Consider the following 113,155-nt stretch of genomic DNA (forward strand, 5'->3'; position numbering starts at 1 on the left):
CGCTGATCGCCTCGTCCGGGCCGGCGACCCGGGAGGGCCGGCTCACGTCGTCGACGGTGGTCATCTCGCTGCTCCTCGGCGGTTCAGGGGTGGGTGAGACGGTCGTAGCCGATGAACTCGAACATCGCCGCGCCCCGCTCCAGCGGGCGGGGCCGGCCGCCGAAGCGGTGCACGCCGACGCCGACCCGGTCGGCCGGGCTGGTCACCGCGACCGGCGTGAAGCCCTCCTCGGCGAACCAGTCGCAGATGGCGGGCACCAGGTCCGGTTCGCCGCGGTGCCGGGTCCAGAAGACCGTGCCGCCGGTGGCGCAGAGCGAGGCGCAGTGCCGCACGGTGGCCCGGATGTCGGCGTCGGTGATGTTCCCGAAGATGCCGCAGACCAGGACGAGGTCCGCCGGCACGAGGTCGGCGTACCGGTCGGTCGACGCGGCGTCCCCGACGACCACCTCCACGCCGGTCAGCCCCGCCTCGGCGGCCGCCCGCCGGGCCACCTCGGCGTTGCGGGGGTCCAGCTCCACGAGGCGGGCCGTCACGTCCCGGCCGCGCGGATGGTCGGCGAGCACCGGGATCAGGTCCCGCCCCTGCCCGGCGCAGAGGCTGATCGCGCGCAGCGGTCCGGGCGGCGCGGCGTCCAGCGCCTCGGCGATGCGGTCCCGCACCTCGGCGAGCCGCCGGGACAGCGAGGAGTCGGGCTGGTCGTAGTCGGTGTGCCAGGCGTACCAGTCCTTCGTCACGCGGCCAGCATAGGCGGCGCGCCCGTAGCAGATCCGTCCCCACCGTGGGGGGATGTCCACAGGTGGGGTGCCGTCCACAGTGGGGGTTGCCGTGTGGTCGCGGCGGCGGCGCGGCGCCGGCAGAGTGCCGTGCTGTGTCGAACCTGTCGAACCGGGGCCGCGTGGCCGTCGTGATCGTGCTGCTCGTGGCCTCGACCCTGCCGGCCTCCCGCCCGACGCCGTCCGGCGCCGCTGTGGCAACGGCCGGGCCGCCTGCCGTGTCACCGCCCGGTGCCGGTGCCGGTGCCGCTGTGGTGGCGGTGGCCCGGCCGCCTGTGGTGTCGCCGGCCTCCGGCCCCGGGGTGGGTGCCGTGGCGCGGCCTGCCGCGGTGCCGTCGCCGGCCCGGTCCGGGGCGCCCGCGGCCGGGATGCCCGCGGGGCGCTTCCGCTGGCCGCTGGCCGGCACGCCGCGTGTCGCGCGCCGGTTCGACCCACCGCCGGAGCCCTGGCTGCCCGGGCACCGGGGCGTGGACCTGGCTGCCACCCCGGGCGCCGAGGTCCGCTCGGCGGGCGCCGGGGTGGTCCTCTTCGCCGGCATGGTGGCCGGGCGGCCGGTGGTCACCGTCGGGCACGCCGACGGGCTGCGCACCACCTACGAGCCGGTCCTCCCCGGCCCGGCGGCCGGCGCCCGCGTCGCCGCCGGCACCCCGGTCGGCCTGCTGACCGCGGGGCACCCCGGCTGCGCGGCGGCGGCGTGCCTGCACTGGGGGCTGCGTCGCGGCGAGGAGTACCTGGATCCGCTCGCCCTGCTCGGGCTCGGCCCGGTCCGGCTGCTCCCGCTCGATCCGCCGCCCTCCGGGCCCGCCGCTCAGCCCTGGGCGAGCAGTGTGGGCAGCCGGACGGCCAGCCGGTCGTACTCGTCCGGCGTGTTGTAGACCTGGCCGCACAGGCGCAGGTAGCCGCGACCGTTCCAGGCGGCCGTCGACACCTCGACCGAGAGCCGGTCGGCGATCCGGGCCCGCAGGTCCCGCGCCGCGTCCATCGTCGTGGCGAGGCCGGGCGGCAGCGGGATCAGCCGCATGGCGACCGTCGGTCCGCCGGGCTCCGGCAGGTCGGCCGGCGGCACCCCGAGCGCGTCCCCGACCACCCGTTGCCCGTACGCGGCCAGCGCCGCGTTGTGCGCCCGCACCCGGTCCAGGCCGAGGCTGCGCAGCGTGAACAGGCCGACGGGGGCGGCCAGCCAACCGGTGTAGTCGAGGGTCGCCTGCCACTCCACCCGGGTGGGGAACCCGCTGCCCTGCTCCCAGGAGACGACCAGCGGTTGGATCCGTTCCCGCCACCGCTCGGCCACCACCAGCGCGGCCGTGCCGCGCGGCGCGTACGCCCACTTGTGCAGGTTGCCGACCCAGAAGTCGGCGCCCACGGAGGCCACCGTGGTCGGCAGCATGCCCGGGGCGTGCGCGGCGTCGACCAGCACCGGCACCCCGTGCTCCCGGGCCACCCCGACGATCGCCGCGGTCGGGAAGAGCCGGGCCGTCGGCGAGGTGATCTGGTCGACGATCAGCAGCTTGGTCCGCCCCGGACGCAGCCCGGCCCGGACGATCTCCACCACCTCCTCGTCGGTGGCGGTCAGCGGCACGGGCAGCGCCCGCGACACCGCCCCGGTGCGGGCGCACTCCCGGTCCACCGAGAAACCGACCGCCCCGTACCCGTGGTCGGTGGTCACCACCTCGTCGCCAGGGCCCAGCCCGAGCGACTGCAGCACGATGGCGGCGCCCGTGGTGGCGTTGCCGACCAGAGCCGTGCCCTCCGGATCCGCGCCGAGAAAGGTGGCCAGGTGCCGCCGGGTGTGGGCGATCCGGTCCACCAGGCCCTGGGTGAAGAAGCGGAGCGGGTTGGCCTCCATCTCGTCGCGCAGGCGCTGCTGGGCGCGCTGCACGGCGATCGGGACGGCGCCGAACGATCCGTGATTGAGGTGGCTGACCGACGGGTCGAGGGAGAAGAGCAGCCGAGCCCCGGGGATCGGCTCGGGCGGCTGCGGAACCGTCATCGGGCGATCGTAGCCCGCCGTGGATCATCAGCCCGCCGCTTCCGTCCAGGCGCGGGCCCACGCCGTCCGTCGGCCGGCCCGTGTCGCCGCCGAGGAGGTCAGGCGCGCGGGTGTGCCTGCCGGTACGCCGCCCGCAGCCGCTCCACCGACACGTGGGTGTAGATCTGGGTGCTGGCCAGCGAGGAATGCCCCAGCAGCTCCTGCACGGCGCGCAGGTCCGCGCCGCCCTCCAGCAGGTGGGTGGCGGCCGAGTGCCGCAGCCCGTGCGGGGTCACCCGCGGCAGACCGGCGGCCTCGGCGTACCCGGCGACGATCCGGCGCGCGGTGGTGGGGTTGAGCCGGCCGCCCCGGGCCCCGAGCAGCAGCGCGCGGTCCGAGCGGGGCGCCGCCAGGGCCGGCCGGCCCTGGGCGAGCCAGGCGTCCAGGGCCCGCTGCGCGGGCACCCCGTAGGGCACGGCCCGTTCGCGCCCGCCCTTGCCGAGCACGCGTACCACCCGGCGGCCCTGGTCGACGTCGGTGACGTCCAGGCCGCAGGCCTCGCTGATCCGCACCCCGGTGCCGTAGAGCAGTTCGAGCAGCAGCCGGTCCCGCAGCAGTACCGGATCGGGCTCGCCGGCACCGGCCGGCGCGGCGGCACGGCCCGCCGTCGCGACGGCCCGGCCGCCGACCGCTCCGGCGTCGTCTTCCCGTGGCGGCGCGTCGCGCTCGCCCCGGGCCGCCCCGCCGCGTCCGGTGCCGGGCGGCGCGTCGGCCCGGTCCCCGGTCGCTCTTCCGCGTTCCCCGCCGGGCGGTGCGCCGACCGGCTCCCGGGTCGGGCTGGCGGTGCCGCTTTCGGGCCGGCCGTCGTTGCCCTCCCGGGGCTGCGCGGCGTCGGTGGGCGCCGGGGTCCGGCTCCGGTCCGGGGCGTCCATGAGCGCGGCGGCCTGGTCGGCCCGCAGGACGGTGGGCAGCTCGCGGTGCGCCCGGGGACTGGCCAGCGGCGCGGCCACGTCGCCGGTCAGCAGGCCGGCCCGGTGCGCCCAGGCGCTGAACGTGCGGGCGGCGGCGGCCCGCCGGGCGAGCGACGTCCGGGCCGCGCCCACCGTCCGCTGCTTCGCCAGCCAGCTCCGCAGCACGGTCAGGTCCAGCTCCGACAGGTCGGTGCAACCCATCCGCACCGCGTGGTCGAGCAGCGAGACGAGGTCCGTCACGTACGCCCGCACGGTGTGCGCGGACCGGTTGCGCACCCGGGCCAGGTGGTCGGCGAAATCGTCCACCGCCTCCCGCATGGGTGCCGGGAGTGTCTCGTGGACCGCCCGCGTGCCCCGCCGCCGGTCCGTCATCGGGGATTCCGGCGGACTGGCCCGCGCCGGGGGCACCCGGGGCGCTCCGGCGCGGTGGACGGGCGGTCGGACGGCACCGGTCCAGCGTACGGGCGCGGGCCGGTGTCGGCCGACCGCCGCCCCGCCCGGCGGAGCGGCGGGTCGGTGGTGGCCGACCGTCGTTCCGGTGGCAGGGCGGCGGGTCGGTGGTGGCCGACCGTCGCCTCGTGGTGGAGCGCGTCGACGGCCGGCGGGTCCGACGGGTGGATCGGCACCGCGCCGGAAACCGGAGCGGATGCGGCGCGGCGCGCCGTTCGGGGTGGCTGACCTGGGCCTGGACAGGGGAAACTGTTCCTACGAACAGGACAGTGGCAACGTTCCCGGGTCGCGACGGGCGGACGGCGGCGTTGCCCACGGGTGCCGACACCCCGTCACGGCGGGCGGCCGGGCGCTGGGGGCGTCCGGCGTGGTGGCGGCGCGGAAGGGTGATTCGCGAGACCGATCGGAACGGGCGTCCCCGGGGTGGCGACGCCGGTGGGAGGAGGGACCGAGCGTGGGGGTGGATGCCGTCCTCTACCGGCAGGTGCGGGCCGGGCCCGTTCGCCGCCAGCCGTCGTACGTCTCGACCGAGGTGGTGGCGGACCCGCAGGATGTCCTGCTGGACCTGCTCAAGCGGGTGCGGGGCGGCGGTCGTACGCCGCTGCTGGACCGGGTCGACCCGCTCGGTGAGCTGGTGGTGGACGTCGAGGGGGTGCCGCAACTGCTGGCCGAGCTGCGCTGCCTGGCCGAGGTGGCCCGGGCGCCTGCGGAGGTCGACCAGGTCCGCCGGCTGGTCCTTCTGGCCCGGCGCTGCCTGACCAGCCGCGACGCCGAGATCCGGTTCGAGGGCGACTGAGCGCACGGCCCGGCTCGGCCGGGGCAGCTCCGCAAAGCGGCGGACGGACCCCGCGAGCCAGGCTCGGGCCCGGTCAACTCCCCGCAGCGGCGGACGGACCCCGCGGGCCAGGCTCGGGCCCGGTCAGCTCCCCGCAGTGGCGGACGGACCCGGGCCGACGCCCGTCGGCGCCCGGCCACCCCCGGTCGCACGCTCCGGCGGCGGCGCGAGGGCGTAGCCGCCGTCGCGGCGCACCACCATGGCTAGTTCCTCCAACATGGAGAGCTTGCGCATGGCGGTGCGCAGGTCCACCCCGGCACGCGCCGCGACGCGCTCGAGGCCGATCGCCTTCCGCCGGGGCAGCGCCTCCAGCACCTGGGCCGCCTCGTCGTCGAGCCGGTCCCGGGGGCGCTCCGGAGCGCGGACGGGCGACGCCAGGTCGTACCCGATCCGACCCACCTCCTCCAGCACGTGGGCGGCGCCGGTCACGAGGCGGGAGCTGGGCTGCTCGCGGAGCACCTCGTGCGCGCCCACGGACATGGCCGAGGTGACCGGCCCGGGCACCACCATCGCCGGCCGCCCGACGCCGATCGCGCGGTTGAGGGTCTGGGTGGCGCCGCTGCGGGCCGACGCCTCGACGAGCACCGTGCCCACGGTCGCCGCCGCGATCACCCGGTTGCGGATGAGGAACCGGGGTCGCAGCGGTTCCGCCCCGGGCATCCACTCGCTCAGGAGCAGGCCACTCTCGGCGATCCGGTCGAACAGCGCGGCGTTGCCCATCGGGTACGGGCGGTCCAGCCCGCAGGCCAGCACGGCGACCGTGAGCCCGCCGGCGGTCAGCGCGCCGCGGTGCGCGGCGGAGTCGATGCCGAACGCCCCTCCGGAAACGACCGTCCAGTCCCGGTCGGCCAGCCCGTAGCCCAGCTCGGTGGCGACGTGCGTGCCGTACGGGGTGGCCGCCCGGGCGCCGACCACGGCGACCGATCGCGCCAACGCCTCGCCCAGCGGCCACGCCCCGCGTACCCAGAAGCAGAGCGGTGGGGCGGTCTCCAGGTCGACCCGGCGGCCGGTCCCGGACAGCTGGAGCGCCCGCAGGTCCGCCACCTGGGCCGGCCACTCCCCGTCCTCGGGGGTCACCAGCCGCGCGCCGAGCCGCTCGGTGCGGCGCAGCGCCTGTTCGGCCACGGCTCGCGCGTCACCGGCGGCGGAGCGGGCCGCCACGGCGGACCGGAGCGCCGAGTCCGGCGCGCCGCCGTCCAGGAGCAGGTCGAGTGCCGCGACCGGGCCGAGCTGGTCGACCAGCCGGTGCACCGACCAGGTGCCCGGCTCGGTGAGCCAGGTCAACGCCACCCGCGCCAGCAGGCGCTCCTCGGTGCCGCTCATGCGCCCTCTCCCGTCCTCAGTTGGATGGCCTCGGCGATGTCCCCGCCGTCGGGGCGGTCCCGCCCGTCCAGGTCGGCGATGGTCCAGGCGAGCCGGATGACCCGGTCGAAGCCGCGCGCCGACAGCGAACCGGTGTCGAGCCGCTTCCGCAGCTCCCCGGTGTCCCGCCCGGGCAGGCGCCACGGTGGCCGGCGCAGGTAGGGGCCCGGGATCTCGGCGTTGAGCCGCCGGCCGGTCGAGGCCCAGCGGTCGGCGGCGGCCCGTCGCGCCTCGGCGACCCGGGCCGCGACCGTCGCGGACGACTCGTTGGGGGTGCCGGTCTGCATCAGCTCCGCCGCGCGGACCGGGGGCAGCCGCACCTGCACGTCGACCCGGTCGAGCAGCGGGCCGGAGAGCCGGCCCAGATAACGCCGCCGGGCCAGCGGGGTGCACTCGCAGTCGGCGTCGCCCGACGGCTTCGCGCAGGGACACGGGTTCGCGGCCAGCACCAGCTGCGTGCGGGCCGGGTATTCGGTGGAGCCCTGGGACCGGGCGACCTGGACCCGGCCGTTCTCCAGCGGCTGGCGCAACGCCTCCAGCGCTCCCTTGCTGAACTCGGCGGCCTCGTCGAGAAAGAGGACGCCCCGGTGGGCCAGCGACACCGCCCCGGGCCGGGCCAGCCCGGACCCGCCGCCCACCAGCGCCGGCACCGTGGCGGTGTGGTGTGGGGCCTGGAACGGGGGCCGGCGGAGCAGCCGGCCGCCGGGCGGCAGGAGGCCGGCGATCGAGTGCAGGGCGGTGACCTCCAGGGCGGCGTCGTCGTCGAGCTCCGGCAGGACCGACGGCAGCCGCTCGGCCAGCATGGTCTTGCCGGCGCCCGGCGGGCCGAGCAGCGCGAGGTGGTGCCCGCCGGCCGCCGCCACCTCCAGCGCCCGGCGGCCGAGCCGCTGCCCCGCCACGTCGGCGAGATCCGGCCCGCCGGTCACCGGAGTGGGCGTGTCGGCCGGCGGGGTGAGCAGCGGCGTGCCGTCCCGGACGAAGGCGACCAGCCGGTGCAGGGTGTCGACGGCGCGGACGTGGACGCCGGGGATCACCGCCGCCTCGCCGGCGTTGCCGGCCGGCACCACGACCCGGGTGAACCCGGCCCGTGCCGCGGCGGCCACCATCGGCAGCACGCCGCGTACCGGGCGGACCGTGCCGTCGAGGCCCAGCTCGCCGAGGACCACCGTGGCGTCCAGCGGCACCAGCGGCAGCTCGCCCGAGCCGCCGAGCACCGCCACGGCGATGGCCAGGTCGAAGGCGGAGCCGTACTTCGGCAGGGTGGCCGGCAGCAGGTTGAGGGTGATCCGGCGGTTCGGCCACTTCTGGCCCGAGTTGACGATGGCCGCCCGGACCCGGTCCCGGGCCTCGTGCAGCGCGGTGTCGGGCAGGCCGGAGATCACCACGCCGGGCAGGCCGGGGGCCAGGTCGGCCTCCACCTCGACCACGTGCCCGGCCATCCCGACCAGGCCGACGCAGAGCACCTTCGCGTAGCTCATGGTCAGAACGCGCCCCTCAGGTGCTCGACCCGGGCCGGCCCGGCGACCGGGAGCCGGACCGCAAGGACGTCGAAGCGGACCTCCTCGGCCGTGGTGCCGGTCGCCGCGAGCCAGCGCGCCGCCAGCCCGCGCAGCAGGCGCGCCTTGGCCCGCACCACCGCCTCGGCCGGACTGCCGAAGTCCTCCGTGCGCCGGGTCTTCACCTCGCAGAAGGCGAGCACCGGCCCCTCCCAGGCGATGATGTCGATCTCCCCCTCGGGGCACCGCCAGTTCCGGGCGACCGGGCGCAGCCCCGCCTCGATCAGGTGCCGGACCGCGCACCGTTCGCCGTACGCCCCGACGGCCTGGTTCCGCTTCGTCATGCCGGCCAGCGTGCGGCGGGCGGGCCGGCGCCGGGTCCCGGGCGGGACGGCCTGTGGACGGCGGGGGCCCCTGTGGACGGACGCACGATCATGCTGCCGCTGTGCTAGGCCGCGCGGGGCCGACGCTGTGCGGAGTGCCCGTGATGACCGGCTATGTCGTCCGTGACCAGCGGCGATGCGCCGGACGACCGGAATGGCGCGCGTGGTGCCGGTCGCATACCGTGCCGGTCGTGGACGGACGACGGAGCTTTCCCGACGATCAGCAGGGGTCGCACTGGAGCGACCGCGGGTACGAGCCGGACTGGCGCGCCGCCGGCGAACCGCGCTACCGCGACGACGACTTCCCGGCGCCGGAGCAGCGCACGGGCGAGAACCGGTACGGCGACCCGGCCCGGTTCGGGTCCGCCGACCCGCTGGGCGACGACACGGGCGGCTGGCGGCCGCACCGGCTGGACGATCCGGTGGAGACCTCCGGCGAGCTACCGGGGGAGCGCGGCGGCCGGCGGGCGGCCCGCGAGTCCGTCGACCCGCTCGGCGCTGACCGCGCCGCCGACCCGCTGCGTTCCGACCCGGTGGCCGGCTACCCGGCCCGCGAGGCCGCCGGAACGCTCGCCGCCGACCGCGCCGCCGACCCGCTGCGTCCCGACCCGGTGGGCGGCTACCCGGCCCGCGACTCCGCCGACCCGCTGCGTTCCGGCCCGGTGGGTGGCTACCCGGTCGTCGAGTCGGCCCGCCCGGCCGGGCCGGTCCCGGCCGGCCCGGCGCCGATCACGGTGGGGGACCGGCCCAGCCCCGGCGGGGCGACCCCGCTGACCGTCGGGGAGCGCCCGGGTGGCCCCGCGCCGGAGGCGCCGGCCGCGTCGACGCCGCACCCGCTGGAGATGCCGACCGGCCCCATGCCGTCGCTCGCGCCCCGGCCCGACGGCCCGCCGCCCGGTGACGGCGTCTACCGGACCCGCCGCCCGGCCCTCGCGGTGCTGCTCGCGGTGATGGTGCTGGCCCTGGAGGTCCCCGCGCTGCGGGTGCTGCTGCGCGGCCTGGTCGGTGACCCGGTCTCCACCTCGCACGTCGTGGTGGGCACGTTCCTGGTGGTCGGGTTGCCGATCTTCGGCACCGGCCTGTACGGGCTGCGCACCGGAGGGCTGGCGCTCGCCGACGGCAGCCGCGGCTGGCTCCGCCCGCCGACCGCCTACCTGACCGTCGGCCTGGTGCTCTTCCTCGCCGCCGCCCTCGCCGCCCGCTGAGCGACCGTGCCGGCCGGACGGCCCGCCCCGCGGACGGCCTGCCCCGCGGACGGCCTGCCCCGCGGACGGCCCGCCCCGCGGATGGGACGGCCCGCCCCGCGGATGGGACGGCCCGCCCCGCGGATGGGACGGCCCGCCCCGCGGACGGCCCGGTCTGCCGGCCCGGGCCCGGCCCCTCGGCGGCAGGACTGGGCGCCGTGCGGTGGTGCCGAAAGGGACCGGATGGGCGTTCCCGAACCCCGGGACCGGGGGGGGGCGGGGAAGGGGCGTACACTGGTCGACTGGCGACCGCCTTGCGCGGTCGACCTCGCGCGCCCTCTCCACGGATCTCGTGGGGCGGCGGCCTCCCTGGTCCCGATTCTGGTCGGGCCCACCATGGCCGGCGACCGGGCGCCAGGCGTCCGGCCGCCGGCCGGACGGGACAACCAGGGACAAACAGGGAGTACCCACCATGGCCGTCGTGACCATGCGTCAGCTGCTGGAGAGCGGTGTCCACTTCGGGCACCAGACCCGGCGCTGGAACCCGAAGATGAAGCGCTTCATCTTCACCGAGCGCAACGGTATCTACATCATCGACCTGCGCCAGACCCTCGACTACATCGAGAAGGCGTACGAGTTCGTGCGCACCACGGTGGCCGGGGGCGGCAGCATCCTCTTCGTCGGCACCAAGAAGCAGGCCCAGGAGGCCATCGCCGAGCAGGCGACCCGGGTCGGCCAGCCGTACGTGAACCACCGCTGGCTCGGCGGCATGCTGACCAACTTCCAGACGGTGTACAAGCGGCTGCAGCGCATGAAGGAGCTGGAGGCCCTGGGTGACCTGAGCGGCACCGCCGCCGGTTACACCAAGAAGGAGACGCTCCAGCTCTCCCGCGAGAAGATCAAGCTGACCAAGACCCTCGGTGGTCTGCGGGACATGCAGAAGCTTCCGGCCGCGGTCTGGATCGTCGACACCAAGAAGGAGCACATCGCCGTCGACGAGGCCCGCAAGCTGGGCATCCCGGTGATCGCCGTGCTCGACACCAACTGCGACCCGGACGAGGTCGACTTCCCGATCCCGGGCAACGACGACGCGATCCGCTCAGCCGAGCTGCTGACCAAGGTCGTCGCCGCCGCCGTGGCCGACGGTCTGATCGCCCGCTCCGGCCGTGGCCGTGGCGGCGACGAGAAGCCGGAGCCGGGCCAGGTCGGCGCCGACGAGCCGCTGGCCGAGTGGGAGCGCGAGCTGCTCGAGGAGCCGAAGAAGGCCGACGAGCAGCCGGCGGCCGCCGCCGAGCAGCCCGCGACCGCCGAGCAGCCGGCGACCGCCGCCGCGGAGTGATCTCGCCGTCGCGTCCCCACCGTCCGTTTTCGCGGTCGGTGGGGCGCGACGGGTACGCCGGGCAGAACCGGCCCGGAGCCGGGCAGACCGGCGGCCGAAAATCCGGGTAACCGGCAGCCAGACATTCGAACGCAGTCTCAAACACCGAAGAGAGAGTCATGTCCAACTTCACCGCCGCGGACGTCAAGAAGCTCCGCGACCTCACCGGCGCCGGCATGATGGACTCCAAGAAGGCGCTGACCGAGGCCGAGGGCGACTTCGACAAGGCCATCGAGATCCTGCGCGTCAAGGGCGCCAAGGACGTCGGCAAGCGGGCCGGTCGCACGGCCGCCAACGGCCTCATCGCCCACGCCGGCCAGGCGCTGCTCGAGCTCAACTGCGAGACCGACTTCGTCGCCAAGAACGACGCCTTCATCGCGCTGGCCCAGCAGCTGGTCGAGCACGGTGTGGCCAGCGGCGCGACCAACGCCGAGGAGCTGCTCGCCAGCACCATCGACGGCAAGAGCGTGGCCGACCTGATCCAGGAGCAGTCCGCCAAGATCGGCGAGAAGCTGGTGCTCAACCGGTTCGCCAAGCTCGACGGCACCACCGCGGTCTACCTGCACCGCAAGAGCCAGGACCTGCCCCCGGCGGTCGGCGTGCTGGTGCAGTACTCGGGCAAGGCTGACGAGGCCGGCGACGCGGACGCCCGCGGCGTGGCCATGCAGATCGCCGCCATGCGGCCGAAGTACCTGACCCGCGACGAGGTCCCGGCCGAGACCGTCGAGTCGGAGCGGCGCATCGCCGAGCAGACCGCCCGCGAGGAGAACAAGCCCGAGGCGGCGCTGCCGAAGATCGTCGAGGGCCGGGTCAACGCCTTCTTCAAGGACTTCGTCCTGCTGGAGCAGGCGTCGGTCGCCGACAACAAGAAGACGGTGAAGCAGCTGCTGGCCGACGCCGGCATCGAGGTGACCCGCTTCGTGCGGTTCGAGGTCGGCCAGGCCTGAGCCGCCGCGCGGGCGCGGGACGCGCCCGGGCGCAGGGAGAACGTCGACGAGGAGGCCGCCGGTGTACGTGACAGGCACCGCGGCCTCCTCGTCACATAGGGTCGGCAGCGGCAGGTACGCGGTACGCGGCGCCCACGAGGTGCGCGACGGAAGGGGCGGGTCGGATGACGCAGGTTGTGAGTGACCGGAGCCTGGCGGCGGATGACCCGACCGCCCCGCCGCCCGGTCGGGCCCGCCGGGTGGTGCTGAAGCTCTCCGGCGAGGTCTTCGGCGGCGGCGCGATCGGCGTCGACCCCGACGTCGTGCAGGCCATTGCCCGGCAGATCGCCACCGTGGTGCGCCGTGGCGTGCAGGTCTCGGTGGTGGTCGGCGGCGGCAACTTCTTCCGGGGCGCCGAGCTGCAGAAGCGGGGCATGGACCGGGCCCGCGCCGACTACATGGGCATGCTGGGCACGGTGATGAACTGCCTCGCCCTCCAGGACTTCCTGGAGAAGGAGGGCATCGAGACCCGGGTGCAGAGCGCCATCACCATGGCCCAGGTCGCGGAGCCGTACATCCCGCTGCGGGCGATCCGGCACCTGGAGAAGGGCCGCGTGGTCATCTTCGGCGCGGGCGCCGGGATGCCCTACTTCTCCACCGACACGGTGGCCGCCCAGCGGGCGCTGGAGATCCGCGCCGACGTGGTGCTGATGAGCAAGAACGGTGTGGACGCCGTCTACACCGCGGACCCCCGGATCGACCCGACGGCGAGCAAGCTCGACTCGATCACCTTCTCCGAGGTGCTGCGCCGCAACCTGCGGGTGGCCGACGCCGCGGCGTTCAGCCTCTGCATGGAGAACGGCCTGCCGATGCTGGTCTTCGGCGCCCAGGGCGACGACACGATCGTCCGTGCCGTCGGCGGTGAGAAGATCGGCACGCTGATCACCGCCTGACCGGCGCCGCCGGTCCGGCAGCGGTCCTCCGACAACAGCAGCACCAGCACAGCCCACGACGAGCGACAGAAGGAGGCGAGGAGACCGGTGATCGACGACACCCTCCTCGAGGCAGAGGAGAAGATGGAGCGGGCCATCGAGCACGCCAAGGAGGAGTTCGGCGGGATCCGCACCGGTCGCGCCAACGCCGCCATGTTCTCCCGGATCGTCATCGACTACTACGGCAGCCCGACCCCGCTGCCGCAGATGGCGTCCATCGCCGTGCCGGAGCCGCGCATGGTGATCATCAAGCCGTACGACAACTCGCAGATCAACGCCATGGAAAAGGCGATCCGCGATTCGGATCTCGGGGTGAACCCGAACAACGAGGGCAACCAGCTGCGCATCGTGCTCCCGCAGATGACCGAGGAGCGGCGCCGCGAGATGATCAAGGTCGCCCGGCACAAGGGCGAGGAGGCCAAGGTGGCCGTCCGCAACATCCGCCGCAAGGGCAAGGAAGAGCTGGACCGCCTCGTCAAGGACGGCGAGGTCGGCGAGGACGAGGGCCGGCGCGCGGAGAAGGAGCTGGACGACCTGACTCAGCGTTTCGTCGCCACCGTCGACGAGCTGGTCAAGCACAAGGAGAACGAGCTGCTCGAGGTCTGAGCGCCCGCGTACCGCCACGGCACCGGTGTGCCGCCGCCCTGCCACGGGTGGCGGCCCGGTGCCGTCGTCGTGCCGGCCCACGTCCGCCGTACGGGCTTCCCGGGTGCAGTAGGCTCGGCACGATTCCCACCCGCCCCCGGGTGAACGGCGGGAGTCGGCCGGCCGTCGGGCCGGTCAACCGGAACTGCTCGCGGCTGTAGGGGATGGTCTTGGTCTTGCGTCATGTGGTGGCTCCCGTACCGCCTGCCGGTGCGTGATGTCCCACCCCGACCCCTACGGCAACGCCGAGCCCCGCGGCTGGGACCGCCCGGCCCCCTCGCTGCCCTGGCCGGAGACCGACCTGGAGCCCGGGCCCTGGCGCCGGCCGGGTGCCGGCCCCGAGGCGTACGCGCGTCCGCCCGGCCGTCCCGCCGCCGACCCGTACGCCCGTCCCGGTGACGGCCACGACGGCCGGCCGTACGACGGATTCCCGCCTCCGGACCGGGGCTGGCACGACGAGCCGGCACCCCGCGGCCCGGGCCGCCTGGACGCCGGTCCCGGCGGTCGCCGACCGGCCCGGGGCGCGGAGCGCGACCCGTGGGAGCGTGACCCGCGCCAGCCGGACTATGGCGCCGACCCGGGCTACCGTCCCGACCCGCGCGACGCGGGCTACGGCCCGGACCCCCGGGAGCGCGGGTTCGGCCGGCCCGACGACGAGTACCCGACCGCCCAGATCGCTCCGGTGCGGGAGGAACCCACCAGCCACCTGCCGGTCGTTCGGGACGAGCCGGCCGTGGACCCCGAGCCGCCGGGCGGCCGCCGGTCGAAGGGCCGGCGCCGGGCGGGCGCGGACCGCCCGCCGACCGTCCAGCCGACGGCGTCCCGGGCGGGCCGCAACCTGCCGGCCGCGATCGGCGTCGGGCTGGCCCTCGGCGCGGCCATCGTGGTGCCGCTCTTCTTCTACCTGCCCGCGTTCCTCGCCGTGATCGCCGCCGCGATGGCGATCGGCTCCTGGGAGATGGCCCGCGCGGTCCGCCGCAGCGGCGCCCACCCGCCGCTGGTGCCGCTGGTCGCCGGTGGCGTGATCACCGTGGGGCTGGCCTGGTTCGCCGGTCCGGACGCGCTCTGCCTCGGCCTGCTGGTCACCGTGCTGGGCACGATGATCTGGCGGCTGGGCGACGGCCCGGGCAACTACCAGCGGGATCTCACCGCGGCCACCCTGATCGCGGTCTACGTGCCCTTCCTCGGCGGTTTCGCGGCGATGCTGGCGGCCGCCCCCGACGACGGTCACCTGCGGGTGCTGGTCACCCTGGTGGCCGTGGTGCTCTCCGACACCGGCGGCTACGCGGCCGGTGTCGCCTTCGGCAAGCACCCGATGGCCCCCACGATCAGCCCGAAGAAGTCCTGGGAGGGCTTCGCCGGCTCGGTGACCGCGGCGGCCGCGGGCAGTGCCCTGTTGCTCTGGCTGCTGCTCGACGTGGCCCCCTGGTGGGGCGCGCTCTTCGGGATGGCGATCTCCGGCGCGGCGGTGCTCGGCGACCTCGCCGAGTCCATGATCAAGCGCGACCTCGGGGTCAAGGACATGAGCAACCTGCTCCCCGGGCACGGCGGCCTGATGGACCGCCTCGACTCGATCCTGTTCGCCGTGCCGACCGCCTACCTGCTGCTGGCGATCTTCGTGCCGATGGCGGGCTGAGGCGTGAATCACGCGGGTGGCGTCGTCCCGGCCGGCCGGCCGGGGCCGATTCGGCACCCACGGACAGGTGCGTCCCCCGTTCGGCGTGTCAGACTGGACCCGCCATGACGAGCCTCCCGCTGATCTCCGTAGACCCCGACGCCCGCGGCCGCCGGCCCGCGATGCCACCCCGTCACCTCGCCGACCTGGACCTGCCGGGCCGGCAGGCGCTCGTCACTGAGCTGGGGGAGCCCGCGTTCCGCGCCAAGCAGGTCTCGAACCACTACTTCGGCCGTCTGGTCCGCGACCCGGCACAGATGACCGACCTGCCGGCGGCGACCCGGGAGCGGTTGGCGGGCACGCTGCTGCCGACCCTGCTCAACCCGGTGCGCGAGATGGCCTGCGACGACGGCGCCACGCGCAAGGCGCTCTGGCGGCTGCACGACGGCTCGCTGGTGGAGAGCGTGCTGATGGGCTACCCGGACCGGGTCACCGTCTGCATCTCCAGCCAGGCGGGCTGCGGCATGGCCTGCCCGTTCTGCGCCACCGGCCAGGCCGGGCTGACCCGCAACCTCTCCACCGCCGAGATCGTCGACCAGGCCGTCTACCTGGCCGGCGTGGCCGCCTCGGGCGCGGTGGCCGGCTCCCCGCCGCGCCTGTCGCACGTGGTGTTCATGGGCATGGGCGAGCCGCTGGCCAACTACGCGCGGGTCGTTGCGGCGATCCGCCGGCTGGTCGCCCCGGCCCCGGAAGGGCTCGGCCTGTCCCAGCGGCACATCACCGTTTCCACGGTCGGCCTGGTTCCGGCCATCCGCCGACTGGCCAGCGAAGACCTCTCAGTGACCCTTGCGTTGTCGCTGCACGCCCCCGATGATGAGCTGCGCGACGAACTCGTGCCGGTCAACCAGCGCTGGAAGGTGTCCGAGGTGCTGGACGCGGCGTGGGACTACGCGGACACGACGGGGCGTCGCGTGTCCATCGAATACGCGATGATCAAGGACGTGAACGACCAGCCGTGGAGAGCCGATCTGCTCGGGCGGCTGCTGGCCGGCAAGCTGGCCCACGTGAACCTGATCCCGCTCAACCCGACTCCGGGCAGCCGCTGGGACGCCAGCCCGAAGCCGGTCGAGCGGGAGTTCGTCCGGCGGTTGCGCGACGCCGGGGTGTCCACCACGGTGCGGGACACCCGGGGTCGCGAGATCGACGGGGCGTGTGGGCAGCTCGCCGCCGCCGAGGACAGGGACAGCGACCCACGCGCCGCAACGGCGTGACGGCGTAGCGGTAGAGACCAGGAGACATAGTGGCGAGTCAGGGTCAGCGTTTCCGGCGTAAGGCGCTCCGCCGGGGATACAAGGTCGACGAGGTGGACGCCTTCCTGGACCGGGTGGAGGCGACACTCGCCGGCCAGCCGGTCGGCGCGCCCGTGGCCTCCCAGGAGGTCCACGACGTCGTCTTCCGGGTCCGGTTCAACGGCTACGACGAGTGGCAGGTCGACCTGCACCTGGACCGGGTCGAGCGGCAGCTCGCCGAGCTGGAGGAGCGCGGTGGCGCCCCCGGCGGGCGCGGTGGCGATCCCCGGATGGCCGACCGCCTCGGCCCGCCGATGCGCGACGACCGTGGCCTCTCTCCGGTGCCGCAGCCCCCGATGCCACCCCGGCCGATGCCCGCGCAGGCCGGCCCGCCCGCCGACCGCTACGGCAACCGCTACGACGAGCCGACCGGCGCCTTCGCCGGCGGGTACGACGGCCCGCGCGGCGGCTACGACGCACCCCGAGGCCCGGGCGGTCCCGGTCCGATGGGTCCGGGCGCCCCGATGGGGCACGGCGGCCCGCCCTCCCGCGGTCTGCCCCCGGGCCCGGGCGGCTACGGCCAGGAGGAGCGCTTCGACGGCTTCGAGGCCGGCCGGCACGGCCACGCCGACATGACCGCCGAGTTCCGGATGCCCGAGCGGGACCTGCGCGACCCGCGCGGCCGTGGCCCGGCCGGCCCGCCGCCGCTGCCGCAGCAGGGCTACGGCCCGGACCAGGGCTACGGCCCGGACCCGGGTTACGGCGGCCCGGACCAGGGCTACGGTGGTGGCCCCGGCATGCCCGGCCCGCCGATGGCCGGTCCGCCGGTCGGTGGCCCGCCGATGGTGGGCCCGCCGATGGCCGGTCCGCCCGGCAGCGACCTCTACCGGGTGGACCAGATCCGCCGCAGCTTCCAGGTGCGCCGGTTCGGCAGCGGGTACGACCCGGACCAGGTCGACCGGTTCTTCGAGACGCTGCTCGGTGGCATGCAGGGCCGCAACCCGATGCCGGTGAACCCGAAGGACCTGGACACCCTGCGCTTCGGGCTGGTGCCCGGCGGCTACTTCGAGGCCGAGGTCGACGCCGCCCTCAAGGACGTGCAGGACATCCTGCTCGGCCGCTGAGCCCGTCGACGACGACGAAGGGCCCGTCCCCGATCGGGGGCGGGCCCTCGTGCGTACCGGCCGAGTGCGGGCCGGTCAGGACCGGAGGCCGTTGCGGCGCAGCACGGCGTCGCCGATGACGATGGCCAGCAGCAGCGCCGCGAGGCCGAACAGCCAGATGTTCTCGACGTTGCCCTCGTGGTTGCCGCAGAGCGCCATGAGCACCAACACCACCGCCGACAGCACCGCGCCGATCCGTCCGGACTTGCGGTGCCCCGGCCGGTGCTGGTCGGGCGCGGTTACCGGCTCGCTTCCTGCCACTGTCGGTCCTTCCCTCGCGATCGGATCTCCGGTTAGTCTGGCACGCCCCGTGGCGGCCCCGGTGCGGGGTCCGACCGGATGGGGGACACGTGACCCGCGAGGACGACCGCGAGCTGTACAAGCGGGCCCAGCAGGCGTGGGAGGCCAAGGACTGGCCGGTCGCCGGGGAGCTGTGGGAGCGCCTGGCGCGACGGTATCCGGACATCCCCGCGGCCGAGTCGTGGTGGTACAACGCCGCGCTGGCGCACAAGTTCCTGCGGAACTGGGCGAAGGCGTACGACCTGGGGCGGGAGGCGGCCGCCCGGTCGACGCCCGGCAGCGAGGACCCGGCGTTCTGGAACCTGGGCATCGCCGCGACGATCGTGGAGGACTGGGCGACGGCGCGGCATGCCTGGTCGGGGTACGGGCTGAACATCCCGGACGGCGAGGGTGAGATCGAGGCGGACTTCGGCACCACGCCGATCCGCCTGAGCGGTGGCGAGGTGGTCTGGGCCCGGCGGCTCTGTCCCACCCGCGCCCGCGTTCTGAACGTGCCGACACCGGGTTCCGGCCGGCGGTTCGGCGAGGTCGTGGTGCACGACGGCGCGCCCAACGGCGAGCGGACGGTGGACGGCCAGACCTATCCGGTCTTCGACGAGCTGCTGCTGTTCCGGGCCTCGGAGCTGCCGACCACCACCGTCGAGGTCGTCGCCGGCACGCCGGAGGACGTGCGCGCGTTGGCCGAGCTCTTCGACGCGCACGGGTACGCGGCGGAGCCGGCCAGCGGTGTCCGGGCCCTGTGCGCCTGCTGCAGCGGGGGGACCCTGCACCAGGACCGCGACCACCACGTCGCCGGCGGGCAGCGGGTGCACCTCGCGGCGCCCGCGGACCGCGTCGCCGGGCTGATGGATGCCTGGTCCGCATCGGCCCCGCAGCGGCGGAGCTGGACCGGAGCTGTCGAGAGCTGACACCCGCCCGGGCCGTTGGTCCCACGCCGCCGGGGCGGAAGGCCACTACCGGCGTCGCGGAACGGGGACCACACTGCCTCCGGTAGCGTCGTGACGTACGCCTGATGTCTTTTCGAGGGGGATTGCGGTGCGAGTGACCGGTACGGGCCATGCCAGCATGCGGATCGACACGGCCGCGGGCAGCATCCTGTGCGACCCGTGGGTCAATCCCGCCTACTTCGCCTCCTGGTTCCCCTTCCCGGACAACTCCCAGCTTGACTGGGCCACCCTCGGCCAGTGCGACTACCTGTACGTGTCGCACCTGCACCGGGACCACTTCGACGCCAGGCACCTGCGGGACCACATCTCCAAGGACGCCACCGTCCTGCTCCCCGAGTTCCCCACCTCGGAGATGGAGGACGAGCTGCGGGAGCTGGGCTTCACCAAGTTCCTCAAGGCCCCGAACGAGCAGGTCGTGGAGCTGCCCGGCGGCTTGAAGATCATGATTCAGGCGTTGACCAGCCCGACCGACGGACCGATCGGCGACTCCTCGCTCTGGGTGGAGTACGACGGGGTCCGGCTGCTCAACCAGAACGACGCCCGCCCCACCGACCTGACCGTCTTCGCCGAGCTGGGTCACGTGCACGCGCACCTGCTCCAGTTCTCCGGCGCGATCTGGTACCCGATGGTCTACGAGCTGCCCCAGGCGGCGAAGACCGCGTTCGGCAAGCAGAAGCGGGAGCGGCAGTTCGACCGCACCTGGCGCTACATCGACGACCTGAAGGCCGACCACGTCTTCCCGATCGCCGGCCCGCCCTGCTTCCTCGACGACGAGCTGTTCCAGTTCAACGACATCTTCGGCGACGAGGGGAACATCTTCCCCGACCAGTCGGTGTTCCTGTCCGAGTACGCCAAGGTCGGCGGGACCAACGGCATCGTCCTGCTGCCGGGCAGCGTCGCGGAGGTCACCACCGAGGGCGCGACCACCACCCACCCGGTGCCCGTCGAGGAGTTCTTCGCGAACAAGCGCGCCCACCTGGAGGAGATGCGGGAGCGCAAGCGCCCGATCATCGAGGCCGAGAAGGCGTCCTGGCGGCACCCCGAGGTGGACGTGCTCGGCGAGATGAAGCGCCGGATCGAGCCGCTGCTGGACGAGTCGATCTACCTGGCCAAGGGTGTCGGCGGCCCGGTCCGCTTCGACCTCGTCGGCTACGACAGCGAATCGGTCGAGTCGATCGTGGTGGACTTCCCGGGCAAGGAGGTCCGGCCGTACGCGGACGAGAAGGTCCGCTACCGGTTCCGCACCGAGCGGGCCCTGGTCGAGCACCTGCTGCACATCGGCGAGGTCGACTGGGTCAACTCGCTCTTTCTCTCCTGCCGGTTCTCGGCGGCCCGGATCGGCCAGTACAACGAGTTCGTCTACGCGTTCTTCAAGTGCCTCTCAGAGGAGCGCCTCCAGTACGCCGAGGGCTGGTACGACGAGCACGAGCGGGCCGTCGACGCCGAGGACATCACCCTCGACGGCTGGGTGGTGCAGCGCCGCTGCCCGCACCTGAAGGCGGACCTGAGCCGGTTCGGCATCGTGGAGGGCGACCAGCTCACCTGCCAGCTGCACGGGTGGAAGTTCGACATGGCGAGCGGCCGCTGCCTCACCAGCGTCGGCCACAAGATCCGCGCCCACCGGGCGGACGCCGACACCCCGGCCCCCGCGGGCGAGGCCGTCAGCTGAGTTTTCCCCCGCACGCCGCCCCCGCCGGGTGACCATCAGGTCGGGAAGGGGGCGGCGTGACGGACGCGGACGCGAGGGAGAGGGACTACCGCTACCGGCGTGACCGGGAGATGGCCCGGGACGCCTCCCGGGTGGAGACGTTCAGCGACGGCGTCTTCGCGGTCGTGCTGACGGTGATGGCCGTCGAACTGCTCCAGAACGGCCCGGCCCGGGCCGCCGGGCGGGAACTGCCGGACGCCCTCGCCCACGCCTGGCCGTCCTACCTGGCCTACGTGATCACCTTCGGGATCGCCGGCCAGATCTGGCTCGGCCACCACAACATGTGGCGGTACGTGGTCCGGGTCGACCAGGTGCTCGTCGTGTTCAACCTGCTCGTGCTGCTCTTCGTGGCCGCGATCCCGTTCACCGCCGACCTGCTGTCGGACAACCTGCGCGGAAGCGTGACCGAGCAGCGGCTGACCGCCGCCCTCTACCTCGGGACCGTGCTCGGCGAGTCGTGTTTCTTCAACCTGAGCTGGTGGTGGGCCCGCCGGCGCGGACTGCTGCACCCCGACCTGGACCCCGACCTGGCCCGGGCGGTGTCCCGGCGACTGCTGGTGCGCCCGCTGCTCTACCTGACCGCCTTCGCGTTCGTCTTCGTCGACCCGATCCTCAGCCTGGTCCTCTACCTGCTGCTCGTCGGCCTCTCCCTCATCCGCCGCCCCGGCGACCTGCCCCGCTTCGCCGCCGCCGACGGTGCCGGCGAGGTCAGCGGCCGAGGTCGCTGAGGATCCGCTGGGCGGCGTTGTGCCCGGCCGCGCCGATCACGCTGCCGGCCGGGTGGCAGCCGGCGCTGCCCGCGTAGACGCCGTCAATCCCGGTGGCGTAGGGCATCCGGTCGGTGAACGAGACGGTGTTGTCCACGTGGTGGATGTGCCCGCCGGTGATGCCGAAGTGCGCCTCGATGCCCGGCGGGGGCAGCGGCACGGCGTCGGCGATCAGGTCGCGGGTGCCCGGCGCGTACCGCTCGCAGATGTCGATCAGCCGGTCGACGTAGCCGGGCAGCGCCGCGTCCCAGGTGGTGCCGGCCAGCTCGTAGGGGACCGACTGGACGAACAGCGCCGACGAGTGGTGCCCGGCGCCGTCGGAGAGCGACGGGTCGACGGTGGTGTGCAGGTACCACTCGATTGTCGGTTCCTCGGGCAGCCGCCCGGCCTGCACGTCCGCCCACATGCCGCGCAGCGCGGCCATCGGCGCCTCCCCGCCGGCGCCGACCAGCGAGGCCGAGCCGGGGAGCAGGTGGATGGTGGACCCGAACGGGCTCGGCGCGTCCGGCGGCAGGCAGGAGAAGCGGGGCAGGCCGGTGAGCGCCAGGTTGAGCTTGAGCGTGGTGCCGGGCCGGCGGACCGCCGCCATCCGCGCGCCCAGCTCCGCCGGGAGCGCGCCGTCGGGCAGCAGCTCCATCAGCCGGTACGGGTCGCAGGCGCCGAGCACCACGGAGGCGGCCACCTCCCGCCCGTCGGCCAGCACCACCCCGGCGGCCGCGCCGCCGTCGAGGGTGACACCGGTGACCGGCGCGCCGGTGACGATGCGGGCGCCGGCCGCGCGGGCCGCGTCGGCGAAGGTCCGGGAGACGGTGCCCATCCCGCCCCGGGCGATCATCCAGGTGCCGTCGGAGCCGGGCAGCCGGCACATGTTGTGCACCAGGAAGTTGTGCCCGGTGCCCGGGTCGTCCGGGCCGGCGTTGAGCCCGGAGAGGCCGTCGGTGACCGCGTACATGCTGACCAGCAGCTCGGAGCGGAAGTCGAAGCGCGCCAGGTAGTCGGCGACCGAGCCGCGGACCAGGTCGACGAAGACCTGCCGGAGGGCGGGCCGGACGTACCGTTCGGCGGTGGCCTCCACCGGCAGCGGCTCGGCCAGCCAGGCCGGCGCCAGGTCCTCCCGGAGCTGGGCCAGCTCGGCCTGGAGCGCGTCGTCGGCGGCCACGTCCTCGGGCGAGAAGAACTCGGCGAGCTGCCGCCGGGTGCTCGCCGTGTCGCTGCCGAAGAGCAGGTACGGCGAGCCGAGCCCGCCCGGGGTGGGCAGGAAGTAGTGCGGGTCGCGGCGCAGCACCGGGATCGTCACGTCGAGGGTGGCGAGGAGTTCCGGCGGCATCAACCCGAGCAGGTACGACCCGGTGGAGTGCCGCAGCCCGGGCACCCTGGGGAACGGGTTCTCGGTGCGGGTGGCCCCGCCGATCACCTCGGCCGCCTCCAGCACCAGCACGTCGAGGCCGGCGCGGGCCAGCAGGATCGCCGAGACCAGCCCGTTGTGCCCGGAGCCGACCACGACGACGTCGGCGCGGGACGGCAGCTCACTCGCATCGCTCATGCCCGGGCAGCCTAGTGGCGCGGAGCCCCGCCCGGGGAGGGGTCGGCGGAGCGTACGCGGAACCGGGGCCGGCGGTCAGGCGCGGGCGGCCGCCCGGGCGGCCCGCCAGCGGGAGAGCGCCAGGGTGGCGGAGTAGCCGGCCAGCACGATCACGTGGAACAGGTAGAGCCAGAGCAGCACGGCGACCCCGCCGCCGATCTCGTCGAACCCGCCGAACGGCGCTCCCAGGTCCAGCGGCAGCGAGCAGAACAGCACGAAGCCGTGCAGGAACCCGGACAGGTTCGCCGCGGTGAACGAGCCCAGGCCCAGCGTGGCGAGCCAGTCCGGGGCGGCCGGCCCGACCACGCGGAACACCCAGACCAGCACCGGCGTGAGCACCAGCCACGTGGCCAGGAAGGAGAGCACCACGCCCAGCGCCCCCAGCCAGCCGCCCTGCCGGACCAGGTGGGTGGTGAGCGGGAGCGCCAGCAGCACCGCCAGCAGCAGCGCCGGGGCGGGGGCCAGCAGCGGAAGCAGCAGCAGCCGGCCCCGCCAGCCGACGAGGGTCCCGGCCTGCCCGCGGGGGATGGCGACGGAGACGAACGCGCGGCGCAGCCCCTCGCCGTAGAGCGACGCCGGCAGCAGCGCGGCCAGCGCCAGCAGCGGCGTCAACCCCAACCCGGCCTCCACCAGCGCGGCCACCGCCCGGTCGGCGCCGATGTCGGTGGGCAGCGTGTTGATCGCGTACGAGGTGAGCCGGCGCACCCGGTCGTCCCCGGCCACCAGCCCGGTCAGCCAGATCGCCAGCAGCGCCACCGGCACCACGGCGATGGCCCCGTAGAACGTGATCGCGGCGGCGTGCAGCGAGAGGTCCCGGCCGCGTACCGGCCCGAACGCCACGCCGGTGATCCGCTTCGCCCACTGCCATCCCGCACCCACCGCCACCGCCACCTCGTTCCCCGTGGGACGCCCCGGCACGCATTACGATCCGGCGTGTGATCACCTCGACCGAACGGCTGGTGGTCCGGGACTGGACGGATTCCCCGGACGACCTGGCCCGGATCTATGACATCTACTCGCGCGACGAGGTGATGCGCTGGCTCGGCGGCGGCGCGGGGCGGATGACCGACCCGGCCGAGGCCCGCGAGCGCCTGCACTCCTGGCGTGAGCGCTACGCGCCGTACGCCGGGCGTTGGGGCATCTGGGCGATCGAGCCGCGCGGGACCGGTCGGGCGGTCGGCAGCGTCCTGCTCAAGCCGCTGCCCGGGCGGGACGGGGTCACGCCCACCGACGACATCGAGGTCGGCTGGCACCTGCATCCCGACGCGCAGGGGCACGGCTACGCCACCGAGGCGGCCCGGGCCGTGCTGGAGCGCGAGTTCGCCGCCGGCACCCGACAGGTCCACGCGGTGGTGATGGCCGGCAACGAGCCGTCGATGGCGGTCGCCCGGCGCCTCGGCATGACCCACGTCGGCACCCGCACCGACTGGTACGGCGGCGCCGAACTGGAAACCTTCGTCCTGGCCCGCCCGGCGTAGCCGTTCGGCGGACATCGCCGGGTGGTGGCAGGCCGTAACGTCCGCTGCCGTGATGATCGAGTTCGAGGCGGCACCGGACCGGGTCAGGTTCACGGCTGCCTACCGCCGGCACCTGCGCCGCGTTTTCATGCCGTACCGCGGCACGGGACTCTCCCTGGGTGGACTGGCGATCGTCGCCCTGCTCCCGGCGCCCCGGATGGTCGCGACGCTCCTCGCCGCCAGCGCCGTGCTCTTCTTTTTCTTCTCCCCGGCTCTGATGCTGCACCGGGCGGTGGAGGCGGCATGGCGCGGAAACCGCGCGCCGACGCGCTGGGCTCTTTCGGAGGAGGGCCTGAAGTACGTGAGTGAGGAGGGATACGGCCTGTTGCGCTGGTCGACGGTGACCCGGGTCGAGCAGCTCGGGGACCAGCTCTACGTGAAGCTCGTCGGGGGCGCGGCGATCTTCCTTCCGACTTTCGCCCTCCCGGCCGAGAAGCAGCAGGAGCTGTTCGCCTTCCTCCGAGCCCGCGACCTGCTCGCGTGACGGTCGCCGCCCCCGCTCTCTGAATCTTGGAAACTTGCCGTTCGCAGCGAACGGCAAGTTTCCAAGATCCGCTGTCTCGATCCCGCCCGAGGAGGAGGCCGGCGCGGGGGAGTGAGGCTCCCAGCGGGCACTCAGGAGGGCTGGGGAAGAATGGGCGCGTGACGTCTCCCCGCGCCCTCGTCCTGCTCGGCTCCACCGGTTCGGTCGGCACCCAGGCCATCGACATCGTCCGGCGCAACCCGGAGCGGTTCCGGGTGGTGGCTCTCGGCGCCGGCGGCGGCAACGTCGAACTGCTCGCCGCGCAGGCCCTGGAGCTGGGTGTGGAGGCGGTCGGGGTGGCCCGGGCGTCCGCCGCCCAGGATCTCCAGCTCGCGTTCTACGCCGAGGCGAGCCGGCGCGGCTGGGCCACCGGCGACTTCAAGCTGCCCAAGATCGTGGCCGGGCCGGACGCGATGACCGAGCTGGCCGGGTGGCCCTGCGACGTGGTGCTCAACGCGGTGGTGGGCTCGCTCGGGCTCGCGCCGACCCTGGCCGCGCTGCGCGCCGGGCGTACCCTCGCGCTGGCCAACAAGGAGTCCCTCGTCGCCGGCGGCCCGCTGGTCAGGGCGGCGGTGACGCGGCCGGGGCAGATCGTCCCGGTGGACTCCGAGCACTCGGCGCTGGCCCAGTGCCTGCGCGGCGGCACCCGCGGCGAGGTGTGCCGGCTCGTGGTGACCGCCAGCGGCGGGCCGTTCCGGGGCCGCCGGCGCGACGAGTTGACCGAGGTCACACCGGAGCAGGCGCTGGCGCACCCCACCTGGAACATGGGTCCGGTGGTGACGATCAACTCCGCCACCATGGTCAACAAGGCGCTGGAGGTGATCGAGGCGCACGAGCTGTTCGACGTGCCCTACGCCGACATCGAGGTGATGGTCCACCCGCAGTCGGTGATCCACTCGATGGTCGAGTTCACCGACGGCTCGACGCTCGCCCAGGCCAGCCCGCCGGACATGCGGCTGCCCATCGCGCTCGGCCTCGGCTGGCCGGACCGGGTGCCCGGTGCCGCCGCCGCGGTCGACTGGACCCGGGCGCACAGCTGGGAGTTCTTCCCGCTCGACGACGCCGCGTTCCCGGCGGTCGCGCTGGCCAAGGCGGCCGGCGCGGCCGGGCGCTGCCGGCCGGCGATCTACAACGCGGCGAACGAGGAGTGCGTGGCGGCCTTCGTGGCGGGCCGGCTGCCCTTCCTCGGCATCGTCGACACCCTGGAACGGGTGTTGGAGGACGCTCCGGACTTCGACGAACCAGGTACCGTCGAGGACGTGCTCGCCGCCGAGTCGTGGGCACGGGGGCACGCCCAGGCGATCATCGCCGGGTCGCTGGAAGGAGCTTGATGAGTTACCTGCTCGGGGTGGCGCTGTTCGCCCTGGCGATCCTCATCTCGGTGAGCCTGCACGAGGCGGGGCACATGCTCACCGCCAAGGCGTTCGGGATGAAGGTCACCCGCTACTTCGTCGGTTTCGGGCCGACGCTCTGGTCGTTTCGGCGCGGCGAGACCGAGTACGGCGTCAAGGGCGTCCCGCTCGGCGGCTTCTGCAAGATCGTCGGGATGACCCCGCAGGACGACGACGTGGAACCGGGGGACGAGAAGCGCGCCATGTGGCGCTACCCGGTGTGGAAGCGGACGATCGTGATGTCCGCGGGCTCCATCACCCACTTCGCCCTGGCCCTCGTGACCCTCTGGATCCTCGCGGTCTCCGCCGGCCTGCCCAACCCGGAGTTCCCGAGCACGGAGGAGGGCTTCAAGGCCGAGCCGGCCGTGATCGCCCTGGCCCCGTGCGTGGTGGTGGAGAACGCCGGCCGCGCCTGCCAGGCCGGCGACCCGGCCAGCCCGGCCGCGAAGGCCCAGCTGCGGGACGGCGACCGGATCACCGCGGTGAACGGCCGGCCGGTCTCCACCTGGGGCGACATGCTGGACGTGGTCCGGGCCACCCCACCCGGCGCGGCCACCGTCGAGTACGTCCGCGACGGCAAGCCCGCCACCGCCACCGTCGACCTGGCCGCCGTGCAGCGCCCGCCGCTGGGCGACCCGAAGGGTGCCACCTCGGCGGTGTCCGCCCTCGGCGTCGCGCTCCAGCCGACCACCCCGACCCGGGTCCAGTACGGTCCGGCCGGCGCGTTCGGCGCGACCGCCGACTTCACCGGCAACATGGCGGTGCAGACCCTGCACGCCATGCAGCGGATCCCGCAGAAGGTCCCCGCCCTCTGGACCGCGGTCACCGGCGGCGAGCGGGACGTGGACACCCCGATCAGCGTGGTCGGCGCCAGCCGGCTCGGCGGCGAGGCCGTGGAGAACAACGCCTGGCTGGTGTTCTTCATGCTCTTCGTCTCGCTGAACTTCTTCATCGGCGTGTTCAACCTGCTGCCGCTGCTCCCGCTGGACGGCGGTCACATCGCCATCGCCTGGTTCGAGCGGGCCCGCTCCTGGCTCTACGCCCGGATCGGCCGGGCCGACCCGGGCCGCGTCGACTACCTGAAGCTCATGCCCCTCACGTACGCGGTGATCCTCGTCGGTGGCGCGTTCACGCTCCTGACCGTCACCGCGGACGTCGTCAACCCGATCACGCTCTTCTCAAGGTGAGTGCCTGAAGTGACCGCTGTCAGTCTCGGTATGCCCCCCGTACCGCCGCCGCCGCTCGCCCCGCGCCGGGCCAGCCGCCAGATCATGGTCGGTTCGGTGCCGGTCGGTGGGGGCGCGCCGGTCTCGGTGCAGTCCATGACCACCACCCTGACCGCCGACGTGAACGCCACCCTCCAGCAGATCGCCGAGCTGACCGCGTCCGGCTGCCAGATCGTCCGGGTGGCCGTGCCGTCCCAGGACGACGTCGAGGCGCTGCCCGCGATCGCCAGGAAGTCGCAGATCCCGGTGATCGCCGACATCCACTTCCAGCCGAAGTACGTCTTCGCGGCGATCGACGCCGGCTGCGCCGCGGTCCGGGTGAACCCGGGCAACATCCGGCAGTTCGACGACAAGGTCAAGGAGATCGCCCGGGCGGCCGGCGACGCGGGCGTGCCGATCCGGATCGGCGTGAACGCCGGCTCACTGGACAAGCGTCTCCTGGCCAAGTACGGCAAGGCCACCGCCGAGGCGCTCGTCGAGTCGGCACTCTGGGAGTGCTCGCTGTTCGAGGAGCACGGCTTCCGGGACATCAAGATCTCGGTGAAGCACAACGACCCGGTGGTGATGATCCGGGCGTACCGGCAGCTCGCCGAGAAGTGCGACTACCCGCTGCACCTGGGCGTGACCGAGGCGGGCCCGGCGTTCCAGGGCACCATCAAGTCCGCGGTGGCGTTCGGCGCGCTGCTCGCCGAGGGGATCGGCGACACCATCCGGGTCTCGCTGTCCGCCCCGCCGGTCGAGGAGATCAAGGTCGGCACCGCGATCCTGGAGTCGCTGGGCCTGCGCGAGCGGGGTCTGGAGATCGTCTCCTGCCCGTCCTGCGGCCGTGCCCAGGTCGACGTCTACAAGCTGGCCGAGGAGGTCACCGCAGGCCTGGAGGGGCTGCCGGTGCCGCTGCGCGTGGCCGTCATGGGCTGCGTGGTGAACGGCCCGGGTGAGGCCCGCGAGGCCGACCTCGGTGTCGCCTCCGGCAACGGCAAGGGCCAGATCTTCGTCAAGGGCCAGGTGGTCAAGACCGTGCCCGAGGGCCAGATCGTGGAGACGCTCATCGAGGAGGCGCTGCGGATCGCCGACGAGATGGGCGCCGAGATCCCCGAGGAGCTGCGCGGCCTGGTGCCGGGCGGCGCCACGGTCACCGTGCACTGACCGCCGCGCCACCGACGACGTGCGGCCGTCCCCACCGGGGGGCGGCCGCACGCGCCGTCTCAGGCCCGCGCCACCGGCCGGGGCACGGCGGCGAACTCGGAGAGGGTGAACCACCGGGGCAGGGCCCGGCGCAGCGCCTCCGGCCCGGCCACCTCGACGGCGCCGCCGCGCAGCGCCGCCGGCCAGTCCAGGTCGCCCAGCCACACCTGGACGAGGGCGCGCAGGCTCGCGGTCACCGTCACGGTCACGTCGTGCCCGGGGTCCACGTCGCAGACGTCGGCCTCCCCGGTGGCGATGACCAGCCACCAGTCGCGCAGTGCCGCGGGCACGTCCCGGAAGCGGAAGTGCACGACGGTACGTCCGGGCGGCACCGCCTCGTGGTCGACGTGCCGGTGCATGTCCCACAGCAGGAGCTTCGGGTCCAGGTCGGGATCGCCCAGCTCGCCGATCCAGCGCACCCCCCAGGCGCCGAGCGCCTCGAGCACCGGCCGCAGCTCGCGGCCGGCCTGGGTGGGGACGTACCGCACGTCGGCGCCGTCGACGTGCCGCTCGACCACACCGGCGCGGACGAGCTGGTGCAGCCGCCGGGACAGCAGGGTGGGCGACATCCGGGGCAGGCCGCGGCGCAGCTCGTTGAAGCGCTCGGATCCGCTCACCAGTTCCCGGACGACGAGCAGCGTCCAGCGCTCGTCGAGCAGCTCCATGGCCTTCGCCACGGGGCAGAACTGGTGGTAGGAGGCCCCCATGGGCGGCACGCTACGCCGCCGGGACGGGCCGGGCCAGGAACCTGTCGGGAGCGGTACACATCTCGTACTGGGTGGCCGCTCCTCCGCTGCCTAGCGTCCCTGCCAGGACGAGACGGAGGAGCAGAGAATGATCGACGAGATGGAGCGGGACCGGGCCGTGAAGGCCGGGCACCGGCGGATGTGGGCTCTCGGCAGCTACGCCACGGTCGCCGAGGAGGTCATCCCCGAGCTGGGGGCGGTCCTGGTGAGGGCGGCGGGGGTGGGGCCCGGTGACCGGGTGCTGGACGTGGCCGCCGGCACCGGCAACGCGGCCGTCCCGGCGGCCCTGGCCGGGGCCCAGGTGGTGGCCAGCGACCTGACCCCGGAGCTGCTGGACATCGGGCGGGCGCTGGCCGCGAAGCGTGGCGCGGAGCTGGACTGGCAGGAGGCCGACGCCGAGGCGCTCCCGTACGCGGACGGGGAGTTCGACCGGGTGCTGTCCTGTGTGGGGGTGATGTTCGCACCCCGGCACCGGGCCGCCGCCGACGAACTGGTCCGGGTCTGCCGGCCGGGCGGCACGATCGGCCTGGTCAACTGGACTCCCGAGGGTTTCATCGGGCAGTTGTTCGCCACCATGAGGCCGTACGCGCCCCCGCCGCCGCCCGGGGCGCAGCCGCCGCCGCTGTGGGGCGACGAGGAGCACGTCCGGGCCCTGCTCGGCGACCGGGTCACCGATCTCGTGCTGCGCCGCGAGACGGTCACCGTGGACCGGTTCGCCGCTCCCGAGGACTTTCGCGACTACTTCAAGGCCCACTACGGGCCGACGATCGCGGTGTACCGGGCCAACGCCGAGGACCCCGAGCGGGTCGCCGCGCTCGACGGCGATCTCGCGGACCTGGCCCGGCGGCACACCGAGGCCGGGGTGATGCGCTGGGAGTACCTGCTGGTCACGGCCCGGCGGCGCGGCTGACGGCGGCGCCGGCCGGGGTGGCGGTCCCGTGACCACCCCGGCCGGCGAACCGTCTGCGGCGACTCACTCGGATTCGGCGAGGATCGCGTACAGCTTGCGCCGGGTCTCGTCGAGCACCTGGGCGGCGCGGGCCCGCTGGTCGTCGGTGCCGGTCATCATGACCTGCCGCAGGGCGTGCATGGCCTGCGCCCCGGCGTCGCGGATGTCGTGCCAGCTGTTCACGGTCTGCTCGGCGAACTCACCCCAGGGCGGGGTCTGCGCCGCCTCGGCGGCCTCGGCCTGGCCCTGCTCGGTGAGGGCGAACCGCTTCCGCCCGCCGTCGGAGTCGGCGGCGGCCGCGACGACGCCCTCGTCCTCCAGCAGCTGGAGGGTCGGGTAGATCGAGCCGGGGCTGGGGCGCCAGGCCCCGCCGGTCCGGGAGTCGATCTCCTGGATCATCTCGTAGCCGTGCATCGGCCGCTCGGTGAGCAGCGCCAGCACGGCGCCGCGCACGTTGGGCCGGCGGCCGCGTCCCCGGCCGCGCCCACGGCCGTGACCGTGACCGTGCGGTCCGGGCGGGAACGGCGGCGGTCCCGGGGGCACGGGCGGGAAGCCGAAGCCCCGCATCCGCATCTCGTCGTGCACGGCGTGCATCCGTCGGTGGAAACCCATCGGGCTCTCCTTCTGTCGTCCTATACCTGATGCATCAACGATATATCGGCAATGCATCGCCGACAAGAGGATCCCGAGACGGGGCTCCAAACCGTACGTACGTTTTGCTAGGGTCTCGGTGTGCGCCTGCTTCCCGAACCGGGCCCGTCCCGGACCCTCGCCCTGTCCACCCTGATCAACACCGTGGGCCGGGGCACGTGGCTCACCGCCAGCGCGCTCTTCCTCACCCGCTCGGTCGGGCTCACCGTGGCCCAGGTCGGCGTCGCCCTCACCCTCACCGCGCTGGTGAGCCTCGTGACCAGCACGCCGATGGGCTACCTGGCCGACCGGCTCGGCCCCCGCGGGCTCCAGATCACCGCGCTGCTCGCCTCCGCCGGGTTCACCGCCGCCCTGGTGGCCGTCCGCTCCTTCGCCGGCTTCCTGGTGGTCGGGGTGCTGATGGCGGTCGCCGACTCCGCGACCCGGGGCGCCCGGGGCGCGCTGATCGCCGGCGCGGTACCGCCGGACCAGCGGGTGCACACCCGGGCCTACCTGCGCGCGGTCACCAACGTCGGGATCTCGGTGGGCACCGTGCTGGCCGGCTTCGGCCTGGCCGCCGACACCCGGACCGCGTACGTGTCGCTGATCCTGCTCGACTGCGCGACCTACCTGGTGGCCGCGGCCGTGCTGCTCCGGCTGCCCGCCGTGCCGCCGGTGCCGGCGCCGACCCACGGGCCGCGGCTCATCGCCCTGCGGGACCGGCCGTTCCTCGCCTTCACGGTGCTCGACGGGCTCATGTCGATGCACTTCAGCCTGATCAACATCGCCCTGCCGCTCTGGATCGCCGGACACACCACCGCGCCGCGCTGGCTGATCTCCGCCTGCCTGCTGGTCAACACCGTGGTGGTGGTGCTCTTCCAGGTCCGCGCCTCGCGGGGCACCGAGGACCTCGCCGGGGCCGGCCGGGCAGCCCGCCGGGCCGGCGCGGTGATCGCGGTCGCCTGCGCCCTCTTCGCGGCCGGCGGCGGCGTGCCGGTCGCGGTGGCGGTGCCCCTGCTGCTCGGCGGCGCGCTGGTGCACGTGGTGGGGGAGTTGTGGCATGCGGCGGCCGGCTGGGGCATCTCCTTCGGGCTCGCCCCCGCCCACGCGCAGGGCCAGTACCAGGGCGCGTACGGGATGGGCATGCAGCTCGGCTCGATGGTCGCCCCGGTGGTGGTGACCACCCTGGCGATCGGCTGGGGCGTGCCGGGGTGGCTGCTGCTCGGTGGGCTGTTCCTGGTGCTCGGGGTGCTGGTGCCGCCGGTGGTGCGCTGGGCGGCCCGGACCCGGCCCGCCGTGCCGGACGCGGAACCGGTTCCGGTCGGCTGAGCCGCCGCTCACCACCGATCGTCCGGCGTCTTCAGGTCGGCCCGCGCGGGGCCGGGTGCATCTGGCAGGCTGGTATCCGTGCTCACGCTTCCGGTACGCCAGCTCGGGGAGTCGGAGCGCCGTGCTGTCGAACGGCTGCTCGACCTCGACCCGTACGCGGGCGCGCAGGTCGCCGAGCGGGTGGCGGCGCGGGGGCTGGCCTGGTGGCGCGCCGAGGGGCGGATCCTGGGCTACGGCTCGCGCCGCAACCTGGAGTCCATCTGCTGGCTGGGCGGCAACCTGACCCCGGTGCTCGCCTCGGAGTCGGCGGTGGCCGCCTTCGCCGAGCAGTTGAGCACCGAGGAGCGGCTCTGCTCGTCGATCGTGGGCCGGGCCGACGCCGTGCTCGGGCTGTGGGACCGCCTCTCCGCCCACTGGGGTCCGGCCCGGGACGTACGCCCCAACCAGCCCCTGCTGGCCACGGAGGCGCTGCCCGCCGTGGCGCCCGACCCGGAGGTGCGCCGGGTCCGCGGCAGTGAGGTCGACCGGCTCTTCCCGGCGGCGGTGGCCATGTACACCGAGGAGGTCGGGGTGTCGCCGCTGGCCGAGGACGGCGGGCGCGGCTACCGGCGGCGGGTGACCGACCTGGTCCGTGCGGGCCGGGCCTACGCCCGGTTCGTGGACGGCAGGGTGGTCTTCAAGGCCGAGCTGGCCGTGGTCACCCGGCGGACCGCGCAGGTGCAGGGGGTCTGGGTCGCGCCGGAGTGGCGGGGCCGGGGCATCGCGACCGCGGCCATGGCGGCCGTGATGCGCGACGCGCTGGAGCGGGTCGCCCCCTCGGTGAGCCTCTACGTGAACGACTTCAACCTGCCCGCCCGCCGGGTCTACCAGCGCTGCGGCTTCCGCCCGGTCGGCACGCTCGCCACCGTGCTGTTCTGAGGACGACCCGGGCCGCATGGCCGGGATCACGTCGCTCCACCTTGCGCCGAACCGGACAGTCGACGCTATGCTGACCTTGTTTTTGTACTGACCGGTCAGTTTAGAAGTCGGGAACGGTGCGATGAAGATCGTCGAAGCCAGCGGGCTGGGGCTGCGCACCCGCCGCGGCTGGGTCTACCGCGAGGTCGACCTCACGGCCGAGGCCGGGGAGCTGCACGCCGTCACCGGTCCGCCGGGCAGCGGGCGTACCTCGCTGCTGCTCGCCCTGGCCGGGCGCTTCCCGCACACCCACGGCGAGCTGCGCCGGCGGGGTCCGGCCGCGCTCGGGCAGGTCGCCGGGGTGCACGAGCCCGACCCCACGCTGACCGTCGCCGAGCACATCCAGGAACGGCTGCTGCTGCTCGGGCCGGTGCCGCGCCGCCGCCGGCAGCTCGTCCCGGTCGCCGCCGTGCGGGCCCGGCGGGCCTACCGGCGCGACGCCCTCGCCGCCGCCCTCGCCGGCGCCGGCTTCACCGACGACCCACTCGACCCCGACCGGTACGGCCGCGACCTCACCCCCGTGGAGCGGCAGGTGCTCGGGCTGGTGCTGGCCAGCCTCAGCGGCCCGAGCCTGATCGTCGCCGACGACGTGGACGCCGGCGCCGACGCGCCCGAGCGGGCGTGGATCTGGGCCGCACTGGCCCGCCTCGCCGACCAGGGGTACGCCGTGGTCGCCAGCGCCCGCGCCGTCGAACCGGGCGCGACCGCGATCACCCACCGGATCGGCGACCCGACCCTGCCCACCCCCGCCCTGGCTTCCGAGGTGACCGCATGAGTGTCGTACGACTCGCGCTGTTCGAGCTGCGCCGGATGACCCGGGGCCGGCTGCCGCGCGCCGCGCTCGCCGTCCTCACCGTCATCCCGCTGCTCTACGGCGCCCTCTACCTCTACGCCTTCTGGGACCCGTACGGGAACCTCGACCGGATCCCGGTGGCCCTGGTCAACGCCGACCGGCCCGCCAAGGCGAGCGACGGCAGCGAGGTGCACGCCGGCCGCGACCTCACCGACGAACTGCTCGACCGTAAGGTCTTCGGCTGGACGGTGACCGACCCGGCCGACGCCACCGACGGGCTCCGCGACGGCCGCTACCACCTGGTCTTCTCCATCCCGGCCGACTTCTCGGCCACCCTGGCCGCCAGCCCCGAGCCGGACCGGCCGGCGCGCCGGGGCGAACTGAAGGTGGTCAACGACGACGCCACCAACTACCTCTCCGGGCTGCTCGCCCGCTCCGCGTTCAGCGAGATCCGGGCCGCCGCCGCCGAGAGCACCGCCGCGTCGTACTTCGACAAGATGCTCATCGGCTTCACCGACGCCAAGGCCGAGACCGGCCGGGCCGCCGACGGCGCCGACCAGATCCACGACGGCCTCGGCACCTCGCAGGACGGCGCCGGGCAGCTCGCCGACGGGCTGGGCACGGCCGAGGACGGCGCCGGGCAGCTCGCCGGCGGGCTGAACACCTCCGTGCAGGGGGCGACCAGGCTGGCCACCGGCCTGGACCAGCTCTACACCGGGGCGGCGCAGATCGCCGACGGCGCCAACCGGGCGGCCACCGAGACCCGCGCCGCCGCCCAGCAGGTCGACGCCGCGGCGGACAGGTACGAGCCGCTGCTCCGGCGCAACGCCACCGACATCCAGCGGGCCGCCACGCTGGTCGCCGAGGGCGCGCAGGCGCTCGCCGACGGCCTCGACGCGCTGCCGGCCCGGGCCGACGAGGTGGTCGGCCAGGCGGAGAAGGTGCGCGACCGGCTCGACGCGCTGGTCGAGGAGCACCCCGAACTGGCCGACGACCCGAACCTGGTGGCCGCCCGCAAGGCCGCCGACCAGGCGGTCACCGCCTCCCGGGCCATGGTCGCCGCGCTGGACAGGACCGACCTCGCCGCGCTGAAGAAGCAGATGACCGAGGTGGCGCAGACCGCCCGCGAGGTGGCCGCCGCCGCGCCGCACCTGGCCGACGACGTCGCCACGGCCCGCGCAAAGGTCGACCAGCTCGCCACCGGGCTCACCACCCTGGCCCAGGGCAGCGCGAAGCTCCGCGACGGGCTCGGCGACGCCGCGGACGGCGCCGACCAGCTCCGGGGCGGCCTCTACCGGCTGGCCACCGGGGCTCGCCAACTCGACGGCGGCCTGGCCCAGCTCAGCACCGGCAGCAACCGCCTCGCCGACGGGCTGACCAAACTGGAGGGCGGTGCCGGCGACCTCGCCGACGGGCTTGCCGCCGGGGAGAGGAAGCTGCCCGGGTACGACGACGCGGGCAGCCGCGCCGACGTCCTCGGCGACCCGGTCGGGCTGATCCGCCACTCCGACCACCCGGCCGGCTCGTACGGGGTGGGCTTCGCCCCGTACTTCCTGGCCCTGGCGCTCTGGGTCGGCGCGATGATCACGTACATGCTGCTGCGGCCGGTGAACCGGCGGCACGTGATGTCCGGCGCCCCCGGCTGGCGGGTCGTACTCGCCGGCTGGCTGCCCGCCGCGGCGATCGGGCTGGCCCAGGTCGCGGTGCTCTACACGGTGGTCACCCTGGCGCTGGGCCTCGACCCGCGGCACGGGCCGGCGACCGTCGGGCTGCTCGCGCTCACCTCGCTGGCGTTCACCGCGATCATGCAGCTCCTCGGCGTCGCGCTCGGCCCGGCCGGCCGGCTCGCCGCGCTGGCCCTGCTCATGCTCCAGCTCACCTCCTCCGGCGGCACCTACCCGGTGCAGACCTCGCCCGGCTTCTTCCAGGCCATCCACCCGTGGCTGCCCATGACGTACGTGGTGGGCGGCCTGCGGCACACGATCAACGGCGGGCCGGCCGGGCCGGTGGTCACCGGGGCGCTGGTGCTGCTCGCGTTCGGCGCGGGCGGCCTGGCGCTCACCGTCGGCGCGGCCCGCCGCTCCCGCCGGCTCACCCCGGCCAGACTGCACCCCGAACTGACCATGTGAGGATGGGCGGGTGACGGACGGACGGACCCGCCGACGGGAGGACACCCGCCAGCGCCTCTTCGTGGCGGCGGTCGAGCTCATCGCCGAACAGGGCTTCTCGGCCACCACGGTCGACGACATCGCGACCCGGGCCGGCGTGGCGAAGGGGACCGTCTACTACAACTTCGAGTCCAAGACGGTCCTGTTCGAGGAGCTGCTGCGGCACGGCATCGGCCTGCTCACCGCCGAGTTTCGGGCCGCCGTCGCCGGGCTGCCGCCCCGCGAGGCGCTGGCCGCCCTGGTCCGCGCCGAGCTGGACTACATCCGCCGCTACCGGGCCTTCGCCCAGCTCCTGCTGTCGGAGATGTGGCGCACGAACCGGGAGTGGCAGCAGACCCTGCGGCTGCTGCGCGGCGAGGCCATCGAGGTGATCGCGGAGACCGTACGCGCCGGGGTGGCCAGCGGCGACCTCCCCGCCGACCTGGACGTGCGCACGGCCAGCTCGGCGCTGTTCGGCGTCGGGCTGGTGGTGGCCGTGGACTGGCTGGTCTTCCAGCCCGACCGGCCCATCGAGGACGTGCAGGAGGCGCTGCTCGGCATCGTCCGCCGGGTCGCCCAGACGTGACACCGCGGCGGTAAATCGTTTGAACGGCGTGGCCGGCCGGGTGAGGCTGGGGGTACCGCCCCCACCGACCCGAGTCCGGAGGACTTTTCATGCGCCTGCTCCGCGACCTCTGGGCCACCGCACCGCGTCGGATGGCGGTCGTCCTGCTGTTGATCCTGCTCGGCGCCGGCGGCCAGGCCGCCGCCTCGGCGCTGGCCGGGCCGGTGCTGGTGCACCGCTCGTCCGGCTGGTTCACGGCGCTGGCCGTGGCGCTGGTCGCCGCCGTGGTCACCGACCTGCTCATCGGGCTGCTGATGGCCGGCCTCACCGCCGACTGGTCCGCCGACGTCCGGCGCCGGCTCTGCCGGGTCGCGCTCGGGCAGGACCTGCCCACCCTGGAGACCACCCCGGTCGGCGAGCTGCTCGACCGGATCGACAACGACGTCTACCAGGTCGCCGCCGAGATGCGGAACACCGGCGTGCGGCTCGTGCAGGGCGTCGCCGTCTGCCTGCTCGCCACGGTCAGCGCGCTTGTCGTCTGGTGGCCCGCCGGTGTCGGGATGATCCTGCTCACCGCGCTGCTCGGCGTGGCGCTGCGCGGTCCCACCGCCCGGATCGCCCCGGCCCGGATGGTCGAGGAGGAGGCCTGGTCCGACCTGGCCGCCGTCATGGAGGAGGCGGTGCACGGCCAGGACGACGTGCGCACCAGCCTGGCCCGCCCGTACGTGCTGCGCCTCTACGCGCGGCGCGCCGCCGAGGTGATCTCCCGGGGCGGCCGGGTCTTCCGGCTGTCCGCCCGGGTCACTGCGCTGGCCGCCGGCGGCGTCCGGGTCGGCATCGCCGCCGTGGTCCTGGCCGGTGCGTGGGCGCTGGCCACCGGCCGGGTGGACGCCGCCCGGCTCACCGCGATCTGGCTGCTCGCCCTGGCCTTCGGCGCGACCGTCGAGCACATCGCCCGCTGGGTGCCGCATCTGCAACAGGCGCTCGGTGCCTGGGCGCGGGTGCAACTGCTCGCCGACTCCCGGCAGGAGCCGACCGGCGGCGCGGCCCCGGTCGACGGTGACCTGACCGTCCGCGGGCTCACCTTCCGCTACCCCGCCACCGGCGAGGACCGCGGCCCGGCGCTGCGCGACGTCAACCTCACCTTCGCCCGCGGCCGGTCCTACGCCCTGGTCGGCCGCACCGGATCCGGCAAGTCGACGCTTGCCAAGGTGCTCACCCGGGCCGTGGACGTGCCCCGCGGCACCGTCCTCCTCGGCGACACCGACCTGGTCGACCTGGACGTCGAGGCCCTGCGCCGGTGGATCGCCGTGGTGCCGCAGCGCACCGAGATCCTGGCCGGCACGCTCGCCGAGAACGTCGCGCTCTTCGACCCGGACCTGCTCGACGACGCCACCCGGGCGCTTGCGGAACTCGGGCTGGCCGGCTGGATCGCCGAACTCCCCGACGGCGTGCACACCCGGCTCGGCGAGGGCGGGCACGTGCTCTCCGCCGGGCAGGAACAGCTCGTCGCGTTCGCCCGCATCCTGGTCCGCGACCCGCACGTGGTCATCCTCGACGAGGCCACCGCACGGCTCGACCCGGTCACCGAGAACCGGGTACGCCAGGCCACCGAACGGCTGCTCACCGACCGGATCGGCATCGTCATCGCGCACCGGCTCTCCTCGGTGCGCCGCTGCGACGAGGTCGTGGTGATGGCCGACGGGGCGGTGCTGGAGGCCGGCCCGCTGCGCGAGTCGGCCCGCTTCGCCGAGCTGCTGGCCACCAGCCACGCCAGCGCGTACGCGGGCGCCGGCGCCCGCCGTGGCGGGGTGGAGCTGCTGGACGGCCCCGACGGGTGGCCCGACGAGCCGGCCGAGACGACGGTCCCGGCCACCGCGCCCCGCCGGGTCGCCGTGCCGCGCACCGACCCGCCGCCGCTGCCCGCGCCACCGCCCGCGCGGACCCTGCGGGAGATCCTGCGGCTCGGCACCAACGACCCGCGGTACGGGCTGGTCTCCGTCTGCCTGTTCATCGTGATGACCCTGCTCGGGCTGGACGGCTCGGTGCTGCCCTGGCTCTGGGCCGAGGTGGTCGGCGGGGGAGACCCGTGGCTGCCGGCGCTCGGCATCGTCGCCGCGCTGCTCGTGGTGCTGCCGCTGCCGTACCTGACCAACCTGTGGTTCCCGCAGTGGTGGATCCGGCAGATGCTGCGCATCAGCGCGCGGCTGGTGCACGGGCAGACCGGGGCCCGCCGGGTCAGCGGGCACACCCCGGCCGAGGTGGTGGCCCAGGGCGGCGACACCGACCGGGTGGTGCAGCTCGCCGACAACCTCATGGACCAGTTCATCTCGCTGGCCATCGTGATCACCATGACCCTGGTGACCGGCAGCGTCGTACCCGCGCTGTTCTTCGTCGGGACCATGGTGGTCTCCGGGCTGGCGGCGACCCTGTTCGGGCCGCGGCTGGAACGCACGGCCGGCGGCACCGTCAAGGCCCGCGCCGCCTTCGCCACCGCCCTGGTCTCCTCGCTGTCCGCCGCCCGCACGGTGAAGCTCGCCGGCGCCACCCGCCCGGTGCTGCACCACCTCGCGAAGCTGGACACCGTGCGCAGCGACCGGCAGCGGCGGGAGATCGCCATGCAGGTGTGGGCCCGTTCCACCCCGTCGATCGCCAGCGGCCTGCTGCCGATCGGGGCGTGGGCGCTCTACCTGACCGGCGGGCTCTCCGCCGGTGCGACCCTGGTCGCCGTCTCCACCCTCGGCGCGGCCCGCTGGTTCGCCTGGACCACCGCGTCCCTGGTGTCGCACTACCCGTCGGCCCGGGTGTGGACCAGGCGGACCGTCGCGATGACCGGGGTGGCCACCTACTCGGCGTCCGTACCCGGGCTGGACCTGGCCGCCGGCACCGCCCCGGCGCCGGAACCGCCGCGGCGGCACCCGCTGCGCCGGCTGGAGCTGACCGGCTTCGGGGCGCTGCACTCCGACGGCACCCTCGCCGTCCGCGACGTCGACCTGACCGTCGAGCGCGGGCAGCTGGTGCTGGTGGTCGGGCCGGTCGGCGCGGGCAAGTCGTCGCTGCTGCGGGCCCTCGCCGGGATCGTGCACCACACCGGCACGCTGCGCTGGAACGGCGAACCGGTCACCGAGCCGGAGCTGTTCCTCCGCCCCAGCCAGGTCGGCTACGTGGGGCAGCTGCCCCGGGTGCTCTCCGGCACGGTGGCCGACAACATCGCGCTCGGGCACCAGGTGGACGCCGCCGGCGCGGTGTCGACCGCCCAGCTCGACCACGACCTGGCGGCCGCCGGGGGCGGGCTCGGGCTGCTCATCGGGCACAAGGGCACCCGGCTCTCCGGCGGGCAGCTCCAGCGGCTGGCGCTGGCCCGGGCGCTCGCGCCGCGGACCGAACTGCTGGTCGCCGATGACGTCTCGTCCGCGCTGGACGTGACGACGGAGCTGGCGCTCTGGGCGGCGTTGCGCGAGCACGGGGTGACGGTGGTCGGCTCGACCGCGAAGCGGGCGGCACTGGTACGCGCGGACCACGTGGTGGTGCTGGTCGACGGCACCGTGGCGGCCCAGGGACCGTGGCCGGACCTGGAGTCCCGCTGGGGCCACCTGGCCGGCTGATCCCCGGTGGGGTCAGCCGGCCGGGCCACCTGGCCGGCTGATCCCGGGTGGGTCAGAAGGCGCGGGTGTACTGGTGGGGCCAGGTGGGGGCCTGGGTCAGTTTCGCGGCGGCGCGGTGGGGCCAGTACGGGTCGCGGAGGAGTTCGCGGCCGAGGAGGACCAGATCGGCCTCGCCGGTCGCGACGATCTGCTCGGCCTGCTCGGGCTCGACGATCAGGCCGACGGCGCCGGTCGGCACGCCGGCCTCGCGGCGGATCCGGGCCGCGAGGGGCACCTGGTAGCCGGGGCCGACCGGGATGCTCGCCCGGGTGGCGGCGCCGCCGGAGGAGGTGTCCACGAGGTCGACGCCGGCGGCGGCCAGCTCGCCGGCGAGCGCCACGCTGTCCTCGACGGTCCAGCCGCCGTCCGCCCAGTCGGTGGCGGAGATCCGGGTGAGCACCGGCACGACCTCGCCGACCGCGGCGCGGACCGCCCGGGCCACCTCCAGGGTCAGGCGCATCCGGCCGGCGCGGTCGCCGCCGTAGCCGTCGGTGCGGTGGTTGGTGAGCGGCGACAGGAACTCGTGCAGCAGGTAGCCGTGCGCGGCGTGGATCTCCACGGCGGCGAAGCCGGCGTCGAGGGCCCGGCGGGCGGCGGTGGCGAACGCCCCGACCACCCCGGCGATGCCGGCCTCGTCGAGCGCGGTGGGGGTGCGGTAGTCGGGCAGGAACGGCTCGACGCCGGGGCCGACCGGGGTCCAGCCGCCCTCGGCGTCCGGGACGCCGCCCTTGCGCTCGGCCCACGGCCGGTACGTCGACGCCTTGAACCCGGCGTGCGCGAGCTGCACGGCCGGCACCGACCCCTGGGCCGTGATGAAGGCGGTGATCGGCCGCCACGCGTCGGCGTGCGCGGCGGACCAGAGCCCGGTGTCCTGGGGGCTGATCCGCCCCTCGGGGACCACGGCGGTCGCCTCGGTGATGATCAGTCCGGCGCCGCCGACCGCGCGGGAGCCGAGGTGGACGCGGTGCCAGTCGGTGGGCAGGCCGTCCGGCCCGGCGCTGTACTGGCACATGGGGGCGAGCGCCACCCGGTTGGGCAGGGTGACGCCGCGCAGGGTGAGCGGGGTGAACAGGGCACTCATACGGTCATCCTTCAACAGGCGTCGGGGGAGGGCCGAAGCCCTCCCCCCGAGATCGGATGCTCAGGCGGCCACGGGGGTGAGCTGCTCACTCTCCGGGGCGTCGATGAGGTCGCGCTTGCCGGCCGACTCGTACGCGGCCCGGTCCAGGGTGCCCTCGCGGGCGGCCACGACGGTCGGCACCAGGGCCTGGCCGGCCACGTTGGTGGCGGTGCGGATCATGTCCAGGATCGGGTCGATGGCCAGCAGCAGGCCGGCGCCGGCCAGCGGCAGGCCCAGCGTGCTGAGGGTCAGGGTGAGCATGACGATCGCGCCGGTCAGGCCCGCCGTGGCGGCGGAGCCGACCACCGAGACGAAGGCGATCAGCAGGTAGTCGGTGACGCCCAGGTGCACCCCGAAGACCTGCGCCACGAAGATCGCGGCGAGGGCCGGGTAGATGGCGGCGCAGCCGTCCATCTTCGTGGTGGCGCCGAACGGCACGGCGAAGGAGGCGTACTCGCGGGGGACGCCGAGGCGCTCGACCGAGCGCTGGGTCACCGGCATGGTGCCCACCGAGGAGCGGGACACGAAGGCCAGCTCGATGGCGGGCCAGGCGCCGGCGAAGAAGCGCAGCGGGTTGAGCCGGCCGGCGGCGATGAGCACCACCGGGTAGACCACGAACAGCACGATGGCGCAGCCGACGTAGACGGCGGTGGTGAACTTGGCGAGCGGGGCCAGCAGGTCCCAGCCGTACGAGGCGACGGCGTTGCCGATGAGGCCGAGGGTGCCGATCGGGGCGAGCCGGATGACCCACCAGAGCGCCTTCTGCACGATGGCCAGCACCGAGCGGTTGAGGCTGACGAACGGTTCGGCCGCCTCACCGATGAGCAGCGCGGCGGCGCCGATCACCAGGGCGAGGAAGACGATCTGGAGCACGTTGCCCTCGACGAACGCGCCGACCGGGTTGGTGGGCACGATGCCGGTGAGGAAGTCGGTCCAGGAGCCGGTCTTCTTCGGCGCGGTGGCGCCGGACAGGTCGAGGGTGACGCCCTTGCCCGGGTTGGTCAGCAGGCCGAGGCCGAGGCCGATGCCGACCGAGATCAGCGCGGTGATGCCGAACCAGAGCAGCGTCTTGAGCGCCAGCCGGGCGGCGTTGGCCACGCCGCGCAGGCTGACCACGCTGACCACGATGGCGGTGAAGACGAGCGGCGGCACGGCCAGCTTGAGCAGCTGGACGAAGAGGCCGCCGACGGTGTCGAGGGTGCTCGTCAGCCAGGCGAGGTCGTTGGCGCGGGCGAGGAAGCCGAGCGCCACGCCGAGGACGAGGCCGAGCAGGATCTGCACGGAAAAGGGAATCTTGCGCAGGGCGGAAGCCATGGGGATCTGTCCAAGGTCTGGTGGCGGGTGAACGGGGCAGCGTCAGGAGAGCGGCTGCGCCGGACAGATGCCGCTGGCCTGCCGTCGGAGGTCGACGTACAGGCGCACGGTGAGGTGCCAGACGTTGGTCATCGCCTGCCGAGGCTACTCCCGGTCGGCTCCCAGCCGGAAGGATCGATCGGGGTGACGCTCCTTACATCATGATCGGCGGTGCGCCAGGCCCAGCACGGCGGCGGTGGCCAGACCCCACCCGACGGCCACGGCGAGCAGCAGCCGCTCCAGCACCCCGACCAGGCCGCCGCGCCCGACCAGCAGCATGGCCAGCCCGACCGCCCCGGACAGCGGCAGCGCCAGGGCCGCACCCACCCCGGCGACCCGGCGCAGCGCCCGCCCCGCCGCCGGCCGCCGGACCACCGCCAGCATGGCGAAGACCACGGCGGCCGTGGCCCCGATGCTCGCGCCGCCGTGCACCAGGTCGGCCACCGTGGCGGCCTCGAACGGCGGCAGCGGGCAGCCGGTGGAGCAGGTCACCGCCCCGGACAGGGCCGTGCCGGCCGCGCCGGCCACGAGCAGCGCGGCCGCGGCCCGCAGCGCCGGGGGCAGCGCCGCGGCGAGCAGCAGCAGCGCCGCCGCCAGGGCGAACACCCCGATCCGGTACGCCCCGGCGTACGCGCTGTCGGTGACGCCGGCCTCGCTGACGTACCCGGTCAGGCCCGGGCCGGGACCGGCGGCCACGGCGACCGTCACGGCGACCGCCCCGGCCACGACGCAGCCGGCGGCGGCGGACGCGGCGGCGGCCCGGAGGACGCCGGGGTCAGCCACGCCCGTGCGGCGTGGTCCAGCCGGACAGGTCAGGACCGAGCGGCACGATCCGGGTCGGGTTGATCATCTCGTGGGTGGCGTAGTAGTGCCGCTTGATGTGGTCGAAGTCGACGGTCTCGCCGAACCCCGGGGTCTGGAACAGGTCCCGGGCGTACGCCCAGAGGACCGGCATCTCGGTCAGCTTCTGCCGGTTGCACTTGAAGTGCCCGTGGTACGCCACGTCGAAGCGGACCAGCGTGGTGAACAGCCGCACGTCGGCCTCGGTGAGCTGCCCGCCCATGAGGTAGCGCTGCCCGGACAGCCGCTCCGACAGCGCGTCCAGCCGGGCGAACAGCGCCGTGTACGCCTCGTCGTAGGCCTCCTGCGAGGTGGCGAAGCCGCACCGGTAGACGCCGTTGTTGACGTCCCGGTGGATCTCCGCCATCAGCGCGTCCATCTCGGGGCGCAGCTCGACCGGGTAGAGATCCGGCGCGCCCGGCTTGTGGAACCGCCGCCACTCGGTGGAGAAGTCGAGGGTCAGCTGCGGGTAGTCGTTGGTGACCACCCGGCCGGTCAGCGTGTCGACAAGCGCCGGCACGGTCACCCGGCCGGTGTAGTCGGGGTCGGTGGCCAGGTACGCGTCGCTGAGGAACCCGATGCCGAGCACCGGGTCGAAGCCATCCTGGTCGAGGCTGAACCGCCAGCCCCGCTCGTCCCGGATCGGGTCGACCGTGCCCAGCGAGATCACCTCGTCGAGCCCGAGCAGGCCGCGCACGATCCGGGCCCGGTGCGCCCACGGGCACGCCCGGCACCAGACCAGCCGGTAGCGGCCCGCCTCCAGCGGCCAGCGGCCCTGGTCGTCGGGGCCGCCGCCCTCGGGTGAGGTGGAGTGCGGGGTGACCCGACCGGTGAACCGGTTGGGCTGGCGGACGAACGCGCCGCCGCCGGCGGTCTCTGCGCTGAACTGGGCCTGGGCCATGCGGCCAACCTATCCGTTCCGGGCGCGGATATCCTGGCGCCGGGTGTCCCCGCGACCCGGCGGGCGACCCCTCACCACCCCCGTCCACCCCCCGAAGGACTGAGCGCCGATGACCGTCGCATACCTCGTGGCCGGTGTCCGCACCCCGATCGGCCGGTACGCCGGCGCCCTCGCCGGGGTCCGCCCCGACGACCTGGCCGCGCACGTGATCCGCGAGCTGGTCGCCCGCCACCCCTCGGTGGACTGGGCCCGCACCGACGACGTGATCCTGGGCTGCGCCAACCAGGCCGGCGAGGACAACCGCAACGTGGCCCGGATGGCGGCGCTGCTCGGCGGGCTGCCCGAGGAGGTGCCGGGCAGCACCGTCAACCGGCTCTGCGGCTCCGGCCTGGACGCCCTCGCCACCGCCGCCCGCGCCGTCGTGGCCGGTGAGGCCGACCTGCTGGTGGCCGGCGGGGTGGAGAGCATGAGCCGGGCGCCGTTCGTGATGCCGAAGGCGACCACCCCGTACGCCCGCACCGCCGAGGTCTACGACACCACCATCGGCTGGCGGCTGGTGAACCCGCTCATGAAGAAGGGCTGGGGCGTCGACTCGATGCCGGAGACGGCCGAGAACGTCGCCGCGGACTTCGGCGTCGACCGGGCCGCGCAGGACGAGTTCGCGTTCCGCTCCCAGCAGCGGGCCGCCAAGGCGCAGGCCGACGGCCGGCTGGCCGAGGAGATCGTGCCGGTGACCGTGCCGGCCGGCAAGCGGGAGACGAAGCTGGTCGAGGCCGACGAGCACCCCCGGGAGACCTCGCTGGAGAAGCTCGCCGCGCTGCCCACCCCGTTCCGCGAGGGCGGCACGGTGACGGCCGGCAACTCCTCCGGCGTCAACGACGGCGCGGTGGCCCTGCTGGTCGCCTCCGCGGCGGCCGTCGAGCGCTACGGCCTCACCCCGCTGGCCCGGGTACGCGGGGCGGCGGCCGCCGGCGTACCGCCGCGGATCATGGGCATCGGGCCGGTCCCGGCCACCCGCAAGCTGCTCGACCGGCAGGGCCTCGGCCTGGCCGACCTCGACGTGATCGAGCTGAACGAGGCGTTCGCCGCCCAGTCGGTGGCGGTGCTGCGCGAGCTGGGGCTGCCGGAGGACGCCGAGCACGTCAACCCGAACGGCGGGGCCATCGCGCTGGGCCACCCGCTCGGCGCCAGCGGCGCCCGGCTGGCCCTCACCGCCGCGCTGGAGCTGCGCCGCCGGGGTGGCCGGCGGGCCCTGGCGACCATGTGCATCGGCGTCGGGCAGGGCATCTCGCTGCTGCTGGAGTCGGCGGGCTGACGGCGGGCGGGCCCACGGTCGAAAGTGGATCTCCCGTTCCCGGGTGTGCCCGCCTAGAGTGGTGTGGACCACACCATGCCGCGGGTCGGCCCGGTCGCCGGGCTGCCCGCGCGGCGACGACCTGGGGGACCGAGCGATGCAGACGCCGGACGGACTTCCCGCCGAGATCGACCTGAGCCGGCCCAGCGCCGCCCGGGTCTACGACTACTTCCTCGGCGGCGCGCACAACTTCGAGATCGACCGGCAGCTCGCCGAGCAGATCGCCGCCATGACGCCGAACCTGGCGGCCACCATGCGGTCCGGGCGGGAGTTCCTGCGCCGGGCCGTCCGGGTGCTGCTCGACGCCGGCATCGACCAGTTCCTCGACATCGGCTCGGGGATCCCCACCGTCGGCAACGTGCACGAGGTGGCCCAGGCGGCCAACCCGGAGGCCCGGATCGTCTACGTCGACATCGACCCGGTCGCCGTGGCGCACAGCCGGGAGCTTCTCTCCGGCAACGAGCGGGCCACCGCGCTCCTGGCCGACCTGCGGGAGCCGAAGCTGATCCTCGACCAGGCCCGGGCCAGCGGCCTGATCGACTTCGACCGCCCGGTCGGCATCCTGCTCGCCGGGGTGGTGCACTTCATCCCCGACGAGGACCGGCCGGGCGACATCCTGGCCACCCTGCGGGCCGCCGCGGCGCCCGGCAGCTTCCTGGTCATCTCGCACTCGACGTTCGAGGACCAGCCGCAGGAGATGCTCGACGCGCAGCGGTTGTCGGCGCGTACCGCCACCGAGATCACCCTGCGTTCGCGCGCCGAGATCACCGGTTTCTTCGGCGACTGGACGGTGCTCGAACCGGGTGTCGTGCACATGCCGCTCTGGCGGCCCGATTCGCCGTCCGACGTGGACGAGCACCCCGAGCGGTTCGGGGCGTTCGGCGGCGTCGCCCGGCACGACCGGACGGCCGGCTGACCTGACATGCCCGCCCCGGACCCCGACGGGGGCGACCTCAGCCGGCCGGGCGCCGCGGCGTACGCCGCCGAGTGGGCCCGGTCGGTGCGGCGCATCGGGTTCGTCCCGCTGAGCGCCGCCGAGACCGAGCGGCTGCTGCTCGCGCACACCGTCCGCCTCGGCCGGGCGCTGCTCGCCCCGACGTTCTCCGCCCAGCCGGCGGAGGACGTCGGGCGGGCCCTGGTCGAGGCGCACCTCACCGAGCCCGGGGTGCTCGACTGGTCGGTGCGGGCGCTCGGCGACCGCTTCCTGTCCTGGGTGCTGCCCGCCCAGGTGGAGTTGCCGGAGGTGCGGGAGCGGATCGCGGCCATGCAGGGCGCGTTCGCCGCCGGCTTCGGCCGGGCGCTGCGCGACCGGGTGTTCAGCCAGCAGGAGCGGATCGCCCGCTCGGCCTGGCAGGCCCGGGACGCGGTGGAGCAGGCGCTGCGGGACAGCGAGGCGCGGTTCCGGGCGGTCTTCACCGGCGCGGCGATCGGCATCGGCATCGCCGGTGTGGACGGCCGGATCATCGAGGTCAACCAGTCCTTCGCGGACATGCTCGGCTACACCGCCGCCGAGCTGCGGGAGCTGACCGTCGACGGGCTGTTCCACCCGGACGACGCCGCCGGCATGTGGGAGCTCTACCAGGAGCTGGTCGAGGGCAAGCGGGACAGCGTCCGGGTGGAGAAGCGCTACTACCGCAAGGACGGCAGCGTGGTCTGGACCGACCTGGCCGTTTCCCTGATCCGCCACGACGACGGCCGCCCGCGGTTCACCGTGGCGATGATCGAGGACATCACCGAGCGCTACCAGCTCCAGCAGCGGCTGCGCTTCCAGGCGCTGCACGACCCGCTCACCGGCCTGCCCAACCGGACGCTCTTCTTCGAGACGCTCGGGCAGGTGTTCGACACCGCCGGGGCGGAGCAGCGGGTCGGGCTCTGTTTCATCGACCTGGACGGCTTCAAGGCGATCAACGACAGCCTCGGCCACGACCTGGGCGACCGGCTGCTCAAGGTGATCGGCCGCCGGCTGGCCGAATGCGTGTCGGGCCGCGGCCACCTGGTCGCCCGGATGGGCGGCGACGAGTTCGTCATCCTGGTCGACTCCGACGGCGGCCTCGACGACGCGGTGGAGGTCGCCGAGCTGGCCCTGGCCGCCGTCTCCGCCCCGGTGCACGTCGGCGACCAGCAGCTCGCCGTGTCGGCCAGCATCGGCATCGTCGAGTGCCCGGCCGCCGAGACCAGCGTCTCCGAGCTGATGAAGGCCGCCGACACCACGCTCTACTGGGCCAAGGCGGAGGGACGGGGCCGCTGGGCGGTGTACGACCCGGAGCGCAGCGCCGCCGACATCGCCCGGTCGGCGCTGGCCTCCAACCTGCCGGCCGCGCTGGACCGGGGCGAGTTCGTGCTGCACTACCAGCCGATCGTCTCGCTTGTCGACGGCGCCATGGTGGCGGTGGAGGCGCTGGTCCGCTGGCAGCACCCGGAGCTGGGGCTGCTCGGGCCGGACCGGTTCATCGGGCTCGCCGAGGAGACCGGCCTGATCGTCCGGCTCGGCGCCTGGGTGCTCCGCCAGGCGTGCCGCGACGCGGAGAGCTGGCGGCGGGCGTACCCGGAGGCGCGGCTCATGGTCAACGTCAACCTGGCCGCCCGGCAGGCCGACGACCCGGCCATCGTGGAGACCGTCGCCGAGGCGTTGCAGCACACCGGGCTTCCCGCCGAGCTGCTGCAGCTGGAGCTGACCGAGAGCGCTGTGATGGGCACCGCCGGGGAGCCGCTGCGCGCCCTGCACCAGCTCGCCGACCTCGGGATCCGGCTGGCCATCGACGACTTCGGCACCGGCTACTCGAACCTGGCGTACCTGCGGCGGCTGCCGATCCACTGCCTGAAGCTGGCCGGCCCGTTCGTGGAGGGGATCCGGGGCGACGGGGCGGACGTGGTCGCCGACCACCGCGACGAGCGGATCGTGGACGCGCTGGTCCGGCTGGCCCACGCGTTGGAGCTGTGGGTGACCGCCGAGGCGGTGGAGACCGAGGAGCAGGCCGAGCGGCTGCGGTCGCTGCGCTGCGACACCGGGCAGGGCCGCTGGTTCGGCCCGCCGGTGCCCGCGGCCGACATCCGCGGGCGGCTCGAGGGTACGCAAGGGGCCCAGGGGAGCCCTTCGCGCCTCCCGGAGCAGCGCGCGGGGCGTGCGCAGGCCAGGGAGGAGACGCGGTGAGCCTGGGCGATTCGCAGGCGGTGGTGTCGGTGGTGGCCGCGCTGGCGATCCTGGCCGGGCTGGCCGGGGTGCTGGTGCCCGGGCTGCCGGCGCTGCCGCTCTGCTGGGGCGGCGTGCTGGTGTGGGCGATCTTCGGCGACGCCGGGCCGGGCCGGTGGGCGGTGCTGGCCGCCGCCACCGTGGTCGCCGTGGGCGGCGGCGTGGTCAAGTACCTCTGGCCGGGGCGGAACCTGAAGCGGACCGGGGTGCCCACCTCGTCGCTGCTGGCCGGCGGCCTGCTCGGCCTGGTCGGCTTCTTCGTCATCCCGGTGGTCGGCCTGCCGATCGGCTTCGTCGGCGGGATCTGGGGCGCGGAACGGCTGCGGCTGGGCAGCAACCAGCTCGCCTGGCCGGCCACCGTGCAGGCGCTGAAGGCGGCCGGTCTGTCGATGCTCGTCGAGTTCCTGGCCGGGCTCGTCATCGCCGTGCTCTGGGTGGCCGGGCTGCTGTTCGCCTGACCGGCTCGGGACAGCGGTCCGCCGCTTCCGGCGGTTAGGGTCGCAACGTGCGGATCACCGTCCTCGGTGGGCTCGGCGCCTGGCCCACCGCCGAGCAGTCGTGCTCCGGCTTCCTGGTCGAACACGCGGGCTTCCGGCTGCTGATCGACCCGGGGTACGCGACCCTGCAACCGCTGCTGGCGCGGGTCCCCGCGGCGCACGTCGACGCGGTGTACGTCAGCCACGGCCACCCGGACCACTGCGCGGACCTGCAACCGTTGCTGCGGGCCAGGGTGCTCGCCGACCGGGACTGCCCGCCGCTGCCCGTGTACGCGCCCGCCGGAGGTCTGGACCGCCTGCTCGCGATCGACGAGCCGGGCCTGGTCGACGGGGCATACCGGTTGTCCGCCCTCGTCCCGGGGGAGGTGTTCGATCTGGGGCCGTTCCGCGTGGACACCTGGTCGCTGCCGCACTGGGTGCCCAACGTCGGCGCCCGGTTCACCGGCCCGGACGCCGTACTGGCCTACACCGGGGACACCGGGCCCAGCCCGCACCTCATCGAGTTGGCCCGGGACGCCGACCTGCTCATCGCCGAGGCGACGTATCCGGTGGAGATCCCGGAACGGCATGCCGGCAACCTGTCCAGCGCCGCCGAGGTGGGCCGGTACGCCGATGCCGCCGGTGCGCGCCGGGTGCTGCTCACCCACCTGTGGCCGGGGACCGACCCGGCGGAGGCGGTCGCGGCGGCGCGGCGCGGGTACGCCGGCCCGGTCGACGTCGCCAGGCCGGGCCTGGTGCGCACTGTCGGAAGGTGATGGAGCGACGGCGCGGGCGTCCGGGGGTACAGCGAACCGCCGTACTTCAGTGAGAGAGAGGTGGACGCCGCGCGCCGCCGCGGGCCGGGCGGTGCCGAGCGCCCGGCGGTCGGCCCGTCGCGATCGGGCCTGGTCACGGGCTCAAGGATGCCCCGGAACGGACCGGCGCGGCAACGCAATTAGCCGTGCCGGCCGTGAGATTCCCACGGCTGCCGTATTGACCGCCTTGATCGGCGGGATCACACTTTGCCCACTCGCACCGGGGAACCCACCTCGAGGAGGTGTGCAGTGGCCACGACGCCCGCGCCGACCGCCGAGCAACCGATGGACGACGACGCCCGACGGCTCGCCGAACTCGGCTACAAACAGGAGCTGCACCGCAAGTGGAGCGGCTTCTCCAACTTCGCCATCTCGTTCTCGATCATCTCGATCCTGGCCGGCTGTTTCACCACCTTCGGCCAGGCGTGGAACAACGGCGGTCCGGTGGCCATCTCCTGGGGCTGGCCGCTGATCTCACTGTTCATCCTGATCATCGGCTTCTGCATGGCCGAGCTGGTGTCCGCCTACCCGACCGCCGGCGGCATCTACTGGTGGGCCGCCACCATGGGCCGGCCGGTGCACGGCTGGTTCACCGGCTGGCTCAACCTGATCGGCCTGGTGGCCGTGACCGCCTCGGTCGACTACGGCTGCGCCACCTTCCTCAACCTGACCCTCTCGGCGCTCTTCGACGGCTGGGCCGGCACGGCACACCAGACCTTCGGCCTGTTCGTGGTGATCCTCGCCCTCCACGGGCTGATCAACATCTACGGGCACCACATCATCGACGTACTCCAGAACGTCTCGGTCTGGTGGCACGTGGCCGGCGCGGCCGCGGTGGTGCTCATCCTGCTGCTGGTCCCCGACGACCACCAGAGTTTCAAGTTCGTCTTCACCGAGCGGTTCAACAACTCCGGCTTCGGCGACGGCGACACCGGCGGGCTCACCTTCTGGTTCTACGTGCTGCCGCTCGGTTTCCTGCTCACCCAGTACACGATCACCGGCTTCGACGCCTGCGCGCACGTCTCCGAGGAGACCCGCGGCGCCTCGAAGGCCGCCGCGCAGGGCCTCTGGCGGTCGATCTTCTACTCGGCGGTCGGCGGCTGGATCCTGCTGCTCGCCTTCCTCTTCGCGGCCACCGACGTGGACGCGATCAACTCCGCGGGCGGCTTCTCCGGGGCCATCTTCGAGTCCGCGCTGACCCCGTTCTTCTTCAAGGCCGTCATCATCATCTCCACCATCGGCCAGTTCTTCTGCGGGATGAGCTGCGTGACCTCGATGTCCCGGATGGCGTACGCGTTCAGCCGGGACCGCGCGGTGCCGGGCTGGCGGCTCTGGTCGCGGGTGAACCGCAACGGCACCCCGGTCAACGCGATCATCGCGGCCACCCTGGCCGGCCTGGTGCTCACCCTGCCCGCGCTCTACCAGAAGGCCGGCGTGCCGGTCGCCTTCTACGCGGTGGTCTCGGTCGCGGTGATCGGCCTGTACCTGTCGTTCCTCATCCCGATCTTCCTGCGGCTGCGGATGGGGGACCGCTTCGTCCCCGGCCCGTGGACGCTGGGCCGGCGGTACCGGCTGCTCGGCTGGATCGCGGTGATCGAGATCGCGATCATCAGCGTCTACTTCGTCCTGCCGATCGTGCCGGCCGGCGTGCCCGGCAACGCGGACTTCACCTGGACGGCCGTGAACTACGCCCCGCTCGCCATCGGCGGGGTGCTGCTCGGTGTGGCCGTCTGGTGGTACGCCTCGGCCCGGAAGTGGTTCACCGGCCCCCGCCGCACCGTCGACGTGCCGGAACAGCGACCCGCGCCGGCCGACGAACCGGCCTGATCCCTCCCCGCCGGCGCCGGCTCACCCGGCGCCGGCGAGGAGCGCGGGCGGCCGGGGCTGCCGCGGCCCGGCCGGGAAGCGGAGGATCCGGTCGTCGTCCGCCGCCGGGCTGCCCCGCCCGTCGCGGTTGCTGGTGGCCACCCAGAGCGCGCCGTCCGGCGCCACCTCGACGGTACGCAGGCGCCCGTACGTCCCCGGCAACACGGCGGTCGGGGTGCCGACCCGACCGGCGGCGTCGACGGGTACGGTCCAGAGCCGCGCTCCGCGCAGCGCCGCGACGAACAGCGTGCCGGCGGTGAAGGCGGCCCCGCTCGGTGACGCCTCCGCGGGGGACCAGACGACGACCGGGTCGCGGAACCGGGGGTCGCCGGCGCGGCCCTCGACGACCGGCCAGCCGTAGTTGCCGCCCGGCACGATCCGGTTCACCTCGTCCCAGGTGTTCTGGCCGAACTCGGTGGCGAACAGCCGCCCGCGCCGGTCCCAGGCGAGACCCTGCACGTTGCGGTGACCGTAGCTCCAGACCAGCGAGCCGGGGAACGGGTTGCCCGCCGGCACCCGGCCGTCCGGCCGCATCCGCAGGATCTTGCCGTTGCGGCTGGCCAGGTTCTGCGCGTTGGCGGGCACGACGGCGTCGCCGATGCCGGCGTAGAGCATGCCGTCCGGGCCGAACGCGATCCGGCCGCCGTCGTGGGCGGCGGCCCGGGTGACGCCGCTGAGGATCACCTGGAGCGACCGGGGCGCGTCGAGCCGGAACCGCGCGATCCGAATGTCCGAGGCGGTCGTGAAGCAGACGTAGACGAGCCGGTCCCGGCGGAACGTGGGGGAGACGGCCAGCCCGAGCAGGCCCGCCTCGCCACCGGCGATCACCCCGGGGATCCGGGCGACCTCACGGGGCGCGGCGCCGGGCCGGACGCGTACGACGGTGCCCCGGTTGCGCTGGGCCACCAGCGCGCTGCCGTCGGGCAGGAAGTCGAGCCCCCAGGGCGCCTCCAGGCCGGTGGCGACCACCTGCGGGTTCGTGAAGTCGAAGCGGGCTGTGGCGGGCGGGTGTCCCCGCCCGGCCGGCGGCTGCCGGTCCGCCCGGGCGTCGGTGACGCCCGTCCCGACGGCGAGCACGGCGGCGACCGCGGCGACGATCCGGCGCATCTGGACTCCTCGGGGCTCGTTCCGGACCGCGCCCGGGACGTTGACGGTGATCCGGTTTCCGGTCGGCCCTCGGGTGCGGCCTCCTGCTCGGAAAAACGCCTCTGACCTGGGAAGAGTTGCGGGTCACCCGGGCCGGCCGCTGCACCCGGTCGCCCGTGCGGGGCGGCGACCCACAGTGTCGTAGGGGTCGGGTACAACCAAGCTCCCCTCCCGCGGACGGCGCGTGAGGTTCCCGTGCTCCCTCAGCCCTCCGGGCGGGAAGGCAGTGGCTCGCCGCCCCGAGCCCAGGTGCCCGATGACGGACAAGATCGACTTCAAGAGGACCCTCGACGCCTACCAGGCCCGAGCGGGCCGGTTCCGGGTGGTGGACGTGCCCGACCTGAGCTATCTCATGATCGACGGCCACGGCGACCCCAACACCTCGCCCGCCTTCGCCGCGGCGGTCGAGGCGCTCTACCCCGTTGCGTACAAGCTGAAGTTCGCCAGCAAGCGGGACCTCGGGCGGGACTACGTCGTCCCGCCCCTGGAAGGCCTGTGGTGGGCCGAGGACATGGCCTCCTTCACCGCGGCCCGGGACAAGTCGCAGTGGGACTGGACGTTGATGCTCATGGTCCCGGACTGGCTCGACCGGGCCATGGTCGGCGCCGCCGTCGAGCAGGCCGGGGCGAAGAACCGGCCGGCGCGGCTGGACGACGTGCGGCTGGCGACGCTGTCCGAGGGGCGGTGCGTGCAGATCCTGCACGTCGGCTCCTTCGACGACGAGGCGGACGTGCTCGCCCAGTTGCACGACGAGGTCATCCCCGGGCAGGGGTTCCGCATGGCCGGCACGCACCACGAGATCTATCTCAGCGACTTCCGGAGGGTCGCACCGGAGAAGCAGCGCACGATCCTCCGGCAGCCGGTCGCCACCGCGGCCGCGCCCGGTGAGCGCGGCTGACCGGCTGCCGTGCCCGGCCGATCGCGTTTGCGACGGTGGCCGCAGGGGGCATTGACGGTGATCCGGTTCTGCCAGTAGACCTTGGTGATGGAGGCGCGCCGATGAGGAAAGCTCCGCTCACGCTGGAACAGCTGCGCGTCGCGGTCACCGAGGGCGAGATCGACACGGTGGTGCTCGCGCTGACCGACATGCAGGGCCGCCTCCAGGGCAAGCGCTTCCACGCCCCCTACTTCCTGGACCAGGTGGTCGCGCACGGCAGCGAGGGCTGCAACTACCTGCTCGCCGTGGACGTCGACATGAACACCGTCGACGGCTACGCCATGTCGAGCTGGGAACGCGGCTACGGCGACTTCGCCATGCGACCCGACCTGACCACGCTGCGCCGGGTGCCCTGGCAGCCCGGCACCGTCATGCTGCTGGCCGACCTGGAGTGGCTGGACGGCTCTGGCCCGGTGGTCGCCTCGCCCCGGCAGATCCTGCGCCGGCAGCTCGACCGGCTGGCCGCACACGGGCTGACCGCGTACGCGGGCACCGAGCTGGAGTTCGTGCTGTTCCGCGACTCGTACGAGGAGGCGTGGCGGCGCGGCTACCGCGAGCTGACCCCGGCCAACCAGTACAACGTGGACTACTCCCTGCTCGGCACCGCCCGGGTGGAGCCGCTGCTGCGCCGGATCCGCACCGAGATGGCCGGCGCCGGGCTGACCCCGGAGAGCGCCAAGGGGGAGTGCAACCTCGGCCAGCACGAGATCGCGTTCCGCTACGACGAGGCGGTGGCCTGCGCGGACCACCACGTCATCTACAAGAACGGGGCGAAGGAGATCGCCGCCCAGGAGGGCATGTCGATCACCTTCATGGCCAAGCCGAACGCGCGGGAGGGCAACTCCTGCCACATCCACTTCTCGCTGCGCGACGGCGACGGTCGCTCGGCCATGCTCGGCGACGGGCCGGCGCACCTGTCGGTCACCGGGCAGCGGGTGCTGGCCGGACTGCTCGCCACCATGCGGGAGTTCAGCCTGCTGTTCGCGCCCAACATCAACTCCTACAAGCGGTACCAGCCCGGCTCGTTCGCCCCGACCGCCCTGCGCTGGGGCACCGACAACCGCACCTGCGCGCTGCGGCTGGTCGGGCACGGCCAGGGGATGCGGGTGGAGAACCGGGTGCCCGGCGCCGACGTCAACCCGTACCTGGCGATCGCCGCGCTGGTCGCCGGGGCGGTGCACGGCATCGAGCGGGAGCTGGAGCTGGGTGAGGAGTGCCGCGGCAACGCGTACGACGACGCCGGTGCCGAGCGGGTGCCCGGCACGCTGCGCGACGCCCTCGGGCTGTGGGAGTCCTCGGAGACGGCCCGGGAGGCGTTCGGCGCCGAGGTGGTCGACCACTACGCCAACAACGCGCGGGTGGAGCTGGCCGCCTTCGACGCCGCCGTCACCGACTGGGAGCTGGTGCGTGGCTTCGAACGCCTCTGACCTTGCGCTCGGGGCGCCGCCAGGAGAAGGGTGGGGCGCGTGACCCAGGTGATCAATCCGGCGACCGGTGAGCCGCTGCGCGAGGTGCCGGCCACCTCGCTCGCGGAGACGGACGCGGCCGTCGAGCGGGCGGCGGCGGCCTTCGAGACGTGGCGGGCGGTGGCGCCGGGGGACCGGGCGCGGCTGCTGCGGCGGTTCGCGGCCGTGGTCGACGCGCACCGGGAGGAGCTGGCGCTGCTGGAGGTGCGCAACGCCGGCCACACGATCGGCAACGCGCGCTGGGAGGCCGGCAACGTCCGGGACGTGCTCGACTACTACGCGGGCGCTCCGGAACGGCTGACCGGGCACCAGATCCCGGTGCCCGGCGGGCTCGACGTCACGTTCCACGAGCCGCTCGGCGTGGTCGGCGTGATCGTGCCGTGGAACTTCCCCATGCCCATCGCCGGCTGGGGATTCGCCCCCGCGCTCGCCGCCGGCAACACCGTGGTGCTCAAACCGGCCGAGCTGACCCCGTTGACCGCCCTCCGCCTGGCCGAGCTGGCCCTCGACGCCGGCCTGCCCGAGGGCGTGTTCACGGTGCTGCCCGGCCAGGGCGGCGTGGTGGGCGAGCGGTTCGTCACCCACCCGGCGGTCCGCAAGGTCTGCTTCACCGGCTCCACCGAGGTCGGCACCCGGATCATGGCGGGCTGCGCCGCCCAGGTGAAGCGGGTGACGCTGGAGCTGGGCGGGAAGTCCGCCAACCTCGTCTTCGCCGACGCCGACCTGGCGAGGGCCGCGGCCACCGCGCCCGCCGCCGTCTTCGACAACGCCGGCCAGGACTGCTGCGCCCGCTCCCGCATCCTGGTCCAGCGCCCGGTGTACGACCGCTTCCTGGAACTGCTCGAACCGGCCGTGCGCGGGTTCCGGGTCGGGGACCCGGCCGCCGAGAGCGCCGAGATGGGCCCGCTGATCTCCGCCGGGCACCGGGACCGGGTCGCCGGGTACGTCGACGGAGCGAAGGTGGCCTTCACCGGCGAGCGGCCCGACGGCGCCGGTTTCTGGTACGCCCCGACCGTGCTGCTCGCCGACTCCCCGGCCGACCGGCACTGGCGGGAGGAGATCTTCGGCCCGGTGGTCTCGGTGCTCCCGTTCGACGACGAGGCGGACGCGATCCGCCTGGCCAACGACACCGAGTACGGCCTCTCCGGCTCGATCTGGACCCGGGACGTGGGCCGCGCGGTCCGGGTGGCCCGGGCGGTCGAGTCCGGCAACCTCAGCGTCAACTCGCACTCCTCGGTGCGCTACTGGACGCCGTTCGGCGGGATGAAGCGCTCCGGCCTGGGCCGGGAGCTGGGTCCCGACGCGCTGCACGCCTTCACCGACGTCAAGAACGTGTTCATCAGCACGGAGGAGTGAGATGCAGGGACGGCTTCAGGACCGGGTCGCCGTGGTGACCGGGGCGGGCAGCGGGATCGGCCTGGCCACCGTGCGGCGGTTCGCCGCCGAGGGGGCCCGCGTGGTCTGCGTGGACATCGACGCGGAGGCGGGCAAGCGGGCTGCCGACGAGGTGGCCGGCGAGTTCGTCGCCGCCGACGTGGCCGACGAGGCGGCCGTCCGGGACCTCTTCGACGGGGTGGCCGAGCGGCACGGCCGGGTGGACGTGGCGTTCAACAACGCCGGCATCTCGCCGCCGGACGACGACTCGATCCTGGAGACCGGGCTGGACGCCTGGGAGCGGGTGCTGCGGGTCAACACCACAAGCGTCTACCTCTGCTGCAAGTACGCCATCCCGCACATGCGCCGGCAGGGCAAGGGCTCGATCATCAACACCGCCTCGTTCGTGGCGCTGATGGGGGCCGCGACGTCGCAGATCGCGTACACGGCGAGCAAGGGCGGGGTGCTGGCGATGACCCGGGAGCTGGGGGTGCAGTTCGCCCGGGAGGGCATCCGGGTCAACGCGCTCTGCCCCGGCCCGGTGGCCACCCCGCTGCTGCTGGAGCTGTTCGCCAAGGACCCGGAGCGGGCCGCCCGCCGCCTGGTCCACGTGCCGATGGGCCGGTTCGGCAACCCCGAGGAGATCGCCGCCGCGGTGGCGTTCCTGGCCAGCGACGACGCCTCGTTCATGACCGCCGCGCAGTTCGTGGTGGACGGCGGGATCACCGGGGCCTACGTGACACCGCTATGAGTCGGCCGCTGATCGGCGTCACCGCATACGTCGAGCCGGCCGGCTGGGCGGTGTGGCGGGACGTGCCGGCGGCGCTGCTGCCGCAGGCGTACGTCCGGGCGGTGACCGCGGCCGGCGGCCGGGCCGTGGTGCTGCCGCCGGACGACGTCGACGCCGACGTGCTGCGGGTGCTGGACGGGCTCCTGCTGGCCGGCGGCGCCGACGTCGGCCCGGAGCGGTACGCCGCCACGCCCGACCCGCGCACCGAGAGCCGGCCGGACCGGGACGCCGGCGAGCTGGCGCTGCTGACCGCCGCGCTCGCCGCCGACCTGCCGGTGCTCGGCGTCTGCCGGGGCATGCAGCTGCTCGCGGTGGCCCACGGCGGCACGCTGCACCAGCACCTCCCGGACGTGGTGGGGCACGACGGCCACCGCCCCGCCCCCGGCGTGTACGGGTCGCATCCGGTCCGGTTCGCCCCCGGCAGCCTGGCCGGGGCCGTGATGGCCGGGGTGGACCGGGTCAACTCGTACCACCATCAGGGGGTGGCCGACCCGGGCGGCCTGGCCGTGACCGGCTGGGCCGACGACGGGGTGGTGGAGGCCGTGGAGGATCCGGCGCGGCGCTTCCTGCTCGGTGTGCAGTGGCACCCGGAGAACGACGCCGATCCCCGACCCGTGACCGCCCTGGTCGACGCGGCGGCCGGCACCGCCCCGGCCGACCCCGCGCCCGCTCGACTCGCCGCCGGCCACCGGTTGCGTCAGGATGAGGCCTAGGTAACCAGCGTCCAACCGGCGGCATGCGTTACGTTGCTCGTCCGTCGGGGTAGTAGGCGGGGACGACCGGCGTGATCGCGCCGGTCGTCGTGGACATGGCCGGCGCGGGAGGCTGCATGGGCTCGGCCCAGGGGGGCGGGGACGTTGATCGTTCGTCCTCGGGGACCGGGGAGGCGCAACTCTCTCCACTGCTGACCGCGGCGTTCGCCGCCGGCGGCGAGATGGGTGAGCGGCTACGCGGCTTCGACTGGTCCAGCTCCCCGCTCGGTGCCCCGCACGGCTGGCCGCCCGCACTCACCCACGCGGTCAGCACCATGCTCTCCTCGCGGGCCCAGATCGTGCTGTTCTGGGGCCCGGACCACCTGGCCTTCTACAACGACGCCTACCGGCCCACCATCGGCGACAAGCACCCGGCGGTCCTCGGCCAGTCCGCGCGCCAGCACTGGGCGGAGACCTGGGACGTGCTCGGGCCGCTGCTCGACGGCGTGCACGGCACCGGGACGCCCTACCGTGGCGAGAATCACCCTTTCGTGCTCAACCGGCACGGCTTCCTGGAGGACGTCTACTTCGACATCTCGTACGACCCGATCCGGGACGCCGACGGCAGCGTCAGCGGGGTGTTCTGCTTCGTCAACGAGACCACCGGGCGGGTGGTCGGCGAGCGGCGGCTACGGGCCCTGGCCGAGCTGGGCACCGAGCTGGCCGACGTGCGCAGCACCGTGGAGCTGGGCCGGGCGGCCGCCCGGGTGCTCGACGCGCACCGGGCCGACGTGCCGTTCAGCGCCGTCTGGCTGCACGACGAGGCCGGCACGCCGGTGCTGGCCGGCTGCGGGGGGCTGGACCCGGGCCGGGTCACCGGCGGGCCGCCGGCGCTCCGCTCCGGCGAGACCCCGGACCAGGCCCGCTGGGTCTCCACCGCGGAGCTCCTCGGCGCGGTGCCGCCGGACGCGGCCGACCGGGCGCTGCTGCTGCCGCTCACCGCCGTCAACGAGCCGGCCGGTGTGCTGCTGCTCGGGGTGGCCCGCCGGCTGCCCCTCACCGACGACTACCGCCACTTCACCGACCTGGTCGCCGCCCAGATCTCCCGGGCCGTCGGCAAGCAGCGGGCGTACGAGCAGGAGCGGGCCCGGGCCGCCGCGCTGGCCGCCCTCGACCGCGCCAAGACCAACTTCTTCGCCAACGTCAGCCACGAGTTCCGCACCCCGCTCACCCTGGTGCTCGGGCCCCTGGAGGACCTGCTCGCCGACCGCGCCCTGCCCGACGCGTACCTCGACCGGCTGGCCATGATGCACCGCAACGCGCTGCGGCTGCTCAAGCTGGTCAACACCGTGCTCGACTTCTCCCGGCTGGAGTCCGGCCGGCTGGCCGCCCGCTACCAGCCCACCGATCTGGCCGACTACACCGCCCGGCTGGCCAGCACCTTCCGCTCGGTCACCGAGCGGGCCGGGCTGCGCCTGGTGGTGGACTGCCCGCCGCTGCCCGCGCCGGTCTACGTCGACCGGGACATGTGGGAGAAGATCGTTCTCAACCTGGTGTCCAACGCGGTCAAGTTCACCTTCGACGGCGAGATCCGGGTCCGGGTCGACGCCCGCGACGGCGCCGCCGTGCTGGAGGTCACCGACACCGGGGTGGGCATCGCGCCGGAGGAGCTGCCCCAGGTGTTCGAGCGGTTCCACCGGGTGCCCGGGGCCCGCTCCCGCACCCACGAGGGCACCGGCATCGGCCTCGCCCTGGTCCGCGAGCTGGTCGAGATGCACGGCGGCACGGCCGAGGCGCACAGCGTCGTCGACCGGGGGAGCACCTTCACGGTGCGGGTGCCGTTCGGGTACGCGCACCTGCCCGCCGACCGGGTGGCCGCCCTCGCCCCGGTGCCGCTGACCGAGCCCGAGCAGGCCCGGCTCTACGTCGAAGAGACCGCCCTCTGGACCGACGAGGTGGCGCGGCCGGGCGGCCTGCCGGAGCCGGTGGAGACGCCGGGCGGCGCGGGCCGGATCCTGGTCGCCGACGACAACGCCGACCTGCGGGAGCACGTGAGCCGGCTGCTGTCCCCGGCGTACGAGGTGGTCACCGCGCCGGACGGCGTGGAGGCGCTGCGGCTGGCCCTCGACGCCCCGTTCGACCTGGTGCTGACCGACGTGATGATGCCCCGGCTGGACGGCTTCGGGCTGGTCACCGCGCTGCGCGCCAACCCGGCCACCCGGGGAGTGCCGATCGTGCTGCTCTCCGCCCGGGCCGGCGCGGCCGAGGAGGTCGCCGGGCTCTCGGTCGGCGCGGACGACTACCTCACCAAGCCCTTCTCCAGCCAGGAGTTGATCGCCCGGGTCCGGGCCAACGTGGAGCTGGGTCAGCTCCGCGGCCAGATCATCCGCCGGCTGCGGGCGCTCGCCGACGCCGCCGTGGCGATCAACACCGCCCGGTCCACCGCCGAGGTGGTGCGGGTCGCCGCGCGGCACGCGCTCGGCCTGGCCGAGGCCGCCCGGGTGGTGGTCACGGCCACCGGCGCCCGCTACGAGGCGGACGGCGGCGGGGACGCCTCCGCGGAGCCCTCGGTGGTCCTGCCGCTGACCGGCACCACCGACGAGCAGCTCGGCGAGCTGCGGGTCTGGCGTCGGGAGGGCGGCAGCACCGAGCAGGCGGCACTCACCGAGCTGGCCCGGCTGGTCGGCGTGCGGCTGGAGAACGCCCGGCTCTACGAGGCCGAGCACCGGATCGCCACGACCCTCCAGCACAGCCTGCTGCCGCGTACGCTGCCGCAGCTTCCGGGGGCCGTGGTGGCCAGCCGCTACCTGCCGGGCAGCGCCGAGGTCGAGATCGGTGGCGACTGGTACGACGTGATCGGCACCCCCGACGACGAGTTGGTGCTGGTGATCGGCGACGTGGTGGGCAAGGGGGTGCGGGCCGCCGCCGCGATGGGTCAGCTCCGCAACGCGCTGCGGGCGTACGTGCTGGAGGGCTACGACCCGGGTGAGGCGCTGACCCGGCTCAACCGGCTGGTCGGCTCCACCGAGGGCGGCTCGTTCGCCACGGTGGTCTGCCTCCGCTTCTCCCCGCGCACCGGCCGGCTGCGGTACGCGAGCGCGGGCCACCCGCCGCCGCTGCTGATCCGTGGGGACGACGCGGTGTTCCTGCACGACCGCGCGCTCGGGCCGCCGGTCGGGGCCATCCCCGGCACGGTGTACCGGACCGACGACGCCGTGCTGGCCCCCGGCGGCCGGCTGCTGCTCTACACCGACGGGCTGATCGAGGACCGGCGGGCCGGCATCGACGCCGGGCTCGGCCAGCTCCGGTCGGACGCGACCACCCGGAGCGAGCACGTGGCCGACCTGGTCGACGCGGTGGTCGAGCGGGTCGCCGGGCGGACCCGGCACGACGACGTGGCGGTGCTGGCGCTGGAGGCGACCGAGCTGAACCGCTTCGCGCTGCGGCTGCCGGCCGACCCGACCCGGCTCAGCGTGCTGCGCAAGCGGCTGGAGGACTTCCTCATCGCCCACCACGTCGGCGAGACCGACCTGTTCGACCTGACGGTGGCCATCTCCGAGGCCGCCGCCAACGCCATCGAGCACCCGGTCGCCCCGGCCGAGCCGACGATCGGCGTCGAGGTGACCATCGCGGACCGGACGGTGACCGCGACGGTCCGGGACAGCGGCCGGTGGAAGGAGTCCAGCGGCTCGACCTTCCGGGGTCGGGGGCTGGCGCTGATCCAGGCGCTCGGCGAGATGACCGTGACCCGCACGGACGCGGGCACCGAGCTGGTCCTGCGCCGCCGGCTGGCGGACTGAGGGCGCGGCGGGCGGCGGGCTCAGGGCTGCGTGAGCCAGTCCTGCTCGCCCAGGCCCGAGATCTCCAGCACCCGCCGCACCTGCCGGGACGGCAGCACGGTGAGCGCGCCGGGGAGCTGCTGGGCGAGCCGGACCACGGCGTGGATCGCGGCCGAGTCGAAGAAGGTGACCGCGCGCAGGTCGAGCGTGACGTGGCGGGCGGACTGCCGCAGGACCGTCTGGTACATGGTGTCGGCGGTCGCCATGTCGACCTCGCCGGAGACCTGGACGCGCAGTTGATCACCGTCGATCTCCGCAGTCGCGGAGAAGACGGGCGGCGCGCCCCCTTGATCCACGGAGCAACAATGGCACAGCCCTTGCGGTGCGGCAACAACCCGGGCCAGCGGGCCGTGGCGGGGGTCACCGGGAGCGCGGCGATAGGCTTGCGCCATGACCGTCCGTGCGCCGCTGACCCCAGGCACGCTCTCCCCGTGGCGAGCGGTTCCCGCTGACATCCCGCGTCCCGAGTACGTGGGCAAGAAGCGTCCCCAGGAGTGGCGCGGCTCGCACGTGCAGACGCCGGAGACCATCGAGAAGATGCGCCTGGCCTGCCGGCTCGCCGCCCAGGCCACCCAGCTGGCCGGGGAGCACTGCAAGCCGGGGGTGACCACCGACGAGATCGACAGGGTGGTCCACGAGTTCCTCTGCGACCACGGCGCCTACCCGTCGACGCTGGGCTACAAGGGCTTCCCGAAGTCCTGCTGCACCAGCCTCAACGAGATCATCTGCCACGGGATTCCGGACTCCACGGTGCTCGAGGACGGCGACATCATCAACGTCGACGTGACCGCGTACATCGGCGGGGTGCACGGCGACACCGACGCCACCTTCTGCGTGGGCGAGGTGAGCGAGGAGGCCCGCCTGCTGGTCGAGCGGACCCACGAGGCGATGATGCGCGGCATCAAGGCGGTCGCCCCGGGCCGGCAGATCAACGTGATCGGCCGGGTCATCGAGTCGTACGCCAAGCGGTTCGGCTACGGCGTGGTGCGCGACTTCACCGGCCACGGCATCGGTGAGGCCTTCCACAGCGGCCTCTACGTGCCGCACTACGACAGCCCGCGCCCCACCGACGTGATGGAGCCCGGGATGACCTTCACCATCGAGCCGATGATCACCCTCGGCACCTACCAGTACGACATGTGGGACGACGGCTGGACCGTGGTCACCAAGGACCGCCGGTGGACGGCCCAGTTCGAGCACACCATCGTCGTGACCGACGACGGCCACGAGATCCTCACGCTGCCGTGACCGACACCCCGGCGGCGCTGCGCGAGGCGCACCACGCGGACGTGTCCGGCGGCTGGCTCCGCCCGGCCGTGTTCGGGGCGATGGACGGGCTGGTCACCAACATCGCGCTGATCGCCGGCGTCGGCGGCGGCGGGGTCTCGCCGCGCAGCGTCGTCCTCACCGGCGCGGCCGGGCTGGTGGCCGGCGCCATCTCGATGGGGCTGGGCGAGTACACGAGCGTCCGCTCGGCCAACGAGCAGGTGGCCGCCGAGGTGGCCAAGGAGCGGCGCGAGCTGGAGCGGCACCCGGAGGCGGAGGCCCGCGAGCTGGCCGACGCGTGGGTGGCCCGGGGGCTGCCGCGGGACCTGGCCACCCAGGTCGCCGAGGCGGTCCGGCGCAACCCGGAGGAGGCGCTGCGGGTGCACGTCCGGGAGGAGTTGGGCGTCGACCCCGACGAGCAGCCGAGCCCGTGGGCGGCGGCGATCTCCTCGTTCCTCTGCTTCTCGGTCGGCGCGCTGGTGCCGCTGGCCAGCTACCTGCTCGGCTTCACCAGCCTCGCGCTGGCGCTCGCCGTCGGCGGGGTGGGGCTCTTCGTGGCCGGTGCGATCGTGGCCCGGTTCACCAACCGCACCTGGTGGACCAGCGGGCTGCGGCAGCTGCTGCTCGGCTCCCTCGCGGCCGGCGCCACCTACCTGGTCGGCGCCCTGATCGGCGTCCAGGGCGGGATCGGCTGACCGGCCCCGGGCCGGCCTAGCCGCCGAGGAGGTCGTCCACCGTGCCGTCGACCGGGCGGCCCCGGGCGGCCAGCTCCTCGGCCTGGCGGGCCAACACCGTGCCCACCTCGGTCATGTCCGCCCCGGCCAGGCCGGTGCGCCGCACCGCGTCGCCCGGGTCGCGGAAGTAGGTGCGGCTCAGCAGCCCCTGCACGGTGGCCGCGGCCAGCCGGGCCTCGCCGAGCATGAGCAGCGCCGGGTCCGTCTCGTACCATTCGGCCAGCCGGAGCGCCCGGGCGTGCGCCGCGCTGCCCCGGTACCAGGCCTGACGGGCCGCGGCGGTGAACTCGGCCGGCCGGGCCCGGGCCAGCCGGGCCAGGTGCTCGTCGCGGAGGGTGCGCAGCCAGCCGGTCGGATCGTGCAGGGCGCGGGTGGTCACGTACCGGTCGGCGGTGAGCGGCCAGAGCGCGGTGATCGCCGTGGCCTGCCGCAGGTAGTCGTCGGCCCCGGCCACCGTGAGGTCGACAAGCACCCCGTCCACCCGGCGGGTGGCCGGGGACGGCCCGCCGCCCGGCCGGTAGGTGGCCACCAGCAGCCCCACCTCGCCGCTGCCGCCGCCGTCGTCGTCGCCGTGGGCGAGCGGGCCGTGCACGGCCACGGCGAGGACGTCCGCCGGGAACCGGCGCAGCGCCGCGTCGCTCACCCGCTCGGCGACCCGCCAGCGGGGATCGTCCACGTAGCGGTCGGTGTCCAGCTCGGCGCCGCCGGCTTCCACGGTCCACCTCCGTTCCGCGCGCGGCCCGCCCGGCGGCGGCCCGGCGCGCGTCGACCGACCACCACCCTAGCCAGCCGGACCGGGCCCGCCGGCACGCCGCGCCCGACGGTCAGGCGGCCCGCTTGCCCGTCGGGACCAGCCGGAACACCCGGATCTCCCGGCCGCCGGCCCGCTCCACATAGGTGCGGTAGGCCGGCCACTCGTCGACCAGCCGGGCGAACAGCCGCTCCCGCTCCGCGCCGCTGATCGGCTCGGCGCGCACCGGAACGCGGCGCCCCTTGACGTCGACCTCGGCGGCCGGCTGGGCGAGCAGGTTCAGCGACCAGGCGGGCTGGTGCTGCTGGCCCCAGTTCGAGCCGATCACCACGTAGGCGTCGCCGTCCGGGACGTAGAGCAGGGGGTTGCTGCGCGGCTTGCCGGAGCGGCGGCCGGTGGTGGTGAGGACCAGCGAGGGCACCAGCCCGAAGGCGACCACCCGCCCCTTCGTGAGCCGGCCGACCAGCCGGTCGGCGGGGACGAGCAGCCGCATGGTGGCGGCGAACCACTTCTGGTGACCGAGACGACGGGTGAGGGACTGCACGGCGGACACCCGCCCAGTGTGCCGCTCGCATCCGGCCCGCGACACCCCCCGGCCGGATCGAGGGCGGTCAGTCCAGCCGGCGCTCGACGGGCAGCCGCGACCGGGTGAGCAGGGCCGCGCCCACCATGGCCACCAGCGGCACCACCACCAGCACGGTCAGCGTCGACCCGGGAACCACGAGCGGGTACGGCGGCTCCACCGGCCAGGACTGGGCGTACCGGCGGTTCAGCGAGACCAGGATGATGGCCGCCGAGCCGAGGCCGGCGAGGATGCCGAGCACCGACCCCAGCACCGCGATCACCCCGGCCTGGCAGAGTGACAGCAACCGGCGTACCCGGGGATCGGCGCCGACCGCGGCGAGCGTGGACAGGTCCCGGCGGCCCTCGGCGGCGGCGAGGCCGGTGGCCACCGCTGCCGCGCCCAGCGTGATCATGCCGGCGGCGCCGGCCAGCAGGAGCAGCAGCGGGCGCTGGTCCGACGGCGGTCCGGCCACCGCCACCCGGACCGCCAGCGGGGCGACACCGCTCAGCTCGGCGGCCAGGGCGTCGCGCTGGCGGTCGGTCGGCGCGTCGGCGGTGTCGACCAGGTAGCCCAGCGGCGCCGGCACGAGGCCGAGCGTGGCGGCCGCCGCCGGGGACACCACCAGCCGGTCCACCGGCAGGCCGCCGCGCAGCGCGTACCCGGGCAGCGTGCCCCCGCCGGCCAGCTCGCCGGAGCCGTGGGTGACCTCCACCCGCACCCGGCCGTCCACCACCTGCCCGGGGTCGGTGACCACCACCCCGCCCGCCGCCAGCGTCCGGCGGGCCGCCGCCACCTCCTCGGCCGGGGCGCCGGTGAGCGCGGGCAACACCGTCCCGTCGTCCACGATGGCCGGCAGGTAGAGGTCGCTCGGTTCGCGGAACGGCCGGACGCAGCGCGGGTCGGTCCGCGCCGCCGCGGGACCGGTGTTCATCGGGTCGTACGGGCAGCGCTGCTCGGGCGGGCGCACCGCCGTGGCGACGCAGTAGTCCTCGGGGTCCGCCGGCCGGGCGCACTCGGGAGCGGCGAGCGGGACCACGGTGGCGCCCGGCAGCACCGCCCGGACCCGGTCGGCCACCTCCGCCGCCGGGGGCAGCGCGCCGGTGGCCGGCCCGTCGGTGCGCTCGAGCAGCACGTGCCCCGGGGGCAGGCCGGGCTGCCAGGCCGCCCGCTGCCGGGCGTCGTCGCTGGCCACGTAGGCGCCGAGCGCCACGCTGCCGGCCACCGCCGCCATCACGGCGGAGATGGCCGGCGCGGCCGACGAGCGGTTGCGGCTCGCGTCGCGCAGCGCCAGCCGGGGCGTCAGCGGCAGCAGCCGGCCGGTGCGGGCCAGCACCCCCATCAGCGTCGGGGTGCAGAAGACTAGCCCCAGCTCGCCCAGGACCACCCCGGCCAGCACCCCGGTCGGCGCGGTCCGGGTGGCGCCGTACGCGGCCAGCGCGGCCCCGGCCACGGTGAGCAGCAGCCCGAGCACCAGCCAGCGCCGCCCCGGCCGCGGCGGCTCCCGCCGGCCGGCCAGCCCGGCCACCACGTCCTGCCGGGCCGCCGTCCAGGCCGGGGCGAGCGCGGCCAGCACGCCCGCCAGCACCGCCACCGCGACGATCGCCACCAGCGCCGTCGGGAAGACCCGGTACGCCCCGAAGCGCGCCTGCATCAGGTACTGCTCGACGAGCGGGCGGCCGGCGAACGCGGCGCCGACGCCGAGCAGCAGCCCGACGGCCGCCCCGCCCGCCCCGAGCACCACCCCGTCGGCGAGCACGATCCGGCGCAGGTGCGCGGCGTCCCCACCCGCCACCGCGACCAGGGCGAGGTCCCGCCGCCGGCGGCGGACGCCGACCGCGAAGGCCGGGCCGACCAGCAGCACCACCTCCAGCAGGCCGAGCCCGCCGACCAGCACCGTGTTGCCGGTCTCCTCGGCGTCGGGCAGGTTCGGTCCGGTGGCCATCTCCTCCCGGCCCGGCAGCGGGGTCCGGGCGGACACCAGGATCCCGTGGGCGTTCAACCGGTCGGCCAGCGCCGCGTCGACGGGCCCGGGCAGATCCACCAGCCAGCTCTCGTCAGACGTGCCGGGAGGGCCGGGCGGGATCTCCGGCCGCAGCGCGACCACCTCCCGCAGGTTGTCCGGGAACTCCACCACCCCGACCACCCGGTAGGTCGTGCCGTCGACGGTCCGCACCGGCTCGCCGAGCCGGGCGCCCAGCCGGCGCAGGGCGGCCCGGCTCACCGCGATCTCGTCCGGGCGGCTGGGCCGCCGGCCCTCGCGGACGGTGGCCAGCGGCCGGGCGAGCGGGTCGGTCAGGTCGACGGCGCGGGCGTCGAACGAGGTGGTCTTGCCGTCGATCCGCACGTCGAACGGCACCCACAGGCGCACCCGGGTGAGCCGGCTGCCGGCGGGCAGCAGTGCCCGGACCTCGTCGGTGGTCACCGGGCGGGTCGGCGGCACCGAATCGCCCCCGACCGGCCAGGACCCCTCACCCCAGGCGTCCTGGGCGATGGCGTTCAGGTCGATCCAGCGCAGCATCGCGTCGGCCCCGCCGAGTTGCCGGTCCATCCGCTCGGCCCGGGTCAGCTCGGCCATGTCGTAGCTCACCGCGGCGAAGGTCAGCCCGAGCACCGGCAGCGCGATCATCACGAGCACCAGCGCGGTACGCCGGCGCGCCCGGCGGGCCTCCCGCCGGGCGATCCGCAGCGCGGTCCGCCACGACCCGAGCGCGGCGGCGACCCGGCCCCGGTTCACCGACCGCTGCCGCTGAGCAGGTGCTCCACGCCGACGAGCGGCGCCGTCGAGTCCACCAGCACCCCGTCGCGGAGGAACACCACCCGGTCCGCCCAGCCGGCGTGGCGCGCCTCGTGGGTGACCAGCACCCCGGCCGCGCCCTCATCCACCCGGCGGCGCAGCAGTTGCAGCACCGCCTCGCCGGCCTGCGAGTCCAGGGCGCCGGTGGGCTCGTCGGCGAGGACCAGTCGGCGCTCGCCGACCAGGGCCCGGGCGATCGCCACCCGCTGCTGCTGGCCGCCGGACATCTGGTCGGGGAACCGGTCCGCCAGGCCGGCCACGTCCACCTCGGCGAGCGCGGCCAGGGCCGACCGGCGCGCCGCCCGGACGCCGACGCCGTCCAGTTCGAGGGGGAGCGCCACGTTCTCCACGGCGGTGAGGCTGCCGAGCAGGTTCAGGTCCTGGAAGACGTAGCCGATCCGGCGGCGGCGCAGCCGGGCCAGGTCGCGGGCCGACAGGCCGCCGAGGGGCTCGCCCTCGACCACCACGTCCCCGCCGGTCGGCCGGTCCAGCCCGCCGGCCAGCGCGAGCAGTGTGGACTTGCCGGAGCCGGAGGGTCCCATCACGGCCACCAGCTCGCCTGCCGACACGGTGAGGCTCACCCCGCGCAGCGCGTGCACGGCCGCCTCGCCGGCGCCGTGGGTGCGGTGCACGCCCCGCAGCTCCAGCACGCCGCTCATGAGCCCACCTCCTGCCGTCACCGGCGGGCCGTCTCGTCGGCCCGGTCCACCGCCTCCGGCTGGGTGGCCGGGCGGCTCGGCGCCGGACGGTGGCGGACCAGGCTGGTCTCGCAGTGGTCGAGCCAGCGCACCTCGGCCTCGGCCTGGAAGATCATCGCGTCCAGCACCAGGCGCCAGGGCAGATCCTCCGGCTTGTCACTCGCGTACTTCAACCGGGTGAACTCCTGCAGGGCCCGCATGGTGGCGCTGCGTTGGGTCTGCACCACCGAGCGGACGTCCACGCCGGGAGTGGTGAGGGCCAGGGCCAGCTTGATCGACAGCTCGTCCCGGGGGCGGTCCGCCCGGCTGATCGGGGTGGCGAACCAGAGCGCCAGGTCCGCCCGCCCGGCGTCGGTGATCTCGTACGGCCGCTGCCCGCCGTCGCTCTCCGGCAGCGAGCGGACCAGGCCGTCGCGCTCCAGCCGGGCCAGGGTGGTGTACACCTGCCCGATGTTCAGCGGCCAGGTCGACCCGGTCGACTCCTCGAACGCGGAGCGGAGCTGGTAGCCGTACATCTGGCCGCGCTCCAGGAGGGCGAGCAGGCCGTGGCGGATGGACATGGCGTGGAGTATGCATACCTGGTATGCGGTCCGCAACCGCAGGGTTCCGCCGGGTGACCGGCGCCTCGGCTCAGGCCTGCCGGCCCGGGAACGGCACGGTGACCGGGGTCACCCCGGCGGTGCGGCGCCAGCGGGTGGCCCGCACCGCGCAGTCGGTGAGCGCGGCGAGCGCCCTGTTCCGGTCCGCCCCGGTGGTGTGCGCGAGCGCCGCCCGCCAGTGCCCGGCGGCCCGCTCCTCGACCTCGACGGCCAGCTTGAGCGCGCTCGACCGGTCGGTCACCGGGTACGGCAGCGCGTAGCCGGCCCGGTCGGCGGGGATCTGAGCGCCGCCGGAGCTGAGCTGGAGGACGAGGGCGTCCCGGCGGGACCGGTGTGCCGCCTCGGCGGCGCGGGCGGCGGAGCGGGCCGTCCCGGTCAGGTGCACGCCGATCACCCCGTACGCCCAGATCGCCGCGTACTCGGCGGCGAGCGCGTCGCCGAGGGCCTGGGCCGGGCCGCTGGTCGGGCTCACGTCAACGCCTCCAGGTGGGTCGCCCGGGCCGCCGCGATCGACCCCAGCAGCGCGGCCCGCTCGGCGGGCGCGGCGGCGCAGGCCTTCGCGGCGTTGTCCCGCCCCTCCTGCTCGGCCTGCCGCAGCTCGGTCCGGACCGTGTCCGGGTCGGCGGCGGCCTCCGGCGGGGTGGCGGCGGCGCTGCCGGACGGCGCCGGCCGGCCGATGACCTTGCGCAGCTCCTCGGCGTGCGCCCGGTGCGCGTCGGCGATCGCGGTGAACCGCTCGGCCAGCGCCGGGACGGCGGTGGCGGCGGCCCGGTAGCGGGCCTCCAGCGCGGTGGCCTCGGCCGCCAGCGGCTCCAGCGGGTCGGGGGGTCGGGACTCGTCGCCGCGGTCGAAAAGATCACAGCCGGTCAGCGGCACGGCCGCGCCGCCGAGCGCCACCAGTGCCCCGGCGCGCAGCAGCGCCCGCCGGGAATGCCCCGGTGCGCCCTGATCCGATGTCGTTCTGCCGGTCGCCACCGGACAAGTCAACACCATCTCCGCCGCCCTGTGGGCCAGTGGCGTCGGTGCGCCGCCGGGGCCGCCGCCCCGCCCGCGCGTTACGCTCTGCGCAGCCACCGGGCGCGAACGCCCCGGTGGCGTGCCGGCATGGCGGCCCGACCGGTCCGCCCGAGCAGTGACACGACGGACCCGCGGGCCCGTGGCAACAGCAGAGAGGTGCGCCGAATGACGCAGCGTGGCCGTGCCACCCGGCCGACGGGGCCCTCGGGGCGCCCCCGCCGGTCCGACGGCCCCCGTGGCGCGGACCGGGGCGGCGCACCCCGCGGCGACCTGAACGCCCGCCGGGCCCGGCTGCGCGAGGTGATCGAGCCGGTGGTCACCGCCGCCGGCTACGACCTGGAGGACCTCTCCGTGTCCCGCGCCGGCCGCCGCCACGTGGTCCGGGTGATCGTGGACGCCGACGGCGGGATCAACCTGGACGCCGTCGCGGACGTCTCGCGGGCGGTCTCGGCGGCGCTGGACGCCGCCGAGGAGGCCGGCGGCGACATCGTGGCCGGCGAGTACCAGCTCGAGGTCAGTTCGCCCGGCGTGGACCGCCCGCTCACCCTGCCCCGGCACTGGCGGCGCAACGCCGGCCGGCTGGTCAAGGTGACGGTCCACGGCCCCGAGGGGGACCGGCAGGTCACCGGCCGGATCGCCGCCGCCGACGACGAGCGCGTGGCGCTGGAGACCGACGCCGGCCGTGCGGAGCACCCGTACGCCGAACTCGGCCCCGGCCGGGTCCAGGTGGAGTTCACCCGCCTGGACGAGGTGGCCGACGAGGACTTCGGTGACGACACCGACATCGACGACGACGAAGATCTGGAGGACGAGGAGAGGTGAACATCGACCTCGCGGCGCTGCGCGCCCTGGAGCGCGAGCGGGAGATCCCGTTCGACACGATCCTCGCGGCGATCGAGACCGCGCTGCTGACCGCCTACCGCCACACCGACGGCGCCGAGCCGCACGCCCGGGTGGAGATCGACCGCAAGACCGGGGCCGCCTCGGTGTACGCCCAGGAGGTGGACGCCGACGGCAGCGTGGTCCAGGAGTGGGACGACACCCCGCACGACTTCGGCCGGATCGCGGCCATGACCGCCAAGCAGGTGATCCTCCAGCGGCTGCGGGAGGCCACCGACGAGGTGCACTTCGGCGAGTACGTCGGCCGCGACGGCGACCTGGTGACCGGCGTGGTGCAGGCGCACGAGGCGCGGTCCGAGAAGGGCATCGTCAGCGTCGACCTGGGCAAGCTGGAGGGCGTCCTGCCCCAGTCCGAGCAGGTCCCCGGCGAGCGGTACGCGCACGGCGAGCGGATCCGCTGCGTCGTGGTGCACGTCGCCAAGGGCATGCGCGGTCCGCAGATCACCCTGTCCCGGTCGCACCCGGCCCTGGTGAAGAAGCTCTTCGCCCTGGAGGTGCCGGAGATCGCCGACGGCACCGTGGAGATCGGCGCCATCGCGCGTGAGGCAGGTCACCGCACGAAGATCGCGGTGCGCTCGACCGCCCAGGGGGTCAACGCCAAGGGCGCCTGCATCGGCCCGATGGGCCAGCGGGTCCGCGCGGTGATGAGCGAGCTGCACGGCGAGAAGATCGACATCATCGACTGGTCGGACGACCCGGCCACCTTCGTGGGCAACGCGCTCTCCCCGGCCAAGGCGCTGCGGGTGGAGGTGGTCGACCTGGCCAGCCGGACGGCCCGCGTGACCGTGCCGGACTTCCAGCTCTCGCTGGCGATCGGGCGGGAAGGGCAGAACGCCCGGCTTGCGGCCCGGTTGACCGGTTGGCGGATCGACATCCGCTCCGACGCGGAGCAGAGCGGGACGGCCGGCCGGGGCGGAGCTGATCACGTTCCCGAGGCGGGCGGCGCGATCTCGAGCAGCTAGGGGTAGACTTCCTCCAGTGGCACGACGCGCGCTGCCGGAGCGCACCTGTGTGGGCTGCCGGAAGCGAGCGCCGGCCAGCGAGTTGCTGCGAATCGTCGCGATCGGTGACGAGGCTGGTCATTACAGCCTCCGGCCTGATCCGGCTCGCAGACTGCCGGGTCGGGGAGCGAACATGCACCCGGATCCGGCCTGCTTCGCGCAGGCGGTGCGGCGCCGCGCCTTCGGGCGGGCACTGCGCCTCACCGGGGTCCCCGACCACGGTGCGCTCGCGGAGCACGTTGACGCGCAAACCCCGACGACCGGTCAACCCGACCGGTCGAGGGTCGCTAGCAAGGTAGGACGACCGACATGAGCACACGATGAAGTCCCTGAAATGACCAGGCTTCAAGTGCACGAGTGAGGTCGCTGCGGGTGCTGCCCGCACGACCTCGGAGTGAGGAGTGCAGTGGCAGGAAAGGCCCGCGTACACGAGCTCGCCAAGGAGCTCGGGGTCGAGAGTAAGACCGTTCTCGCCAAGCTCAAGGAGATGGGCGAGTTCGTCAAGTCCGCGTCCAGCACCGTCGAGGCGCCCGTCGCCCGACGGCTGCGTGGCGCATTCGTCGCGTCCGCCGGTGGTTCCTCGGCGCCGGCCGCCCCGTCGGCGGCCGCCCCGAGCCCGGCAACGACCCCGACGCCGTCCCCGACCCCGGGCGCCCCCCGGGTCTCGGCCAAGCCGATGCCGCCGCGGCGGCCGGCCGCGCCGACCCCTGGACCGAAGCCCAAGGGCCCGGTCCCCAGCCCGCCGCAGCCGGCGACCCCGGTCGCCAAGCCGGCGAGCGCGCACGACATCGAGGTGGCGGCCGCCGAGGCGCGCGCCGCCGCCCTCAAGGCTGAGCAGGAGGCCGCGGTCAAGGCCGCGCAGGCCGCCCGCCAGCAGCAGCGGGAGAACGTCCGCCGCGAGCCCCCGACCGAGGGTGGTCCCCGTCCGGGGCCGCGTCCGGGCCCGAACGCGGTGCCGCCGCGTCCGGGTGCCCCGGCCGCCGGCCGTCCCGGTGGCCCGACCCCGGGCCCGGGTGCCCGACCGGGCGGTCGTCCGCCGGCGCGCGGCGCCGGCAACAACCCGTTCGGCATCCAGGGCGGCCAGCAGCAGCGGCCCCCGGCCGCCGGTGCCGGCGGTCCGCGGCCGAGCCCGGCGGGCATGCCGCCGCGGCCCAGCCCGGCCTCCATGCCGCCCCGGCCCAGCCCGGCCTCCATGCCGAGCCAGCGGCCGACCACGGGTCGCCCCGGCGGTCCCGGTGGCGGGCGTGGCGGTCCCGGCGGCGGCGCGGGTCGTCCCGGTGGCGGCGGCGGTGGCTTCCGCGGCGGTCCCGGTGGCGGTGGCGGCGGCGGTGGTTACCGCGGCGGTCCCGGCGGCGGTGGCGGCGGCGGTGGTTACCGCGGCGGTCCCGGCGGCGGCGGTGGCGCTCCCGGTGGCGGTTTCCGCCCGGGTGCCCCGGCCGGCGGCGGTGGCCGTCCGGGTGGTGGCGGTCGTGGCCGTGGCGGTGGCGCCGCGGGTGCCTTCGGGCGTCCCGGTGGCCGGCCGACCCGTGGTCGCAAGTCGAAGAAGCAGCGCAGACAGGAGTTCGACAACCTGTCGGCCCCGACCATGTCCTCGGGTGCTCCCCGGGGTCAGGGTCAGGTCGTCCGGTTGTCCCGTGGCGCCTCGCTGTCGGACTTCGCCGACAAGATCAACGCCAACCCGGGTTCGCTGGTCCAGGAGATGTTCAACCTGGGCGAGATGGTGACCGCGACCCAGTCCTGCTCCGACGACACCCTGCTCCTGCTGGGTGAGCACCTCGGCTTCGACGTGCAGATCGTCAGCCCCGAGGACGAGGACCGTGAGCTGCTCGCGCAGTTCAACATCGACCTCGACGCCGAGGTGGCGGCGGAGCGCCTGGTCAGCCGTGCGCCGGTCGTGACCGTCATGGGTCACGTCGACCACGGTAAGACCAAGCTGCTCGACGCGATCCGCAAGGCGAACGTCGTGGCCGGCGAGGCGGGTGGCATCACCCAGCACATCGGCGCCTACCAGGTCCACGTCCCGCACGAGGGCGAGGACCGCGCGGTGACCTTCATCGACACCCCGGGTCACGAGGCGTTCACCGCCATGCGTGCCCGTGGTGCCCAGGTGACGGACATCGTGATCCTGGTGGTGGCGGCCGACGACGGCGTCATGCCGCAGACCATCGAGGCGCTCAACCACGCCAAGGCTGCGGACGTGCCGATCGTGGTCGCGGTCAACAAGGTCGACAAGCCCGAGGCGAACCCGGACAAGGTCCGCCAGCAGCTGACCGAGTACGGCCTGGTCGCCGAGGAGTACGGCGGCGAGACCATGTTCGTCAACGTGGCGGCCAAGCCCGGCATCGGCATCGAGGAGCTTCTCGAGGCCGTGCTGCTGACCGCCGACGCGTCGCTGGAGCTGACCGCTCCGATCGACGGGCCGGCGCAGGGTGTCGCCATCGAGGCGCACCTGGACAAGGGCCGTGGCGCGGTGGCGACCGTGCTGGTGCAGAAGGGCACCCTCCGGGCGGGCGACTCGATCGTCGCCGGTGGGGCGCACGGCCGGGTCCGGGCCATGCTGGACGAGAACGGCAAGCCGGTCGACGAGGCCGGGCCGGCGCGTCCGGTCATGGTGCTGGGTCTGACCACGGTGCCGGGTGCGGGTGACACCTTCCTGGCCGCCGAGGACGACCGGACCGTGCGGCAGATCGCCGAGCAGCGGCAGGCACGGCGGCGGGCGGCGTCCTTCGCCAACTCCCGCGGCCGGGCGACTCTCGAGACGCTCATGGAGCAGCTCAAGGAGGGCGAGAAGACCTCGCTCAACCTGGTGCTCAAGGGCGACGTCTCCGGTTCCGTGGAGGCCCTCGAGGACGCGCTGTTCAACCTCGACATCCCGGAGGAGGTCCAGCTTCGGATCATCCACCGGGGCGTGGGTGCGATCACCGAGAGCGACGTCATGCTCGCGAGCGCCTCGTCCGAGGCGGTCACGATCATCGGCTTCAACGTGCGGGCCGCCAACAAGGTCCGTGAGATCGCCGACCGCGAGGGCGTGGAGATCCGTTACTACACGGTCATCTACCAGGCCATCGAGGAGATCGACGCCGCGCTCAAGGGGCTGCTCAAGCCGGAGTACGAGGAGGTCGAGCTGGGCACCGCGGAGATCCGCGACGTCTTCCGCTCGTCCAAGATCGGCAACATCTCCGGCTGTATCGTCCGGTCCGGCCTCATCCGCCGCAACGCCAAGGCGCGGCTGCTGCGGGACGGGGCGGTCGTGGCGGACAACCTCACGATCAGCTCCCTGAAGCGGTTCAAGGACGACGCGACCGAGGTCCGCGAAGGCTTCGAGTGTGGTCTGACGCTGGGCGGTTTCAACAACGTCCAGGTCGGCGACATCATCGAGACCTTCGAGATGCGGGAGAAGCCGCGCGCCTGAGCGGTGTGAACGACGGCGACGGCCGGGGCCCCGCGGGTCCCGGCCGTCGCCGTTTCCGCAGGCTGCGACAATCTCGGGCGTGCCCAGGTACGCGCTGCTCCTCGCCCCCTCCGCCAACCGCGTCTACGCCGACGCCGCCGGGCGGCTGGCCCGGGCGGAGCTGGCCGTGTTCGCCGGGTCGGGGATGCTCGACGCGGCGCCGGCCGACGCCGAGGTGGAGCGGATCGGCGGGGTGGAGTACCTGACCTTCTCGGTCCCGGCACCCGGCCTCGGCGCCCGGGACCTGGCCCACCTGGCGAACCTGTCGGCGGCGTACGCGCTCTTCGAGCGGGTGAGCGACGACCTCCTGCGGCCGGTGCCGCTGCACCCTCTGGCCCGGTACGACTCCGACCTCGTCACCATCCCGAAGTACGCCGGCAAGACCAACGAGCAGTTCACCCGGCTGCTGCTCAACGTCACCGTGCTCGCGTCGGCGTCGGCGCCCCGGATGCTGGACGGTCCGGTCGTGGTGCTCGACCCGCTGTGCGGGCGGGGCACCACGCTCAACCAGGCGCTCATGTACGGCTACGACGGCATCGGCGTGGAACACGACGGCAAGGACGTGGACGCCTACGCGGCGTTCCTGCGTACCTGGCTGCGCCGCAAGCGCCTCAAGCACACGGCGGAGACGGTGCCGGTGCGGCGGGACCGCCGGCTCGTGGGCCGGCGCTTCGAGGCGGTCGTCGCGCCGTCCCGGGACGCGCACCGGGCCGGGGCGACCCAGCGGGTCACCGTGCTGCACGCCGACACCACTCGGGCCCGCGAGGTGCTCCGCCCCCAGTGCGCCGACGTGATCGTCACCGACGCCCCGTACGGCGTGGCGCACGGCAGCCGCACCGGGACCGGCCTGTCCCGCAGCCCGCTGGACCTGCTCACGGCCGCCGTGCCGGTCTGGCGGGAGCTGCTGCGCCCGGGCGGGGCGCTGGGGCTGTCCTGGAACACGCTCGTGGCCCCGCGGGCCGCGGCCGAAGCGGTGCTCGCCGACGCCGGCCTGCGGGTGCTGGACGGGCCCGGTTGGCGGGACCTCGCACACCGGGTCGACCAGGCGATCGAGCGGGACGTGCTGGTGGCGGTCGCCGCGAAGACGACCGGCGCGCGGCTCGCCTGACGGCGCGCGGCGACGTGGAGCCGCCGCCGGAAAGCGGGTGACCGGGGGAGTGCTCCTGCCGTACCGTTGCTCGCCGTGTATACCGGAACCGCGCAATTCGACCTGTTGCTCCCGGGGGACTCCCGGTCCCTGAAGGCCAAGCGGTCGTACGTCCGGCCGATCGTCGCGGCGCTGCGCCGGTTCGAGGTGTCCGCCGCCGAGGTGGGGGCGCTCGACCTGCACGGCCGTACGCAGATCGGGGTGGCCGTGGTGGCCGCCGAGCCGGCGCACGTCCGCGAGGTGCTCGACTCCTGCGAGCGGCTGGTGGCCGCCCGGCCGGAGGTCGAGCTGCTGTCGGTCCACCGCCGCCTGCACGGCGAGGAGGACTGACCCGGCCGGTGGCCGGCCGGTGGCGGCCCCGCGCGGGGGCGGCGATCGCGCGGGTAATGTTCGGGATGTTGAGCGGTCGGACCGGCGGCGCCGCGCCGTCGTCCCGGCCGACGGCTCCAGGTCGTGGCAGTGCCGTCAGGCGCGCCGGGCGGGAGCCGTCGTAGGTAGCAGGAAGCCCTGGAGGTGGGGGACATGACGGATCCGGCCAAGGTTCGCCGGCACGCGGAGCGCGTCCGTGAACTGGTCGCGTCGGTGGTGCGGAGCCAGATCAAGGACCCCCGGCTCGGCATGATCACCATCACCGACGCCCGGATCACCGCCGACCTGCGCGACGCCACGGTCTTCTACACGGTGCTCGGCGACGCGGCGGCCCAGGCCAGCACCGCCGCCGCGCTGGAGAGCGCCAAGGGCATGCTGCGCAGCACCGTCGGCAAGGCGCTCGGGCTGCGCCACTCGCCGACGCTGACCTTCGTCCTCGACGACGTGCAGGACCAGGTCAAGCACATCGACGACCTGCTCGCGGCGGCCCGCAACGCCGACGCCGAGGTGCAGCGCCTGGCCGCCAAGGCCGAGTACGCGGGCGAGGCCCAGCCCTACCGGGTCGAGGACGAGGACGAGGACGCCGACACCGAGGACGCCGAGGCCGACGAGACCGGGGACGAGGAGCCGCGCGGCGGCGACCGCCGGTGACCGGTTCCGCCGGGGGCGGCCCGCCGGCCGGCCCGACCGACACCGACTGGGCGGCCGCCGTCGCGGCGGTACGCGGGCTCCCCGCCACCGCGCGGGTGCTGCTCATCTGCCACGTCAACCCGGACGGCGACGCGCTCGGCAGCATGCTCGGGTTCGGGCTGGGCCTGCGCCGGCTCGGCGTACGGCAGCTCCAGGCGACGTTTCCCGGGCCGCCGGAGGTGCCCGAGCCGTTCCGCTGGCTGCCCGGGTCCGAGCTGCTGGTCGCGCAGGACGACGCGTACCCGGATCCGGACCTGGTGATCTGCTTCGACGCGGCGAGCGAGTCGCGCCTGGGCGACCTGGTCGGCCGGCTGGACAAGGCGGGCACGGCGCTGGTGCTGGACCACCACGCCTCGAACACCGGGTTCGGCACCATCCAGCTGGTGGATCCGCACGCGGCGGCCACCTCGGTGGTCGCGCTGGGGCTGCTGGACCGGCTCGGGGTGGCGCTGGACGCGGAGATCGCGGCCGGTCTCTACGTGGCGCTGAGCACCGACACCGGCTCGTTCCGCTTCGAGGCCACCACGCCGGCCGTGCACGAGATGGCGGCCCGGCTGCTGGCCACCGGGATCCGGCCGGGGGAGATCTCCCGGCGGGTGTTCGACACCCGGCCGTTCGGGGCCGTCCGCCTCTTCGGCGAGGTGATGGGCCGGGCGCGGCTGGAACCGGCGGCCGCCGCCGGGCGCGGGCTGGTCTGGACCTACGCGACCCGCGAGGACCTGGCCCGGCACGACCAGCCGGCGTACGTGCTGGAGGCCCTCATCGACTCGGTGCGCTGCACCGCCGAGGCGGACGTGAGCTGCGTGGTCAAGCAGTCCGGCGACGCCGAGTGGGCGGTCTCCCTGCGCAGCAAGGGCGCGGTGGACGTGAGCCGGGTCGCGATGGCGCTCGGGGGCGGCGGGCACCGGTTCGCCGCCGGATTCACCGGGCGGGGCACGGTCGACGAGGTGGTCGAGCGCATCCGGGTGGAGCTGCCCGGCGCGCTGCTGGCGGCCTGAACCACCTCGACGGCGGGCACCCCGGAGACGACTCCCACGCGTGCCGGTCTTTCCGCGTTCCGTGACGCTGGGGACAATCGGGTGATGGATCACCCCCGTGAGCTCACCGTCGAGGCGCCCCGGGCCTGGGACCGCCCGGTCGTCTCCGTGCCGGTGCTGGTCTGCCTCTCCCTGGTCGGCGGGCAGTTGCCGTCCTTCTCCGCCGCGGCCAACCTCTACACGCTGGGCACCGGTGGGGCGTTGATCTGGGTCGGCCTGAGCAACCGGGTGCCGCCCCGGCGGCCGGCGCCCCGGCGGCTGCCGCCCGGCGCGCTCTGGTGGCTGCTGCCGGTCACCGTCTTCGGCGTCCTGGAGGGCGCGACCTTCGTGCTGTCGGTGGGGGACGAGTTCCCCACGTTCTCCCGGCTGGCCGACCCGATGCTGGAGGACCATCTGGTCCGCTCGGCGGCCTGGTTCACCTGGCTGACCGCGTTCTGGGGGCTGGTCCGCCGATGATGCGCACCGTGGCGATCGGCGGCTTCCTGACCGCGCTGCTGCTCTTCGCGGCCGTCGAGTGGGCCGCCCGGCGGGAGGGCTCGCGCATCCCGTCCCTGGCCGACGTCTGTGCCTTCGTGATGCGCTACGAGGTCGGGCCGGTGCCGGTCGGCCGGATCGGCCTGTTCGGGTTCTGGTGGTGGCTGGGCTGGCACTTCCTGGCCCGCTGAGGCACGCCGCGGCCGCATTCTCTGCTGTCCGCATTGCGGGAACAGTGGGCAGCATGTGGAAAGTGAACGTTAATTTGGGTGAGGGCCGGTGCTTCGGCGCAGGTCACGGGGCGGTGGCGCCACACCCGGTGCCGCCTCCCCCCAGGGTCAGACCGACCCGGGCACACGCTGCCAGCGAGCCGTTCCGGTGATCCCGGACCGCACCGCCGGCGCTCAGCAGGCCGACGACTCCACGTCGCGGTGCGGCGAAGGTCGCGCCGGGTGGGACCGTCGGCGCCCATGAGGGCCGCCGTGTTCGGTGGCCCGCACCCGGGAAGGGAACTCCCATGGCGTCCAAGCGCAAGCCGCAGCCCGAGAACACGACCGACGAGGCGCGCGAGCAGATGCGCCGCGCACTGCAGACCTCGATGGACACCCGCCAGTGACGGTGGCCGCCCGGCGGTGACGCCGCATCCACGACGTCACCGCCACTCCGCCCACCCCGCCATCCCACCCCCACCCTCCGGGGTGATCATGAGGTTGGCGGCAGATTCGGAGATCCACACCGCCGCTAACTTCATGATCGTCGCGACAGGCGCCGCCCGGTAAGTAGTGGGTGGGGTTGCGGGCCTTACGAGGTGCGTGCCAGGATCGGCGGCGATGAGTCAGACTGTCGCGCCCGCCGCCCCCTCCGCCACGGCCCGGCGGATCGCCGCGCTCGCCCTGCCGGCCCTCGTGGTCCTCGCGGCCGAGCCGCTCTACGTGCTGGTCGACACGGCCGTCGTCGGGCACCTGGGCCGGGTCCCGCTCGCCGCGCTCGCCATCGGCGGCACCGTGCTGACGCTGACCGCCTGGCTGGGCACCGTCGTGGCGTACGGGACCACGGGCCGGTCGGCCCGGCGGTTCGGCGCGGGGGACCGGGCCGCGGCGGTGGCCGAGGGCGTGCAGGCGTCCTGGCTCGCCCTGGGCGTCGGGGTGCTGGTGGCGCTCGCCATGCAGGTCGGCGGCGGGTGGTTGGCGCGTACCCTCGCCGGTGGCACCGGCGACGTGGCCGACGCCGCCGCGACCTGGCTGCGGATCGCGGCGCTCGGCGCGCCCGGCCTGCTGCTGGCGGCGGCCGGCAACGGTTGGCTGCGCGGCATCCAGGACACCCGCCGGCCGCTGCTCTTCGTGCTCGGCCCCAACCTGCTCTCCGCGCTGCTCTGCCCGCTGCTGGTCTATCCGGCCGGGCTCGGCCTGGCCGGCTCGGCCGTGGCGAACGCGGTGGCGCAGACCATCTCCGGCGGCCTGTTCGCGGCGGCCCTGGTCCGCGAGCGGGTCCCGCTGCGGCCCCGGCCCCGGCTGATCGGCCAGCAGTTGACGCTCAGCCGGGACCTGCTCATCCGGGGCGTCGCCTTCCAGGCCAGTTTCCTGTCCGCGACCGCCGTGGCCGCCCGGTTCGGGGCCGCCGCGGTCGGCGCGCACCAGATCGCCGTGCAGCTCTGGTTCTTCACCGCCCTGGTGCTGGACGCCCTGGCGATCGCCGCGCAGTCCCTGATCGGCGCGGCGCTCGGCGCCGGCGACGCCGGGGCGGCCCGCGCCCTCGCCCGGCGGATCGCCCTGCTCGGCGGGCTCTGCGGCGTGGCGTTCGCGGTGCTCATCGCCGCCGGCGCCGGCCTGGTGCCGTCGTGGTTCAGCTCCGATCCGCAGGTACGCGAGCAGGCCATGGTGGCCTGGCCCTGGTTCGTGGCGCTGCAGCCGATCGGCGGCGTGGTGTTCGCGCTCGACGGTGTGCTGATCGGCGCGGGAGACGTGCGCTACCTGCGCAACCTGACCATCGTGGCGGCGCTCGGCGGCTTCCTGCCGGCCATCTGGCTGGCCTACGGGCTCGACCTCGGGCTGGGCGGCATCTGGGCGGGGCTGACCCTGTTCGTGGTGCTCCGGCTGGTCGCCCTGCTGCTGCGGCTGCGTTCCGGCGGCTGGGCGGTGGTCGGCGCGGTCCGCTGACCGCCCTCCGGGCCGTCGCGGCCCCGCCAGGCCGTCCCGGGCGACCGGCTCAGCAGGTGTCCGGGAGGTCCAGCGTCGCGGCGGGGTCGAAGACCGCGTCCGGGTCCGGGCCGTCCGGGCCGCCGAAGCCGCGCGTGCCCGGGCCGAGCAGCCCTTTGTCGAAGGCCGCGCAGTCGACGTTGGCGGTGTACGAGTTCGCGTCCTCGACCCACAGCCCCTCCGAGCCGCGCTTGACGTCGTCGGGATGCGGCATGCTCCAGACCACCGTGTCGTGCACGACGACCAGCCCGTCGCCCGGCTGGGTACCGCTGGACCGGAAGGCGTACGCCCAGACGAAGTTGGTGGTCACCGCCAGGATCCGGACGCCGTCGGCGTCCGTGGTGGCCCGGTAGCTGATCCGGCCCCGCACCCGGGGCTGGTCGGCGGTGAGCCGGGCGCCGGGCGCCAGCCGGGTGGCGTACGCGGCGAAGGCGTCGGACGCGAAGCTCCTGCGCAGGCCGGCGCGGGCGTCGGGGGCGAACTGCCGGATCAGCAGCTCCGGGTCCTCCGTGGTCATGAACCGGCGGTCCAGTCGCGCCGTCACCAGGACCGGCCGGACCTTCGCCAGCGCGGCCGCCACCTCCTTCGCGGTGAACGGGCCGGTACGCTTCGCCGCCGGCAGCACGATCCCCGCCTGCCCCTGCGCGAACCCGGCGGCCGGGGTGCCGTCGAAGGGGCCGGGCGCCCGGGGTGGCGCGGCGGACGTGGTGGCCGGTGCGGCGGACGTGGCGGACGGCGGCCCGAACGTCGGGAACACCACCGGCCGCCCGCGCGCGGACGGCATCGACACCAGGATGGCGCCGCCCACCACCCCGACGAAGGCGAGCACGAGCAGCGCCGTCACGCCGGTCAGCAGCGAGCCGGGGTGCCGCCTGCGCCAGCCCCGCAACCCGCCGTCGCGGCCCGGATCACCCGCGCCGGGCGGCGACCAGCGCTGCCACTCCGCCGCCGGCGGCGGTCCGTGCCGCTGGCCCGGCGGCGCCGCGGGCTGGCGCGGCGCGGCGGGCTGGCGCGGTGGCGCGGCGGGCTGGCGCGGTGGTGCGGAGTCCGGCCGATCCTCGGTCATCGCGGCCCCCGGTCAGGAGTGGGCGAGATGTCACCGAGTGTCCCACCTTGTCGCCCGACGCGGTAGCCCTCAGTTCCCTCAGCAGGGCTTGAACGAGCCGGGCCCGCCCATCCACGGGTACACCGTGAGGAAGCCCTCCGCGAGCCGGGAGCACTCGACGTTGCTGGTGCTCGCCCGCGCCGACACCAGCCAGAGCCCGCGCTGCGCGGCGGGCAGCCCGTCCGACCGGGGGACGTGCCAGACGACCTCGTCCCGGATGGCCGCCAGACCAGCCTGGCCGGGCGTGGTGCGCGGCACGTCGAACGCGTACACCCAGGCGTAGGCGGTGGTGATCTCCAGCACCGGGACGCCGTTCCCGTTCGTGGTGGCTCGGTAGCGGATCGTCCCCCGGGCCCTGACCTCCTCGGCCTCGCCACGGGAGCCGATCCGGGTGGCGTAGTTCAGGAAGGTGTTGCCGTCGAAGTCGCGCGCCAGCTCCGTGCGGGCGTCCGGTGCGAGGAGGGCCAGGAACGGCGCCGGGTCGCCGGCGAGCATGGCCGGATCGAGGCGGGCCGCCGTCACGGCCCTGCGGACCTGGGTCAGGGCCGCGGCCACCTCCGCGGCGGAGAACGGTCCGGTCGCGGCGGCCCGGGGCAGCACGATCGCCTCCTCGCCAGCGGCGAAGTCCGCCGCGGCGCTCCCGGCGAAGAGGTCCCGCGGCTCGCCGACCTGGCTCAGCGGCACCGGAGACGGCGTGGGAGAGGCCGTCGGCGGGGCGGTGCCGGCCCGGATGCGGTCGACCGCGACGTGACCCAGCGTGGCCGTGGCGCCGAGAAGTGCCAACGCGAGCAACGCGACACAGGCGACGTGACGCTTGCCGCGCTCCCGGGACCACACGAGCCGGATGCGCTCCCCGCGGGTGAGCGGAGTCGCCGCGTCCTCGCCGGTCATCCAGCTGGGTAGCCGGGCGGCGTCACCGCGGGTGGCGACCTCGTACCGGTGCGGATCCGCCGGGGGGGTGGTCTCGTCCTCAGTGGTCATCGGGCATCCCAAGGCGTACGAAGGGGTTGGCGGCTGATCGTCGCACCGGAACCGGCGCGTCAGACCTCATGGTTCCTGATCTTGTTGAGCAGGTAGAGCGTGCCGACCACCAGGGCGGTGGCCACCACGGCCACCACCACGAAGGACACGATCGCGGACAGTGCGGGGTGCCGCTCGCTGAACCGGGTGCGGTCCCGCCACGCCCAGAGCCGGCGGCGCGCCGCCGCCAGCGGAGGCACGCCGTCGACGAAGTCCGAGAGGCGGCGGCCGAGGGTGCGCCGCGGCGGCTCCGGGTTCCGCATCCACTCGGGCAGGTCGACCCGGGGACGGTGCTCGTGCGACGGCGGGGTGGTGCTCATCGGGACTCCTTGCGGGTGGGGGTGACGAGGGTGGCGGCAGTGTGCCGGAACGGGGTCGACGCCGCGACCCCGTGCCCGGGGTCGACTCAGCAGGTGTCCGGGACGTCGAGGGTGCGGTCCGGGTCGAAGACGGCGTCCGGATCCGGGTCCTCCGGGCCGCCGTAGGTGGGGCTGCCCACGTCGAGCAGTCCCTTGTCGAACGCCGCGCAGTCGATGTTGGAGCCGTACGAGTCGGCCTTCTCGATCCAGAGCCCGTTGGAGCCGCTCCGCACGTCGCCGGGGTGCGGCACGCTCCAGACCACCGTGTCGTGCACCACGACCACCCCGTCGCCGGGCAGCCCGCCGCTGGTCCGGAAGGCGTACGCCCAGACGAAGTTGCTGGTGATCTCCAGGATGCGGATGCCCTGGGCGTCCTTCGTGGCCCGGTAGCTGATCCGCCCCTTCACCCGCGGCTGGTCCGTGGTGATCCGCGCGCCGGGCGCCAGCCGGGTGGCGTAGGTGGCGAAGGCGTCGGAGGTGAAGTCCTCGCGCAGGTTGGCCTGCGCGTCCGGGGCGAACTGGCGCAGCAGCCGGTCCGGATCCTTCGAGGTCATGAACGTCCGGTCCAGCCGGCTGGTGACCAGTGCCTTACGTACCTTGGTCAGCGCGGTGGCCACCTGCTTCTCGGTGAACGGCCCGGTCCGCTTCGCGGCGGGCAGGGCGATCCCGGCCGCCCCCTCGGGGAAGTCGGCGGCCGGCGTGCCGTCGAAGGCGCCGGCCGCCGGGGGCGGTGACGCCGACGAGACCGCCTGCTCGCCGACCGGCTGGCTGATCGTCGGGTACGCCGCCGGCGCCGCCGTCCAGCGCTTGACGCCCAGGTAGCCGCCCGTGGCGAGCAGCCCGAAGAAGGCGAGCACCAGCAGGGCCGCCACGCCGCCGATCAGCTTGCCCGAGTGGTGGCCCAGCCAGATGCGCCACCGGTCGGAGCGGTCCGGCTCGACCGCCCCGGCCGGCTGGCGGAGCCAGTCGGGAACGGTCCCCAGACCGTCGGCGGGCGGGTACGGCTGGTCGGGGCGGCCGGGGTCGGGGCTCGGGGGTTGGTAGGTCATCTCGGTTCCCAGCGGTTCGTGGAGGTGGGGGACGGCGCGGGCCGGCAGCTGCCGGCCGGGAGTCGGACGTGCCGGGTCAGCAGTCGTCCGGGATGTCCAGCGAGCGGTCGGGGTCGTACAGGGAGTCGGGGTCCGGCGTGGGGGTGGCGAGCGGCTTGCCGTCGCGTGCCGTGCCGATGTCGAGCAGTCCCCGGTCGGAGGCCGCGCAGTCGACGTTCGCGCTGTACGCGCGGCTGTCCGTGAGCCAGAGACCGCTGTCCCGGGACCGGACGTCGTCCGGGTGGGGCACCTCCCAGACCAGGGTGTCGTGTACGACCACCACCCCGTCGCCGGGCACGACCCGGGGGCTCTGGAAGGCGTACGCCCAGACGAAGTTGGTGGTCACCCGGAGCACCCGGATCCCCTGGTCGTCCCGGGTCGCCCGGTAGGTGACCCGGCCCTTCACCCGGGGCTGGTCGGGCAGCAGCCGGGCGCCGGGCGGGAGCCGGGTCGCGAGGGTGGCGAACTCCGCGTCGCTGAGGTCCTCGCGGAGGTGGCGGCGGGCGTCCGGGGCGAACTGGCGCAGCAGAGGCTCCCGGTCCTTCGCCGTCATGAAGGCGCGGTCGAGCCGGGCGGTCACCAGGGCGGTCCGGATCTTCGTGAGCGCGGCGGACACCTGCTTCGCGGTGAAGCCGCCGGTCGCCTTCGCCGCGGGCAGCGTGATCCCGGCCGCGCCCTCCGGGAAGGCGCTCGCCGGGGTGCCGTCGAAGGGGCCGGCGGCCGGGGGCGGCGACGCCGCGGTGGTCGCCTGGATGCCGGCGGGCGGGCTCACCGTCGGGTACGCCCGGGGCGGGTCGGACGGGCGCTGGGCGTAGCGGTACCCGGCCGCGCCGAGGTACGCCAGCAGCGCCAGCACCAGCACGGCGCCGACACCGAGGCGCAGGCCGCGGGCGTGCCGGCCGAACCAGATGCGCAGCCGGGCGGCCGGGCCGAGCCGGATCTCCCGCTCCAGCTGGCGCACCCAGTCCGGGATCTCCTCGGGGCCGCCCCTGGCGGGCCGGTCGGGCCGCGGTGGCTCGGGGGTGAAGTCGTCGCTGCTCATCGTGCTTTCCGGGGCAGGAGGGGGTGCGGGGCGCATGATCTTGACACCCGGCGCGATCGGGGCGGTATCCCCCGCAGGGCCGATCCCGCCGTCTGGCAGGCTTGGCGGTCGTGAGCGCAGACGGTCTGATCGTGGTCGACAAGCCCGGCGGCATGACGTCGCACGACGTGGTCGCCCGGATCCGGCGGCTGGCCCGGACCCGGCGGGTGGGGCACGGCGGCACGCTGGACCCGATGGCCACCGGCGTGCTGGTGATCGGCGTGGGCCGCGCCACCCGCCTGCTCACCTACGTGATCGGCGCCGGCAAGAGCTACACCGCGACGATCCGGCTCGGCCAGGCGACGGTCACCGACGACGCCGAGGGCGACGTGATCGCCACCACCCCGGCCGGCACGGTGACCGACGACGCGGTCCGCACGGCGCTCGCCGCGCTCACCGGCGAGGTCGACCAGGTGCCCAGCGCGGTCAGCGCCATCAAGATCGACGGGCAGCGGGCGTACAAGCGGGTGCGCGAGGGGGAGAGCGTCGAGCTGCCGGCCCGCCGGGTGACCATCTCGCGGCTGGACGTGCTGGCGATCCGCCGGGACGTCCCGGACGTGGTGGACGTCGACGTGGACGTCACCTGCTCGTCCGGGACGTACATCCGGGCCATCGCCCGGGACGCGGGCCTGGCCCTCGGGGTCGGCGGCCATCTCACCGCGCTGCGCCGCACCGCGGTCGGCGGGTTCACCCTGGCCGAGGCGGCCACCCTCGACGCGCTGGAGCAGCGCGCGCCGGACGTGGTGAACCTGCCGCTGGACGCGGCCGCCGGCCGGTTCTTCCCGCGCCGCGACGCCACGCCGGAGGAGGCCAGGGTGCTCTCCCACGGCGGGCCGCTGGACCCGGCGGGCATCGCCGGGCCGTACGCGGTCTTCGGCCCGGGCGGCGGGTTGATCGCTATCGTCAGCGAGCGGGACGGGCGGGCCCGCGCGGAGATCGTGCTGGCCCCCGCCTGACGGCGCGGGCGGACAGGGGAGGAGCGGCATGCAGCGGTGGCGGGGGTACGAGGCGGCGCCCGGCGGCTGGGGACGTTCGGTGGTCACCATCGGCGTCTTCGACGGCGTGCACAAGGGCCACCAGGCCACCATCGGCCACGCCGTGGCGCGCGCCCGCGAACTGGGCGTCAAGTCGGTGGTGGTGACCTTCGACCCGCACCCGGCCGAGGTGGTGCGCCCTGGTTCGCACCCGGCCGTGCTCACCGAGCCGGCCCGCAAGGCCGAGTTGATCGAGGCGCTCGGCGTCGACGTGCTCTGCGTGGTGCCGTTCACCCCGGAGTTCTCCCGCCTGCCGGCCGAGGCGTTCGTGCACGACGTCCTGGTCGAGCACCTGCACGCCGCGCTCGTGGTGGTCGGCGACAACTTCCGGTTCGGGCACCGGGCGGCCGGGGACGTGGCGCTGCTGGAGCGGCTGGGCCGCACCTTCGGCTTCGGGGTGGCGGGCGCCCCGCTGGTCGCCGAGGCGGGCACGGTGTTCTCCTCCACGTACATCCGCTCCTGCGTCGACGCGGGCGACGTGGCCGCGGCGGCCGCCGCGTTGGGCCGCCCGCACCGGGTCGAGGGCGTGGTGGTCCGTGGTGACCAGCGCGGGCGTGAGCTGGGTTACCCGACGGCCAACCTGCTGACCCACCGGTACGCGGCCATCCCCGCCGACGGGGTGTACGCGGCCCGGCTGGTCCGCCGGGGCGGGGAGCCCCTCGCGGCGGCGGTCTCCATCGGCACCAACCCGACCTTCTCCGGCCGGGAGCGCCGGGTGGAGGCGTACGCGCTGGACTTCACGGGCGACCTCTACGGCGAGCGGCTGGCCCTGGACTTCGTGGCGCACCTGCGCGAACAGCGGAAATACGACGCGATCGAGCCGTTGCTGGCCCAGATGGCCGAGGACGTGGAGCGGACCCGCCGAGCGGTCGGCTGAGCGCGCCGACCGGCCGCTTCGCGGCCCTTCACCGGGCGGTTCCCGGCCGGGCTGGTAGGCTGGCGGGGACGTCGGCTGACCGACGTGGGGCCTCGCGTGCCTGCACGACGCCGCGGGTGCGAGGAACCGGTCCGTTTCCCGGTCACTCCGACCGATCCGGACCTCATCCACCGTTCCACGAAACAGGGAGAACATGGCGCTCGACCAGGAAGCCAAGGCCAAGATCCGTGCGGAGTACGCGACCGCCGAGGGCGACACCGGTTCGCCGGAGGTGCAGGTCGCGGTCCTCACCAAGCGGATCGCCGAGCTCACCGAGCACCTGAAGGTGCACAAGCACGACCACCACAGCCGCCGCGGGCTGCTGCTGCTGGTCGGCCGTCGCCGCCGGCTGCTCAACTACGTCCAGAAGAAGGACATCAACCGCTACCGGTCGCTCATCGAGCGGCTCGGCCTGCGCCGATGACGTGACGGGGGAGTGGCCACGCGGCCGCTCCCCCGTTTCGGTACCACCAGAAGAACCCGGCCACGCGACCGACCGAGAGGGAACCGGTCAGCGCACCGGTCTCCGGTAGTGGCCCCCGGGCACCCCGGCATCATGCCGGCCACCCGGGCGCTTCGATCGAAGACCGGCCGCCTGAGCAGTTCCCCGTGTCGTGGGCCGACGACGCGAAGGAGCACCACAGCACATGACCGAGACCAACCTCGGCACCGAATCCCGCACCGCCGTGATCGACAACGGGTCCTTCGGCACCCGCGAGATCACCTTCTCCACCGGCCGGCTTGCCCGTCAGGCCGCCGGCTCCGTCATCGCCCAGCTCGGCGAGACGGTCGTCCTCTCCGCCACCACCGCCGGCAAGCAGCCCCGGGAGCAGTTCGACTTCTTCCCGCTGACCGTCGACGTCGAGGAGCGGATGTACGCCGCGGGCCGGATCCCCGGCTCGTTCTTCCGCCGCGAGGGCCGGCCCAGCGAGGACGCGATCCTCACCTGCCGGCTGATCGACCGGCCGCTGCGCCCGTCGTTCGTCAAGGGCCTGCGCAACGAGGTCCAGGTCGTCGAGACCGTGCTGGCCCTCGACCCGCAGCACCCGTACGACGTGGTGGCCATCAACGCCGCCTCGATGTCGACCAAGCTCTCCGGCCTGCCGTTCTCCGGCCCGATCGGCGCGACCCGCGTCGCGCACGTCGACGGCCAGTGGGTGGCCTTCCCGACCCTGGAGGAGCTGGCCCGGGCCACCTTCGACATGGTCGTGGCCGGCCGGGCGCTGCCGGACGGCGACGTCGCGATCATGATGGTCGAGGCCGAGGCGACGCCGAACGCCGTGGCCCTGATCTCGGACGGCGCCACCGCGCCGACCGAGGAGATCGTGGCCAGCGGCCTGGAGGCCGCCAAGCCGGCGATCCGCGAGCTGTGCCGCGCGCAGAGCGAGCTGGCCGAGGTGGCCGCCAAGCCGGTCGCCGAGTTCCCGGTCTTCCTGGACTACTCCGACGACGCGTACGAGGCCGTGGCCGAGGTGGCCCGCGCCGAGGTCGCCGAGGCCCTCAAGATCGCCGGCAAGGCGGACCGCGAGGAGGCCCTGGACCGGGTCAAGGCCAAGGTCGCCGAGGAGCTCGGCGGCCGGTTCGAGGGCCGCGAGAAGGAGCTCTCCGCCGCCTTCCGGTCGCTGACCAAGTCCGAGGTCCGCAACCGGGTGCTGCGCGAGCAGGTCCGCATCGACGGCCGCGGCCCGCGGGACATCCGCCCGCTGACCGCCGAGGTCGGCGTGCTGCCGCGGGTGCACGGCTCGGCGCTGTTCGAGCGGGGCGAGACCCAGATCCTGGGCGTCACCACGCTGAACATGCTGCGCATGGAGCAGATGGTGGACACGCTGTCCCCGGAGAACCGCAAGCGCTACATGCACAACTACAACTTCCCGCCGTACTCGACGGGTGAGACCGGCCGGGTCGGCTCGCCGAAGCGGCGTGAGATCGGCCACGGCGCTCTCGCCGAGCGCGCGCTGATCCCGGTGCTGCCGTCGCGCGAGGAGTTCCCGTACGCCATCCGGCAGGTCTCCGAGGCGCTCGGCTCCAACGGCTCCACCTCGATGGGCTCGGTCTGCGCCTCGACGCTGGGCCTGCTCTCGGCCGGTGTGCCGCTGAAGGCGCCGGTCGCCGGCATCGCCATGGGCCTCATCTCCGACGAGGTCGACGGCAAGACCCAGTACGTGACGCTCACCGACATCCTCGGCGCCGAGGACGCGTTCGGTGACATGGACTTCAAGGTCGCCGGCACGCGGGAGTTCGTCACCGCGCTGCAGCTCGACACCAAGCTCGACGGCATCCCGTCGGACGTGCTGGCCGCCGCGCTGCAGCAGGCGTACGAGGCCCGGCAGACCATCCTCGACGTGATGCAGCGGGCCATCGAGGCACCGGCCGAGATGTCGGACTACGCCCCGCGGGTCACCACCGTGAAGATCCCGGTCGACAAGATCGGCATGGTGATCGGCCCGAAGGGCCAGACGATCAACGCCATCCAGGACGAGACCGGCGCCGAGATCTCGATCGAGGACGACGGCACCATCTACGTCGGCGCGACCAACGGCCCGTCGGCCCAGGCCGCGGTCGAGCGGATCAACGCGATCGCCAACCCGACGCTGCCGAAGGTCGGCGACCGGTTCCTCGGCACCGTGGTGAAGACCGCCGCGTTCGGCGCCTTCATCTCGCTGCTGCCGGGCCGCGACGGCCTGCTGCACATCTCCAAGGTGGGCGACGGCAAGCGGGTCGAGAAGGTCGAGGACTTCCTCAACGTCGGCGACAAGGTCGAGGTCGAGATCGCCGACATCGACGCCCGCGGCAAGATCTACCTGGACAAGGTCCGCCCGGAGGGCGCCGAGGCGCCGGCCGCGGCCGAGGCCGAGGGCGGCGAGCGTCCGGCCGGCCGGGACCGCGGCGGCGACCGCGGCCCGCGGGACCGCGGCGACCGTGAGCGCGGCGGCGAGCGCGGCGGCCGGGGTCCGGAGCGCGGCGAGGGCGGCGGCGAGGGCGGCGGCGACGGCCGTCCGCGGCGCCGCACCCGGCACAGCTGATCCACCTACCGGCCGGGTGACGCCCCCAGGGGCGTCACCCGGCCGGCCCCGTTCGTCATCACCGCACCACCCACCCCTTGTCGAACTGAGAGCAGGTTCCTCGTGAGTCGGACCCGGCGTTCGTCCTCCCCGGCGGCTCGACGGGGGGTGACGTCGTCCGGGGTCGCGCGCCCCGCGGGCGGAGCCGCCCGGGCGATCACCCGCACCCTCAGCGACGACCCGCTGGGCGGCACCGTCCGCCGTACCGTGCTCCCCAGCGGCCTGCGCGTGCTCACCGAGGCGATCCCGGCCATGCGCAGCGTCTCGTTCGGCATCTGGGTGGCGGTGGGCTCCCGCGACGAGACCGGGCCGCAGGCCGGCGCCGCGCACTTCCTGGAGCACCTGCTCTTCAAGGGCACCAACAAGCGCAGCGCGCTGGAGATCTCCTCGGAGATCGAGGCGGTGGGCGGCGAGACGAACGCCTTCACCACGAAGGAATACACCTGCTACTACGCCCGCGTGCTGGACGAGGACCTGCCGCTGGCCATCGACGTCATGTGCGACCTGGTCGCCGACTCGGTGCTGGCCGCACCCGACGTGGAGACCGAACGCGGGGTGATCCTCGAAGAGATCGCCATGCACGACGACGAGCCCGGCGACGAGGTGCACGACCTGTTCGCCCGCGCCGTCTACGGCGACCATCCCCTCGGCCGGCTCATCTCCGGCACGGAGGAGACGGTCACGCCGATGACCCGGCGGCAGATCCAGAGCTTCTACCGCCGCCGCTACACGGCGCCGCAGATCGTCATCGCCGCCGCCGGCAACCTCGATCACGCCGCCGTGGTCAAGCTGGTCCGGCAGGCGCTGCGCGGCACCCCGCTGGACACCGACCCGGCCGCGCCGGCCGCCCACCGGCCGGCCACCCCGGCGGTACGGACCAGGCCGGCCGCCACCCTGGTCGAGCCGAAGGAGACCGAGCAGGCGCACGTCATCCTCGGCTGCCCCGGCATCGACCGCACCGACGAGCGGCGCTTCGCCCTCGGGGTGCTCAACAACGTGCTCGGCGGCGGCATGTCCAGCCGGCTGTTCCAGGAGATCCGCGAGCAGCGCGGCCTGGCCTACTCGGTCTACTCCTACGCCAGCCAGTACGCCGACAGCGGCCTGTTCGCCGTCTACGCCGGCTGCGCGCCGGGCAAGGTGGACGAGGTGCTGGACCTGACCCGCGCCGGGCTCCAGCGGGTGGCCGCCGCGGGGATCACCGAGGCCGAGCTGGCCCGGGGCAAGGGGATGAGCAAGGGCTCCTTCGTCCTCGGCCTGGAGGACACGGGCTCCCGGATGAGCCGGCTGGCCAAGGGCGAGCTGCTCTACGGCAACCTCATGCCGGTCGACGAGCTGCTGGCCCGGGTCGACGCGGTGACGCTGGACGACGTGAACGGCCTCGCCGCCGACCTGCTCGCCGGGCCGATGTCCCTGGCCGTGGTGGGCCCGTTCGACGAGTCCGCCTTCACCGCCCGCTGACCGTCCCGCTTGCCGGTCCGTCGGGGTGGCCGCGTCCCGATTGGGATAGGTTGTGCCCCGTGACTGACGAGCAGGAGAAGACCCGGGTCCAGGTCGGCGTGCTGGGCGCCCGCGGCCGGATGGGCATGGAGGTCTGCAGGGCCGTCGACGCGGCCGGCGACCTCGACCTGGTGGCCACCGTCGACCAGGGCGACGACCTGTCCGCCGCCTCCGGCGCCGACGTGGTCGTCGACTTCACCACCCCCGACGTCGTCATGGACAACCTGCGCTGGTGCGTCGACCAGGGCATCCACGCGGTCGTCGGCACCACCGGCTTCACCGGGCAGCGCCTCGACCAGGTGCGCGGCTGGCTCGCCGACAAGCCCGGCGTCGGCGTGGTGATCGCCCCCAACTTCGGCATCGGCGCGGTGCTCATGATGCAGTTCGCCGCCCGCGCGGCCCGGCACTTCGAGTCGGTCGAGATCATCGAGCAGCACCACCCCCGCAAGCTCGACGCCCCCAGCGGCACCGCCACCCACACGGCCCGGCTCGTCGCGCAGGCCCGCGCCGAGGCCGGTCTCGGCCCCACCCCCGACGCCACCAGGGACGAGGTGCCCGGCGCCCGCGGCGCCGACATCGACGGGGTACGCGTCCACGCCGTCCGCGCCACCGGTCTGGTCGCCCACCAGGAGGTGCTCTTCGGCACCACCGGGGAGACACTGACCATCCGGCACGACTCGTACGACCGGGCGTCGTTCATGCCCGGCGTGCTGCTGGCGGTGCGCGAGGTGCGCCGCCGGCCGGGCCTCACCGTGGGCCTGGACGCCCTGCTCGACTGACTTCCCGCACCCGCGTCCGGCCGTACCTCGGACGGCCGCTGCCGCGGGGCGCGGGTGCGCAACGGCGATCAAGCGGCGCCGCCCCGGGCGGGTGCACGCTGTGCACATGACCCAGACGGACGGACTCACCGGCCTCCTCGACTGGCTCCAGGAAGCCCTGGACGACCCGGAGACCGGGCCGGCGGAGCTGGCCGCCCGGGCCCACCTGTCCCGGTTCCACTTCGACCGGCTGGTCGCCGCGGCCACCGGGGAACCGCCGGGCGCGCTGCGCCGCCGCCTGCTCCTGGAGCGCGCCGCGCACCGGCTCATCACCAGCGACCGGACCGTCCTCGACATCGCCGTCGAGGCCGGGTACGGCTCGCACGAGGCGTTCACCCGCGCCTTCCAGCGGTCGTACGGCACCGCACCCACCGTGCTCCGGCGCCGCCCGCCGCTGACCTTCCGCGAGCTGGAGCTGCCCTGCCCCAGCGGCGTCCACTTCCAACCGCCCGGCGGCCTCCGGCTGCCCGCGCCACGTCAGGAGACTCCGATGAACGTCCTCCAGCACCTGGTCGACCACCACGTCCGGACCCTCACCGCGATCATCGAGCGCGCGGGCACCCTCGACGACGAGGTGCTCGACCGGCCCGTCACCGTGTCCGTGGAGACCATCGACGAACAGCCGACGCTCCGCTCGCTGATCAACGCGATGGTCACCCAGGAGGAGCACTGGCTGTCGGCGCTGCGCGGCGGCGGGTGGCCCGACGAGAGCGATCGGTCCGTGTCCGGGCTGGCCGCCCGGCACGCGGTCGCCGGCCGCGACTGGCGGGCCTTCGTGGCCCGGACGCTCGACGCCGGCACCCTCGCGGACACCTTCGTCGACACCACCTGCACGCCGCCGACCACCCACACCCTGGGCGGCACCATCGGCCACGTGATCACCTTCGCCGCCGTGCGCCGCACCCTGGCCATCGGCGCCCTGCACAGCGCCGGGATCACCGACCTGGGCGCCGGCGATCCTCGCCCGTACCTGGACGCCGCCGCGACCACGGCGGCCGGCTGACCGCCGCTCCCGCCGGTCCGGACCGGCCCGGCTCGCCGAGGTGGCGGTGTCCCGCACCGCCACCTCGGCGCACCGGCCGGCTCCGGCGAAAGCGATGGCCCGGTCGGCGGGCCGGACCTAGGCTGACCGTCATGATCGATTCCGGGCTGTGTGACCGCTCCGGCCGCCGGGTGACCCTGCGGCCGGTGGGCGACGACAACTGGCGTGCGGTGGCCGACGTCGCGCCCCGCGACGACCAGCGCGCGTTCGTGCCGGCGCTGGCGGCCCGCTACCTGGTGCTGACCATGCGCTCCGACGTCTGGACCTCGCTCGCCGTCTGCGCGGACGAGACGGTGGTCGGTCACGTCATGTGGGGTGTGGACGACGACGGCTCCCGCTGGATCGGCGGCATGGTGATCGACGCCGCCGAGCAGGACCGCGGCATCGGCCGCGCCGCCGTGCGGACCCTCACCGACTGGCTCGGCAAGGCCGGGCAACCGATCCGCCTCAGCTATCGCCCCGACAACGCCGCCGCCGCCACCCTCTACGGCTCCCTGGGCTTCCACCCGACCGGCGCCGTGGAGGACGACGAACTCGTCGCCGAACTCACCCCACCCACCCCCCACCCCTGACCTGCCGGGGAGCGGGCCGCCCTGTCCGGCTGATCATGAGGTTGGCGGCACCAAAGGAGATCAACTCCGCCGCCAACCTCATGATCGACCCCCGGAGGCCCGGGGGCAGGCGGTCGGGCGGTTCAGGCGGGGCGGTTGGGGGTGGGGGAGGGGGTGCTGTCGGTGGGGCGGCGGGGGGTGGGGATGGTCAGGGACGGGGGCAGGCCGGTCACCGTGGGGTGGCCGGTGTGGTCGACGGTCACCGTCACCGGGGTGTTGGCGATCGTCAGGCCCTGGGCGGTCAGGGCGCCGAGTTCGGGGCCGGCCAGGGGGCGCAGGTCGACGCGGCCGGCGGGCACGTCGGGATAGAGGCCGACGGCCGCCTGGAGGAGCAGCACGGCCGCCGCGGCCGACCAGGCCTGCGGGTGGCAGGCCGCCGGGTACGGCACCGGCCGGCCGAGCGCCGCGCGGTCGTCACCGCCGTACAGCTCGGGGAGGCGGTAGTCGAACGCCTCGGCGGCCGCCAGCAGCCCGTCGGCGAGCCGGAGCGCCGCCGCCCGGTGGCCACCCCGGGCCAGCCCGTCGAGCACGACGGCCGTGTCGTGCGCCCAGATCGACCCGCAGTGGTACGACAGCGGGCTGAACCCGGCGTCGTCGGTGGACATGGTGCGCAGCCCGAAGCCGCCCGCGAGGGCCTCGGTCGAGAGCAGGGCGGCGACCTGCGCCGACTCGGCGTCCGAGAGCAGACCGGTGCCGAGCAGGTGGCCGATGTTGCTGGTCAGCGAGTCCACCGGGCGCTTGTCCCGGTCGAGCGCCAGGGCGGGCTGCGGACCGTACGGGCCGTCGACCCAGAACGCGGCGCGGAAGCGGGCGGCGAGCCGGTCGGCGTACCCGCGCCAGCGGTCGGCGCCGGGGCGGCCGAAGGCGTCGAGCAGGTCGGCCCCGTTCACCGCGGCCTGGTACGCGTACCCCTGCACCTCGGCCAGCACGATGGGCGGCGCGGCCAGCCGGCCGTCCCGGAAGCGCACCGCGTCGCCGGAGTCCTTCCAGCCCTGGTTGGCCAGGCCGTGACCGGTGGTGTCGACGTACTCGACGAAGCCGTCGCCGTCGGCGTCGGCGTGCTCGCCGAGCCAGCCGAGCGCCGCCTCGAGGTGGGGGAGCAGCGGCTCGACCTGGTCGGCGGCGAGCCCCCACCGCCAGGCGTCGTGCAGCAGCCCGACCCAGAGCATGGTGGCGTCGACCGTGCCGTAGTAGGCCGGCGGCAGCCGTAGTCCGTTGTCGGCGAGGGCGAACTCGTGCCGGCGCAGCTCGTGCAGGATCTTGCCGGGCGCCTCGCCGGTGGCCGGGTCGACCCGGGTGCCCTGCCGGCGGGCCAGCACGCGCAGCGTGCCGGCGGCCAGGTCGGTGCCGAGCGGCAGCATCATCCGGGCCGCCCAGAGGCTGTCCCGGCCGAAGAGGGTGAGGAACCAGGGCACGCCGGCGCCGAGGAAGACGTCCTCCGGGTGGGCCGGCTCGGCCAGCCGCAGCCCGCGCAGGTCGGCCAGGGCGCGGTCGAGGAGCCGGACCAGGCGGCGGTCGTCGGCGCGCACGGCCGGCTCGGACCAGCCGGGGCCGGGCGGCGCGGCGGTCACCACCGCCTTCGGATCAATGACGGCCAGCCGCCAGCGCAACGTCGCGGACTCGCCCGGGGCGAGCGTGACCGGCCAGCTCAGCCGGGGTGCGGTGGCCCGGTCGCCGGCGGCGTCCACGGTGGCCGCCTCGCCGGTGACGGTCACGGTGAGTCCTTCGGCGGCCCACTGGACCCGGCCCGGCTCGCCGGCCTTCGCCTCCAGCGGCGCGCCGCTCCCGCCCGACTTGACCAGCTCGATGGGCGCGAGGTCGCAGCCGAGGTCGACGCTGACCGTGGTGCGGACCGGCTCGGCGGCGGTGGACGAGACGACGAGTTCCTCGGTGACGCCGTGCGGGCCGGCCTCCCGGGTGCGGTCGACCCGGACGGTCGGGTCGGGGGTGGCGTCGCCGAGCCAGCGGGCCAGGGCGACGAAGCGGGCGCCGTGCGTCCCCGCCGGCCCGCGGGTCAGCGCCTCCGGCTCCCGGTCGTCGAGGCGCAGCTCGGCGCGGGAGAGCACCCGGGCGTCGGCGTGGAAGACACCCTGGACGCCGTGCGGCCGGATCTGGCCCGCCGCGTCGCCCAGCGCGCTGGTGGGGGCGTGCACCACGCCGACCAGGTCGTGCAGCAGCGGTTGCAGGTGGCGTTCGGACAAGAGGAACTCCCGGTGCTGATCGGTGGGCCGGCGACGTCTTGACAGATGGCTCCGGCCGGTGCCACAGTGCGAAACATTCCAGAAACTTTGAACGATCTAATCCTGCCTCATCGGAGTTGGATCGTTCAAGGCGGCGAGAGGGATCAAGTGGCGGAAAAGGTGACCATCGCGACGGTGGCCCGGCATGCCCAGGTGAGCCGGCAGACGGTCTCCAACGTGCTCAACGCGCCGCACATCGTCCGCGAGGAGACCCGGCGGCGGGTGCAGGAGGCGATCAGCGCCCTCGGTTACCGGGCCAACCAGGCCGCCCGGCAGATGCGGACCGGCCGCTCCCGCCTCATCGCCGTCCGCATCGAGCCCACCCGGGACGGGATCAACGGCTCGGTGCTCGACCGCTTCCTGCACGGCCTCACCGAGACCGCCGACGCCGCCGGCTACCGGGTCCTGCTCTACACGGCCCGCGACGACGACCAGGAGATCGCCACCTACGACGACCTGCTCGGCGCGTACGACCTGGACGCGTTCGTGCTCACCGGCACCAAGCACGGCGACCCGCGCACCGCGTGGCTGGCCGGGCGCGAGGTGCCGTTCGTGACCTTCGGCCGGCCGTGGGACGCCCTCGACGGGCACCCGTGGGTCGACGTGGACGGCGCCGCCGGCACCGCACAGGTCACCCGGCACCTGCTCGACGCCGGCCACCACCGGATCGCCTTCCTCGGCTGGCCGGCCGGCTCCGGCGTCGGCGACGACCGGTGCGCCGGCTGGCGTACCACCATGGCGGCGGCCGGACACGACGTGGCCGGCCTGCGCCGGGAGACCGAGGACGGCATCGCCGAGGGCGAGCGGGAGCTGCGGGACCTGCTCGCCCGCGACGTGCCGCCGACCGCGGTGGTCTGCGCCAGCGACTCGCTCGCCCTCGGCGCGCTCCAGGCCGCGCGCGACGCGGCCGCGCCGGTCGCCGTCGTCGGCTTCGACGACACCCCGGTGGCCGCCGCGGTCGGCCTGAGCAGCGTCAGCCAGCCGCTCGCCGCGGCCGCCGCCCGCTGCGTCGACCTGCTCACCGACCTGCTCGACGGCCAGCCCACCGATCACCGTGTGCTGCTCACTCCCACGCTCGTGCTCCGGCAGACGGCGTGACCACATCCCCCATCCAGGAGAGTCAGATGACACCTCGCACCCTCACCCGGGCGGCGGTGGCCGGCTTCGCCGCCGTCGCCCTGTTCGGCTCCGCCGCGTGCGGCAGCGGCTTCGACGACTCCGCGAAGGACACCAAGCAGTCCAGCGGCCCGGCCAGCCTGCAGATCCTGATCGGCTCCTCCGGCGAGGCCGAGACCAAGGCGGTGCAGGACGCGGCCGCCACGTGGGCCTCGTCCAGCGGCAACACCGCCACGGTCACCCCGGCCCAGGACCTCACCCAGCAGCTCGGCCAGGCCCTGGCCGGCGGCACCCCGCCCGACGTCTTCTACGTCGACGCGAGCCGCTTCGCCGACTACGCCAGCGTCGGCGCCCTGGAGCCGTACGGCGACAAGATCAGCAACAAGGACGACTTCTACGAGAGCCTGCGCACCACGTTCACCTACGACGGCAAGCTCTACTGCGCGCCGAAGGACTTCTCCACCCTCGCCCTGGAGATCAACACCGACCTCTGGGCGAAGGCCGGCCTGACCGACGCCGACGTGCCGACCACCTGGGACCAGCTCACCGCCGTCAGCCAGAAGATCAAGGCGAAGAAGATGGTGGCGCTCGCCCTCGGCGACACCCGCGACCGGATCGGCGCCTTCATGGTGCAGAACGGCGGCTGGCTGATGAGCAAGGACGGCAAGCAGCCCACCGCCGACACCCCGGAGAACCTCCAGGCCCTCCAGTACGTGAAGTCCCTGCTCACCAACGGCTACGCCAAGTTCCCGAAGCAGCTCGACGCGGGCTGGTCCGGGGAGGCGTTCGGCAAGGGCAAGGCCGTCATGACCATCGAGGGCAACTGGATCAAGGGCGCCCTGCAGAACGACTTCCCGAACGTGAAGTACAAGGTCGTGCCGCTGCCGGCCGGCCCGAAGGGGCAGGGCACCCTGTCCTTCACCCAGTGCTGGGGCGTGGCCGCCAAGTCGAAGTACAAGGACCAGGCGATCAAGTTCGTCGAGGCGATGACCGCGGGCGACCAGCAGGTGAGCTTCGCCAAGGCGTTCGGCGTGATGCCGTCGCGGCAGTCCGTCCGCGACCAGTACACCAGCGCCTTCCCGGCGGACAAGCCGTTCATCGACGCCGCCGCGTACGCGCAGGGCCCGGTGAACGCCCCGAAGATGGACAGCGTCCTGCGGGACCTGGAGGCCGGCCTCCAGGGGCTGGCCACCGGTGACCCGAAGACGGTCCTGAGCAACTTCGACAAGAACGCCAAGGCGGCGCTCGGCGGCTGAGCGGTGGCGGAGGGGCCCGGAGCGGGCCCCTCCGCACCGGCTCCGACGGACAAGGAGGGAGGGACGAGATGGCAACCGACGCGTTGCGCGCCCCGGCGACCACGCCGGCGAAGCCGCCACGCCGTCGCGGCGGCGGTGTCCGCGGCAACGAGAACATCGCCGGCTGGCTCTTCGTCGCGCCGGTGATCGTGATCCTCGGGCTCTTCCTGCTGCTGCCGATCCTCATGGCGCTGTGGGTGAGCCTGACCGACTGGAACGGCCAGGGCAGCCCGTTCACCGGCGACGTGCCGTTCGTGGGCGGCGACAACTACACCCGGCTGTTCGTCGAGGACGGGCTCGACCGCCGGGACTTCATGACCAGCATCCGCAACAACATGTACTACGTGGGCATCGTCGTGCCGGTGCAGACCGCGCTCGCCCTCGGCCTCGCCCTCGTGGTCAACAACCGCATGCTCAAGGGGAAGGGCTTCTTCCGCAGCGCCTTCTACTTCCCCTCGGTCACCAGCTCGGTGGCGATCAGCGTGGTGTTCCTGTTCCTGTTCGCCAACTCCGGCGCGGTCAACAGGCTGCTCGGCCTCCTCGGGATCAACGGGCCGGAATGGTTCGCCGACTCCCGGGGCGTGCTGCACCTGCTGCTCGGCGCCGTCGGGGTGGACAACCCGCCCGGGGCACTCACCTCCGGCGGCCCGTTCGGCCTGACCTGGTGGGACTGGCTCGCCGGCCCCAGCGTGGCCATGGTGTCGATCATCAGCCTGGTCATCTGGACCACCTCGGGCACCTTCATGCTGATGTTCCTGGCCGCGTTGCAGAACGTGCCGGTGGCGCTCGACGAGGCCAGCACCCTCGACGGGGCCACCCGCTGGCAGCGCTTCCGGCACGTCACCCTGCCGCTGATCAAGCCGACCATGTTCCTGGTGCTCACCCTCGGGCTGATCGGCTCCTGGCAGGTCTTCGACCAGGTGTACGTGATGAGCCAGGGCGACCCGGCCAAGACCACGCTCACCCCGGCGTACCTGTCGTACCGCACCGCCTTCCGGGACTTCGACTACGGCTCCGGCGCGGCCATCTCGTTCGTGCTGTTCCTGATCATCATCCTGTTGACCCTGCTCCAGCGCCGGGTGATGGCCGACCGGGACGAGCCCCGGCGGGCCCGGTGGTGGCGGCGACGCGTACCGGAGGGGTCCTGACATGGCCGTGCTCACCGACCGGCCGGCGCCGCCCGTCACGCGCCGCGCCCACCGCGGGCCCCGCGCCCGGGTCAACCGCATCCTCGGCTACGCGGTCCTGATCGCCTTCGGGCTGGTCTTCCTCTACCCGTTCGTCATCCAGCTCGGCAACTCGCTCAAGACCGAGCCCGACGCGGCGGCGAACCCGCTCTCGCCGATCCCCGACACGCTGACCCTGGCCGGCTTCGAGCGGATCTTCGCGGGCACCAACTTCCCGCTCTGGCTCGGCAACTCGCTGCTGGTCACCGTGCTGGTCACCCTCGGCCGGGTCTTCTTCGACTCGCTCGCCGGCTACGCGCTGGCGCGGCTGCGCTTCCGTGGCCGGGCCGGGCTGTTCGCCGCGGTCATCGCGGTCATGGCGGTGCCCGGCGTGGTGCTGCTCATCCCGAAGTTCCTGGTGCTCAAGCAGCTCGGCCTCTACGACAGCTACGCGGGCCTCGTGGTGCCCCTGCTCGCCGACGCGGCCGGTGTCTTCATCATGAAGCAGTTCTTCGAGTCGGTGCCGGTCAGCGTCGAGGAGGCGGCCCGGATCGACGGCGCGGGCGTGTTCCGCACCTTCTGGTCGGTGGTGCTGCCGATGGCGCGGCCGGCGCTGATCACGCTGACGATCCTGTCGTTCCAGGGCTCCTGGAACGAGTTCCCGCACAGCCTCGTCTCGGTGCAGGACCCGCACCTGTTCACCCTGCCCCGAGGCCTGGCCGACCTGGTCAGCGGGTCGCTCGGCAAGGGCACCCAGTATCCGCTCAAGCTGGGCGCCGCGCTGCTCGCCACCATCCCGGTGGCGGTGCTCTTCATGATCTTCCAGCGTTACTTCGTGCGCGGCGCCAACGAGGGCGCCGACAAGGGCTGACCGGTGGCCGGCGGTCCCGCCCCGTGCCGGGACCGCCGCACCCGGTTCAGCCCTCCTGGAGCACCGAGAACACGTTGCCGGCCGGGTCGGTGAACCAGGCGATCGACGGGCCGTTGCCCCGCATGACGCCCTTGTCGTCCTGCGGCATGCCCTCGTAGCGCGCGAACCGCACCCCGCGCGAGGTCAGCTCGTCCACCGCCCGGTCGATGTCGGGGACCGGGAAGTTGAGCACCGTGTAGGTCGCCGGCCGGTGGTCGGCCTTCGGGTAGACCAGCACCGGCCGGTCCCCGGCCAGGTGCAGGGTCAGCAGGCCGCCCATCGCGTCGTCCCGGGACACCCGCAGTCCCAGCACGTCGGTGTAGAACCGCTCCGCGCGGTCCGGGTCGTCCACCGAGAACCCGCTGAACGCCTTCGTGTCCCTGAACATGACCGCTCCTCACTCCGCCGGTGCGTCGCCTCCGTCGTGCCTACCAGGGGTGGACGGTGCGGGGGGCGCGAACTCATCGGCGCGTCCGGGATCAAGCCGGATCGGCAGCCCGAAACGCGGGAAGAGCCGGGGCTCCAGGAAGTAGCTGAGCCGGGCGATCCGGCCCCCGGCGCACTCCAGCACACCGATCGAGAAGGCCCGGTGACCGCCGGCCGGGTCGACCCGGTACTGGGCCACGGCCGGGCCGCCGTTCGCGGCCACCCGCACCAGCCGGGAACCCCGGCAGCCGGCCCCCGGCCCGCGTAGCCAGCGGCCGATGTCCGCGGCGCCGCGCAGCCACATCCGGTAGGGCGGCATGCTCTGCACGGCGTCCTCGCGCAGCAGCGCCACCAGGGCATCGACGTCGTAGCGGGCGAAGGCGTCCACGTAGCGGTCGAGCAGGTCGCGGTCGACCGGGTCGAGATCCGGCCCGACGCGCCGCTCGGCGCGCACCCCGGTCAGGGTCGCCCGGGCCCGCTGCAGCGCGCTGTTGACCGCCGGCACCGTGGCGTCGAGCAGGTCGGCGACCTCGTCGGCGCGCCAGCGCAGCACGTCCCGAAGGATCAGCACGGCGCGCTGCCGGGGAGGCAGGTGCTGGAGCGCGGCTACGAACGCCAGCCGCACCGACTCCCGGGCCACCGCCAGCTCCGCAGGGTCGGCCGGGAGCACCGCCGGGTCCGGCACCGGCTCGACCCAGTCGCCGGACGGCATGCCGAGCGACCCGGCCACCGGCGCGGCCGGCCCGTCCAGGTCGATCGGCAGGGCCCGCCGGCCGCGCCCGCGCAGCAGGTCCAGGCAGACGTTGGTGGCGATCCGGTAGAGCCAGGTGCGCAGGCTGGACCGGCCGTCGAAGCCGTCGCGGCCGCGCCAGGCCCGCAGCAGGGTCTCCTGCACCGCGTCCTCGGCGTCGAACACCGAGCCGAGCATCCGGTACGCGTAGCCGGTCAACTCGACCCGGAACGGCTCCAGGTCGGGGGGAGCGGGCGCCGGTGCGGTCGTCATGCCGCCAACCGTAGGCGGTGCCCCCGACAGCGGGTACTCAGGAGGCGGCCGGCTCGGCGGGGACGCCGACGTGCAGGCGGACCTGGGGGACCAGCATGTCGTCCACGTCCAGCGCGCGGCCCGCGCCGTCCGGCTCCCAGCCGGTCGAGGTGAGGAACTTCCGGGTCGCCTCGTCGGCGTCGAACGCCCAGGCCACCGCGCGGGTGAAGCCGTCCTCCCGCCAGTGGTCCACCATCGCGGCGAGCAGCCGGCTGCCGTGCCCGCGCCGGCCCCAGCGCGGCTCGACCAGCAGGTCGGTCACCGCCACCACGCCGTCGCCGAGGGCCTCGGGCGGCTCGCCCGGCGCGAGCGCCTCGGCGTCGGCCGGACCGGAGGCGACGAACCCCACCAGATACGATTGCTCGGCCTGTTCGACGGCGACCAGCACGCGGTGCGCGCCCGAGGGCGGCTCCTGCACCGCGGCGCTCCACCGCCGGGCGAGGTACGCCTCGTCCAGGTTGTCGAGCACGTGCCGGGGCAGGATCCGGCGGTACGCGACCCGCCACGTGGCGAGCTGGAGGCGTGCGATCTCGCCGGCGTCCTCCGGACGCGCGGGGCGGACGTACCCGAGAGCCATGGCACGTGAGCCTACGCAGGGCGAGGAGGGCGACGGTGGCGCAGGGTGCCAGGCGGACGATCGCGCAGGTCGTCGCCGTGGTGGCGCTCGCCGGAGCGGTGACCGCCTTCCTGTCCGTGGCGGCCGTGCGGCACGGCTTCTTCGACCTCAAGGTCTACTACGGCGCGCTGACCTTCTGGGTGCACGACGGCGGGGAGATCTACGACTTCCTCAAGGGCGGCACCCAGTACGGCTTCACCTACCCGCCGTTCGCGGCGCTGGTCATGCTGCCGATGGCGTACCTGCCCTGGTGGGCGGCGATCACCGGGAGCGTGGCCGCCACCGTGGTGGTCAGCGCCGTGGTGATCTGGTGGCTGCTCGACCCGGTCGCCCGGCGGGCCGGCTGGACCCGCTGGTTCGCCCTGGCGGTGGCGCTCTGCCTCGCCGCCGCGTACGAGCCGATGCGCGAGACGGTCAACTTCGGCCAGGTCAACATGCTGCTGCTGTTCCTCGTGGCGGTGGACCTGCTCCGGCTGCTGCCGGCGCGCAGCCGGTGGGCCGGGGTGGGCATCGGGCTGGCCACCGCGATCAAGCTGACCCCGGGCATCTTCATCGTCTACCTGCTGGTCACCGGCCGGTGGCGGGCCGCGTTCACCGCCATCGGCGCGGCGGCGGCGGCCACCCTGGTCGCGGCCGCGCTCTTCCCGGACGCCTCCCGGGAGTTCTGGACCGAGGCGCTGTGGAACACCGACCGGGTGGGGGAGCTGGCCTTCGTCTCCAACCAGTCGCTGCGCGGGGTGGTGGCCCGGCTCCACCCGGAACACCCGAGCACCGTCGCCTGGCTGGCGCTGGTCCTCGCCACGCTGGTCGTCTGGGGCTGGCGCTCCCGGGCCGCGGTGGCCGCCGGCGACGAGGCCACCGGCCTGGCGCTGACCGGCGCCACCATGTGCCTGGTCAGCCCGGTGACCTGGGTGCACCACCTGGTCTGGCTGCTGCCGGGGCTGATCCTGCTGGTCGACAACGGCATGGCGGCGCCCGCCCGCAGCCTCCGCCGCCGCCTGCTGCTGGCGGGTGCCCTCGTCGGGTACGCCTTCCTCACCAGCCGCATCGTCTGGGCCTGGGAGAAGGACTTCACCGGGGTGGACGGGTTCCTGGGCAGCAACACGTACGTCTGGATCAGCCTCGCGCTGCTGCTCGCCCTGCCGGTCCGGCACCGGGCCACGCCGACCGGCGGCGGTCCGGTCGCCCCGGACGGGCCGGCCGGGTCAGCGGTCGAGCCGGGCGGTGTAGCGCAGCTCGCGGAGCCGGACCGGGTCCCGCCCGCCGTGCAGCGGCACCGCGTAGGTGGACTCCTCCCCGTCCGGTGACAGCCCGGCCCGTTCGTAGAAGCGGCGGGCCCGGGCGTTGTCGGCGAGCACCCAGAGCCGGTACTCGGCCAGGCCCCGCTCCGCGAGGCCGGCCCGGGCCGCCGCGAGCAGCGCCGGGGCGGTCCCGCCGCCCCACCGGGCCGGGTCCAGGTAGATCGCCAGGATCTCCCCGTACGCCGGGTCGAGGTCGCCGCGGTCCTGGTTGTTCCGGTACGGCCCGAAGGTGGTGAACCCCTCGATCGTGCCGTCGACCTCGGCGACAAGCGTGGTGAACGGGTGCTCCGGGTCGGCCGTGCCGAGGTCCCGGCGGCGCTGCGCCCAGGCAGCCGGGTTCAGCCGGTCGAGCACCTCGGCCGGCATGATCCCGGCGTACCCGGCCTGCCAGCCGCGGATGTGCACCCGGGCTATCGCCTCGGCGTCGTCCGGTTCCTCCCGGCGGATGGTGCGCACCCGTCCGTTCTATGCCGCGCCGGGCGGTCGGTCCAGCCACCGCGCGGGGTGTCGTACCGGTGGAATAAGGTCCCCGACGATGGCCGTACCGGAATCGCTCTCCCTGACCCAGGCCCGCCGGATCGCCCTGGCCGCCCAGGGCTTCGCCGACCCGGCGCCCGCCGGCGTGCCCACCCGCCGGCACCTGCGCCGGGTGCTCGACCGGGTCGGGCTGATCCAGATGGACTCGGTGAACGTCCTGCAACGCGCGCACTACCTGCCGCTCTACAGCCGGCTCGGTCCCTACCCGACCAGCCTGCTCGACACGGCGGCCTACCGGCGCCCCCGCGAGCTGTTCGAATACTGGGGGCACGAGGCGTCGCTGGTCCCGGTGGGGCTGCACGCGGCGCTGCGCTGGCGGATGGCCAAGGCCCACGACGAGGCGTGGGGCGGGATGCGCCGGATCGCCCAGGAGCAGCCCGAGCTGGTCGCCTGGGTGCGCGACGAGGTGGCCGCCCGGGGCCCGCTCACGGCCGCCGAGATCGAGCACGACGCGCCCCGGGAGACCGGCAACTGGGGGTGGAACTGGTCCACCGTGAAGCGGGCGCTGGAGTTCCTGTTCTGGGCCGGCGAGGTCACCGCTGCCGACCGCACCACCTCGTTCGCCCGCCGCTACGACCTGCCCGAGCGGGTGCTGCCGGCCGCCGTGCTCGACGCGCCCACCCCGAAGGACGCCGACGCCCACCGCACCCTCGTGGCGATCGCCGCCCGGTCGCTGGGCGTGGCCGCCGAGCCGGAGCTGCGGGACTACTTCCGGCTGCCGGTGGCCGGCGCCCGGCAGGCGATCGCCGAGCTGGTCGAGGCGGGCGAGCTGACCCCGGTCACCGTGGCGGGCTGGCGGCAGCCGGCCTACCTGCACACGCAGGCGCGGCTGCCCCGCTGGGTGCGCGGCAACACGCTGGTCAGCCCGTTCGACCCGCTGGTCTGGGAGCGGGCGCGCACCGAGCGGCTGTTCGACTTCACCTACCGGATCGAGATCTACGTGCCCGCGCCGCAGCGGGTCTACGGCTACTACGTGCTCCCCTTCCTCCAGGGCGAGCGGTTCACCGCCCGGGTCGACCTCAAGGCCGACCGGAAGGCCGGGGTCCTGCTGGTGCCGGCCGCCTGGGTCGAGCCCGGCGCCGACCCGGGGGAGACCGCCGTGGCGCTCGCCGCGGAGCTCTACCGGCTCGCCGGCTGGCTCGGCCTCGACGCGGTCGCCCCGCCCGCCGCCGGCGACCTGGCCGCCCCGCTGGCCGCCGCCCTGGTGGGCGTGGCCGGTGTACGGTGAGCGCGTGACGAGCGTTGACCGGCCGGCCGCCGCGCCCGACCCGCACCCGGTCCCGCCCGCGGAGCACGCCGCCGGGCCGGTGGCCTGGCCCGCCGGGGTGGCCTACCCGCCGGTCGAGCCGGACCGGTTCACCCGCCTGGTGCTGCGGCTGCACGCCCGCGCCCCCCGCTGGGCGGTCCCCCTCGCGGCCCTCGGCTGCGTCGGCCTGGGCATGGGCTACGCGCTGCTCAGCGACCCCACCCACAGCGACCCCGACGCGCGCCCGACCTGTCTGCTCAAGCTCACCACCGGGCTGGACTGCCCGGGCTGCGGCGGCACCCGCGCCCTCTGGTACGTGCTGCACGCCGACCTCCCCGCCGCCGCCCGGCACCACTTCCTCTTCGTCTTCTCGCTGCCCTTCCTGGCCTGGCTCTTCGTGAGCTGGGCGGGGAACCGGGCGTTCGGCTGGCGGCTGCCGGAGCTGCGGATCAGCCCCAAGGTGATCGGCGGCTTCCTGGCCCTCTGGCTCGCCTTCTCGGTGGCGCGCAACCTGCCCCTGGCCCCCTTCACCTCGCTCTACGTCTGACCGCTGCCCGCCGCTGGTGGGCTGGTTCACGTCCGCGCGTCCGAGTTTCGCCCGAGGCCCACCGGCCACTACAGTCGCAGGAATGCCGGAGATGGTGCAGCCCCAGGTCAAGCTGATCGCGTGGACCCAGTTCCAGGCCCCGGACGACGTGCCGTGGTCGACCGACGCGGAGGGTGGTCAGGCGCTCGCCGAGTTCGCCGGCCGGGCCTGCTACCAGAGCTGGAAGAAGCCGAACCCGGCCACCGCGACCAACGCCGGCTACCTGGCGCACATCCTCGACGTGGGGCACCTGTCCGTGCTGGAGCACGGCTCGGTGACCTTCTACTTCAGCGGGGTGTCCCGGTCGTTCACCCACGAGCTGATCCGGCACCGGCACTTCTCCTACTCGCAGCTCTCCCAGCGCTACGTCCCGGAGCGGGACGCGGCCATGGTCGAGCCCGCGGTGATCGCCGAGGACCCGGAGCTGCACAAGAAGTTCGTCGAGGCGAGCGAGGCGGCCGTCCGGGCGTACACCGAGCTGCTGGAGGGCCTGGAGGCCCGCTTCACCGACGAGCCCAACCCGACGCTGCGCCGCAAGCAGGCCCGGCAGGCGGCCCGGGCGGTGCTGCCCAACGCCACCGAGACCCGGATCGTGGTCACCGGCAACTACCGGGCGTGGCGGCACTTCATCAAGATGCGCGCCACCGAGCACGCCGATGTGGAGATCCGCGAGCTGGCCGTGGAGTGCCTGCGGCAGCTCCAGGGGGTCGCGCCGAACGTCTTCGCCGACTTCGTGATCTCCACACTGCCGGACGGCACCGAGGTGGCGGCGTCTCCGCACGCCGAGTGAGTCGTCGCCCTTCGCCGCCGGGGGCCCGGTGGTCGTCCGCTAGGTTGTGAACATGACGCACGACCTCCCTGCCGTCCCGAACCGGGGCGCGTCGCGCCCGTTCGGGCGACTGATCACGGCCATGGTGACCCCGTTCACCGCCGACGGGTCACTCGACCTCGACGGCGCCGGACGGCTCGCCAGCCACCTCGTCGACGAGCAGGGCAACGACGCGCTGGTGCTCAACGGCACCACCGGCGAGTCCCCGACCACCACCGACGCGGAGAAGGAGGCCCTGATCCGTGCCGTCGTGGAGGCGGTCGGTGACCGGGCCCGGATCGTGGCCGGCGTGGGCACCAACGACACCCGGCACACCATCGAGCTGGCCGCGCAGGCGGAGAAGGCCGGCGCGCACGGCCTGCTGGTGGTGACGCCGTACTACAACAAGCCGCCGCAGGCCGGGCTGCTGCGCCACTTCACCGCGGTCGCCGACGCCAGCGGGCTGCCGATCATGGTGTACGACATCCCGCACCGCACCGGTACGGCGATCGCCACGGACACCCTGGTCACGATGTCCGAGCACGGCCGGATCGTGGCGGTCAAGGACGCCAAGGGCGATCTCACCGCCACCTCCTGGGTGCTGGCCCGCAGCGACCTGGCCTTCTACAGCGGCGAGGACGCGCTGACCCTGCCCGCCCTGGCGGTCGGCTCGGTCGGCGTGGTCGGCACCTCCACGCACTTCACCGGGGCGCAGACCAAGCAGCTCATCGAGGCGTTCGAGGCCGGCGACACGGCCACCGCGCTCACCCTGCACCGGCGGCTGCTGCCGCTGTTCACCGGCATCTTCCGGACCCAGGGCGTGATCCTGGTGAAGGCGGGCCTGGCGGCCAAGGGCCTGCCGGCCGGCCCGGTGCGCCCGCCGCTGGTGGACGCCACCGGCGACGAACTGGCCCAGCTGCGCGCGGACTGCGCCGCGGCGGGCCTTCCCCTACCCGAATGATCGAACGACACGACGGACGCCGCGCGACGGCGTCGCAGAATGAGGTGACGCGTGACCGAGGCGCACATCGAGGGTGAGCTGCCCCCGCCGCTGCCGGAGGGCGGCCTGCGGATCATCCCGCTCGGCGGACTCGGCGCCATCGGCCGGAACATGACGGTCTTCGAGTACGACGGCAAGCTGCTGATCGTCGACTGCGGGGTGCTCTTCCCCGACGTCGAGCAGCCGGGCGTGGATTTGATCCTGCCCGACTTCGGTCCGATCCTGGACCGGCTCGGCGACGTGCAGGCGATCGTGCTCACCCACGGCCACGAGGACCACATCGGCGCGGTGCCGTACCTGCTCGCCCACAAGCCGGACATTCCGCTGGTCGGCTCGCAGTTCACCCTGGCCCTGGTCGAGGCGAAGCTGGCCGAGCGGCGGATCCAGCCCTACACGCTGACCGTCGCGGAGGGGCGGCGCGAGCGGCTCGGCCCGTTCGAGTGCGAGTTCTTCGCGGTGAACCACTCGATCCCCGACGCGCTCGCCGTGGCCATCCGCACCGGCGCCGGCCTGGTGCTGCACACCGGCGACTTCAAGATGGACCAGCTCCCGCTGGACGGCCGGATCACCGACCTGGCCGGCTTCGCCCGGCTCGGCGCCGAGGGCGTGGACCTGCTGCTGTCCGACTCCACCAACGCGGAGATCCCCGGCTTCGTCACCCCGGAGCGGGAGATCGGCCCGGTGCTCGACTCGATCTTCGCCAAGGCGCGCGGCCGGATCATCGTGGCCTCGTTCGCCTCCCACGTGCACCGGGTGCAGCAGGTGTTCGACTCCGCCGTCGAGCACGGGCGCAAGGTGGCGCTGATCGGCCGGTCGATGGTCCGCAACATGGGCATCGCCCGGGACCTGGGCCTGCTCAACATCCCGCCGGGCCTGGTGGTCGGGCTGGAGGAGGCCACCGCGCTGCCGCCCGAGCAGATCGTGCTCATGTCCACCGGCTCGCAGGGCGAGCCGATGAGCGCGCTGGGCCGGATGGCCAGCGGCGACCACCGGCACATCACCATCGCGCCCGGCGACACCGTGGTGCTCGCCTCCTCGCTGGTGCCGGGCAACGAGACCTCGGTCTACCGGGTGATCAACCGGCTGGCCCGGGCCGGCGCCACGGTGATCCACAAGGACGTGGCCAAGGTGCACGTCTCCGGTCACGCGCCCGCCGGCGAGCTGCTCTACCTGCTCAACGTCACCCGGCCGAGCAACCTCATGCCGGTGCACGGCGAGTGGCGGCACCTGCGGGCGCACGCCCGCCTCGGCATCGAGTCGGGCGTCGCGCCGGACCGGGTGGTGCTCTGCGAGGACGGCGACGTGGTGGACCTGGTCGACGGGCGGGCCAGCCTGGTCGGCCACGTGAAGAGCCGGTACGTCTACGTCGACGGTCTCGCCGTGGGCGACGTCAGCGAGTCGCTGCTCACCGAGCGCCGGATCCTCGGCGACGGCGGTTTCATCGCCACTACCGTGGTGATCGACTCGGTCACCGGCAAGGTGGTCGGCGGGCCGACCCTCTCGGCGAAGGGCTTCTCCGAGGACCCGGAGGCGTTCAGCCCGGTCATCCCGCTGGTCACCGAGGCGCTGAACCGGGCCGCCGCGGACGGCATCACCGACCCGCACCAGCTCCAGCAGATCGTCCGGCGCACCGTCGGGCGCTGGGTCAACGACGCGTACCGCCGCCGGCCGATGATCGTGCCGACGGTCGTCGAGGTCTGACCGCCGCACGCTCCGCACGCCGGCCCACCCTCCGCGGTGGGCCGGCGTCGCCGTGTCCGGGTACGCCCCGGAGCCGTCCTGGCACGCTGCGTCGAATCCCGGCCACCGGGTTCAACCGATCGGCGCCCGTCTCCGTACTCCGCTCCGGCAGGCGTACCCGCGCCGGCCGGGAGGAGCGTGGCGGATGGACCGCAGACGGATGACAGCCATCGGCGTGCTGGTGGCGGCGGCGGGCACGGCGGCGGCGGTGACCCTGCCGTCGTTCGCCGGCGAGAACCCGACCCGGCGGAGCGCACCGGCGGCGTCCGACGGCGTCGCGCCCGAGGTGCTGGACGCGCTGAGCCGCGACCTGTCGCTCACCCGGGACCAGGCGGCCCGGCGGCTGAAGACCGAGCGGTGGGCGTCCGGCACGGTCACGAAACTCCGCGGCGAACTGGGCGCCGACTACGGCGGCAGCTGGCTGGGCGCGGACGGGACGACGCTGAACGTGGCGGTCGCCGACCCGGCGCAGGCGGCCCGGGTGACCGCCGCGGGCGCGGTGCCCAGGCGGGTCGACCGCGGGGTCGCCGAGCTGGACGCGGTGAAGACGCGACTCGACGCGGCCGGCGGGGAGGCCACCCCGGACGTGGCCGGCTGGTACGTCGACGTGGCCACCAACTCGGTCGTGGTGGTCGCCCGGCCCGGCGCGGAGGCGGCCGGCCGCCGGTTCGCCGAGGCCAGCGGGGTGCCCGCCGGCGCGGTGCGGGTGAAGACCGCCGACGAGGCGCCCCGCCCGCTGTTCGACGTGCGGGGCGGCGACGCGTACTTCATCAACAACGCCGGCCGCTGCTCGGTCGGCTTCTCGGTGGTCGGCGGCTTCGTCACGGCCGGGCACTGCGGCCGTCCGGGGGACCGGACCGCCGGCGCGAACCGGGTCGCCCAGGGCACCTTCGCGGCCTCCTCGTTCCCGGGCGACGACTGGGCGGTCGTCGAGGTGAACGGCCAGTGGACGCCGCAGGGCGCGGTGAACGACTTCAACGGCGGCACGGTGCCGGTGAACGGCTCCGCCGAGGCGCCGGTCGGCGCCTCGGTGTGCCGCTCCGGCTCGACCACCGGCACCCGCTGCGGGGTCATCCAGGCCAAGAACGCCACGGTGAACTATCCGGAGGGGACGGTCACCGGGTTGACCCGGACGGACGTCTGCGCCGAGCCGGGCGACTCCGGTGGCGCGTGGCTTTCCGGCGACCAGGCGCAGGGGGTCACCTCCGGTGGTTCCGGCGACTGCACCCGGGGCGGCGTGACCTTCTTCCAGCCGGTCAACGAGATCCTCCAGCGCAACAACCTGACCCTGGTCACGGCGGGCGACCAG

The 113,155-nt window shown here is 74.5% G+C and carries 103 protein-coding genes and 1 pseudogene (2 of these 104 cut by a window edge); 69 read left to right on the top strand and 35 right to left on the bottom strand.

Annotation, left to right across the window (positions count from 1 at the left end; translation table 11 throughout):
* A protein-coding gene (locus ACZ6PY_RS22540; protein ID WP_466074861.1) for a sulfite oxidase crosses the window boundary here: on the bottom strand, nt 1–64 show its beginning. Its footprint begins 1,043 nt before the window's first position; only the first 64 of its 1,107 coding nucleotides appear in the window; the start codon lies at nt 62–64; the stop codon falls past the left edge of the window.
* A gap of 19 nt (nt 65–83) precedes the next feature.
* Entirely contained in the window at nt 84–734 is a 651-nt protein-coding gene (locus tag ACZ6PY_RS22545) for a methyltransferase domain-containing protein (RefSeq protein WP_466074862.1), read from the bottom strand.
* 170 nt (nt 735–904) lie between these two features.
* On the opposite strand from ACZ6PY_RS22545, the gene ACZ6PY_RS22550 reads away from it, so the two are divergent.
* Nucleotides 905–1,648, top strand: a complete 744-nt coding sequence (locus ACZ6PY_RS22550) for a murein hydrolase activator EnvC family protein (protein ID WP_466075217.1) — start codon at nt 905–907, stop codon at nt 1,646–1,648.
* Here ACZ6PY_RS22550 and ACZ6PY_RS22555 read toward each other — a convergent pair.
* Together ACZ6PY_RS22555 and ACZ6PY_RS22560 are read right to left on the bottom strand one after the other, a co-directional pair.
* Nucleotides 1,582–2,763, bottom strand: a complete 1,182-nt coding sequence (locus ACZ6PY_RS22555) for an aminotransferase class V-fold PLP-dependent enzyme (protein WP_466074863.1) — start codon at nt 2,761–2,763, stop codon at nt 1,582–1,584. The genes ACZ6PY_RS22550 and ACZ6PY_RS22555 overlap by 67 nt on opposite strands.
* Before the next feature lie 98 nt (nt 2,764–2,861).
* On the bottom strand, nt 2,862–4,085 hold the full coding sequence (locus tag ACZ6PY_RS22560; protein WP_466074864.1) for a tyrosine-type recombinase/integrase: 1,224 nt from the start codon (nt 4,083–4,085) through the stop codon (nt 2,862–2,864).
* 532 nt (nt 4,086–4,617) lie between these two features.
* Between ACZ6PY_RS22560 and ACZ6PY_RS22565 the strand changes: the two genes are divergently transcribed.
* Nucleotides 4,618–4,959 carry a hypothetical protein gene (locus ACZ6PY_RS22565; RefSeq protein WP_466074865.1) on the top strand — a complete coding sequence of 114 codons (342 nt, stop codon included), beginning with the start codon at nt 4,618–4,620 and terminating at the stop codon, nt 4,957–4,959.
* 123 nt (nt 4,960–5,082) lie between these two features.
* On the opposite strand, the gene ACZ6PY_RS22570 is transcribed toward ACZ6PY_RS22565, so the two are convergent.
* Genes ACZ6PY_RS22570 through ACZ6PY_RS22580 form a run of 3 tightly spaced genes read right to left on the bottom strand, consistent with a single transcriptional unit; the run spans nt 5,083 to nt 8,200 of the window.
* Nucleotides 5,083–6,321, bottom strand: coding sequence for a DNA-processing protein DprA (locus ACZ6PY_RS22570; protein WP_466074866.1), 1,239 nt, complete (start codon nt 6,319–6,321; stop codon nt 5,083–5,085).
* Nucleotides 6,318–7,838: a YifB family Mg chelatase-like AAA ATPase gene (locus ACZ6PY_RS22575; RefSeq protein WP_466074867.1), complete on the bottom strand. Its 1,521-nt coding sequence runs from the start codon at nt 7,836–7,838 to the stop codon at nt 6,318–6,320. Before ACZ6PY_RS22575 ends, ACZ6PY_RS22570 begins: the two co-directional genes overlap by 4 nt.
* A gap of 2 nt (nt 7,839–7,840) precedes the next feature.
* Nucleotides 7,841–8,200, bottom strand: a complete 360-nt coding sequence (locus ACZ6PY_RS22580; protein ID WP_466074868.1) for a YraN family protein — start codon at nt 8,198–8,200, stop codon at nt 7,841–7,843.
* Nucleotides 8,201–8,421: 221 nt separating this feature from the next.
* Here ACZ6PY_RS22580 and ACZ6PY_RS22585 point away from each other — a divergent pair, with 221 nt between their 5' ends.
* The 8 genes from ACZ6PY_RS22585 (at nt 8,422) to ACZ6PY_RS22620 (ending at nt 17,392) form a co-directional block, all read left to right on the top strand.
* On the top strand, nt 8,422–9,444 hold the full coding sequence (locus ACZ6PY_RS22585; protein ID WP_466074869.1) for a hypothetical protein: 1,023 nt from the start codon (nt 8,422–8,424) through the stop codon (nt 9,442–9,444).
* A 451-nt stretch (nt 9,445–9,895) separates the two neighbouring features.
* Entirely contained in the window at nt 9,896–10,762 is an 867-nt protein-coding gene (gene rpsB, locus ACZ6PY_RS22590; RefSeq protein ID WP_366646678.1) for a 30S ribosomal protein S2, read from the top strand.
* 158 nt (nt 10,763–10,920) lie between these two features.
* Nucleotides 10,921–11,748: a translation elongation factor Ts gene (tsf, locus tag ACZ6PY_RS22595; protein ID WP_107079213.1), complete on the top strand. Its 828-nt coding sequence runs from the start codon at nt 10,921–10,923 to the stop codon at nt 11,746–11,748.
* Nucleotides 11,749–11,912: 164 nt separating this feature from the next.
* Entirely contained in the window at nt 11,913–12,680 is a 768-nt protein-coding gene (gene pyrH, locus ACZ6PY_RS22600) for a UMP kinase (RefSeq protein WP_091268664.1), read from the top strand.
* 87 nt (nt 12,681–12,767) lie between these two features.
* Nucleotides 12,768–13,325: a ribosome recycling factor gene (gene frr, locus ACZ6PY_RS22605; protein ID WP_091268662.1), complete on the top strand. Its 558-nt coding sequence runs from the start codon at nt 12,768–12,770 to the stop codon at nt 13,323–13,325.
* Between the two features lie 256 nt (nt 13,326–13,581).
* The gene (locus ACZ6PY_RS22610) at nt 13,582–15,000 is read left to right on the top strand and encodes a phosphatidate cytidylyltransferase (RefSeq protein WP_466074870.1); all 1,419 of its coding nucleotides are present in this window, start codon (nt 13,582–13,584) and stop codon (nt 14,998–15,000) included.
* Nucleotides 15,001–15,104: 104 nt separating this feature from the next.
* On the top strand, nt 15,105–16,250 hold the full coding sequence (gene rlmN, locus ACZ6PY_RS22615) for a dual-specificity RNA methyltransferase RlmN (RefSeq protein ID WP_262281395.1): 1,146 nt from the start codon (nt 15,105–15,107) through the stop codon (nt 16,248–16,250).
* A 29-nt stretch (nt 16,251–16,279) separates the two neighbouring features.
* The gene (locus ACZ6PY_RS22620; protein WP_466074871.1) at nt 16,280–17,392 is read left to right on the top strand and encodes a DivIVA domain-containing protein; all 1,113 of its coding nucleotides are present in this window, start codon (nt 16,280–16,282) and stop codon (nt 17,390–17,392) included.
* Nucleotides 17,393–17,467: 75 nt separating this feature from the next.
* On the opposite strand, the gene ACZ6PY_RS22625 is transcribed toward ACZ6PY_RS22620, so the two are convergent.
* Entirely contained in the window at nt 17,468–17,692 is a 225-nt protein-coding gene (locus tag ACZ6PY_RS22625; protein ID WP_466074872.1) for a DUF2631 domain-containing protein, read from the bottom strand.
* Between the two features lie 89 nt (nt 17,693–17,781).
* Between ACZ6PY_RS22625 and ACZ6PY_RS22630 the strand changes: the two genes are divergently transcribed.
* The 3 genes from ACZ6PY_RS22630 to ACZ6PY_RS22640 all read left to right on the top strand — a co-directional run bounded on the left by ACZ6PY_RS22630 (nt 17,782) and on the right by ACZ6PY_RS22640 (nt 21,114).
* Nucleotides 17,782–18,639, top strand: a complete 858-nt coding sequence (locus ACZ6PY_RS22630) for a hypothetical protein (RefSeq protein ID WP_466074873.1) — start codon at nt 17,782–17,784, stop codon at nt 18,637–18,639.
* A 127-nt stretch (nt 18,640–18,766) separates the two neighbouring features.
* The gene (locus tag ACZ6PY_RS22635) at nt 18,767–20,347 is read left to right on the top strand and encodes a Rieske 2Fe-2S domain-containing protein (RefSeq protein ID WP_466074874.1); all 1,581 of its coding nucleotides are present in this window, start codon (nt 18,767–18,769) and stop codon (nt 20,345–20,347) included.
* Between the two features lie 110 nt (nt 20,348–20,457).
* Nucleotides 20,458–21,114, top strand: coding sequence for a TMEM175 family protein (locus ACZ6PY_RS22640; protein ID WP_466075219.1), 657 nt, complete (start codon nt 20,458–20,460; stop codon nt 21,112–21,114).
* On the opposite strand, the gene ACZ6PY_RS22645 is transcribed toward ACZ6PY_RS22640, so the two are convergent.
* The gene (locus ACZ6PY_RS22645; protein WP_466074875.1) at nt 21,095–22,696 is read right to left on the bottom strand and encodes a phytoene desaturase family protein; all 1,602 of its coding nucleotides are present in this window, start codon (nt 22,694–22,696) and stop codon (nt 21,095–21,097) included. The genes ACZ6PY_RS22640 and ACZ6PY_RS22645 overlap by 20 nt on opposite strands.
* A 75-nt stretch (nt 22,697–22,771) precedes the next feature.
* On the bottom strand, nt 22,772–23,614 hold the full coding sequence (locus tag ACZ6PY_RS22650) for a YhjD/YihY/BrkB family envelope integrity protein (protein WP_466075221.1): 843 nt from the start codon (nt 23,612–23,614) through the stop codon (nt 22,772–22,774).
* A gap of 56 nt (nt 23,615–23,670) precedes the next feature.
* On the opposite strand from ACZ6PY_RS22650, the gene ACZ6PY_RS22655 reads away from it, so the two are divergent.
* From ACZ6PY_RS22655 to ispG, 5 genes are all read left to right on the top strand, one after another.
* Entirely contained in the window at nt 23,671–24,213 is a 543-nt protein-coding gene (locus ACZ6PY_RS22655; RefSeq protein ID WP_466074876.1) for a GNAT family N-acetyltransferase, read from the top strand.
* A gap of 52 nt (nt 24,214–24,265) precedes the next feature.
* A complete protein-coding gene (locus tag ACZ6PY_RS22660; protein WP_466074877.1) occupies nt 24,266–24,736 on the top strand; it encodes a YcxB family protein in 471 nt (156 codons plus the stop codon).
* 158 nt (nt 24,737–24,894) lie between these two features.
* Entirely contained in the window at nt 24,895–26,106 is a 1,212-nt protein-coding gene (dxr, locus tag ACZ6PY_RS22665; protein WP_466074878.1) for a 1-deoxy-D-xylulose-5-phosphate reductoisomerase, read from the top strand.
* Nucleotides 26,106–27,353 (top strand): M50 family metallopeptidase, encoded by a 1,248-nt coding sequence (locus ACZ6PY_RS22670; protein ID WP_466074879.1) that lies wholly within the window; start codon nt 26,106–26,108, stop codon nt 27,351–27,353. The genes dxr and ACZ6PY_RS22670 overlap by 1 nt, the downstream gene beginning before the upstream one ends.
* Before the next feature lie 9 nt (nt 27,354–27,362).
* Nucleotides 27,363–28,538 carry a flavodoxin-dependent (E)-4-hydroxy-3-methylbut-2-enyl-diphosphate synthase gene (ispG, locus tag ACZ6PY_RS22675; protein ID WP_466074880.1) on the top strand — a complete coding sequence of 392 codons (1,176 nt, stop codon included), beginning with the start codon at nt 27,363–27,365 and terminating at the stop codon, nt 28,536–28,538.
* 59 nt (nt 28,539–28,597) lie between these two features.
* Here the strand turns inward: ispG and ACZ6PY_RS22680 are convergent, their stop codons facing one another.
* Complete coding sequence (locus ACZ6PY_RS22680; protein WP_466074881.1) at nt 28,598–29,284, bottom strand: winged helix-turn-helix transcriptional regulator; 687 nt, start codon at nt 29,282–29,284, stop codon at nt 28,598–28,600.
* 127 nt (nt 29,285–29,411) lie between these two features.
* Here ACZ6PY_RS22680 and ACZ6PY_RS22685 point away from each other — a divergent pair, with 127 nt between their 5' ends.
* The gene (locus tag ACZ6PY_RS22685) at nt 29,412–30,233 is read left to right on the top strand and encodes a class I SAM-dependent methyltransferase (protein ID WP_466074882.1); all 822 of its coding nucleotides are present in this window, start codon (nt 29,412–29,414) and stop codon (nt 30,231–30,233) included.
* Between the two features lie 63 nt (nt 30,234–30,296).
* Here ACZ6PY_RS22685 and ACZ6PY_RS22690 read toward each other — a convergent pair whose 3' ends face one another.
* Nucleotides 30,297–30,884 carry a PadR family transcriptional regulator gene (locus ACZ6PY_RS22690; RefSeq protein WP_466074883.1) on the bottom strand — a complete coding sequence of 196 codons (588 nt, stop codon included), beginning with the start codon at nt 30,882–30,884 and terminating at the stop codon, nt 30,297–30,299.
* Nucleotides 30,885–31,004: 120 nt separating this feature from the next.
* Here ACZ6PY_RS22690 and ACZ6PY_RS22695 point away from each other — a divergent pair, with 120 nt between their 5' ends.
* The 6 genes from ACZ6PY_RS22695 (at nt 31,005) to ACZ6PY_RS22720 (ending at nt 40,298) form a co-directional block, all read left to right on the top strand.
* Nucleotides 31,005–32,231, top strand: a complete 1,227-nt coding sequence (locus ACZ6PY_RS22695) for an MFS transporter (RefSeq protein ID WP_466074884.1) — start codon at nt 31,005–31,007, stop codon at nt 32,229–32,231.
* Nucleotides 32,232–32,309: 78 nt separating this feature from the next.
* Nucleotides 32,310–33,149: a GNAT family N-acetyltransferase gene (locus ACZ6PY_RS22700; RefSeq protein ID WP_466074885.1), complete on the top strand. Its 840-nt coding sequence runs from the start codon at nt 32,310–32,312 to the stop codon at nt 33,147–33,149.
* Nucleotides 33,150–33,270: 121 nt separating this feature from the next.
* Nucleotides 33,271–33,963 carry an ATP-binding cassette domain-containing protein gene (locus ACZ6PY_RS22705; protein WP_466074886.1) on the top strand — a complete coding sequence of 231 codons (693 nt, stop codon included), beginning with the start codon at nt 33,271–33,273 and terminating at the stop codon, nt 33,961–33,963.
* Entirely contained in the window at nt 33,960–36,110 is a 2,151-nt protein-coding gene (locus tag ACZ6PY_RS22710) for a YhgE/Pip family protein (protein ID WP_466074887.1), read from the top strand. Before ACZ6PY_RS22705 ends, ACZ6PY_RS22710 begins: the two co-directional genes overlap by 4 nt.
* A 10-nt stretch (nt 36,111–36,120) precedes the next feature.
* The gene (locus ACZ6PY_RS22715; RefSeq protein WP_154225200.1) at nt 36,121–36,714 is read left to right on the top strand and encodes a TetR/AcrR family transcriptional regulator; all 594 of its coding nucleotides are present in this window, start codon (nt 36,121–36,123) and stop codon (nt 36,712–36,714) included.
* An 89-nt stretch (nt 36,715–36,803) separates the two neighbouring features.
* Nucleotides 36,804–40,298 (top strand): ATP-binding cassette domain-containing protein, encoded by a 3,495-nt coding sequence (locus tag ACZ6PY_RS22720; RefSeq protein ID WP_466074888.1) that lies wholly within the window; start codon nt 36,804–36,806, stop codon nt 40,296–40,298.
* A gap of 52 nt (nt 40,299–40,350) precedes the next feature.
* Here the strand turns inward: ACZ6PY_RS22720 and ACZ6PY_RS22725 are convergent, their stop codons facing one another.
* From ACZ6PY_RS22725 to ACZ6PY_RS22740, 4 genes and pseudogenes are all read right to left on the bottom strand, one after another.
* The gene (locus tag ACZ6PY_RS22725) at nt 40,351–41,418 is read right to left on the bottom strand and encodes an NADH:flavin oxidoreductase/NADH oxidase (RefSeq protein ID WP_466074889.1); all 1,068 of its coding nucleotides are present in this window, start codon (nt 41,416–41,418) and stop codon (nt 40,351–40,353) included.
* A 60-nt stretch (nt 41,419–41,478) separates the two neighbouring features.
* Nucleotides 41,479–42,759: a dicarboxylate/amino acid:cation symporter gene (locus ACZ6PY_RS22730; protein WP_466075223.1), complete on the bottom strand. Its 1,281-nt coding sequence runs from the start codon at nt 42,757–42,759 to the stop codon at nt 41,479–41,481.
* Nucleotides 42,760–42,969: 210 nt separating this feature from the next.
* Nucleotides 42,970–43,536, bottom strand: coding sequence for a DUF998 domain-containing protein (locus tag ACZ6PY_RS22735; protein WP_466074890.1), 567 nt, complete (start codon nt 43,534–43,536; stop codon nt 42,970–42,972).
* A pseudogene (locus ACZ6PY_RS22740) lies at nt 43,515–44,551 on the bottom strand (glutathione S-transferase family protein). The gene ACZ6PY_RS22735 and the pseudogene ACZ6PY_RS22740 overlap by 22 nt, the downstream one beginning before the upstream one ends.
* A 109-nt stretch (nt 44,552–44,660) precedes the next feature.
* On the opposite strand from ACZ6PY_RS22740, the gene pcaF reads away from it, so the two are divergent.
* The 6 genes from pcaF to ACZ6PY_RS22770 all read left to right on the top strand — a co-directional run bounded on the left by pcaF (nt 44,661) and on the right by ACZ6PY_RS22770 (nt 52,213).
* Entirely contained in the window at nt 44,661–45,866 is a 1,206-nt protein-coding gene (pcaF, locus tag ACZ6PY_RS22745) for a 3-oxoadipyl-CoA thiolase (RefSeq protein ID WP_466074891.1), read from the top strand.
* Nucleotides 45,867–46,002: 136 nt separating this feature from the next.
* Nucleotides 46,003–46,821 carry an SAM-dependent methyltransferase gene (locus ACZ6PY_RS22750; RefSeq protein ID WP_466074892.1) on the top strand — a complete coding sequence of 273 codons (819 nt, stop codon included), beginning with the start codon at nt 46,003–46,005 and terminating at the stop codon, nt 46,819–46,821.
* A 6-nt stretch (nt 46,822–46,827) separates the two neighbouring features.
* Complete coding sequence (locus ACZ6PY_RS22755) at nt 46,828–49,056, top strand: putative bifunctional diguanylate cyclase/phosphodiesterase (RefSeq protein ID WP_466074893.1); 2,229 nt, start codon at nt 46,828–46,830, stop codon at nt 49,054–49,056.
* A complete protein-coding gene (locus tag ACZ6PY_RS22760) occupies nt 49,053–49,553 on the top strand; it encodes a DUF456 domain-containing protein (protein ID WP_466074894.1) in 501 nt (166 codons plus the stop codon). The genes ACZ6PY_RS22755 and ACZ6PY_RS22760 overlap by 4 nt, the downstream gene beginning before the upstream one ends.
* A 47-nt stretch (nt 49,554–49,600) precedes the next feature.
* Nucleotides 49,601–50,347 carry an MBL fold metallo-hydrolase gene (locus ACZ6PY_RS22765; protein WP_466074895.1) on the top strand — a complete coding sequence of 249 codons (747 nt, stop codon included), beginning with the start codon at nt 49,601–49,603 and terminating at the stop codon, nt 50,345–50,347.
* Between the two features lie 288 nt (nt 50,348–50,635).
* Nucleotides 50,636–52,213, top strand: coding sequence for an amino acid permease (locus ACZ6PY_RS22770; RefSeq protein ID WP_466074896.1), 1,578 nt, complete (start codon nt 50,636–50,638; stop codon nt 52,211–52,213).
* Between the two features lie 21 nt (nt 52,214–52,234).
* Here ACZ6PY_RS22770 and ACZ6PY_RS22775 read toward each other — a convergent pair whose 3' ends face one another.
* Nucleotides 52,235–53,359: a PQQ-dependent sugar dehydrogenase gene (locus ACZ6PY_RS22775; protein ID WP_466074897.1), complete on the bottom strand. Its 1,125-nt coding sequence runs from the start codon at nt 53,357–53,359 to the stop codon at nt 52,235–52,237.
* Nucleotides 53,360–53,654: 295 nt separating this feature from the next.
* Here ACZ6PY_RS22775 and ACZ6PY_RS22780 point away from each other — a divergent pair, with 295 nt between their 5' ends.
* The 6 genes from ACZ6PY_RS22780 to ACZ6PY_RS22805 all read left to right on the top strand — a co-directional run bounded on the left by ACZ6PY_RS22780 (nt 53,655) and on the right by ACZ6PY_RS22805 (nt 62,457).
* Nucleotides 53,655–54,296: a GyrI-like domain-containing protein gene (locus ACZ6PY_RS22780; RefSeq protein ID WP_466074898.1), complete on the top strand. Its 642-nt coding sequence runs from the start codon at nt 53,655–53,657 to the stop codon at nt 54,294–54,296.
* 101 nt (nt 54,297–54,397) lie between these two features.
* Nucleotides 54,398–55,762 carry a glutamine synthetase family protein gene (locus ACZ6PY_RS22785; RefSeq protein WP_466074899.1) on the top strand — a complete coding sequence of 455 codons (1,365 nt, stop codon included), beginning with the start codon at nt 54,398–54,400 and terminating at the stop codon, nt 55,760–55,762.
* A 39-nt stretch (nt 55,763–55,801) separates the two neighbouring features.
* The gene (locus tag ACZ6PY_RS22790) at nt 55,802–57,157 is read left to right on the top strand and encodes an aldehyde dehydrogenase family protein (protein ID WP_466074900.1); all 1,356 of its coding nucleotides are present in this window, start codon (nt 55,802–55,804) and stop codon (nt 57,155–57,157) included.
* A 1-nt stretch (nt 57,158) separates the two neighbouring features.
* Entirely contained in the window at nt 57,159–57,926 is a 768-nt protein-coding gene (locus tag ACZ6PY_RS22795; RefSeq protein WP_091268577.1) for a 3-oxoacyl-ACP reductase, read from the top strand.
* On the top strand, nt 57,923–58,678 hold the full coding sequence (locus ACZ6PY_RS22800) for a gamma-glutamyl-gamma-aminobutyrate hydrolase family protein (RefSeq protein WP_466074901.1): 756 nt from the start codon (nt 57,923–57,925) through the stop codon (nt 58,676–58,678). Before ACZ6PY_RS22795 ends, ACZ6PY_RS22800 begins: the two co-directional genes overlap by 4 nt.
* A 116-nt stretch (nt 58,679–58,794) precedes the next feature.
* Complete coding sequence (locus ACZ6PY_RS22805; protein ID WP_466075225.1) at nt 58,795–62,457, top strand: SpoIIE family protein phosphatase; 3,663 nt, start codon at nt 58,795–58,797, stop codon at nt 62,455–62,457.
* A gap of 20 nt (nt 62,458–62,477) precedes the next feature.
* Here ACZ6PY_RS22805 and ACZ6PY_RS22810 read toward each other — a convergent pair whose 3' ends face one another.
* Entirely contained in the window at nt 62,478–62,792 is a 315-nt protein-coding gene (locus ACZ6PY_RS22810; RefSeq protein WP_466074902.1) for an STAS domain-containing protein, read from the bottom strand.
* Nucleotides 62,793–62,886: 94 nt separating this feature from the next.
* On the opposite strand from ACZ6PY_RS22810, the gene map reads away from it, so the two are divergent.
* The gene (gene map, locus ACZ6PY_RS22815; RefSeq protein ID WP_466074903.1) at nt 62,887–63,744 is read left to right on the top strand and encodes a type I methionyl aminopeptidase; all 858 of its coding nucleotides are present in this window, start codon (nt 62,887–62,889) and stop codon (nt 63,742–63,744) included.
* The gene (locus ACZ6PY_RS22820) at nt 63,741–64,457 is read left to right on the top strand and encodes a VIT1/CCC1 transporter family protein (RefSeq protein WP_466074904.1); all 717 of its coding nucleotides are present in this window, start codon (nt 63,741–63,743) and stop codon (nt 64,455–64,457) included. Before map ends, ACZ6PY_RS22820 begins: the two co-directional genes overlap by 4 nt.
* Nucleotides 64,458–64,473: 16 nt before the next feature.
* Here the strand turns inward: ACZ6PY_RS22820 and ACZ6PY_RS22825 are convergent, their stop codons facing one another.
* From ACZ6PY_RS22825 to ACZ6PY_RS22855, 7 genes are all read right to left on the bottom strand, one after another.
* The gene (locus tag ACZ6PY_RS22825; protein ID WP_466074905.1) at nt 64,474–65,211 is read right to left on the bottom strand and encodes a nucleotidyltransferase domain-containing protein; all 738 of its coding nucleotides are present in this window, start codon (nt 65,209–65,211) and stop codon (nt 64,474–64,476) included.
* 109 nt (nt 65,212–65,320) lie between these two features.
* Nucleotides 65,321–65,800 carry a nitroreductase family deazaflavin-dependent oxidoreductase gene (locus ACZ6PY_RS22830; protein WP_466074906.1) on the bottom strand — a complete coding sequence of 160 codons (480 nt, stop codon included), beginning with the start codon at nt 65,798–65,800 and terminating at the stop codon, nt 65,321–65,323.
* Nucleotides 65,801–65,858: 58 nt separating this feature from the next.
* Entirely contained in the window at nt 65,859–68,546 is a 2,688-nt protein-coding gene (locus ACZ6PY_RS22835) for an FtsX-like permease family protein (RefSeq protein ID WP_466074907.1), read from the bottom strand.
* Nucleotides 68,543–69,265: an ABC transporter ATP-binding protein gene (locus tag ACZ6PY_RS22840; protein WP_466074908.1), complete on the bottom strand. Its 723-nt coding sequence runs from the start codon at nt 69,263–69,265 to the stop codon at nt 68,543–68,545. The genes ACZ6PY_RS22835 and ACZ6PY_RS22840 overlap by 4 nt, the downstream gene beginning before the upstream one ends.
* A gap of 17 nt (nt 69,266–69,282) precedes the next feature.
* Nucleotides 69,283–69,864: a PadR family transcriptional regulator gene (locus ACZ6PY_RS22845; protein WP_466074909.1), complete on the bottom strand. Its 582-nt coding sequence runs from the start codon at nt 69,862–69,864 to the stop codon at nt 69,283–69,285.
* A gap of 70 nt (nt 69,865–69,934) precedes the next feature.
* Nucleotides 69,935–70,375, bottom strand: coding sequence for a ferritin-like domain-containing protein (locus ACZ6PY_RS22850; protein WP_466074910.1), 441 nt, complete (start codon nt 70,373–70,375; stop codon nt 69,935–69,937).
* Entirely contained in the window at nt 70,372–70,821 is a 450-nt protein-coding gene (locus tag ACZ6PY_RS22855) for a hypothetical protein (RefSeq protein ID WP_466075227.1), read from the bottom strand. Before ACZ6PY_RS22855 ends, ACZ6PY_RS22850 begins: the two co-directional genes overlap by 4 nt.
* 264 nt (nt 70,822–71,085) lie before the next feature.
* Between ACZ6PY_RS22855 and rimP the strand changes: the two genes are divergently transcribed.
* From rimP to ACZ6PY_RS22910, 11 genes are all read left to right on the top strand, one after another.
* Nucleotides 71,086–71,742 (top strand): ribosome maturation factor RimP, encoded by a 657-nt coding sequence (rimP, locus tag ACZ6PY_RS22860; protein ID WP_357937234.1) that lies wholly within the window; start codon nt 71,086–71,088, stop codon nt 71,740–71,742.
* Entirely contained in the window at nt 71,739–72,782 is a 1,044-nt protein-coding gene (gene nusA / locus ACZ6PY_RS22865; protein ID WP_466074911.1) for a transcription termination factor NusA, read from the top strand. Before rimP ends, nusA begins: the two co-directional genes overlap by 4 nt.
* 16 nt (nt 72,783–72,798) lie before the next feature.
* Nucleotides 72,799–73,134, top strand: a complete 336-nt coding sequence (locus ACZ6PY_RS22870) for a YlxR family protein (RefSeq protein WP_466074912.1) — start codon at nt 72,799–72,801, stop codon at nt 73,132–73,134.
* A 93-nt stretch (nt 73,135–73,227) separates the two neighbouring features.
* Nucleotides 73,228–76,233 (top strand): translation initiation factor IF-2, encoded by a 3,006-nt coding sequence (infB, locus tag ACZ6PY_RS22875; RefSeq protein ID WP_466074913.1) that lies wholly within the window; start codon nt 73,228–73,230, stop codon nt 76,231–76,233.
* A gap of 79 nt (nt 76,234–76,312) precedes the next feature.
* Nucleotides 76,313–77,380 (top strand): TRM11 family SAM-dependent methyltransferase, encoded by a 1,068-nt coding sequence (locus ACZ6PY_RS22880; protein ID WP_466074914.1) that lies wholly within the window; start codon nt 76,313–76,315, stop codon nt 77,378–77,380.
* 75 nt (nt 77,381–77,455) lie between these two features.
* Nucleotides 77,456–77,749: a DUF503 domain-containing protein gene (locus ACZ6PY_RS22885; protein WP_466074915.1), complete on the top strand. Its 294-nt coding sequence runs from the start codon at nt 77,456–77,458 to the stop codon at nt 77,747–77,749.
* 192 nt (nt 77,750–77,941) lie between these two features.
* Complete coding sequence (gene rbfA, locus ACZ6PY_RS22890) at nt 77,942–78,439, top strand: 30S ribosome-binding factor RbfA (protein ID WP_466074916.1); 498 nt, start codon at nt 77,942–77,944, stop codon at nt 78,437–78,439.
* A complete protein-coding gene (locus tag ACZ6PY_RS22895) occupies nt 78,436–79,476 on the top strand; it encodes a DHH family phosphoesterase (protein ID WP_466074917.1) in 1,041 nt (346 codons plus the stop codon). Before rbfA ends, ACZ6PY_RS22895 begins: the two co-directional genes overlap by 4 nt.
* Before the next feature lie 84 nt (nt 79,477–79,560).
* Nucleotides 79,561–79,971, top strand: coding sequence for a hypothetical protein (locus tag ACZ6PY_RS22900; RefSeq protein ID WP_466074918.1), 411 nt, complete (start codon nt 79,561–79,563; stop codon nt 79,969–79,971).
* Nucleotides 79,971–80,180 (top strand): DUF6186 family protein, encoded by a 210-nt coding sequence (locus tag ACZ6PY_RS22905; RefSeq protein WP_466075229.1) that lies wholly within the window; start codon nt 79,971–79,973, stop codon nt 80,178–80,180. The genes ACZ6PY_RS22900 and ACZ6PY_RS22905 overlap by 1 nt, the downstream gene beginning before the upstream one ends.
* A gap of 639 nt (nt 80,181–80,819) precedes the next feature.
* A complete protein-coding gene (locus ACZ6PY_RS22910) occupies nt 80,820–82,145 on the top strand; it encodes an MATE family efflux transporter (protein ID WP_466074919.1) in 1,326 nt (441 codons plus the stop codon).
* 49 nt (nt 82,146–82,194) lie between these two features.
* On the opposite strand, the gene ACZ6PY_RS22915 is transcribed toward ACZ6PY_RS22910, so the two are convergent.
* The 5 genes from ACZ6PY_RS22915 to ACZ6PY_RS22935 form a co-directional block, all read right to left on the bottom strand.
* Entirely contained in the window at nt 82,195–83,250 is a 1,056-nt protein-coding gene (locus ACZ6PY_RS22915; RefSeq protein WP_466074920.1) for a hypothetical protein, read from the bottom strand.
* Between the two features lie 78 nt (nt 83,251–83,328).
* Nucleotides 83,329–84,270, bottom strand: coding sequence for a hypothetical protein (locus ACZ6PY_RS22920; RefSeq protein WP_466074921.1), 942 nt, complete (start codon nt 84,268–84,270; stop codon nt 83,329–83,331).
* A gap of 59 nt (nt 84,271–84,329) precedes the next feature.
* Complete coding sequence (locus ACZ6PY_RS22925; protein ID WP_466074922.1) at nt 84,330–84,629, bottom strand: hypothetical protein; 300 nt, start codon at nt 84,627–84,629, stop codon at nt 84,330–84,332.
* Nucleotides 84,630–84,715: 86 nt separating this feature from the next.
* On the bottom strand, nt 84,716–85,717 hold the full coding sequence (locus ACZ6PY_RS22930; protein ID WP_466074923.1) for a hypothetical protein: 1,002 nt from the start codon (nt 85,715–85,717) through the stop codon (nt 84,716–84,718).
* Nucleotides 85,718–85,793: 76 nt separating this feature from the next.
* Nucleotides 85,794–86,798 carry a hypothetical protein gene (locus ACZ6PY_RS22935; protein WP_466074924.1) on the bottom strand — a complete coding sequence of 335 codons (1,005 nt, stop codon included), beginning with the start codon at nt 86,796–86,798 and terminating at the stop codon, nt 85,794–85,796.
* A gap of 110 nt (nt 86,799–86,908) precedes the next feature.
* On the opposite strand from ACZ6PY_RS22935, the gene truB reads away from it, so the two are divergent.
* The 8 genes from truB to ACZ6PY_RS22975 all read left to right on the top strand — a co-directional run bounded on the left by truB (nt 86,909) and on the right by ACZ6PY_RS22975 (nt 95,778).
* A complete protein-coding gene (gene truB, locus ACZ6PY_RS22940; RefSeq protein WP_466074925.1) occupies nt 86,909–87,793 on the top strand; it encodes a tRNA pseudouridine(55) synthase TruB in 885 nt (294 codons plus the stop codon).
* 28 nt (nt 87,794–87,821) lie between these two features.
* Nucleotides 87,822–88,748, top strand: a complete 927-nt coding sequence (locus ACZ6PY_RS22945) for a bifunctional riboflavin kinase/FAD synthetase (RefSeq protein ID WP_466074926.1) — start codon at nt 87,822–87,824, stop codon at nt 88,746–88,748.
* A 193-nt stretch (nt 88,749–88,941) separates the two neighbouring features.
* The gene (rpsO, locus tag ACZ6PY_RS22950) at nt 88,942–89,211 is read left to right on the top strand and encodes a 30S ribosomal protein S15 (RefSeq protein ID WP_043962418.1); all 270 of its coding nucleotides are present in this window, start codon (nt 88,942–88,944) and stop codon (nt 89,209–89,211) included.
* A 223-nt stretch (nt 89,212–89,434) separates the two neighbouring features.
* Nucleotides 89,435–91,810 carry a polyribonucleotide nucleotidyltransferase gene (locus ACZ6PY_RS22955; RefSeq protein ID WP_466074927.1) on the top strand — a complete coding sequence of 792 codons (2,376 nt, stop codon included), beginning with the start codon at nt 89,435–89,437 and terminating at the stop codon, nt 91,808–91,810.
* 147 nt (nt 91,811–91,957) lie between these two features.
* The gene (locus ACZ6PY_RS22960) at nt 91,958–93,307 is read left to right on the top strand and encodes a M16 family metallopeptidase (protein ID WP_466074928.1); all 1,350 of its coding nucleotides are present in this window, start codon (nt 91,958–91,960) and stop codon (nt 93,305–93,307) included.
* Nucleotides 93,308–93,366: 59 nt separating this feature from the next.
* Nucleotides 93,367–94,125: a 4-hydroxy-tetrahydrodipicolinate reductase gene (gene dapB, locus ACZ6PY_RS22965; RefSeq protein ID WP_466074929.1), complete on the top strand. Its 759-nt coding sequence runs from the start codon at nt 93,367–93,369 to the stop codon at nt 94,123–94,125.
* Nucleotides 94,126–94,231: 106 nt separating this feature from the next.
* Nucleotides 94,232–95,167: a helix-turn-helix domain-containing protein gene (locus tag ACZ6PY_RS22970; protein ID WP_466074930.1), complete on the top strand. Its 936-nt coding sequence runs from the start codon at nt 94,232–94,234 to the stop codon at nt 95,165–95,167.
* Between the two features lie 131 nt (nt 95,168–95,298).
* Nucleotides 95,299–95,778: a GNAT family N-acetyltransferase gene (locus ACZ6PY_RS22975; protein ID WP_466074931.1), complete on the top strand. Its 480-nt coding sequence runs from the start codon at nt 95,299–95,301 to the stop codon at nt 95,776–95,778.
* A 122-nt stretch (nt 95,779–95,900) separates the two neighbouring features.
* Here the strand turns inward: ACZ6PY_RS22975 and ACZ6PY_RS22980 are convergent, their stop codons facing one another.
* The gene (locus tag ACZ6PY_RS22980; RefSeq protein WP_466074932.1) at nt 95,901–98,018 is read right to left on the bottom strand and encodes an amylo-alpha-1,6-glucosidase; all 2,118 of its coding nucleotides are present in this window, start codon (nt 98,016–98,018) and stop codon (nt 95,901–95,903) included.
* A 159-nt stretch (nt 98,019–98,177) separates the two neighbouring features.
* On the opposite strand from ACZ6PY_RS22980, the gene ACZ6PY_RS22985 reads away from it, so the two are divergent.
* The 4 genes from ACZ6PY_RS22985 (at nt 98,178) to ACZ6PY_RS23000 (ending at nt 102,505) form a co-directional block, all read left to right on the top strand.
* Complete coding sequence (locus ACZ6PY_RS22985; RefSeq protein ID WP_466074933.1) at nt 98,178–99,155, top strand: LacI family DNA-binding transcriptional regulator; 978 nt, start codon at nt 98,178–98,180, stop codon at nt 99,153–99,155.
* A 26-nt stretch (nt 99,156–99,181) separates the two neighbouring features.
* The gene (locus tag ACZ6PY_RS22990) at nt 99,182–100,429 is read left to right on the top strand and encodes a sugar ABC transporter substrate-binding protein (RefSeq protein ID WP_466074934.1); all 1,248 of its coding nucleotides are present in this window, start codon (nt 99,182–99,184) and stop codon (nt 100,427–100,429) included.
* 68 nt (nt 100,430–100,497) lie between these two features.
* A complete protein-coding gene (locus tag ACZ6PY_RS22995; protein WP_466074935.1) occupies nt 100,498–101,616 on the top strand; it encodes a carbohydrate ABC transporter permease in 1,119 nt (372 codons plus the stop codon).
* Between the two features lies 1 nt (nt 101,617).
* Nucleotides 101,618–102,505 (top strand): carbohydrate ABC transporter permease, encoded by an 888-nt coding sequence (locus ACZ6PY_RS23000; protein ID WP_466074936.1) that lies wholly within the window; start codon nt 101,618–101,620, stop codon nt 102,503–102,505.
* 46 nt (nt 102,506–102,551) lie between these two features.
* On the opposite strand, the gene ACZ6PY_RS23005 is transcribed toward ACZ6PY_RS23000, so the two are convergent.
* Genes ACZ6PY_RS23005 through ACZ6PY_RS23015 form a run of 3 tightly spaced genes read right to left on the bottom strand, consistent with a single transcriptional unit; the run spans nt 102,552 to nt 104,589 of the window.
* Nucleotides 102,552–102,932, bottom strand: a complete 381-nt coding sequence (locus ACZ6PY_RS23005) for a VOC family protein (RefSeq protein WP_262287418.1) — start codon at nt 102,930–102,932, stop codon at nt 102,552–102,554.
* A 9-nt stretch (nt 102,933–102,941) separates the two neighbouring features.
* Nucleotides 102,942–103,973 carry a sigma-70 family RNA polymerase sigma factor gene (locus ACZ6PY_RS23010; RefSeq protein ID WP_466074937.1) on the bottom strand — a complete coding sequence of 344 codons (1,032 nt, stop codon included), beginning with the start codon at nt 103,971–103,973 and terminating at the stop codon, nt 102,942–102,944.
* A 37-nt stretch (nt 103,974–104,010) separates the two neighbouring features.
* Nucleotides 104,011–104,589, bottom strand: coding sequence for a GNAT family N-acetyltransferase (locus ACZ6PY_RS23015; protein WP_466074938.1), 579 nt, complete (start codon nt 104,587–104,589; stop codon nt 104,011–104,013).
* A 35-nt stretch (nt 104,590–104,624) separates the two neighbouring features.
* Between ACZ6PY_RS23015 and ACZ6PY_RS23020 the strand changes: the two genes are divergently transcribed.
* Nucleotides 104,625–105,935 carry a glycosyltransferase family 87 protein gene (locus ACZ6PY_RS23020; protein ID WP_466074939.1) on the top strand — a complete coding sequence of 437 codons (1,311 nt, stop codon included), beginning with the start codon at nt 104,625–104,627 and terminating at the stop codon, nt 105,933–105,935.
* Here ACZ6PY_RS23020 and ACZ6PY_RS23025 read toward each other — a convergent pair.
* Nucleotides 105,834–106,385, bottom strand: a complete 552-nt coding sequence (locus ACZ6PY_RS23025) for a GNAT family N-acetyltransferase (protein ID WP_466074940.1) — start codon at nt 106,383–106,385, stop codon at nt 105,834–105,836. The two genes, ACZ6PY_RS23020 and ACZ6PY_RS23025, sit on opposite strands and share 102 nt — an antisense overlap.
* Nucleotides 106,386–106,464: 79 nt before the next feature.
* Between ACZ6PY_RS23025 and ACZ6PY_RS23030 the strand changes: the two genes are divergently transcribed.
* The 6 genes from ACZ6PY_RS23030 to ACZ6PY_RS23055 form a co-directional block, all read left to right on the top strand.
* Entirely contained in the window at nt 106,465–107,694 is a 1,230-nt protein-coding gene (locus ACZ6PY_RS23030) for a winged helix-turn-helix domain-containing protein (protein ID WP_466074941.1), read from the top strand.
* Nucleotides 107,684–108,259: a DUF2752 domain-containing protein gene (locus ACZ6PY_RS23035; protein WP_466074942.1), complete on the top strand. Its 576-nt coding sequence runs from the start codon at nt 107,684–107,686 to the stop codon at nt 108,257–108,259. The genes ACZ6PY_RS23030 and ACZ6PY_RS23035 overlap by 11 nt, the downstream gene beginning before the upstream one ends.
* A 91-nt stretch (nt 108,260–108,350) precedes the next feature.
* Nucleotides 108,351–109,088 carry an FAD-dependent thymidylate synthase gene (gene thyX / locus ACZ6PY_RS23040; protein WP_466075231.1) on the top strand — a complete coding sequence of 246 codons (738 nt, stop codon included), beginning with the start codon at nt 108,351–108,353 and terminating at the stop codon, nt 109,086–109,088.
* 52 nt (nt 109,089–109,140) lie between these two features.
* Complete coding sequence (dapA, locus tag ACZ6PY_RS23045; RefSeq protein ID WP_466074943.1) at nt 109,141–110,067, top strand: 4-hydroxy-tetrahydrodipicolinate synthase; 927 nt, start codon at nt 109,141–109,143, stop codon at nt 110,065–110,067.
* 51 nt (nt 110,068–110,118) lie between these two features.
* Entirely contained in the window at nt 110,119–111,807 is a 1,689-nt protein-coding gene (locus ACZ6PY_RS23050) for a ribonuclease J (RefSeq protein WP_466074944.1), read from the top strand.
* Nucleotides 111,808–111,991: 184 nt separating this feature from the next.
* Nucleotides 111,992–113,155, top strand: the 5' portion of a protein-coding gene (locus ACZ6PY_RS23055; RefSeq protein ID WP_466074945.1) for a S1 family peptidase. Its footprint extends 390 nt past the window's final position; only the first 1,164 of its 1,554 coding nucleotides appear in the window; its start codon is at nt 111,992–111,994; its stop codon lies beyond the right edge, outside the window.

Source organism: Micromonospora sp. NPDC048907, assembly GCF_055586885.1.

What these genes read in the sequence shown, in the direction of transcription:
- ACZ6PY_RS22690 (WP_466074883.1), bottom strand. Translation starts at nt 30,884, where the DNA reads ATGGGTTTCCACCGACGGATGCACGCCGTGCACGACGAGATGCGGATG.
- ACZ6PY_RS22925 (WP_466074922.1), bottom strand. Translation starts at nt 84,629, where the DNA reads ATGAGCACCACCCCGCCGTCGCACGAGCACCGTCCCCGGGTCGACCTG.
- ACZ6PY_RS22845 (WP_466074909.1), bottom strand. Translation starts at nt 69,864, where the DNA reads ATGTCCATCCGCCACGGCCTGCTCGCCCTCCTGGAGCGCGGCCAGATG.
- ACZ6PY_RS22805 (WP_466075225.1), top strand. Translation starts at nt 58,795, where the DNA reads ATGGGCTCGGCCCAGGGGGGCGGGGACGTTGATCGTTCGTCCTCGGGG.
- ACZ6PY_RS22560 (WP_466074864.1), bottom strand. Translation starts at nt 4,085, where the DNA reads ATGACGGACCGGCGGCGGGGCACGCGGGCGGTCCACGAGACACTCCCG.
- ACZ6PY_RS22935 (WP_466074924.1), bottom strand. Translation starts at nt 86,798, where the DNA reads ATGAGCAGCGACGACTTCACCCCCGAGCCACCGCGGCCCGACCGGCCC.
- ACZ6PY_RS22920 (WP_466074921.1), bottom strand. Translation starts at nt 84,270, where the DNA reads ATGACCACTGAGGACGAGACCACCCCCCCGGCGGATCCGCACCGGTAC.
- ACZ6PY_RS22570 (WP_466074866.1), bottom strand. Translation starts at nt 6,321, where the DNA reads ATGAGCGGCACCGAGGAGCGCCTGCTGGCGCGGGTGGCGTTGACCTGG.
- ACZ6PY_RS22900 (WP_466074918.1), top strand. Translation starts at nt 79,561, where the DNA reads ATGGATCACCCCCGTGAGCTCACCGTCGAGGCGCCCCGGGCCTGGGAC.
- ACZ6PY_RS22995 (WP_466074935.1), top strand. Translation starts at nt 100,498, where the DNA reads ATGGCAACCGACGCGTTGCGCGCCCCGGCGACCACGCCGGCGAAGCCG.
- ACZ6PY_RS22955 (WP_466074927.1), top strand. Translation starts at nt 89,435, where the DNA reads ATGACCGAGACCAACCTCGGCACCGAATCCCGCACCGCCGTGATCGAC.
- ACZ6PY_RS23030 (WP_466074941.1), top strand. Translation starts at nt 106,465, where the DNA reads ATGGCCGTACCGGAATCGCTCTCCCTGACCCAGGCCCGCCGGATCGCC.
- ACZ6PY_RS22610 (WP_466074870.1), top strand. Translation starts at nt 13,582, where the DNA reads ATGTCCCACCCCGACCCCTACGGCAACGCCGAGCCCCGCGGCTGGGAC.
- ACZ6PY_RS22670 (WP_466074879.1), top strand. Translation starts at nt 26,106, where the DNA reads ATGAGTTACCTGCTCGGGGTGGCGCTGTTCGCCCTGGCGATCCTCATC.
- ACZ6PY_RS23015 (WP_466074938.1), bottom strand. Translation starts at nt 104,589, where the DNA reads ATGGCTCTCGGGTACGTCCGCCCCGCGCGTCCGGAGGACGCCGGCGAG.
- ACZ6PY_RS22905 (WP_466075229.1), top strand. Translation starts at nt 79,971, where the DNA reads ATGCGCACCGTGGCGATCGGCGGCTTCCTGACCGCGCTGCTGCTCTTC.
- ACZ6PY_RS22750 (WP_466074892.1), top strand. Translation starts at nt 46,003, where the DNA reads ATGCAGACGCCGGACGGACTTCCCGCCGAGATCGACCTGAGCCGGCCC.
- rpsB (WP_366646678.1), top strand. Translation starts at nt 9,896, where the DNA reads ATGGCCGTCGTGACCATGCGTCAGCTGCTGGAGAGCGGTGTCCACTTC.
- rbfA (WP_466074916.1), top strand. Translation starts at nt 77,942, where the DNA reads ATGACGGATCCGGCCAAGGTTCGCCGGCACGCGGAGCGCGTCCGTGAA.
- ACZ6PY_RS22685 (WP_466074882.1), top strand. Translation starts at nt 29,412, where the DNA reads ATGATCGACGAGATGGAGCGGGACCGGGCCGTGAAGGCCGGGCACCGG.
- ACZ6PY_RS22840 (WP_466074908.1), bottom strand. Translation starts at nt 69,265, where the DNA reads ATGAGCGGCGTGCTGGAGCTGCGGGGCGTGCACCGCACCCACGGCGCC.
- ACZ6PY_RS23005 (WP_262287418.1), bottom strand. Translation starts at nt 102,932, where the DNA reads ATGTTCAGGGACACGAAGGCGTTCAGCGGGTTCTCGGTGGACGACCCG.
- ACZ6PY_RS22705 (WP_466074886.1), top strand. Translation starts at nt 33,271, where the DNA reads ATGAAGATCGTCGAAGCCAGCGGGCTGGGGCTGCGCACCCGCCGCGGC.
- tsf (WP_107079213.1), top strand. Translation starts at nt 10,921, where the DNA reads ATGTCCAACTTCACCGCCGCGGACGTCAAGAAGCTCCGCGACCTCACC.
- rimP (WP_357937234.1), top strand. Translation starts at nt 71,086, where the DNA reads ATGACGCAGCGTGGCCGTGCCACCCGGCCGACGGGGCCCTCGGGGCGC.
- ACZ6PY_RS22755 (WP_466074893.1), top strand. Translation starts at nt 46,828, where the DNA reads ATGCCCGCCCCGGACCCCGACGGGGGCGACCTCAGCCGGCCGGGCGCC.
- ACZ6PY_RS22800 (WP_466074901.1), top strand. Translation starts at nt 57,923, where the DNA reads ATGAGTCGGCCGCTGATCGGCGTCACCGCATACGTCGAGCCGGCCGGC.
- ACZ6PY_RS22680 (WP_466074881.1), bottom strand. Translation starts at nt 29,284, where the DNA reads ATGGGGGCCTCCTACCACCAGTTCTGCCCCGTGGCGAAGGCCATGGAG.
- ACZ6PY_RS22930 (WP_466074923.1), bottom strand. Translation starts at nt 85,717, where the DNA reads ATGACCTACCAACCCCCGAGCCCCGACCCCGGCCGCCCCGACCAGCCG.
- rpsO (WP_043962418.1), top strand. Translation starts at nt 88,942, where the DNA reads ATGGCGCTCGACCAGGAAGCCAAGGCCAAGATCCGTGCGGAGTACGCG.
- ACZ6PY_RS22795 (WP_091268577.1), top strand. Translation starts at nt 57,159, where the DNA reads ATGCAGGGACGGCTTCAGGACCGGGTCGCCGTGGTGACCGGGGCGGGC.
- pcaF (WP_466074891.1), top strand. Translation starts at nt 44,661, where the DNA reads ATGACCGTCGCATACCTCGTGGCCGGTGTCCGCACCCCGATCGGCCGG.
- thyX (WP_466075231.1), top strand. Translation starts at nt 108,351, where the DNA reads ATGGTGCAGCCCCAGGTCAAGCTGATCGCGTGGACCCAGTTCCAGGCC.
- ACZ6PY_RS22725 (WP_466074889.1), bottom strand. Translation starts at nt 41,418, where the DNA reads ATGAGTGCCCTGTTCACCCCGCTCACCCTGCGCGGCGTCACCCTGCCC.
- ACZ6PY_RS22710 (WP_466074887.1), top strand. Translation starts at nt 33,960, where the DNA reads ATGAGTGTCGTACGACTCGCGCTGTTCGAGCTGCGCCGGATGACCCGG.
- ACZ6PY_RS22720 (WP_466074888.1), top strand. Translation starts at nt 36,804, where the DNA reads ATGCGCCTGCTCCGCGACCTCTGGGCCACCGCACCGCGTCGGATGGCG.
- map (WP_466074903.1), top strand. Translation starts at nt 62,887, where the DNA reads ATGACCGTCCGTGCGCCGCTGACCCCAGGCACGCTCTCCCCGTGGCGA.
- dapA (WP_466074943.1), top strand. Translation starts at nt 109,141, where the DNA reads ATGACGCACGACCTCCCTGCCGTCCCGAACCGGGGCGCGTCGCGCCCG.
- ACZ6PY_RS22555 (WP_466074863.1), bottom strand. Translation starts at nt 2,763, where the DNA reads ATGACGGTTCCGCAGCCGCCCGAGCCGATCCCCGGGGCTCGGCTGCTC.
- pyrH (WP_091268664.1), top strand. Translation starts at nt 11,913, where the DNA reads ATGACGCAGGTTGTGAGTGACCGGAGCCTGGCGGCGGATGACCCGACC.
- ACZ6PY_RS22990 (WP_466074934.1), top strand. Translation starts at nt 99,182, where the DNA reads ATGACACCTCGCACCCTCACCCGGGCGGCGGTGGCCGGCTTCGCCGCC.
- ACZ6PY_RS22975 (WP_466074931.1), top strand. Translation starts at nt 95,299, where the DNA reads ATGATCGATTCCGGGCTGTGTGACCGCTCCGGCCGCCGGGTGACCCTG.
- ACZ6PY_RS22645 (WP_466074875.1), bottom strand. Translation starts at nt 22,696, where the DNA reads ATGAGCGATGCGAGTGAGCTGCCGTCCCGCGCCGACGTCGTCGTGGTC.
- ACZ6PY_RS22660 (WP_466074877.1), top strand. Translation starts at nt 24,266, where the DNA reads ATGATCGAGTTCGAGGCGGCACCGGACCGGGTCAGGTTCACGGCTGCC.
- rlmN (WP_262281395.1), top strand. Translation starts at nt 15,105, where the DNA reads ATGACGAGCCTCCCGCTGATCTCCGTAGACCCCGACGCCCGCGGCCGC.
- ACZ6PY_RS22575 (WP_466074867.1), bottom strand. Translation starts at nt 7,838, where the DNA reads ATGAGCTACGCGAAGGTGCTCTGCGTCGGCCTGGTCGGGATGGCCGGG.
- ACZ6PY_RS22970 (WP_466074930.1), top strand. Translation starts at nt 94,232, where the DNA reads ATGACCCAGACGGACGGACTCACCGGCCTCCTCGACTGGCTCCAGGAA.
- ACZ6PY_RS22945 (WP_466074926.1), top strand. Translation starts at nt 87,822, where the DNA reads ATGCAGCGGTGGCGGGGGTACGAGGCGGCGCCCGGCGGCTGGGGACGT.
- ACZ6PY_RS22915 (WP_466074920.1), bottom strand. Translation starts at nt 83,250, where the DNA reads ATGACCGAGGATCGGCCGGACTCCGCACCACCGCGCCAGCCCGCCGCG.
- ACZ6PY_RS22780 (WP_466074898.1), top strand. Translation starts at nt 53,655, where the DNA reads ATGACGGACAAGATCGACTTCAAGAGGACCCTCGACGCCTACCAGGCC.
- ACZ6PY_RS22910 (WP_466074919.1), top strand. Translation starts at nt 80,820, where the DNA reads ATGAGTCAGACTGTCGCGCCCGCCGCCCCCTCCGCCACGGCCCGGCGG.
- ACZ6PY_RS23010 (WP_466074937.1), bottom strand. Translation starts at nt 103,973, where the DNA reads ATGACGACCGCACCGGCGCCCGCTCCCCCCGACCTGGAGCCGTTCCGG.
- ACZ6PY_RS23000 (WP_466074936.1), top strand. Translation starts at nt 101,618, where the DNA reads ATGGCCGTGCTCACCGACCGGCCGGCGCCGCCCGTCACGCGCCGCGCC.
- ACZ6PY_RS22775 (WP_466074897.1), bottom strand. Translation starts at nt 53,359, where the DNA reads ATGCGCCGGATCGTCGCCGCGGTCGCCGCCGTGCTCGCCGTCGGGACG.
- ACZ6PY_RS22785 (WP_466074899.1), top strand. Translation starts at nt 54,398, where the DNA reads ATGAGGAAAGCTCCGCTCACGCTGGAACAGCTGCGCGTCGCGGTCACC.
- ACZ6PY_RS22640 (WP_466075219.1), top strand. Translation starts at nt 20,458, where the DNA reads ATGGCCCGGGACGCCTCCCGGGTGGAGACGTTCAGCGACGGCGTCTTC.
- ACZ6PY_RS22580 (WP_466074868.1), bottom strand. Translation starts at nt 8,200, where the DNA reads ATGACGAAGCGGAACCAGGCCGTCGGGGCGTACGGCGAACGGTGCGCG.